At 71.4% G+C, this 96978-nt stretch carries 97 protein-coding genes; 42 read left to right on the forward strand and 55 right to left on the reverse strand.

Annotated elements, in window-relative coordinates; translation table 11 throughout:
* From AC3A3H_RS07480 to AC3A3H_RS07505, 6 genes are all read right to left on the reverse strand, one after another.
* Nucleotides 1-711 (reverse strand): DUF6421 family protein (locus AC3A3H_RS07480; protein WP_487613924.1); only part of this gene is annotated, 711 nt, incomplete at its 3' end.
* Between the two features lie 103 nt (nucleotides 712-814).
* On the reverse strand, nucleotides 815-1687 hold the full coding sequence (locus AC3A3H_RS07485; protein WP_487613925.1) for a substrate-binding periplasmic protein: 873 nt from the start codon (nucleotides 1685-1687) through the stop codon (nucleotides 815-817).
* A 12-nt stretch (nucleotides 1688-1699) separates the two neighbouring features.
* Nucleotides 1700-2371, reverse strand: coding sequence for an amino acid ABC transporter permease (locus tag AC3A3H_RS07490; RefSeq protein ID WP_487613926.1), 672 nt, complete (start codon nucleotides 2369-2371; stop codon nucleotides 1700-1702).
* Nucleotides 2368-3006 carry an amino acid ABC transporter permease gene (locus AC3A3H_RS07495; protein WP_487613927.1) on the reverse strand — a complete coding sequence of 213 codons (639 nt, stop codon included), beginning with the start codon at nucleotides 3004-3006 and terminating at the stop codon, nucleotides 2368-2370. Before AC3A3H_RS07495 ends, AC3A3H_RS07490 begins: the two co-directional genes overlap by 4 nt.
* Nucleotide 3007: 1 nt before the next feature.
* Nucleotides 3008-3778, reverse strand: coding sequence for an amino acid ABC transporter ATP-binding protein (locus tag AC3A3H_RS07500; RefSeq protein ID WP_487613928.1), 771 nt, complete (start codon nucleotides 3776-3778; stop codon nucleotides 3008-3010).
* Nucleotides 3779-4010: 232 nt separating this feature from the next.
* Complete coding sequence (locus AC3A3H_RS07505; RefSeq protein WP_487613929.1) at nucleotides 4011-4583, reverse strand: TetR/AcrR family transcriptional regulator; 573 nt, start codon at nucleotides 4581-4583, stop codon at nucleotides 4011-4013.
* A 59-nt stretch (nucleotides 4584-4642) separates the two neighbouring features.
* On the opposite strand from AC3A3H_RS07505, the gene AC3A3H_RS07510 reads away from it, so the two are divergent.
* On the forward strand, nucleotides 4643-4993 hold the full coding sequence (locus AC3A3H_RS07510; RefSeq protein WP_487613930.1) for a tautomerase family protein: 351 nt from the start codon (nucleotides 4643-4645) through the stop codon (nucleotides 4991-4993).
* Here AC3A3H_RS07510 and AC3A3H_RS07515 read toward each other — a convergent pair.
* Nucleotides 4987-5448: a VOC family protein gene (locus AC3A3H_RS07515; RefSeq protein WP_487613931.1), complete on the reverse strand. Its 462-nt coding sequence runs from the start codon at nucleotides 5446-5448 to the stop codon at nucleotides 4987-4989. The two genes, AC3A3H_RS07510 and AC3A3H_RS07515, sit on opposite strands and share 7 nt — an antisense overlap.
* A gap of 96 nt (nucleotides 5449-5544) precedes the next feature.
* Nucleotides 5545-5961, reverse strand: a complete 417-nt coding sequence (locus AC3A3H_RS07520) for a DUF7144 family membrane protein (RefSeq protein WP_487613932.1) — start codon at nucleotides 5959-5961, stop codon at nucleotides 5545-5547.
* Between the two features lie 197 nt (nucleotides 5962-6158).
* Here AC3A3H_RS07520 and AC3A3H_RS07525 point away from each other — a divergent pair, with 197 nt between their 5' ends.
* Nucleotides 6159-6551 (forward strand): SHOCT domain-containing protein, encoded by a 393-nt coding sequence (locus AC3A3H_RS07525; protein WP_487613933.1) that lies wholly within the window; start codon nucleotides 6159-6161, stop codon nucleotides 6549-6551.
* 162 nt (nucleotides 6552-6713) lie between these two features.
* Here AC3A3H_RS07525 and AC3A3H_RS07530 read toward each other — a convergent pair whose 3' ends face one another.
* The gene (locus tag AC3A3H_RS07530) at nucleotides 6714-7703 is read right to left on the reverse strand and encodes a diacylglycerol/lipid kinase family protein (protein WP_487613934.1); all 990 of its coding nucleotides are present in this window, start codon (nucleotides 7701-7703) and stop codon (nucleotides 6714-6716) included.
* Nucleotides 7704-7793: 90 nt separating this feature from the next.
* Between AC3A3H_RS07530 and AC3A3H_RS07535 the strand changes: the two genes are divergently transcribed.
* The 4 genes from AC3A3H_RS07535 to AC3A3H_RS07550 all read left to right on the forward strand — a co-directional run bounded on the left by AC3A3H_RS07535 (nucleotide 7794) and on the right by AC3A3H_RS07550 (nucleotide 10417).
* Nucleotides 7794-8480, forward strand: coding sequence for a GNAT family N-acetyltransferase (locus AC3A3H_RS07535; protein ID WP_487613935.1), 687 nt, complete (start codon nucleotides 7794-7796; stop codon nucleotides 8478-8480).
* 5 nt (nucleotides 8481-8485) lie between these two features.
* Nucleotides 8486-9079 carry a GNAT family N-acetyltransferase gene (locus AC3A3H_RS07540; RefSeq protein ID WP_487613936.1) on the forward strand — a complete coding sequence of 198 codons (594 nt, stop codon included), beginning with the start codon at nucleotides 8486-8488 and terminating at the stop codon, nucleotides 9077-9079.
* A gap of 253 nt (nucleotides 9080-9332) precedes the next feature.
* Nucleotides 9333-9923, forward strand: coding sequence for a hypothetical protein (locus tag AC3A3H_RS07545; RefSeq protein ID WP_487613937.1), 591 nt, complete (start codon nucleotides 9333-9335; stop codon nucleotides 9921-9923).
* Nucleotides 9920-10417: a hypothetical protein gene (locus AC3A3H_RS07550; protein WP_487613938.1), complete on the forward strand. Its 498-nt coding sequence runs from the start codon at nucleotides 9920-9922 to the stop codon at nucleotides 10415-10417. Before AC3A3H_RS07545 ends, AC3A3H_RS07550 begins: the two co-directional genes overlap by 4 nt.
* A 338-nt stretch (nucleotides 10418-10755) precedes the next feature.
* On the opposite strand, the gene AC3A3H_RS07555 is transcribed toward AC3A3H_RS07550, so the two are convergent.
* The 4 genes from AC3A3H_RS07555 to AC3A3H_RS07570 form a co-directional block, all read right to left on the reverse strand.
* Nucleotides 10756-11334 (reverse strand): hypothetical protein, encoded by a 579-nt coding sequence (locus AC3A3H_RS07555; RefSeq protein WP_487613939.1) that lies wholly within the window; start codon nucleotides 11332-11334, stop codon nucleotides 10756-10758.
* A gap of 134 nt (nucleotides 11335-11468) precedes the next feature.
* Nucleotides 11469-11882 carry a hypothetical protein gene (locus AC3A3H_RS07560; protein WP_487613940.1) on the reverse strand — a complete coding sequence of 138 codons (414 nt, stop codon included), beginning with the start codon at nucleotides 11880-11882 and terminating at the stop codon, nucleotides 11469-11471.
* Nucleotides 11883-11992: 110 nt separating this feature from the next.
* Nucleotides 11993-12925, reverse strand: a complete 933-nt coding sequence (locus tag AC3A3H_RS07565) for an alkaline phosphatase family protein (RefSeq protein ID WP_487613941.1) — start codon at nucleotides 12923-12925, stop codon at nucleotides 11993-11995.
* Nucleotides 12926-12985: 60 nt separating this feature from the next.
* On the reverse strand, nucleotides 12986-14074 hold the full coding sequence (locus AC3A3H_RS07570; protein WP_487613942.1) for a LacI family DNA-binding transcriptional regulator: 1089 nt from the start codon (nucleotides 14072-14074) through the stop codon (nucleotides 12986-12988).
* Between the two features lie 225 nt (nucleotides 14075-14299).
* Here AC3A3H_RS07570 and AC3A3H_RS07575 point away from each other — a divergent pair, with 225 nt between their 5' ends.
* From AC3A3H_RS07575 to AC3A3H_RS07610, 8 genes are all read left to right on the forward strand, one after another.
* Nucleotides 14300-15955, forward strand: a complete 1656-nt coding sequence (locus AC3A3H_RS07575) for an ABC transporter substrate-binding protein (protein ID WP_487613943.1) — start codon at nucleotides 14300-14302, stop codon at nucleotides 15953-15955.
* Between the two features lie 76 nt (nucleotides 15956-16031).
* Nucleotides 16032-17012: an ABC transporter permease gene (locus AC3A3H_RS07580; protein WP_487613944.1), complete on the forward strand. Its 981-nt coding sequence runs from the start codon at nucleotides 16032-16034 to the stop codon at nucleotides 17010-17012.
* A 17-nt stretch (nucleotides 17013-17029) separates the two neighbouring features.
* On the forward strand, nucleotides 17030-18001 hold the full coding sequence (locus AC3A3H_RS07585) for an ABC transporter permease (RefSeq protein WP_487613945.1): 972 nt from the start codon (nucleotides 17030-17032) through the stop codon (nucleotides 17999-18001).
* On the forward strand, nucleotides 17998-19689 hold the full coding sequence (locus AC3A3H_RS07590; RefSeq protein ID WP_487613946.1) for an ABC transporter ATP-binding protein: 1692 nt from the start codon (nucleotides 17998-18000) through the stop codon (nucleotides 19687-19689). The genes AC3A3H_RS07585 and AC3A3H_RS07590 overlap by 4 nt, the downstream gene beginning before the upstream one ends.
* 40 nt (nucleotides 19690-19729) lie before the next feature.
* Complete coding sequence (locus tag AC3A3H_RS07595) at nucleotides 19730-20902, forward strand: glycoside hydrolase family 1 protein (protein WP_487613947.1); 1173 nt, start codon at nucleotides 19730-19732, stop codon at nucleotides 20900-20902.
* On the forward strand, nucleotides 20899-23112 hold the full coding sequence (locus AC3A3H_RS07600) for a beta-galactosidase (RefSeq protein ID WP_487613948.1): 2214 nt from the start codon (nucleotides 20899-20901) through the stop codon (nucleotides 23110-23112). The genes AC3A3H_RS07595 and AC3A3H_RS07600 overlap by 4 nt, the downstream gene beginning before the upstream one ends.
* 134 nt (nucleotides 23113-23246) lie before the next feature.
* On the forward strand, nucleotides 23247-23645 hold the full coding sequence (paaI, locus tag AC3A3H_RS07605; protein WP_487613949.1) for a hydroxyphenylacetyl-CoA thioesterase PaaI: 399 nt from the start codon (nucleotides 23247-23249) through the stop codon (nucleotides 23643-23645).
* A gap of 15 nt (nucleotides 23646-23660) precedes the next feature.
* A complete protein-coding gene (locus AC3A3H_RS07610) occupies nucleotides 23661-24989 on the forward strand; it encodes an AMP-binding protein (protein ID WP_487613950.1) in 1329 nt (442 codons plus the stop codon).
* On the opposite strand, the gene AC3A3H_RS07615 is transcribed toward AC3A3H_RS07610, so the two are convergent.
* Nucleotides 24980-25492 carry a MarR family winged helix-turn-helix transcriptional regulator gene (locus AC3A3H_RS07615; RefSeq protein ID WP_487613951.1) on the reverse strand — a complete coding sequence of 171 codons (513 nt, stop codon included), beginning with the start codon at nucleotides 25490-25492 and terminating at the stop codon, nucleotides 24980-24982. The two genes, AC3A3H_RS07610 and AC3A3H_RS07615, sit on opposite strands and share 10 nt — an antisense overlap.
* A 56-nt stretch (nucleotides 25493-25548) precedes the next feature.
* Here AC3A3H_RS07615 and AC3A3H_RS07620 point away from each other — a divergent pair, with 56 nt between their 5' ends.
* Complete coding sequence (locus AC3A3H_RS07620; protein WP_487613952.1) at nucleotides 25549-25950, forward strand: VOC family protein; 402 nt, start codon at nucleotides 25549-25551, stop codon at nucleotides 25948-25950.
* Between the two features lie 6 nt (nucleotides 25951-25956).
* Here AC3A3H_RS07620 and AC3A3H_RS07625 read toward each other — a convergent pair whose 3' ends face one another.
* The gene (locus tag AC3A3H_RS07625) at nucleotides 25957-27180 is read right to left on the reverse strand and encodes a MinD/ParA family ATP-binding protein (RefSeq protein ID WP_487613953.1); all 1224 of its coding nucleotides are present in this window, start codon (nucleotides 27178-27180) and stop codon (nucleotides 25957-25959) included.
* Nucleotides 27181-27341: 161 nt separating this feature from the next.
* Nucleotides 27342-28865 carry an MFS transporter gene (locus AC3A3H_RS07630; protein WP_487613954.1) on the reverse strand — a complete coding sequence of 508 codons (1524 nt, stop codon included), beginning with the start codon at nucleotides 28863-28865 and terminating at the stop codon, nucleotides 27342-27344.
* A 112-nt stretch (nucleotides 28866-28977) separates the two neighbouring features.
* Between AC3A3H_RS07630 and AC3A3H_RS07635 the strand changes: the two genes are divergently transcribed.
* Entirely contained in the window at nucleotides 28978-29616 is a 639-nt protein-coding gene (locus tag AC3A3H_RS07635; RefSeq protein WP_487613955.1) for a TetR/AcrR family transcriptional regulator, read from the forward strand.
* 39 nt (nucleotides 29617-29655) lie between these two features.
* Here the strand turns inward: AC3A3H_RS07635 and AC3A3H_RS07640 are convergent, their stop codons facing one another.
* From AC3A3H_RS07640 to AC3A3H_RS07650, 3 genes are all read right to left on the reverse strand, one after another.
* Nucleotides 29656-30102 carry a DUF805 domain-containing protein gene (locus AC3A3H_RS07640; RefSeq protein ID WP_487613956.1) on the reverse strand — a complete coding sequence of 149 codons (447 nt, stop codon included), beginning with the start codon at nucleotides 30100-30102 and terminating at the stop codon, nucleotides 29656-29658.
* Nucleotides 30103-30242: 140 nt separating this feature from the next.
* Nucleotides 30243-31865 carry a hypothetical protein gene (locus AC3A3H_RS07645; RefSeq protein ID WP_487613957.1) on the reverse strand — a complete coding sequence of 541 codons (1623 nt, stop codon included), beginning with the start codon at nucleotides 31863-31865 and terminating at the stop codon, nucleotides 30243-30245.
* A gap of 166 nt (nucleotides 31866-32031) precedes the next feature.
* Nucleotides 32032-34665 (reverse strand): MGH1-like glycoside hydrolase domain-containing protein, encoded by a 2634-nt coding sequence (locus tag AC3A3H_RS07650; protein ID WP_487613958.1) that lies wholly within the window; start codon nucleotides 34663-34665, stop codon nucleotides 32032-32034.
* Between the two features lie 392 nt (nucleotides 34666-35057).
* Between AC3A3H_RS07650 and AC3A3H_RS07655 the strand changes: the two genes are divergently transcribed.
* The 5 genes from AC3A3H_RS07655 to AC3A3H_RS07675 all read left to right on the forward strand — a co-directional run bounded on the left by AC3A3H_RS07655 (nucleotide 35058) and on the right by AC3A3H_RS07675 (nucleotide 39431).
* Nucleotides 35058-35603, forward strand: coding sequence for a hypothetical protein (locus AC3A3H_RS07655; RefSeq protein WP_487613959.1), 546 nt, complete (start codon nucleotides 35058-35060; stop codon nucleotides 35601-35603).
* A 346-nt stretch (nucleotides 35604-35949) separates the two neighbouring features.
* Complete coding sequence (locus tag AC3A3H_RS07660) at nucleotides 35950-36624, forward strand: peptidoglycan-binding domain-containing protein (RefSeq protein ID WP_487613960.1); 675 nt, start codon at nucleotides 35950-35952, stop codon at nucleotides 36622-36624.
* Nucleotides 36615-37247: an ATP-binding cassette domain-containing protein gene (locus AC3A3H_RS07665; protein ID WP_487613961.1), complete on the forward strand. Its 633-nt coding sequence runs from the start codon at nucleotides 36615-36617 to the stop codon at nucleotides 37245-37247. The genes AC3A3H_RS07660 and AC3A3H_RS07665 overlap by 10 nt, the downstream gene beginning before the upstream one ends.
* A gap of 65 nt (nucleotides 37248-37312) precedes the next feature.
* Nucleotides 37313-38305 carry a hypothetical protein gene (locus tag AC3A3H_RS07670; protein WP_487613962.1) on the forward strand — a complete coding sequence of 331 codons (993 nt, stop codon included), beginning with the start codon at nucleotides 37313-37315 and terminating at the stop codon, nucleotides 38303-38305.
* Between the two features lie 115 nt (nucleotides 38306-38420).
* Nucleotides 38421-39431 (forward strand): aldo/keto reductase family protein, encoded by a 1011-nt coding sequence (locus AC3A3H_RS07675; protein WP_487613963.1) that lies wholly within the window; start codon nucleotides 38421-38423, stop codon nucleotides 39429-39431.
* A gap of 97 nt (nucleotides 39432-39528) precedes the next feature.
* On the opposite strand, the gene AC3A3H_RS07680 is transcribed toward AC3A3H_RS07675, so the two are convergent.
* Genes AC3A3H_RS07680 through AC3A3H_RS07695 form a run of 4 tightly spaced genes read right to left on the reverse strand, consistent with a single transcriptional unit; the run spans nucleotide 39529 to nucleotide 43484 of the window.
* The gene (locus AC3A3H_RS07680; RefSeq protein ID WP_487613964.1) at nucleotides 39529-40344 is read right to left on the reverse strand and encodes an ABC transporter permease; all 816 of its coding nucleotides are present in this window, start codon (nucleotides 40342-40344) and stop codon (nucleotides 39529-39531) included.
* The gene (locus tag AC3A3H_RS07685; protein ID WP_487613965.1) at nucleotides 40341-41159 is read right to left on the reverse strand and encodes an ABC transporter permease; all 819 of its coding nucleotides are present in this window, start codon (nucleotides 41157-41159) and stop codon (nucleotides 40341-40343) included. The genes AC3A3H_RS07680 and AC3A3H_RS07685 overlap by 4 nt, the downstream gene beginning before the upstream one ends.
* Nucleotides 41160-41172: 13 nt before the next feature.
* Nucleotides 41173-42381: an ABC transporter substrate-binding protein gene (locus AC3A3H_RS07690; RefSeq protein WP_487613966.1), complete on the reverse strand. Its 1209-nt coding sequence runs from the start codon at nucleotides 42379-42381 to the stop codon at nucleotides 41173-41175.
* Nucleotides 42378-43484 (reverse strand): ABC transporter ATP-binding protein, encoded by a 1107-nt coding sequence (locus tag AC3A3H_RS07695; RefSeq protein WP_487613967.1) that lies wholly within the window; start codon nucleotides 43482-43484, stop codon nucleotides 42378-42380. Before AC3A3H_RS07695 ends, AC3A3H_RS07690 begins: the two co-directional genes overlap by 4 nt.
* A 171-nt stretch (nucleotides 43485-43655) precedes the next feature.
* Between AC3A3H_RS07695 and AC3A3H_RS07700 the strand changes: the two genes are divergently transcribed.
* Both AC3A3H_RS07700 and AC3A3H_RS07705 read left to right on the forward strand, forming a co-directional pair.
* A complete protein-coding gene (locus AC3A3H_RS07700) occupies nucleotides 43656-44939 on the forward strand; it encodes a wax ester/triacylglycerol synthase domain-containing protein (protein ID WP_487613968.1) in 1284 nt (427 codons plus the stop codon).
* A gap of 68 nt (nucleotides 44940-45007) precedes the next feature.
* The gene (locus tag AC3A3H_RS07705; RefSeq protein ID WP_487613969.1) at nucleotides 45008-45931 is read left to right on the forward strand and encodes a S1C family serine protease; all 924 of its coding nucleotides are present in this window, start codon (nucleotides 45008-45010) and stop codon (nucleotides 45929-45931) included.
* Between the two features lie 61 nt (nucleotides 45932-45992).
* Here the strand turns inward: AC3A3H_RS07705 and AC3A3H_RS07710 are convergent, their stop codons facing one another.
* The 5 genes from AC3A3H_RS07710 to AC3A3H_RS07730 are packed head-to-tail and all read right to left on the reverse strand — an operon-like array spanning nucleotide 45993 to nucleotide 50566.
* Nucleotides 45993-47216, reverse strand: a complete 1224-nt coding sequence (locus AC3A3H_RS07710) for a sensor histidine kinase (RefSeq protein ID WP_487613970.1) — start codon at nucleotides 47214-47216, stop codon at nucleotides 45993-45995.
* Nucleotides 47213-47881, reverse strand: coding sequence for a response regulator transcription factor (locus tag AC3A3H_RS07715; RefSeq protein WP_487613971.1), 669 nt, complete (start codon nucleotides 47879-47881; stop codon nucleotides 47213-47215). The genes AC3A3H_RS07710 and AC3A3H_RS07715 overlap by 4 nt, the downstream gene beginning before the upstream one ends.
* Before the next feature lie 41 nt (nucleotides 47882-47922).
* On the reverse strand, nucleotides 47923-48681 hold the full coding sequence (locus tag AC3A3H_RS07720; protein WP_487613972.1) for an FAD:protein FMN transferase: 759 nt from the start codon (nucleotides 48679-48681) through the stop codon (nucleotides 47923-47925).
* Nucleotides 48678-49184, reverse strand: coding sequence for an FMN-binding protein (locus tag AC3A3H_RS07725; protein ID WP_487613973.1), 507 nt, complete (start codon nucleotides 49182-49184; stop codon nucleotides 48678-48680). The genes AC3A3H_RS07720 and AC3A3H_RS07725 overlap by 4 nt, the downstream gene beginning before the upstream one ends.
* Entirely contained in the window at nucleotides 49181-50566 is a 1386-nt protein-coding gene (locus tag AC3A3H_RS07730; protein WP_487613974.1) for a ferredoxin reductase family protein, read from the reverse strand. Before AC3A3H_RS07730 ends, AC3A3H_RS07725 begins: the two co-directional genes overlap by 4 nt.
* A gap of 145 nt (nucleotides 50567-50711) precedes the next feature.
* Here AC3A3H_RS07730 and AC3A3H_RS07735 point away from each other — a divergent pair, with 145 nt between their 5' ends.
* On the forward strand, nucleotides 50712-51863 hold the full coding sequence (locus AC3A3H_RS07735; RefSeq protein ID WP_487613975.1) for a cation:proton antiporter: 1152 nt from the start codon (nucleotides 50712-50714) through the stop codon (nucleotides 51861-51863).
* On the opposite strand, the gene AC3A3H_RS07740 is transcribed toward AC3A3H_RS07735, so the two are convergent.
* Both AC3A3H_RS07740 and AC3A3H_RS07745 read right to left on the reverse strand, forming a co-directional pair.
* Nucleotides 51847-52113, reverse strand: coding sequence for a metal-sensitive transcriptional regulator (locus AC3A3H_RS07740; RefSeq protein ID WP_487613976.1), 267 nt, complete (start codon nucleotides 52111-52113; stop codon nucleotides 51847-51849). The two genes, AC3A3H_RS07735 and AC3A3H_RS07740, sit on opposite strands and share 17 nt — an antisense overlap.
* Before the next feature lie 2 nt (nucleotides 52114-52115).
* Nucleotides 52116-52298, reverse strand: coding sequence for a hypothetical protein (locus AC3A3H_RS07745; protein ID WP_487613977.1), 183 nt, complete (start codon nucleotides 52296-52298; stop codon nucleotides 52116-52118).
* 110 nt (nucleotides 52299-52408) lie between these two features.
* Here AC3A3H_RS07745 and AC3A3H_RS07750 point away from each other — a divergent pair, with 110 nt between their 5' ends.
* Entirely contained in the window at nucleotides 52409-54061 is a 1653-nt protein-coding gene (locus AC3A3H_RS07750; RefSeq protein ID WP_487613978.1) for an FAD-dependent oxidoreductase, read from the forward strand.
* A gap of 23 nt (nucleotides 54062-54084) precedes the next feature.
* Here the strand turns inward: AC3A3H_RS07750 and AC3A3H_RS07755 are convergent, their stop codons facing one another.
* Nucleotides 54085-55749, reverse strand: coding sequence for a SulP family inorganic anion transporter (locus AC3A3H_RS07755; RefSeq protein ID WP_487613979.1), 1665 nt, complete (start codon nucleotides 55747-55749; stop codon nucleotides 54085-54087).
* A gap of 47 nt (nucleotides 55750-55796) precedes the next feature.
* Complete coding sequence (locus AC3A3H_RS07760) at nucleotides 55797-56099, reverse strand: DUF5652 family protein (RefSeq protein WP_487613980.1); 303 nt, start codon at nucleotides 56097-56099, stop codon at nucleotides 55797-55799.
* Between the two features lie 156 nt (nucleotides 56100-56255).
* Between AC3A3H_RS07760 and AC3A3H_RS07765 the strand changes: the two genes are divergently transcribed.
* Nucleotides 56256-57149 (forward strand): universal stress protein, encoded by an 894-nt coding sequence (locus tag AC3A3H_RS07765; protein WP_487613981.1) that lies wholly within the window; start codon nucleotides 56256-56258, stop codon nucleotides 57147-57149.
* 4 nt (nucleotides 57150-57153) lie between these two features.
* Here AC3A3H_RS07765 and AC3A3H_RS07770 read toward each other — a convergent pair whose 3' ends face one another.
* The 7 genes from AC3A3H_RS07770 to AC3A3H_RS07800 form a co-directional block, all read right to left on the reverse strand.
* Nucleotides 57154-58302, reverse strand: coding sequence for a bactofilin family protein (locus tag AC3A3H_RS07770; RefSeq protein WP_487613982.1), 1149 nt, complete (start codon nucleotides 58300-58302; stop codon nucleotides 57154-57156).
* A 110-nt stretch (nucleotides 58303-58412) separates the two neighbouring features.
* Nucleotides 58413-59270 (reverse strand): universal stress protein, encoded by an 858-nt coding sequence (locus tag AC3A3H_RS07775; protein WP_487613983.1) that lies wholly within the window; start codon nucleotides 59268-59270, stop codon nucleotides 58413-58415.
* Nucleotides 59267-59743 carry a universal stress protein gene (locus tag AC3A3H_RS07780; RefSeq protein WP_487613984.1) on the reverse strand — a complete coding sequence of 159 codons (477 nt, stop codon included), beginning with the start codon at nucleotides 59741-59743 and terminating at the stop codon, nucleotides 59267-59269. The genes AC3A3H_RS07775 and AC3A3H_RS07780 overlap by 4 nt, the downstream gene beginning before the upstream one ends.
* 75 nt (nucleotides 59744-59818) lie before the next feature.
* Complete coding sequence (locus AC3A3H_RS07785) at nucleotides 59819-60463, reverse strand: response regulator (RefSeq protein ID WP_487613985.1); 645 nt, start codon at nucleotides 60461-60463, stop codon at nucleotides 59819-59821.
* Nucleotides 60460-62238 (reverse strand): GAF domain-containing sensor histidine kinase, encoded by a 1779-nt coding sequence (locus AC3A3H_RS07790; RefSeq protein WP_487613986.1) that lies wholly within the window; start codon nucleotides 62236-62238, stop codon nucleotides 60460-60462. The genes AC3A3H_RS07785 and AC3A3H_RS07790 overlap by 4 nt, the downstream gene beginning before the upstream one ends.
* Before the next feature lie 5 nt (nucleotides 62239-62243).
* The gene (locus AC3A3H_RS07795; protein WP_487613987.1) at nucleotides 62244-63143 is read right to left on the reverse strand and encodes a universal stress protein; all 900 of its coding nucleotides are present in this window, start codon (nucleotides 63141-63143) and stop codon (nucleotides 62244-62246) included.
* A gap of 13 nt (nucleotides 63144-63156) precedes the next feature.
* On the reverse strand, nucleotides 63157-64149 hold the full coding sequence (locus AC3A3H_RS07800) for a zinc-binding alcohol dehydrogenase family protein (RefSeq protein WP_487613988.1): 993 nt from the start codon (nucleotides 64147-64149) through the stop codon (nucleotides 63157-63159).
* A gap of 143 nt (nucleotides 64150-64292) precedes the next feature.
* Between AC3A3H_RS07800 and AC3A3H_RS07805 the strand changes: the two genes are divergently transcribed.
* The 3 genes from AC3A3H_RS07805 to AC3A3H_RS07815 are packed head-to-tail and all read left to right on the forward strand — an operon-like array spanning nucleotide 64293 to nucleotide 66122.
* A complete protein-coding gene (locus AC3A3H_RS07805) occupies nucleotides 64293-65210 on the forward strand; it encodes a universal stress protein (protein WP_487613989.1) in 918 nt (305 codons plus the stop codon).
* The gene (locus tag AC3A3H_RS07810) at nucleotides 65197-65616 is read left to right on the forward strand and encodes a pyridoxamine 5'-phosphate oxidase family protein (RefSeq protein ID WP_487613990.1); all 420 of its coding nucleotides are present in this window, start codon (nucleotides 65197-65199) and stop codon (nucleotides 65614-65616) included. Before AC3A3H_RS07805 ends, AC3A3H_RS07810 begins: the two co-directional genes overlap by 14 nt.
* Nucleotides 65617-65657: 41 nt before the next feature.
* A complete protein-coding gene (locus AC3A3H_RS07815; protein WP_487613991.1) occupies nucleotides 65658-66122 on the forward strand; it encodes a universal stress protein in 465 nt (154 codons plus the stop codon).
* A 25-nt stretch (nucleotides 66123-66147) separates the two neighbouring features.
* Here the strand turns inward: AC3A3H_RS07815 and AC3A3H_RS07820 are convergent, their stop codons facing one another.
* Nucleotides 66148-66702: a flavodoxin family protein gene (locus AC3A3H_RS07820; RefSeq protein WP_487613992.1), complete on the reverse strand. Its 555-nt coding sequence runs from the start codon at nucleotides 66700-66702 to the stop codon at nucleotides 66148-66150.
* A gap of 124 nt (nucleotides 66703-66826) precedes the next feature.
* Here AC3A3H_RS07820 and AC3A3H_RS07825 point away from each other — a divergent pair, with 124 nt between their 5' ends.
* On the forward strand, nucleotides 66827-67735 hold the full coding sequence (locus AC3A3H_RS07825; protein WP_487613993.1) for a universal stress protein: 909 nt from the start codon (nucleotides 66827-66829) through the stop codon (nucleotides 67733-67735).
* On the forward strand, nucleotides 67732-70371 hold the full coding sequence (gene mgtA, locus AC3A3H_RS07830; protein WP_487613994.1) for a magnesium-translocating P-type ATPase: 2640 nt from the start codon (nucleotides 67732-67734) through the stop codon (nucleotides 70369-70371). Before AC3A3H_RS07825 ends, mgtA begins: the two co-directional genes overlap by 4 nt.
* Here mgtA and AC3A3H_RS07835 read toward each other — a convergent pair.
* The 7 genes from AC3A3H_RS07835 to AC3A3H_RS07865 form a co-directional block, all read right to left on the reverse strand.
* Nucleotides 70343-71719, reverse strand: a complete 1377-nt coding sequence (locus AC3A3H_RS07835; protein ID WP_487613995.1) for an MBL fold metallo-hydrolase RNA specificity domain-containing protein — start codon at nucleotides 71717-71719, stop codon at nucleotides 70343-70345. The genes mgtA and AC3A3H_RS07835 overlap by 29 nt on opposite strands.
* Entirely contained in the window at nucleotides 71716-72141 is a 426-nt protein-coding gene (locus AC3A3H_RS07840; RefSeq protein WP_487613996.1) for a hypothetical protein, read from the reverse strand. Before AC3A3H_RS07840 ends, AC3A3H_RS07835 begins: the two co-directional genes overlap by 4 nt.
* Before the next feature lie 87 nt (nucleotides 72142-72228).
* Nucleotides 72229-72837, reverse strand: coding sequence for a cation efflux transmembrane domain-containing protein (locus AC3A3H_RS07845; RefSeq protein WP_487613997.1), 609 nt, complete (start codon nucleotides 72835-72837; stop codon nucleotides 72229-72231).
* Entirely contained in the window at nucleotides 72834-73871 is a 1038-nt protein-coding gene (locus AC3A3H_RS07850; RefSeq protein WP_487613998.1) for a cation diffusion facilitator family transporter, read from the reverse strand. Before AC3A3H_RS07850 ends, AC3A3H_RS07845 begins: the two co-directional genes overlap by 4 nt.
* Nucleotides 73868-74230 carry an ArsR/SmtB family transcription factor gene (locus tag AC3A3H_RS07855; protein WP_487613999.1) on the reverse strand — a complete coding sequence of 121 codons (363 nt, stop codon included), beginning with the start codon at nucleotides 74228-74230 and terminating at the stop codon, nucleotides 73868-73870. Before AC3A3H_RS07855 ends, AC3A3H_RS07850 begins: the two co-directional genes overlap by 4 nt.
* A gap of 26 nt (nucleotides 74231-74256) precedes the next feature.
* Nucleotides 74257-76530 (reverse strand): maltose alpha-D-glucosyltransferase, encoded by a 2274-nt coding sequence (gene treS, locus AC3A3H_RS07860; protein WP_487614000.1) that lies wholly within the window; start codon nucleotides 76528-76530, stop codon nucleotides 74257-74259.
* A gap of 77 nt (nucleotides 76531-76607) precedes the next feature.
* Nucleotides 76608-77807 carry a molybdopterin molybdotransferase MoeA gene (locus tag AC3A3H_RS07865; protein ID WP_487614001.1) on the reverse strand — a complete coding sequence of 400 codons (1200 nt, stop codon included), beginning with the start codon at nucleotides 77805-77807 and terminating at the stop codon, nucleotides 76608-76610.
* Nucleotides 77808-77852: 45 nt separating this feature from the next.
* On the opposite strand from AC3A3H_RS07865, the gene fdhD reads away from it, so the two are divergent.
* Both fdhD and AC3A3H_RS07875 read left to right on the forward strand, forming a co-directional pair.
* On the forward strand, nucleotides 77853-78749 hold the full coding sequence (fdhD, locus tag AC3A3H_RS07870; protein ID WP_487614002.1) for a formate dehydrogenase accessory sulfurtransferase FdhD: 897 nt from the start codon (nucleotides 77853-77855) through the stop codon (nucleotides 78747-78749).
* Nucleotides 78749-81040, forward strand: a complete 2292-nt coding sequence (locus AC3A3H_RS07875) for an FdhF/YdeP family oxidoreductase (RefSeq protein ID WP_487614003.1) — start codon at nucleotides 78749-78751, stop codon at nucleotides 81038-81040. The genes fdhD and AC3A3H_RS07875 overlap by 1 nt, the downstream gene beginning before the upstream one ends.
* Here AC3A3H_RS07875 and AC3A3H_RS07880 read toward each other — a convergent pair.
* Both AC3A3H_RS07880 and AC3A3H_RS07885 read right to left on the reverse strand, forming a co-directional pair.
* Nucleotides 81037-81348, reverse strand: a complete 312-nt coding sequence (locus tag AC3A3H_RS07880) for a hypothetical protein (protein WP_487614004.1) — start codon at nucleotides 81346-81348, stop codon at nucleotides 81037-81039. The two genes, AC3A3H_RS07875 and AC3A3H_RS07880, sit on opposite strands and share 4 nt — an antisense overlap.
* Nucleotides 81345-81668 carry an AbrB/MazE/SpoVT family DNA-binding domain-containing protein gene (locus AC3A3H_RS07885; RefSeq protein WP_487614005.1) on the reverse strand — a complete coding sequence of 108 codons (324 nt, stop codon included), beginning with the start codon at nucleotides 81666-81668 and terminating at the stop codon, nucleotides 81345-81347. The genes AC3A3H_RS07880 and AC3A3H_RS07885 overlap by 4 nt, the downstream gene beginning before the upstream one ends.
* Nucleotides 81669-81805: 137 nt before the next feature.
* Between AC3A3H_RS07885 and AC3A3H_RS07890 the strand changes: the two genes are divergently transcribed.
* Together AC3A3H_RS07890 and AC3A3H_RS07895 are read left to right on the forward strand one after the other, a co-directional pair.
* The gene (locus tag AC3A3H_RS07890) at nucleotides 81806-83401 is read left to right on the forward strand and encodes an alpha-amylase family glycosyl hydrolase (protein ID WP_487614006.1); all 1596 of its coding nucleotides are present in this window, start codon (nucleotides 81806-81808) and stop codon (nucleotides 83399-83401) included.
* Nucleotides 83402-83446: 45 nt separating this feature from the next.
* Nucleotides 83447-83692 (forward strand): hypothetical protein, encoded by a 246-nt coding sequence (locus AC3A3H_RS07895; protein WP_487614007.1) that lies wholly within the window; start codon nucleotides 83447-83449, stop codon nucleotides 83690-83692.
* Between the two features lie 30 nt (nucleotides 83693-83722).
* On the opposite strand, the gene AC3A3H_RS07900 is transcribed toward AC3A3H_RS07895, so the two are convergent.
* Nucleotides 83723-84898, reverse strand: coding sequence for a toxic anion resistance protein (locus AC3A3H_RS07900; protein ID WP_487614008.1), 1176 nt, complete (start codon nucleotides 84896-84898; stop codon nucleotides 83723-83725).
* Between the two features lie 110 nt (nucleotides 84899-85008).
* Between AC3A3H_RS07900 and AC3A3H_RS07905 the strand changes: the two genes are divergently transcribed.
* Together AC3A3H_RS07905 and AC3A3H_RS07910 are read left to right on the forward strand one after the other, a co-directional pair.
* Entirely contained in the window at nucleotides 85009-85488 is a 480-nt protein-coding gene (locus AC3A3H_RS07905; RefSeq protein WP_487614009.1) for a nucleoside/nucleotide kinase family protein, read from the forward strand.
* A gap of 147 nt (nucleotides 85489-85635) precedes the next feature.
* Complete coding sequence (locus AC3A3H_RS07910) at nucleotides 85636-86208, forward strand: TetR family transcriptional regulator (RefSeq protein WP_487614010.1); 573 nt, start codon at nucleotides 85636-85638, stop codon at nucleotides 86206-86208.
* Between the two features lie 49 nt (nucleotides 86209-86257).
* On the opposite strand, the gene AC3A3H_RS07915 is transcribed toward AC3A3H_RS07910, so the two are convergent.
* The gene (locus tag AC3A3H_RS07915) at nucleotides 86258-87130 is read right to left on the reverse strand and encodes a LysR substrate-binding domain-containing protein (protein ID WP_487614011.1); all 873 of its coding nucleotides are present in this window, start codon (nucleotides 87128-87130) and stop codon (nucleotides 86258-86260) included.
* Nucleotides 87131-87303: 173 nt separating this feature from the next.
* On the opposite strand from AC3A3H_RS07915, the gene AC3A3H_RS07920 reads away from it, so the two are divergent.
* The 5 genes from AC3A3H_RS07920 to AC3A3H_RS07940 all read left to right on the forward strand — a co-directional run bounded on the left by AC3A3H_RS07920 (nucleotide 87304) and on the right by AC3A3H_RS07940 (nucleotide 94416).
* Complete coding sequence (locus tag AC3A3H_RS07920) at nucleotides 87304-92088, forward strand: ExeM/NucH family extracellular endonuclease (protein ID WP_487614012.1); 4785 nt, start codon at nucleotides 87304-87306, stop codon at nucleotides 92086-92088.
* 155 nt (nucleotides 92089-92243) lie between these two features.
* Nucleotides 92244-92654, forward strand: coding sequence for a hypothetical protein (locus tag AC3A3H_RS07925; protein WP_487614013.1), 411 nt, complete (start codon nucleotides 92244-92246; stop codon nucleotides 92652-92654).
* The gene (locus AC3A3H_RS07930; RefSeq protein ID WP_487614014.1) at nucleotides 92648-92881 is read left to right on the forward strand and encodes a helix-turn-helix transcriptional regulator; all 234 of its coding nucleotides are present in this window, start codon (nucleotides 92648-92650) and stop codon (nucleotides 92879-92881) included. The genes AC3A3H_RS07925 and AC3A3H_RS07930 overlap by 7 nt, the downstream gene beginning before the upstream one ends.
* Nucleotides 92882-92891: 10 nt before the next feature.
* The gene (locus AC3A3H_RS07935; RefSeq protein WP_487614015.1) at nucleotides 92892-93896 is read left to right on the forward strand and encodes an NAD(P)-dependent alcohol dehydrogenase; all 1005 of its coding nucleotides are present in this window, start codon (nucleotides 92892-92894) and stop codon (nucleotides 93894-93896) included.
* A 4-nt stretch (nucleotides 93897-93900) separates the two neighbouring features.
* A complete protein-coding gene (locus AC3A3H_RS07940; RefSeq protein ID WP_487614016.1) occupies nucleotides 93901-94416 on the forward strand; it encodes a DUF2087 domain-containing protein in 516 nt (171 codons plus the stop codon).
* 3 nt (nucleotides 94417-94419) lie between these two features.
* On the opposite strand, the gene AC3A3H_RS07945 is transcribed toward AC3A3H_RS07940, so the two are convergent.
* The 4 genes from AC3A3H_RS07945 to AC3A3H_RS07960 all read right to left on the reverse strand — a co-directional run.
* On the reverse strand, nucleotides 94420-94755 hold the full coding sequence (locus AC3A3H_RS07945; RefSeq protein WP_487614017.1) for a CHY zinc finger protein: 336 nt from the start codon (nucleotides 94753-94755) through the stop codon (nucleotides 94420-94422).
* A gap of 8 nt (nucleotides 94756-94763) precedes the next feature.
* Nucleotides 94764-95375, reverse strand: a complete 612-nt coding sequence (locus AC3A3H_RS07950) for an energy-coupling factor transporter transmembrane component T family protein (RefSeq protein WP_487614018.1) — start codon at nucleotides 95373-95375, stop codon at nucleotides 94764-94766.
* Nucleotides 95369-96070, reverse strand: coding sequence for an energy-coupling factor ABC transporter ATP-binding protein (locus tag AC3A3H_RS07955; RefSeq protein WP_487614019.1), 702 nt, complete (start codon nucleotides 96068-96070; stop codon nucleotides 95369-95371). Before AC3A3H_RS07955 ends, AC3A3H_RS07950 begins: the two co-directional genes overlap by 7 nt.
* Nucleotides 96067-96978: thiolase family protein (locus AC3A3H_RS07960; RefSeq protein ID WP_487614020.1), on the reverse strand; the 912-nt coding region annotated here is incomplete at its 5' end. The genes AC3A3H_RS07960 and AC3A3H_RS07955, both read right to left, overlap by 4 nt.

A 96978-nucleotide genomic window follows, 5' to 3' on the forward strand; every position in this document is an offset into this window, starting at 1 on the left:
GGTCTCCTCCGTCAGCCGCTGGTCCTCCAGCATCCGTGCGGCGTCCTCCGGCAGCTCCAGTTTCGTGATCCCGGCCGCGGCGCGCACGACCCGGCGGTAGCGGGCGGCCTCGCGGTCCTGGAAGATCGCCCCCCAGGTGAAGGTCGGCACTTCCGCCACCGCCACGCTCTCGGGGAACAGCACGGCCGAGTTGGTGTCGTAACCCGGGGTGAAGTCGATGAAGGACAACGAGACGAACAGGCCGTTGGTGTACTGCTTCTCGAGCTCGCCGATGAAGTCGGGCCAGATGACCTCCACGAGCATGGCCTCCACGAACCGGTTCGTGCTGCCGTTCTGCGTGTACATCGGGAACACGACCAGGTGAGCGAGCCCGTCCTCCCGGTGCAGCTGCGGCTGGAAGGCCACCAGGGACTCCCGGAAGTCCGGCACCCCGAAGTCCTCGTGGGCCCAGCGGGCGAAGTCCCGGTCCAGCGCGGCCAGGTATGCCGCGTCGTGCGGGAAGAACGGGGCGAGCGCCGTGACGGACTCGCGGATGGAACGCACCAGCTCCACCGCCCAGGTGCGGCTGGCCAGATCGTCGAGCGAGCCGTCCTTGACCTGCAGTTGCTGGAGGTCGATGGCGGCTTGCTTCAGGGCGAGCCATGCGGGGTTCGCGCGCAGGCGCTCACGGTTGGACGCTTCGGTCCGGGCGTAGTCGATCTCGGTGTTCATCGGATCCCTTTCGTGGCGATCGTGGGCACGGGTGTGGAAGGCGGCGGGCGACGGTGTCGAGGTCGCATCGCCCGCCGCCGGTCTGTGGTGGAGGGGCCTCGGTTCAGCTGATCAGTCGCGGGGTCCCGGTGTTCACGGCCGACCCCGGCAGGCCGTGCTTCTCGAGGATCTTCGCCAGCCGGCCGTCGGCTTTGATGGTGGCGATGAAACCGTCGAGGGCCTTCAGCAGCGCCGGGTTGTCGAAGGAGACGGGGAAGGTGGTCTGCGGCGGCTGGAGGGAGGCGCCGATCGCCGGGTCCGGCTCAGCCACCTTCACCTTGAGGTCGGGGGCGTTGAACGACCCGGAGCCGAAGCTGTCCATCACGACCTCCAGCCGTCCGGACTTGAGGTCCTGGTACATGTCGGTCGTCGACTTGTAGACCTTGAAGCTGTCGCCGAAGTAGGCCTTGGCCTCGGCGACCCACAGGTCGCCGTCGACGGTGCCGACGGTCTTTCCCTTCAGCGAGGACAGGGTGTCGTAGCCGTGTTTCGACACGAAGGCCATCTGGTCGAGGTAGACGGGCTGGGTCAGCCCGACGATCTTGGCGCGGGATGCCGACCGCCACCACGATCCGGCGGCGATATCGGAGCGCCGGGTCTGGACGGCGGGGATGACGGCCGCGGTCGCGACGGGTGTCGCGGTGACGGTCACGCACTCCTCCTTGGCGAAGGCGTTGAGGATGTCGCCGTCGATGCCGCCGAGGTCGGTGCCCTTCGAGGTGATGAACGGCGGGAGTGACGACAGGGTGACGGTCAGCGTCCCCTTGCTGATCGTGCTGAATGTGTCCTTGGGAGTGCAGCCGGCGGCGACTTCGCTGCGCCCGGACGCCGCGCAGCCGGTGAGGACGGTGGCTGCGGTGAGGACGACGGCGGCGGCCGCAGTGGCTGTGATGCTGCGGGCTCTGACTGTACGGGTTGTGACGATGCGGTGGTGCATGGTGCGACTCCTTCAGGGGGTGGGGACAGGCGCCCGGTGCGGCGCCAGTGCTTTCTCGACACGCGCGCTCAACCAGCTCGCCGGGATCGTGATGGCCGCGTAGAGGATGCCGGCCAGGGTGAGGATGCTCAGGTAGCGGAAGGTGGTGGAGCCGATCGAGTACGCCTGCGACATCAGCTCGGGTACGGCGATCGTGTAGGCGAGCGAGGTGGCCTGGAAGATCATGATCGAGAAGCCGGCCAGCGGCGGGATCGCGATGCGCAGGCCCTGCGGGATCACGACGTAGCGCAGCGTGTCCCGGCGGCTCAGGCCCAGCGCGTCCGCGGCCTCCACCTCGGCGTCCGGCACGGCCTGCAGGCCGCCGCGAATGATCTCGCTCGTGTACGCGGCGGTGGTCAGCCCGAGGGCGATGACGGAGGCGGTGAACGAGCTGAACGTGACACCGACCGTCGGGAGGCCGAAGTAGACGAGCTGCAGCACGACCAGTGCGGGCGTGCCGCGGCCGATCTCCACGATGACGATGCTGGTCATGCGGAGTGCCCGGTTCGTGACTCCCGCGCACAGCGCCAGCAGGAGGCCCGCCGGCAGCCCGACCGCCAGGATGGCGGCGGTGAGGCGCAGGCTCACCCCGAGCCCGCCGAGCAGTTGTGGCCAGAACTCGATCCAGTCCTCGACGAGATTCATCGTGCGACCCTCTTCCGGAGCGTGGTGTCGAGGCGCCGGGTCAGCCAGGCGCACGGGATGGTCATGGCGATGTAGAGGCCGGCCGCCCAGAGGAACGGGACGATGCCGTTCGCGGTCTGGCTGGCGTCCTGGCCGGCGAAGAAGACGATGTCCTGCACGCCGATCACCGACGCGATCGAGGAGTCCTTGAGCAGCCCGATCGCGTAGGTCGCAGCGGCGGGGATGGACACCCGGAGCACCTGCGGGCCGATCACGCTGACGAGCGTCGCCGAGCGGGTCATCCCGAGCGCGTCGCCGGCCTCCCACTGGCCGTCGCTGATCGCGGCGAGGCCGCCGCGGTAGATCTCCGCCATGTAGGCGGAGGTGACGACCCCGAAGGCGATGATCGCGGCGGTGAACGGGTCGAGCTTGATCGCGCCGCTGCCGATCCCGAAGAACAGGATGAACAGCCACACCAGCGGCGGGATGCCGCGCACGACCTCGATGACGGCGCGGGCGCCGAACCGCAGCGCCGCGAACCGGGAACGGCGCGCGAGGACGAGCGGGACGCCTCCGACGGCGCCGAGTGCGAAGGAGCACACGGTCACCAGGAGCGTCATCTGGACGCCCTGGGCGACGACGGCGAGGTGGTCCATGTCAGCGCTCCAGGACCGCGCGCAGGAACTGGCGGGTCCGCTCGGTACCGGGCGCGGTGAAGACCTGCTCCGGCTCGCCTTCTTCGAGGATGGCGCCCTGGGCCATCACCACGACGCGGTCGGAGACATCGCGCGCGAACTGCATCTCGTGCGTGACGACGACCATCGTCATCCCGGACTTCGCGAGCTCGCGCATGACGGCGAGGACTTCGAGGCCGACCTCAGGGTCGAGGGCGGAGGTCGGCTCATCGAAGAGCATCACGTGCGGGTCGAGCGCGAGCGCGCGGGCGATCGCGATCCGCTGCTGCTGGCCTCCCGAGCAGCGCCCGGGGAACTGACCGGCCTTGTCGGCCAGGCCGACCCGGTCGAGCAGCGCCAGGGAGCGCTCGTCGGCCTCGGCCCTGCTGCGTCCGAGCACCCGCTCCTGCGCCAGGCTGACGTTGCGTAACACGGTCATATGCGGGAACAGGTTGAAGGACTGGAACACCATGCCGACGTTCCGGCGCAGCGCCTGGAGCTGCTTCCGCTTGATCTCGGCGCCGGCGTCCACCTGGGTGCCTTCGACGGTGACGCACCCGCTGTCGGGCACCTCGAGCAAGTTGATGCAGCGCAGCAGGGTGCTTTTGCCCGCGCCGCTCGGGCCGATGATCGCGACGACCTCGCCCTCCCGCACCGAGAGCGAGACGTCGTCGATGACGGTGTGCTCCCCATAGCGTTTGACGACCGATCGCAGCGCTATGGCGACCCTGTCGCGGTGATGTGATTCCAGCATGTCGAACTCGTTCCTGGAGGGTGTGGTGACAAGTCGGCCCGGAAGGCGTTCGGTGCGGACTCCGGCCCCCGCGGCGATGCGGAGGCGGGTCGGGAACACTGCGGCGTCGTTGTCGTGGATTGTTCTGAATCCAGGATGCGGCGGTGTCGCCGCGCGCGCTACGGAACGAGCGCCGCTGTCGGTTGGGGCAGCACAAGGAGTGTTGTCGCTGGGTGCTGGCGGGTGCTGCGGCTCAGCCGGCCACCGGCTCGCTCAGCGCCCGCACGTGCGCCAGCAACTGCGCGGCGACCGCCTCGAACGGGTCGATGCTCGACTGCGCCCGGCTGAGGATGACGCCGCCTTCGCTGCCGGCGACGAGCAGGGACGCCGCCCCGTCCGCGGCCTCGGCGGGGACGCCGCCGAGCGCGAGCAGTTCGCCGAGGCGGCTCGTCCAGTCGCGGAACACGGCGCCGGAGCGCTCCAGCAGGTCGTCGGAGTCCGCGGCGACCGCGACGGCGACCGCCGAGCAGCCGATCTGGAAGTGCGACACCAGCAGCAGCTGCCGCCACGCGTTCAGGAATGTCGCGGCGACCTCCACCGCCGACCGGCCGCGGGCGGACTCGATGACCGCGATCGACTTGGTGCGCTGGAGGTCGAGCGCCTGCGCGACCAGGCTCGCCTTGCCGCCGGGGAAGTGGTGGTAGATCGACCCGCGTGGCGCGCCGGTGAGGGCGAGCACCTCGGAGAACGACGTCTCCTGGAGGCCCTTCTCGGCCAGCAGGCGGGCGGCGCCCTCGATCATGCGCGCCTTCGCGTCCGACGCCATCCGGCAGCCTCCCTTCCGACCCGCACACGCTCGCCGCGACCCTCGCCGACACCCTCAAGGTGATCGAGCAGGTGCCCGACATCCCGCTGTTCCGCAAGAATACGGCCGCCTTCGTCCACGAGCTCCCGGTCAAGGCGCTGTCGAACGTCGACGGCGACTCGGACTACGTGCGCGTCCAGGTCCTGACCAACGCCGGCGCGCTCGACCGGCCGAAGCAGCTCGCGGTCGTCGAGCGGTTCACCGCCCTCGTCGCTGAGGCGGCGGGCGACCCCACCCTCGCCGAGCGCACCTGGGTCCTCCTGACCGAGGCCGTGGAGGGCGGCTGGGGCCTCGCCGGCCACGCCAACACGAACGAGGAGCTCGTCCTGGCCGCCCGCGGCCAGATCGCGGCACTCCAAGCAGGTCAGTGACCCGAGGCGCTCACGTTTTTGTCGCGCTTCAGGTCCTCGGCGAGCATGACGAGGATGCCACTCGGCCCGCGCAGGTAGGTGAGCTTGTAGAGGTCGCGGTAGGTGGCGACGCCGCGGAGCGGGTGGCAGCCGTGTGCGGCGGCGACCTCCAGGGAGCGCTCGATGTCGTCGACCTGGAACGCGACCCGGTGCATGCCGATCTCGTTCGGGAGGGTGGGCTCGGTCTCGATCGCGTCGGGGTGCAGGTACTCGAACAACTCCAGCCGACCCTCCCCGTCCGGGGTCTGCAGCATCGCGATGTTCGCGTGGTTGCCGTCCAGGCCGACGGCGGTGTCGGTCCACTCGCCGCTGACCGTGTCGCGGCCGACGACCGTGAGGCCGAGGTCGGTGAAGAAGGCGATCGCCTCCTCCAGGTCGCGGACGGCGATGCCGACGTTCTCGAGTCTGATGGGCATGCGAAGCATGCTACCGAAGAGGCTCGCGCGCGACCCCGGTGCATCCGCGGAAACCCCCGTAACTGCGGGAATCCGGCGGCCGCGCGCGAACTCCGGTCAGGCTCGGACTTCCTTCCCGTGGACGGTGACCGCGTAGATCACCAGGATGTCGATGCCGACCATCACGATCGACCACCAGGGCTGCGCCGGCAGGGACATCAGGTGGCTGACGGCGTTCGCTCCCGCGATGACGACCGCGAGGATGCGCGCCCAGGTCCGGCCGGTGAGCAGCGCGAACGCGGCGAACGCCAACCCGAGCCCGATGACGAGCGACCACCAGCCCCAGCCGGCCACGTCGAATGCGGCCGCCTTGCCGTTCGGGCCGATGAAGTAGGCGGTGTTGGGACCGATGATCGCCATGATCCCGTAGAAGATGTCGATCGCCGCTCCGATCAGGAGCAGGATCGCTGCGAAGAACACCCAGCCGACCCAGCCGGTCCGCTGGACCGGAGGGTGGGATTCCGTTCGAGTCATGGTCGCGACTCCTCGCTCTGCATGATGCTTTCGGCTGCATGATGCATCTAAAACGCGAACTTGGCAACAGCGGGTTTTCGCGCCCCCCCTTCGCACGGGACGCCCGCCGGACTACCCTCTTGCCGACTCGGCGCCGCACGTCGTACCGTTCGGCCACGCGAACCGGAACCGCCTTTCGCGAACCGATCGGAGTCGCAATGACTTTCTGGGATTTTCTCGTCTGGTCCTTCTGGTTCTACCTGGTGTTCGTGTGCATCACGATCTTCATCCGGGTGTTCATCGACCTGTTCCGCGACCCTGAGCTGAACGGCTGGGCCAAAGCGCTCTGGGTCCTCTTCCTGGTGGTGGTCCCGTTCCTCGCCGCCTTCATCTACCTGATCGCCCGGGGCGGCCGGATGGCGCAGCGCAGTGCGGCAGGGTCGATGCAGGCTCAGGCCGCCTCCGCCGACTACATCCGCTCGGTGGCCGGATCCGGGTCCGGCTCGCCCGCGGAGGAGATCGAGTCGGGCAAGAAGCTGCTCGACGCCGGGACGATCACCCCGGCCGAGTTCGAGGCGCTCAAGTCCAAGGCCCTCAGCGGGGCCGCGTGACCAGGATGCCCGCACGCACCAGAGCCCGACCGATCGCTCGGCCGGGCTCTGGCGTGTTTTCCCCATACCCGTAGCTACGGGGACCATCAGCATACGTCCGTCTCGGGCGCCCGTCACCGGGCTGTTCCAGTCCTGCGGGCTGTGCTATTCCTTCGGGCTGTGCTACTCGCGGGGGACGAGCACCCGGAGCGCGCCGGGGTCGACCCGCACCCGCATGGAGCTGACCTCGCCGAACAGGTCGCCGTCGAGCTCGACCTGCTCGGGCCGGCTGGAGGTCAGGACGATCTCCCTGCCGGTGAGGTAGTTCATCGCGTGCACCTCGCGGTCGTCGCGCAGCAGCCGCCGGCCGACGCTGGTGCGGCGGAGCACGCCGTTCTCCCAGAAGATCTTGACCGCGATCCGCAGCCAGCCGATCACGCTCTCCGGCCGCAGGATCACGATGTCGAGGATGCCGTCGTCCACCGCCGCGTCCGGCAGCAGCAGGATGTCGGCCTGCAGCGACCCGCAGTTGCCGATCATCACGGTGTGCGCGCGCAGCGCGTGCACCCGGCCGCCGTCGAGCTGGTAACGCAGCCTCAGCTCGTTCTGGTCCCGCAGCACGCGGCCGACGGCGTGCACGTAGGCGAGCCAGCCCGCCTTCGCCTTGAGGTCCTCGTCGGTCGCCGCGATCATCTGCGCGTCCATGCCGAGCCCTGCCATGACCAGGAAGGCGCGGCGCTCGGTGGCGTCGCGCCCGGTGCCGTCGCGCCCGGTGCCGTCGCGCCCGGCGCGGAGTTCGGCCACCCCGACGTCGATCGCCCGCTCGGTGCCGTCGAACGCGGTGTCGAGGGCGTGCTCGACGTCGTCCAGGGTGAGGTGGAGGTTGCGGGCGAGCAGGTTGCCGGTTCCCGACGGCAGCAGGGCGAGGGGGGTGTCGCCGCCGCGCAGCTCCTCGGCGACCGTGCGCACGGTCCCGTCGCCGCCGGCCGCGATCACGACGTCGACGCCCCGTTCGAGAGCCTCCCTGGTCTGCCCGGCGCCGGGGTCGTCCTCCGTGGTCTCCAGCCAGAGCGTGTCCTCCCAGCCGTGCCGGTGCTCGGCGGCCGCGAGGGCCTCCCGCAGCTTCTCCGGGTCGGTCTTCACCGGGTTGACCACGATCGCGGCCCTGCTCATACGTCTCCTTCTCCGGCGCCGGCGCCCGGGTGGCGCGATGCTGCCTGAGACAGTACGCCTGGGTCCGCGGTCGTGTGCGAGGCTGAGGGGATGCATGTGCTCGACGACCCCGCCTGGAACGCCCTCACCGGCCCGCAGTCCGCCTTCGCGGTCGGCGACGACCGGGCCCGCCGCTACCCGCCGGAGATGTCCCCGTTCGCGTCGGTCGCCGACCGCGGCAGCCTCGCGGACTGGACCCGGCTCGCCGGGCTGGTCGGGCCGGACACGACCCTGGGCGTGTTCGCCGACGCGGCCCCCGACGGGTGGGAGCCCGTCGCCGGCTACGACTGCTACCAGTACGTGTTCGAGGGCGCGGAGCTCCCGCCGGCTCCCGAGCTCGGTCCCGACGCCCGGCTCGTCCCGCTCGGGGAGGCCGACATCGCCGAGGCGCTCGACCTGGTCGAGCGGACGAAGCCGGGCCCGTTCCTCCCGCGCACCATCGACTTCGGCGGCTACCACGGCGTCCGCGTCGGCGACCGCCTCGCCGCGATGGCCGGCCAGCGGATGCGCCCGGACGGCTGGTGCGAGGTCAGCGCGGTCTGCTCCGACCCCGAATGGCGAGGCCGCGGCTTCGCCCTCCAGGTGATGCTCGCCGTCATGCGCGGCATCCTCGCGCGAGGCGAGAAGCCGTTCCTGCACGTCGAGACGGTGAACGAGCGGGCGATCGCGGTCTACGAGCGGCTGGGGTTCACCCGGCGGGCGCGGCTGAACGTCCTGGTCTGCCGGACGGCGGGCTGACCGCCGTGCCGCTGACCGACCCGGCCGTCCCGATCCCCGCGGGACTGCGGACTTCGGAGTTCGTCCTTCGCCCGATCACCGCGGACGACGCGGCCGACGACCACGCGGCCCTGATGGAGACCCGCGACGAGCTGCGTCTGTGGGAGCAGTCCTCGTGGCCGGCCGACGACTTCACCGTAGCCGCGAACCGCGCGGACCTGAGCGGCCTGGAGGAGCGACACCGCGCGCACCGCGCGTTCACCTACACGGTGCGGGATCCGGGCGACACCGAGTGTCTGGGGTGCGTCTACGTGTTCGACACGAGCGCGAAGTTCCTGGCGGCGTCCACGGTGACGGCGCTCGGCTCGGAGGAGTGGGCGGAGGTGGATGCGGTGGTGTTCTTCTGGGTGCGGCGGTCGCGGATGGTTGACGGGCTCGACGCGCGCCTGCTGTCCGGCTTGCGGACGTGGTTCGCGGAGGAGTGGCCGGTCGGGCGGGCCGTGTTCGTGACGAACGAGCAGTTCACGCAGCAGGTGGGGGTCTTCGAGGGTGCGGGGCTCGTGCGGCGGTTCGAGTACGCGGAGCCGGGGAAGCGGGGGCGGTACCTGGCGTACGCGTGAGTTGCTGCGGCCAGGCTTGCGCCGAGAAGTGGGGTCGGCCGGATGTGAACTCTTTCAGCGCTGTGATCTGGTTGGCCGGCTTTCTCTGCCGCTAACGTTGCGCTACTGCACGGTTCGGTGTCGCCCTACGGACTTCTAGGAGCGCGGAGTGGAAGGTAAACCGATCGGCGCCACGTTCAGCGTTCGAACCCGGGCTGGGGTCGCTCTCGGTGTTGTGGCGGCCGGGGGAATAGCCGGTGGAACGACCGTTGTCGTGACCTCCTTCGTTTCGGTTATCCGCACGTGGATGATGGGCGCCTTCCCTGGCTTCGGCGCTGTCGCTGTCCTTGTCATTGCTTCCGCTCTGGCATGGGTGTTCTTCGGCGTTCTTCCCGCCGCCGCACTGCGCGCGATCGTGCGCGCTCGATCGTGGGGCAGGTGGCTTCTCTCTGCCGTCGCGGGAGCTGAAGTCGTAATCCTCATGGTTCCCACGACGTTCTCGCTGCATTGGATCGCAAGTGCATTCGTAGCCATCCTGATGTCGGCTGCCGCAGTGCTGTCTTGGGCGCCCGGCCCGGCCACCACTTTCCAGGATGAAATCCGCCAAGACCAGGCGGTCATTCCCGGGCGCCAGCTTCGGACCGTTCGGATGGCACTAGCTCTCATGGCCCTGTTCGGTCCGTTGGGCATCCACTCGATCTATCTGCGCAGGGCGTGGCAGTCGGTTCTTACGTTGGGCGTGTGCGCGCTGGGTTTCGCCTTTTCGCCGTGGTTTCCCCAGTACATCCTTTTCGGATTCGCTTGCGCCCTGCTCGTAGTCGACCAACTGCGTGTCGATCGTCTCGTCGCCGAAGCGAACGCGTGATCTCCGTGGGTCTGGTTTGGCGCCGCTATGCTCGGCAGGAAGAGGACGAAGAGGTCACCTTGTTCGGGAGAGAATTGAACGAGTTTCGTCGCGAAGAACCGGTTCGAGGCATCGCGTCCTACAAGTTATCCGTCCTGGGTCGCTGGATGATCATCGTCTGGGTAGTGTGCTTGCTCGCAATGAGCGCCACGCTTCTATTCCGTCCTACCAATCCCTCAAACGCGTACTTTGTCGTGCTGTTATCGGGTGTTGGAGTCGCGTGGCTAGCGACCATGGTTGTTCTTGTCGTGTTGCTTGCCTACCAGCTCCAGGCGCGCAAGGAGCGGCGAAGCGGGTACACGTGGACTGTTGGGTTTCAGAACCTGAATCAGATTGATCCGGTTTCGTACGTCGTGATTCGGGTAGCTGGAGAGCCGCGCCTTACCGACAGTGAGCGCAAGGACCGGGTTGAGCAGGCACACCGGTGGGCGGCCGACCATCCCATAGCCAGATGATGCGTTTCTACCCACGGGTAGGACACTGCTGGGAGGTTGAGGAGCGCGAGTGCGAGTACAACCGGGCCAGCGACGGTTTCGCCGTGGATGAAGCCGATCACGCGCTTCACGGCTGCCATGGGGACAACGCAAGCACGGGCGGGGCGCGGCACCAGAAGGAAGCGGGGGATCCGCCGCTACAGTCTCCGGGTGGGATCCCCGCGTTCAGCTCGCCCGTGACGGCGGAGGAAGACCGCCAGCGCGACGATCCCAGCGATCACTGCAACGGCCATGACAGCGCACAAGACGTTCCACAAGAACAACGAGTTCATTGCGCCTCCCCTCCCAGAAAGATCCCGCTACCCGTGGAAGCTGATCGGGGGACCACTGTGCCCGCGCTTGCGCCCGAACTCGTACTTCACGTCCTTGGGGACCTCGGATTGCTTGGCGACCACCAAGTTGGATCCGTGTCGCTTCCACGGATTCTTCTTCGGATTCGGCGCGCGATCGTAGCTGGGCGCCTTCGCCCGTGAGGAATCCGACCGGTTGGCCGACTCTTCCGCGGCTACCTCGACCGGGGTCGTCGACTCCCTGGTGAATGACGCCTCGGCGATCGGTTCGGCGCTGGCCGAATCGGGCACCAGGATGGCGACGATCGGATCGTAGTCGGGTTGATGGTTGTCGCCGGATGCAGAGAGGTCGAGTCCGTTCGCTTCCACGTCCGCTGCCGGGCTGCACGCGGCTGCGGTCGTGAGCCGCACGTCGAGAATCGTGATGAGGCAGATGTCGCCCGCGTGGTTGGTGCCGGTCCAGAACGACTTCGGCCCGTCCGACCCGAGCTTCTGCAGGCTGTCGCGGTCGAGTCCTCCCGGAATGAGGGCATCGGTGTCGACCCCCGCAGGGAACGCGTCCGCCGGCGAATCGAGGACAGCGATCACAGCGCCCGCCTCAGGCCCGGGGGCACCTTTCTTATCGGCCGTCGCGCTGTTCACACCCACCGAGGCGCCGATCCCGACCGCGAGCAGGCAGACTGCCGCGCCCGCGACGACCCCGCTTCGCCGTCGGGACGGGCTCAGCTGATCGCGTAGCACGTGAGTCCGATCTGGCCCTGCGTCTTTGCTTGCGCATTGGCCCACCAGCAGTTGCTGTATCCCGGGTTGTACGGCTGGTGGACGAAGCCAAGCCCGCCGCCTCTCTCGCTCGACGCTCCAGCGAGGAGCCAACCTCCCCCGGCCGTGTTCGTCAGGTGGAACTGGAAGACGTTCGTCGCAGCAGACCCCTGCGCGCCCCTGATGTTCAGAGGCTTCTTGGTCTGGCGGACCTGATCGCGGCTCGAGGGCAGCATGTCGGCGTAGTACGTGTTCGCAGCGGACGCTGCGACCGGTACGGCAGCGACGCCCAACGCGATCGGCAACGCGGCGATGCAGGCGGCCCTCAGCGTCCAACGCTGCTGAGCGCCGTGCTCCACATAGTTCGTGAACTTCATCGTCTGGTTCCTGTTCTCCTGCGCCACGTCTGCGGCGAGCCGGGGCCCGGGAGGCCTGTGCATGACAATGTCACGTGTGGAGTTGTCATGTCAATATCTCTATGCTGACTTCACCCCACCATCCCCGTCATCGCCACCGCCGCCGCGTCCTCCCGGCTCAGCGGCGCCAGCCCCCACACCTCCTCGATCGTGCGCAGCAGCGAGTAGTGCGTGTACGGCACCGCCGACACCGAGTGCGGGCGCGCCGCGGATCCCGCGAACACGCACGCGACCATGTTGTCGCCGGCGTCCCCCTCGTCGAAGGTCACGACCAGGAGCGAGCGCTGCGTTGTGAAGGCGGGGGAGGCCAGGATCCGCGGGACGTTCGCGTGGAGCCAGGCGTCGCCCGTCGCGACCGAGCAGTCGTGCATGTCGTTGCAGAGGTCGGGGCTGATGAACGAGAACGCCGGGAGGGTCCTCGCCGACGCGAGGTCGGTGGCGAAGCGGGAGTACGGCACGTCGTGTGCCGCGCAGTACGCCGTCGAGGAGGTCACGCTCGGGAAGTAGAGGAACGGGTTGTGCTTGACCGCGTACAGACTCGTGTTCGTCGTCGTGCACGGCGCCGGCATGCTCTCCGCGTACATCCGCCAGGTGCGGCCCGCGTGGTCGAGTTCCTCGGCGAGGTTCGGGCCGGTGACCAGGCAGGAGCCGCCCGGCGGGTTGCAGTCGGTCGTGATCCCAGCGGTGGTGCCGCTCGTGAGGGCGAGGTAGTTCGGGAGGCTCGGGTGGGTCACCGCCGAGTAGTCGGTGGCGAGCGCGCCCGCCTGGGCGAGGGAGTTCAGGTAGGGCGCCGCCGGATCGCCGATGACCGAACCTGCCGGCTTGTTCTCGTCGACGATGACGACGATGTGCTGGATCGCGGTGGCGGCGGGTGTCGACCCGGCGGTGGAGGAGGTCGCGGAGGTCGTGGCGGCCGAGTGCGCAGAGGTGGTGGCGGGCGTGCACCCGGCCAGCGCCAGCGCCAGCACCGTCAGGCATCCCGCAGCCAGCGCCCTCCCGCTCATGGCAGCACGCTACGCCGATTGAGCACCAATGGCCGAACCGATCGTCCGGTGGCCGTCAGCTCACCCCATCCGCCCTTCGCAGCTCTCCCGCAGCAGCACCGTCACCGGCAGCTCGGTGCTGACCGGCTCGAGGTCGGGGTCGGTCAACCGGGCGACCATCGCCCGCACCGCGGCCCGGCCGAGCTCCAGCATCGGCTGCATCACCGTGGTGAGCCGCGGCTCCGAGGTGGCGCCCTCGTCGATGCCGTCGAAGCCGGTGACGATGACGTCCTCCGGCACGCGGATGCCGGCCGGGCGGAGGGCGTCGAGCACGCCGAGGGCCATCTGGTCGTTGGCGCAGACCAGGGCGCGGGGGAGCCGGTCGCCGGCGATCAGGTCCTCGGCGACGGCGCGGGCGCGCTCCCGGGAGAACTCGCCGTGCAGCACCGGCAGCGCGGTCGGGTTGATGCCGCGGCCCTCCAGCGCCTCGGCGAAGCCGCCGTAGCGTTCGGCGTCGTCGGGGGAGTCGAACGGGCCGGTCAGGTAGACGGGGTCGCGGATGCCGTGGTCGTCGATGAGGTGCTCGGTGAGGGCCCGCATGCCCTCGCGGTTGCGGACCGTGAGGTGGTCGAAGTCGTCGCCGCGGCGCTGGCCGGCGAGATACACGACCGGGATCGAGTCTCCGATCCGGGTGAGCACATCGTGCGGCGCGCTCTGGGCGATGACGGCGAGGCCGTCGACCTTGCCTGCGAGGTCGCTCAGCGCGATCTCCAGGCTTTCCGGGGAACGGCCGCGCCCGACGCAGATCATCAGCGAGAACCCCTGCCGCCACGCTTCGAGCTCGCAGCCGCGCAGCACCTCCTCGAAGTACAGGTTGGCCGCGGTGGCGTGGCCGGGCTTCGCTGGGTCGCGCCTGACCTCCACCGGGGCGTCGTCGCCGACGACCGAGTCGCTCAGGTCCTCCACGGCGTCCACCCCCGGCAGGAACAGCCCGAGCACGCCGGTGCGGCGGGCGGCGAGACCGCGGGCGCTGCCGCTCGGCACGTAGCGGAGCTCGCGCACGGCGGCCAGCACCCGCTCCTGGGTGGATGCGCGTACATCGCCGGGTCGGGTAAGGACGCGGGAGACCGTCGCGATGGATACTCCCGCGTGCGCGGCGACATCATACACCGTCGGTTTTCTCGCCACTGTTCCCCCGGGTTCTTCTGTGAATTGGTGGTCAGGTTCACATTCTGGCACGGGGGAGGATGATTCGGGATGGGGTTGAAAGACTTTTCGTATGCGCTTACAGTGGGTCCCGCCCACCGCTCGGCTCACCTCCGCCGGACAGGGCGAAGCCTCGCCGCCACCGTGCGGCGCCACCAAGTCATCGTCGACTGAAGGGACCTCACCGCGATGAACAAGTCCAGAACGCGCCTCCGGCGTTCGCTCGTCGCCGTCGCCGCAGCAGCCTCACTGCTCGCGATGAGCGCGTGCAGCATCCAGACCTCCGGGTCGAACGGCAACTCGGGGGCCGGCGGCTCCCTCCTCTTCGGCGCCGACGGCGGCAACCCGACCTTCGTGCGCAACTTCAATCCGTTCGCCCCGACCGCACGGACCGGCGCGCACTACATGTACGAGCCGCTCCAGGTCGTCAACTCCATCGACGGCAAAGCCACGCCGTTCCTCGCGACGGGTGACAAGGTGGTCGACCCGAAGACGATCGAGTACACGATCCGCAAGGGCGTGAACTGGTCGGACGGCAAGCCGTTCACCCCGGCCGACGTCGTCTACACGTTCGACCTCATCAAGAAGACCTCCGCGCTCGACCTGCTCGGGCAGTGGCAGAACATCGACACCATCAGCACCTCCGGCGACACCGTGACGTTCCACCTGAAGAGCCCGAACGTTCCCGCTGCGAGCATCATCGACCAGCAGATCATCGTGCCGGAGCACATCTGGAAGTCCGTGAAGGACCCGGTGACCTGGGCCAACGAGAAGCCGGTCGCGACCGGCCCGTACGTGGTCGGCACCTTCGCGCCGAACCAGTACACGATGGTGAAGAACACGAAGTACTGGCAGGCCGACAAGGTGGCGGCGGAGAAGCTGGTGCTCCCGGCCTCCAACACCGGCCTCCAGCTCGTCAAGAACGGCTACGACTGGGCCTACTCGTTCATCGACGACGTCGACAAGACCTGGGTGGGCGCGAACAAGCAGCACAACAAGTACTGGTTCCCGCCCGGCGGCACCATCTCGCTGATGCCCAACCTGACCAAGGCGCCGTTCAACAACCTCGATTTCCGGATGGGCCTGAGTTACGCGCTCGACCGCGACAAGATCGCCGGCGACGCCGAGCAGGGCTACGTGAAGGCCGCGGGCCAGAACGGCATCCTCCTGCCCAACGCGCAGCAGTGGCTGAACACCTCGCTGCCGGACCAGGGCATGATCACGCAGGACACCCAGAAGGCGCTGGCGTCGTTCGCCAAGGCCGGGTACACCCAGCAGGGCGGCAAGCTCGTCGACGCCTCCGGGCAGCAGCTGCACCTCACCATCACGACGCCGAACGGCTACGCCGACTGGCTGCGCGGGGTGCAGGCGGTCCAGTCGCAGCTCCAGGCGATCGGGATCGCGGTCACGATCGACCAGCCGCAGCCGGCCGCGTACACGCAGGCCCAGAACAACGGCGACTTCCAGCTCCTGATGGGCGCCTTCGGCGGCGCCGGCAGCGTCTACCAGGACTTCAACACGCTGATGAGCAGCGAGTTCGTGAAGCCGCTCGGCACGGCCGCGTCGGGCAACTTCGAGCGGTTCAGCGATCCGCAGGCCGACGCCCTGCTCCAGCAGCTGCGGTCGGCCACCTCGACCGTGGACCAGAAGAAGTACATCGATCAGCTCCAGCAGGTCATGTACGAGAAGGTGCCCGTCATCAGCATGTTCTACGGCGGCCTCTGGGGCCTGTTCAGCGACAAGTCCTTCACCGGCTGGCCGAGCGCGGACGACCCGTACGCGACCCCGGCCACCTGGACCGAGAACTCGCTGCTGATCCTCACCCACCTCACGAAGGCGAAGTGATCGCGGGCCGGCCGCGGGCGTCGTCCGCGGCCGGCCGGCGATCTCGCCTGCACCGAAACACCGAAAGGAGGTCGCCGTGCGCTATCTGCTGGGGAAACTGGGACTCTTCGCCCTCACCCTGTGGGCCGCCGTCACGATCAACTTCATCCTGCCGCGACTGATGCCCGGCTCACCGGCCGACGCGGCGATCGCCAAGCTCAGCCAGAACGGCCCGGTCTCGCCGGCGATGCGCGCCTCGATCGAGGCGCAGCTCGGCGTGCCGACCGGGAGCCTCTGGGACCAGTACGTGACGTACCTGGGGCAGGTCGTCCATTTCGACTTCGGGCCGTCGTTCAGCTACTTCCCGCAGTCGGTGTCCAGCCTGATCGGGGCCGCGCTGCCCTGGACGCTCGTGCTCGTCGGCACGGTGACGATCCTGGCCTTCGTGCTGGGCACGCTGCTCGGGGTGCTGGCGGCCTGGAAGCGCGGCACCGCGCTCGACACCGTCCCGACCGTCGGCGGCCAGTTCCTGTCCGCCTTCCCCTACTTCTGGATCGCGCTGCTGCTGCTGTTCTTCCTCGGCTACGTCGCCGGCTGGTTCCCCACCAGCGGGGCGTACTCGCAGACGGCGACGCCGAACTGGAGCTGGGAGTTCTTCGGCGATGCGGTGTACCACGGCATCCTGCCGGGCCTGACGATCCTGCTGACCGCGTTCGGCGGCTGGATCATCGGGATGCGCAACACGATGGTGAACACGCTCGGCGAGGACTACGTGACCTTCGCGGAGGCGAACGGGCTGCGCACCCGCACCGTCGCGCTGCGCTACGCCGCCCGCAACGCACTGCTGCCGCAGTTCACGTCCTTCGGCATGGTGCTCGGCGGCGTGGTGGGCGGGTCGCTCCTGGTGGAGACCGTGTTCGCCTACCCCGGCGTCGGCCTCCTCCTCTTCCACGCGGTGACGAACCAGGACTACCCGCTGATGCAGGCGCTGTTCCTCATCATCACGGTGAGCGTGCTGATCGCGAACTTCCTCGTGGACATCCTGTACGGCGTGCTCGACCCGAGGACCAGACGATGACGCAGAAGGAACCGGCGATGACGCAGAGACAGATGACGCAGCCACCGACGACGCAGCAACCGACGACGACCTCCGTCCGGGCGACCGAGCTGGCGGCGGCGCACAACGAGCAGAAGGGCTGGAACCCGCTGCGCGTCGCCGGGCGCGCGTTCGGGACGGTGTGGTCCGAGCCCAAGGCGCGCTTCGGCATCGTGCTGCTGGCGCTGTTCATCCTGATGGCGATCTTCGCGCCGCTGCTCGCGCCGTACGACCCGCACGACACGTCGTTCCCGCACAACCAGGACGGCAGCGCCGCGCACCTGCTCGGCACGACGGGAGTCGGCCAGGACGTGCTGTCGCAGCTCATCTGGGGCGCCAGAGTGTCGGTCTCCGTCGCGCTGATCGCAGGCCTGCTGAGCACCCTCGTCGCGATCCTCGTCGGCTTGAGCTGGGGCTACGTCCGCGCGTTCTGGGGCGAAGGGGTCGGCTTCGTCGTCAACCTGTTCCTGGTCATCCCGGCGCTGCCGCTCATGATCGTGATCGCCGCCTACCTGCACAACGGCGGCATCGGCGTCATCGTCCTGGTCGTGGTGGTGACCGGCTGGGCATGGGGCGCCCGCGTGCTGCGCTCGCAGACGCAGACCCTGCGCTCCCGGGACTTCGTCACGGCGGCGAGGTTCAGTGGCGAGAGCCCGAGCCGGATCGTGTTCCGGGAGATCCTGCCGAACATGACCTCGCTGATCGTCGCGAGCTTCTTCGGCGCGGCGACAGCGGCCATCCTGGCGGAGGCCGGCCTGGAGTTCCTGGGCCTCGGCGACCCGAACACGGTGAGCTGGGGAACGATGCTCTTCTGGGCCCAGAACAGCAACGTGCTGCTCACCGGCCAGTGGGTGCAGCTCTTCGCGCCCGGCCTGATGATCGCGCTGTTCGCCGTCTCCATGACGTTCATCAACTTCGGAGTCGACGGGCTCAGCAATCCCCGTCTGCGTGAGAGGAAGGCCGCACGATGAGCCTGCTGAAGGTCGACGACCTGACCGTCGTCTACGACGAGGAGAAGGGGTGCGCGTTCGAGGCCGTGAAGCACGTCGGCTTCGAGCTCGGCCAGGGCGAGTTCGTCGGCCTGGTCGGCGAGTCCGGCTCCGGCAAGTCCACACTCGGCTACGCGCTCACCCGGCTGTCGAAGCCGCCGGCGCGCATCGCGGGCGGCCGCATCCTGTTCGACGGCACCGACATCGCCGCGCTCTCCACCGAAGAGGTCCGCGTCCAGCGCCGCGGCGGCTTCGCGATGGTGCTGCAATCCGGCATGAACGCGCTCAACCCGGTGCGCACCATCCGCAACCACTTCCTCGACATCTTCGCCGCGCACGGCCACGTGCCGCCGCGTGCGCGCGCCGCCCGCGCGGAGGAGCTGATCGCGAAGGTCGAGCTGCCTGCCGCGACGCTGGCGCGCTATCCCGGCGAGCTGTCCGGCGGGATGCGACAGCGCGTGTCCATCGCGCTGGCGCTCGCGCTCGAGCCGCGCCTGATGGTGTTCGACGAGCCGACGACCGCGCTCGACGTGCTGGTGCAGCACGCCGTGATGAACACGATCCGCCAGCTCCAGGCGTCGGAGAACTTCACCGCGGTCCTGATCAGCCACGACCTCGGCGTCGTGTTGGAGGCCACGCAGCGCGTGCTGGTCATGCACGACGGCGTGATCGTGGAGGACGCCCCGAGCGACCGCATCCTGAACGCGCCCGAGCATCCGTACACGCAGATGCTGCTGAGCCACTACGGCGACCCTCGCGCCGCCGAGGTGACCGTGCCCGGCCTCGAGCGGCGGGAGGAGGGCGCCACGCGGCCGGCGCCGGTCACCGGAGCGGTCTCGGGCGCGCGGACGACCGGCAACGCCGCCCGGCTGCGCGTCGGCGCCCGCGAGCCGATCGTGGTCTCCGACCTCGTGAAGGTCTATCCGAAGGGGCGCAGGGGCAGCGCCACGCGCGCCGTCGACGACGTGTCGTTCACCCTGGAGCCCGGGATGTCGATGGCGCTCGTCGGTGCCAGCGGCAGCGGCAAGTCGACCATCGCCAAGCTGATCACCGGCGTCGAGCGGCCCACCTCCGGGACGATCGCCTTCGGCGACGTGCGCATCGACACCCTCCGCGGCCGGCGCGCGCTGAAGCAGCTCCACTCGGAGGTGCAGATGGTGTTCCAGGACCCGTATGCGGCGCTCAACCCGCTGCACACCGTGGAGTACACCCTGACCAGGCCGGTCGAGAACTTCACCGGGCTGCGCGGCAGGGCGGCGCGCTCGCGCGTGCTCGAACTGCTGGAGACGGTCGGCCTCACGCCGGTGGAGAAGTTCGCGGCCCGGTTGCCGCACCAGCTCTCCGGCGGCCAGCGCCAGCGCGTCGTCATCGCCCGCGCGCTCGCCAGCGACCCGCAGGTGATCATCGCCGACGAGCCGGTGTCGATGCTGGACATGTCGCTGCGGGCCGGCGTGCTCGCGCTGCTGGAGGAGCTGCGCCGCAGCCGCGGCGTGAGCATGCTCTACATCACCCACGACCTGCTCAGCGCGCGGCTCGTCACCGACCGGATCATGGTGCTCGACAAGGGCGTCGTGGTCGAGCGCGGCGACACGGCCGAGGTGCTGCAGCGCCCGCAGGACGACTACACCGTGCGGCTGCTCGACGCGGTGCCGACGCCGTCGCGCGGCTGACCAGCCTTCATCCCGACCGACTCGAACCAAGGAGAACTCTGTGCTCACCTTTCCCGACGGCTTCCTCTGGGGCGCCGCGACCGCCGCTCACCAGGTGGAGGGCAACAACGTCAACAGCAACTGGTGGGTCATGGAGCACACCCCGGGCACCGCGATCGTGGAGCCGAGCGGCGACGCCGCCGACCACTACAACCGGTATCCGGAGGACCTCCGCCTGCTCGCCGACGCCGGCCTGAACAGCTACCGCTTCTCGGTCGAATGGGCCCGCATCGAGCCGGAGCGCGGCTTCGTCTCGCGCGCGAACCTCGACCACTACCGGCGGATGATCGACGCCTGCCTCGACGCCGGCCTGGAACCGGTGGTCACGCTCATGCACTTCACCGTGCCGCGCTGGATGGACCAGGCCGGCTTCTGGCGCAACCCGGAGGCCCCCGACCTGTTCGCGCGCTACACCGAGGCCGTGCTGCCCATCCTCCAGGACGGCGTGCGCTACGTCTGCACGATCAACGAGCCGAACATCGCGGCGATGCTCGCGGGCGGCGAGAAGGCGGAGAACCTGGTCGCCTACGGCCTCCCGAACCCCGACCTCCAGGTCGCCGACGCGCTGCTCGCGTCGCACCGGCGCTCGCGCGAGGTGCTGTCGGGCATCCCCGGCCTCCAGAGCGGCTGGACGATCGCCACGCAGGACTTCCTCCCGACCGACGAGCCGGGCGCGGCCGAGATGCTGCACGAGTACGGCTACCCGCGCGACGACTGGTACCTGGAGGAGTCCGCCGGCGACGACTTCGTCGGCGTGCAGGCGTACACCCGCACGTTCATCGGGCCGGAGGGTCCGCGCCCGGTGGCGGAGGACGCCGAGACGACGCTGACCGGGTGGGAGTACTTCCCGCAGGCCGCCGCCGACGGCATCCGCTCGGCGTGGGAGAAGAGCGGGCACACGCCCATCATGGTCACCGAGAACGGCATCGCGACCTCCGACGACCGCCGCCGGATCGACTACACCGAGGCGTCGCTGCGCGCCATCCACGAGACCATCGCCGGCGGCGTGGACGTGCGCGGCTACCTGCACTGGAGCGCCCTCGACAACTACGAGTGGGCCAGCGGGTACCGCCCCACGTTCGGGCTCATCGGCGTGGACCTGGAGACCTTCGAGCGCACGCCCAAGCCGTCGCTCGGCCGGCTGGGCGCGATCGCACGGCAGAACGGGCTGTGAGCGCGGCCGGCGCCGCGACCCGGCTGGCGGGCTCGCGGATCCTGATCGACGGTTCCCCCCGGATGGTGCTGGCCGGGGAGGTGCACTACTTCCGGGTGCCGCGCGACGAGTGGGCGGACCGCCTGCGCGTGGCGGCGGACGCCGGGCTGAACGCCGTCGCGTCCTACATCCCGTGGCTCTGGCACGAGCTCCCGGACGGCACGATCGACCTGCTCGGCGCGACGCGGCCGGAGCGCGACCTCGGCGCGTTCATCGACCTGTGCGCCGAGCACGGGCTGTGGTTCATCGCGCGGCCGGGTCCGTTCCAGATGGCGGAGCTGAAGAACGAGGGCATCCCGTACCGGGTGCTGCGCGAGCATCCCGAGCTCCGGCAGCTCGGCTGGGACGGCGAGCCGGGCCCGACGCACTCGCTCGACTACCTGGCCCCGGCCTTCCTGGCCGAGTCGTCGAAGTGGTTCGACGCGGTCCTCCCGGTGATCGCCGGGCGGCAGCGCGAGCACGGCGGGCCGGTGATCGCGGTGCAGCTCGACAACGAGGTGGGCATGCTCGACTGGGTGTCGAACACGCCGACGCTCACAGACCACGCGCGTGCGGCGTTCTCCGCCTGGGCGCGCGAGCAGGCGCCGTCGCTGGAGGACGTGGACCCGCGCACCGGGGGCGCCGGCGGCGACCGCGAGCTCGCGCTGCACCAGGAGCTCGGCCGCTTCGTGCGGAGCCGCTACGCCGGCTACCTGCAGCGTCTGGAGGGCTGGGCGCGTCAGGCCGGGATCACCGCCCCGCTGCTCGTCAACCTGCACGGCACCGACGCGGGCCGCGGGCTGACCTTCCCGATCGGGATCAGCCAGCTCGCCCAGGCGTACCGCGGCCGGCCGGGGATGACCGGCGGGACGGACATGTACCTCGGTGAGCTGACGGTGACCGACGCGGCCGACCTCTACGTCGCGAACGCGTTCACCGCCGCCGTGCACGGACCGGACCAGCCGCTGACCGCGCTCGAGTTCGAAGCGGGCAGCGGCGACTACAGCGAGGACCTGGCCCGGCTCGTCTCGCCGGAGGCGACGGTGCTGAAGACCCTGCTGGACGTCGCCCAGGGCACCCGGTTGATCAGCTACTACCTGTTCGCCGGGGGGATCAACCCGCTCCTGGACGAGCCGGTGGGCGACGGCAACGACCGCATCTCCTTCACCGGGGAGCGTCACGGGTTCGCCGCGCCGATCGGTCCGGAGGGCGAGCCGTCGCCGACGCTCGACGGCGTCGCGGAGGCGGTGCGGACCGTCGCCGGGCACGCGGACCTGTTCGCGACAGGGACCCAGCTCACCGACGATCTGGTGCTGGGCTTCGTGGCCGACCACTACCTCACCGAGTACCGGCACCCGGCGGCCTCCCGCCGGGCCGAGCAGGTGCGCGACCGGGAGCTGCACCGCGGCCTCGGCTTGCGGGAGACCCTGGCCCGCGCGCTCGTGTTGGGCGGCTGGAGCTTCGGCGGGCTCGACCTCCAGGCCGCCGCCGGGAGCGACGCGGCCTGGAGCGCCGGTGCGCCCGCCGACCCGCGGCCCGGACGGGAGCGCGAGCTCGTCGTGCTGGCGACGGGACGCGAGCTCGGGCGCGGCGTGCAGGAGTTCCTGGCGCACCACCTGGAGACGGGAGGCCGGCTGCTGCTCGCCGGCGACCTGCCCGCCGAGGACGCCGACGGCTCCCCGTGCACGGTCCTCGCCGACGCACTCGGACTGACCAGCGGGGGCGTCGTGGCGGAGAGCATGCATGCCGACCGGGAGTACTTCCCGAGCGTCCGCGCGGTCGGTCCGCTCGCCGAGCACGGGACGCGGGAGGTCAGGGTGACGCGGGCACAGTTCCTCGCCGGGGCGGGGGAGCCGCTGCTGCGCGAGACCGGGAGCGGGCTCCCGGTGGCCGTGCGGGTCGAGCCGCCCGGCGGTGGCGTCGCCGTGGTGCTGGGGGCGGACTATCCGGTGCACGCCGGATTCTGGCGGTCGCTGCTGGCGTCGGCCGGGGTGCGGCAACGGCTGGAGCTCTGCGCCGACCGGGCGGGCGCGATCGGCGTTCCGATCGCGAGCGGCGAGGCGGCCGCCGTGGTCGCGATCAACGTCGCGCCGTACCCGGTGACGATCCGCCCGGTGCTCGACGGCGTGGCTGTGAGCGCGGAGCCGGTCGTGCTGGCCGCGCGCGGCCACTGCGTCCTTCCGGTGTCGTAGTACCTCCCGAGGGTGAAGTTCTCGCTCGGCTGTTGCGCCGTGGCACCACCGATGGCACTATTTACTGAACGATCGGTAAGGAACGAGGAGGTTCCGCGGGTGGTGCGCACGTGAGCTCAGATTCACTCCGGCCCATGATGGTCCGCGACCGCGCGTCCGCGGCGCTCGGCATGGTGGTCGAGAAGGACGAGCCCGGCGAGGCGGTCGTCAGCATGGCGGTCCGCGAGGACATGACGAACGGCTTCGCCATCACGCACGGCGGGCTCGTGTTCGCGCTCGCCGACACCGCTTTCGCCATCGCCTGCAACGAGGACGAACGGGTCACGGTGGCCGCCGGCGCCGACATCACCTTCCTGAAGTCCACGCGGGCCGGTCAGACCCTCACCGCGCGCGCCGTGCGCCGCACCGTGGTCGGCCGCAACGGCGTCTACGACGTCACGGTGACCGACGAGACCGGCGACATCGTCGCGGAGTTCCGCGGCCGCTCGCTCACCACCAACCGTTCGGCCGTCGAGCACGGCAGCACGGACTGACCCGGTAAGGACCCCATGTCGACGACGACACCGGCAGCCGCCGCCCCCGACCTCGGCGAGCCCGACCTCCGCGAGCTCGACCCCATGGCGATCAGGCCTGCCGAGCTGCGCGACCTCCAGCTGAAGCGCCTCCAGTGGACGGTGCGGCACGCCTACGAGAACGTGCCGCTCTACCGGGCCAAGTTCGACGCCGCCGGGGTCGCGCCCGCCGACATCCGCGCTCTGGAGGACGTCGTCCGCCTCCCGTTCACCACCAAGGAGGACCTCCGTTCGACCTACCCGTTCGGGATGTTCGCGGTGCCGATGGCCGAGGTGCGGCGCATCCACGCCTCGTCCGGGACGACCGGGCGGCCCACCGTGGTCGGCTACACCCGGGGCGACCTCGACCGCTGGGCCGGGCTGGTCGCGCGCTCGCTGCGCGCCGCGGGCGTCGAGGCGGGCTGGAAGGTGCACAACGCGTACGGCTACGGGCTGTTCACCGGCGGCCTCGGCGCGCACGCCGGGATCGAGCGGATCGGCGCGGCCGTCATCCCGATGTCGGGAGGCCAGACCGCGCGGCAGGTGCAGCTCATCCACGACTTCGAGCCCGACGCCATCATGTGCACGCCGAGCTACCTGCTGACGATCGCCGACGCGATCGAGGCCGCGGGGCTGGACCCGCACGGGACGTCGCTGAAGGTCGCGATCCTCGGCGCCGAACCGTGGACCAACGAGCTCCGCGCCGAGATCGAGCGCCGCCTCGGCCTCCTCGCGGTCGACATCTACGGGCTCAGCGAGGTGATGGGGCCGGGCGTGGCGAGCGAGTCGGTCGTCACGAAGGACGGCCCGCACGTCTGGGAGGACCATTTCCTCCCGGAGGTGATCGACCATGAGACGGGCGCGCCGGCGCCGGACGGGACGGTGGGGGAGCTGGTCTTCACGTCGCTGACCAAGGAGGCCTTCCCGGTCATCCGCTACCGCACCCGCGACTTGACCCGGCTCCTGCCCGGCAGCGCGTACCCGGCACTGCGCCGCATCGAGAAGATCACCGGGCGCGACGACGACATGATCATCCTGCGCGGCGTGAACCTGTTCCCGACCCAGATCGAGGAGCTGGTGCTCGGCATCGAGACCCTGACGCCGCACTTCGTGCTCGAACTCCGCAAGGACGGCCGCCTCGACGCGCTCACCGTGCGGATCGAGCGCCACCCCGAGCTCGATCCGGAGGTGTGCCTGGCCGCGGCTCAGGTGCTGCGGCAGAAGATCAAGGTGCACATCGGCACGACCGTGGAGGTGACCCTCGCCGAGCCGGGCGAGCTGCCGCGCAGCGAGGGCAAGTACAAGCGGGTGTACGACTACCGCTGACGCGGGACGCCGGGGCCGTGGTCGGCCGGCAGGAAGACCCCGAGCGCGCGGGCGACGCGCCGCAGAGTGCTCTTGAGCTGTTCGAGTTCGCCGTCGTCCAGACCGAAGTCGACAGCCGCCTCGGCATCCAGCGTCTCGTGCTGGACGATGCGGAGGAGCTCCGCGCCGGCCGGCGTGATGGAGACATCGAGCCGCCTCCCGTGCACAGTGCTCTGTGTCCGGCTGACCAGTCCCCGCTCCAGGAGCCGCGCGATCGCCGCGGACATCGACTGCGCGGTCACGCCGGAGCGGTCGGCGAGCTGCGCGCCCGTCAGGGTGCCGGGATGCTCGATGTCGAGCTGTGCGAGGGCGGAGAGCTGCGCCGGGGTGAGCCCGTACCCGCGGAGGCGCTGATCGAGCCGGTGCGCGAGCGCGCCGTCGATGCGCCGGACGAGGTAGGTCAGCCGGTCGCCGAAGTCGCGCGGGCCTTCGATCTTCTCGAGCGTGCTCTTCTGGGGGGCCATGCTTGCACTGTATCAGTCAACTTATATAAGCTGACTGATATAGACAGGAGATTGCCATGACTTTCGCATCCGTGCGCTTCCCCACCGACGACGTCCCACGACTCGTCGCCTTCTACGAGAAGGCTCTGGGCATCGACGCGCAGTGGGCCAACGACCAATTCGCCGAACTGGTGACCGACCGCGGCACGATCGCGATCAGCGCGACCGCCCTCACCGACCGCTTCGCGGCCGCGTCCGTCGCCCCGCGCTCGAACGGCGGCATGATGCTCGAGTTCCTCGTCGACGACGTCGACGCCCGACGCGACCGCATCGCGGAATTGGCGGGCGGCCTCGTCATGGAGCCGACCACACTTCCCTGGGGCAACCGCTCGATGCTGTTCCGCGATCCGGACGGGACCGTCGTCAACTTCTTCACGCCGGTGACGCCGGAGGCGATGGCGCGGTTCGGGGTGCGGTAGCCCGCCCTACAGCCCCTCCGCCACCGCCGCCGCCGCGTGCAGCCACGCCCGTCGCGTCCGCGGCGCGAGCGTGTCGAACGCCAGCCTGCCGCCGTGCATCTCCGGGTCGAACGGGATCGTGACCGCGCGGCGCGCCAGCGGCTCGAAGCCCTTGGCGACGCGGCTGACATTCGACTCCGGGCCCGTGCGCTCGGACTGCGAGACGATCACGACCGCGTCGCGCGCCAGCCGGGCCGACTGCGGGTCGCGCTGCATCAGCGCCTCCAGCAGCAGCGCCCCGGCCTCCGCGTGCTCGCCGAGGGCGGTCGTGGCGATGACGAGCTGGTCGGTGTGGTCGACCATCCGCAGCCAGCGCTCGGCCGACTCGTCGTTTCCGCTGTCGATGATCACGAGGCGGTAGAACTTCGTGGCCACCTCGTGGAGGCGGTCGAAGTCGGCGCTCGAGATGCGCTGCTCCGTGGCCAGCATGGTCGGGTTGGAGCGCAGCACGTCGTACTTGTCGGCGTTCTGGTGGTGGACGAAGTGGCTGATGTCGGCGCTGCGGGCGCCGGCGGAGAGCAGCTGGTCGGCGGCGGGCAGCAGCGACTGCAGCGTGGCGTCGTGGTCGTCCTGCTCGGTGCGCCAGCCGAGCGTGCCGCGGGTCTCGTTGTTGTCCCAGGCGAGCACGCCGGAACCGCCGTTGCGGGCGAAGACGGCCGCCAGCAGCGCGGTGGTCGGCGTCTTGTTCGCACCGCCCTTCCCGTTCACGATCGCGATCGTGCGCGGGCCGGCCCAGTGCCGGCTCACGGCATCCAGCTCCTCGCGCTCCCGCAGCTCAGCCGCCGAGGGCGAGAACGGGATGCCCGCACGGGCGAGCGCGCCGCGCACGCCCGACCGCGCCAGGTCGGGCCGCGGCTTCTCCACGTGCAGGAACGACGTCCGCTCGGGTGCGGTGCGCGGCAGCAGGGCGACCGGCTCCGGCGGGGCGGCGGCCAGCTCCTCCTCATCGCCGATCGTGCCGTCGGGGTGCACGACCAGCAGCCAGTCGCCCTCCTCGTCCGAGACCGTGAGCTGCACCGGGTGGCCGGCGGAGGCCGCGATCTGGCCGACGCGGCCGAGCACGACCTCGCGGAGCTGCTCAGTGCTCGCCTCGGCGAACCGCTCCCGGGATCCGTCGACCAGGAGCTCACCGGTCGCGTCGGGGTCGAGGCGCACGCTCAGGTGCGGGGGCAGCGGCAGGTTGAGGGCCACGGGACTCCTTCCGCGGTCGCCGCCCCGGCCGACTGCGTCGACGGGAGACTGACTGAACGGCAGACCGACCGCGGACAGTAGACCCATCGTTCCGCTTCGTCCACCTGCACTCAGCGGACTGTCAGGAGGGGCGACCCTCCTGACAGTCCGCCGGTTCGTGCCTAGTGCGCCACCACCGGCTCGGCGTCCGCCGCCGGAGCCCCGGACTCCGCGGCCGCGGCCGGCCGGCGCCGACGGTACAGCAGTGCGGAGAGCACCGCGCCGAAGGCGAACAACCCGGCGCTCCACCAGTACGCCGTGGCGTAGCTGTGCACGGCGGCCTCCTGCACGACGCCCGGCGTCGGCGGGAGGTGCGCGGCGAGGTAGTCGGTCAGGGCCGTCGCCGCGAGCGTGTTGAGCAGCGCGGTGCCGATCGAGCCGCCGACCTGCTGGCTCGTGTTGACGAGCGCCGAGGCGACGCCGGCGAAGTGGCGGTCGACGCCGAGGGTGGCCGTCTGGATGGCCGGCGGCATGATCGAGCCCATGCCGGCGCCCATCACCAGCAGCGCGGGGAGGATCTCCGTGCCGTAGTTCGCCGTGACGCCGAGGCGGGTGAGCAGCAGCATCCCGGAGCCGGCGATCACCATGCCGATCGGCACCATGACCTTCGGCCCGAACTTCGGCAGGAACAGGTTGGTCGAGAACTGCGCGGAGATGACCAGCATGACGATCATCGGCAGGAAGGCGAGCCCGGTCTGGATGGGCGTGAACTTCAGCGTGGTCTCGAGGTAGTACGTGACGAACAGGAAGATGCCGAACATCCCGGAGCCCGCGATGAGGATCGAGCTGTAGGAGGCGCCGCGGTTGCGGTCGAGCACGATCGGCAGCGGGAGGAGCGGATGCGTGGCCTTGCGCTGCCAGAGCACGAACGCGATCAGCAGCACGCCGGACGCGGCGAGGAAGCCCCAGGTCAGCGGCGAGCCCCAGCCGTCGCTCTCGGCGTTGGAGAACCCGTAGACCAGCGAGAACAGCGCGCCGGAGACCAGGATCGTGCCGGGGATGTCGAGCTTCGGCCGCGGGCCCGAGCGGTGGCCTGCGGTGACGAAGATCGTCGCCAGGATGATCGCCGCGATGGCGATGAAGACGTTGATGTAGAGGTTCCAGCGCCAGTTGAACTGCTGGGTCAGCACGCCGCCGAGCAGCAGGCCGACCGCGCCGCCGGCTCCGGCGATCGCGCCGAAGATGCCGAACGCGCGGGCGCGCTCCTTCGGGACCGTGAAGGTCGTGGTGAGCACGGCGAGAGCGGTCGGGGCGAGCAGTGCGCCGAACGCGCCCTGCAGCGCTCGGGCGCCGACGAGCATCCCGAACGTCCCGGCCGCTCCGCCCAGAGCGGAGGCCCCGGCGAAGCCGATGAGGCCGATGATGAACGCGCGCTTCCGGCCGATGAGATCGGAGATGCGCCCGCCGAGCAGCAGGAGGCTGCCGAAGGCGAGCGAGTAGGCGGTGACGATCCACTGCCGGTCGGCGTTGGAGAAGCCGAGGTCCTGCTGGGCGGCCGGGAGGGCGATGTTGACCACGGTCGAGTCGAGCACGACCATGAGCTGCGCCATCGCGACGGTGACGAGCGTCCACCAGCGCCGCGAGTGCGGGACGGAGCCGCCCGGCGCCGCGAGCGCGACCGACGGTGAGGGAGAGGTCTGGGTCATGAGGGAGAGCATATACGAAACTCGCCAGTTTCGGATCTCCCGAGTTCTGAAATTAACCTTACAATGGTCCTGACGTTACCGACACACCACGAGACACAGGGGGAAGGCCGCAATGACGCAGCTCGACGCCACCGGTTCCGCGCCGCGACTCGGCCGGAAGCGCGATCACACCCGCGACGCAGACATCCTCGACGCCGCGCTGGAGGTCCTCGCCGAGACCGGCTACGACCGCATGACAATGGACATGGTCGCCGCACGTGCCAAGGCGGGCAAGGCCACGGTCTACCGCCGCTGGGCCTCGAAGGGCGAGCTCGTCGTCGAGGCGATCGCGTGCATGAAGAAGAACGCGATCGACTTCGACCACCTGCCCGACACCGGGACCCTCCGGGGCGACCTGGTCGCCATGATCCGGCCGCACGCGATCGAGGACGGCGAGCGCAAGCTCCAGATCATGGCCGGCCTCACGTCGATGCTGGCCCGCGACCCCGACCTGGTGGACGCCGTGACGGCCGCGATCGTCGAGCCGCGCGCCTCCGTCAACCGCCGGTTCATGCAGCGGGCGATCGAGCGCGGCGAGATCTCGGCCGACACCGACGTGGAGACGCTCGCGATGATCATGCCGTCGATGACGGCCTACCGCGTGCTCATCCTGCAGCAGCCCGTCGACCGCGCCTACCTGCTGTCGCTGATCGACGGCGTGATGCTGCCCGCGGTGGGCATCCGGCCGGGAGCCCCCGCGACGGGAGCCTGACCGGCCGGATGCCGCCACGCGCGAGGCGTGGCGGGATCGTCAGGCGCGGCGACGGTCGAAGCGCGCGCCCTCCGGCTTGGACGGGAGCAGGTAGAAGACCAGCAGGATGATCCAGCCGACCAGCGGGATGAAGCCCAGGAAGAAGAACGGACCGGCCAGGTTCGCGTCGTGCAGGCGACGCCAGATCAGCGCGAGGCTCGGCACCAGGATCGCCAGCCCCCACAGGATGTAGACAACGGTCAGGATCCACCCGATCGGCCCGTAGCCGTTGCCGCCGTTGCCGACGGTCCCCAGCGACTGCAGCAGGATCGAGTAGACGGCGCCGACGATCGCGGCGAACAGCACCCACCACCAGTACTCGCTGCGGCTGGCCCGCCCGGTGAAGTCGGCGTACTTCGCGAAGAACCGGCGGATGGCGTCGCCGAACGACGCCCCGTAGAGCGGCTGGTCCAGCGGCGCGGCTGTCGGGGTCTGCGGTGCTGTCATGGTGGATCCTTCCGAGCGAGATCGTGGAGGAGCGTCGAGATGGAGCGGCCACAGTCAAGCGCATGTCGCGGCTCCGCAGCGCCGATTCGTGCCGAATGTCGCGAAAACGCCGCGTTTTCACGACATTCGGCACGAATGCGTCAGGAACCGGGCGTGAACGACACCCCGCGGTACACATCCCCCGCCGCGGCCGTCCGCAGCGTGTGGAACGTCGCGCCGGCCGGCGCGGTGGTGGCCGCCAGCGTGTCGGTCACCGCGACCAGCTTGTTCGCGTTCGCGCCGTAGTCGCTCACGCCGCCGATGCTCGTGGTGACGCCGTAGAGGCTGACGCTGCCGTCCGCGTTCAGCTTTCCGGTGAAGTTCCGGATGCCGTCGACGGCCGGGGTCCACGGGACACCGGTCAGCGGGTTGGTGCCGGTCGGCAGGCCCGCCACCGTGTACGGCGTGCCGAGGCCGAGGCCCGACTGCAGCGTGTAGTCGTACTTCCAGGCGCCGCCGGTCAGCGACCACTTCTGGATGCCCGCGAGGCTCTGCGCCGCCGCCGCGGTGTAGCTGCCGCCGCTGAAGGTGTCGGTGCCGTTGCCCGAGTCGGCCACGTAGAGCGTGGTGTCGTTCGCGAACCACAGGGCGCCGAAGGCCGTGCTGTTCTGCGCGCCGCCGACCTCCGGGGTCTTGATCGACTTCGCGAGGGCGGTCGGGAAGCCGGACAGGACGCACATGTCGTGCGCGGGCTCGCCGGTCACGGGGTCGACGGCGTCCGGGGTGGCCGGCGTCGCCGCGCCGGGGACCGGAGTGCCGACGCCGGTCGGGCAGGCCGTGCCGGTCGTGTCGATGAAGTAGACGGTGTCCACGCCGTTCGAGCCGCTGCCCTTGGTGTAGTAGACGACGCCGTCGTGGATGGCCACGGCCGCGAAGTTGGTGTCCTTGCCGAGCTTGTCCGCTTTCGTGACGCCGAGCTCGCCGACGCCGAACCCGCCGGCCGGGGTGGGCTGGCCGGGCTTCTGCGCCTGCTCGGGCGTGCCGGCCGGCGTGATGAGCTGAGCGCCGGTGCCGTAGATGAGGCCAGGGACGTCGGTGCCTTCGCCGTTGTTGGAGTTGCCCGCGGCGTAGTACTTCCCGGTCGCCTCGTCGAGGACGGCGGCGCGCCCGTTGTCGCCGCTGTAGGCGTTGGTCGAGGTGAACGAGAAGCGGCCGTTCGCGTCGAGCTGCCCGACGCCGCGGTAGACCTGCTGCGCGTCCGGGTTGGTCGGGTCGACGACGCCGGGGGTGTTGCCGTTGGAGGCGTCCAGCACGTTGCTCGGGCTGACGTAGCCCATGAACGTCACCGCGCTCCCGCCGGTGGACAGGTTGAGCGCGCCCTCGGACTTGGAGGAGAAGCTCCCGGTGAGCAGGTCGTGGCCGGTGCTCGAGGAGCCGGCGACGCCGACCGGGACGGCGGTGCTGTTCACCGCGGCGCCGGAGGTCGTCAGCTGGTCGAGCGAGATCGGCGCCGTCACGCCGAAGTTGGCGTCGACCGTGGCGTTGTCCCAGACGTGCGCATAGGAGCCGTCGGCGATCGCGGTCGCGCCGGTCGGGAGCATGGTCACGCCGGGCGTGATCAGGTCGGACGTGCCGGTGTAGTGGAGGCGGCTGACCAGGAGGTCGCCGGGGATCAGGGCCGGCCGCGGGTCGGCGGCCGCCGGCGCGCCGGCGAAGGCCACGGCGGCGCCCACGGCGCACAGCAGTGCGCCCGCGGTGATGGTTCGGGCGGGAGACATTCTCATCGTCGATCGTTCCTCTGCGTTGACTAACGGGGCAGGGGACAGCAGACACCCGCGACGTTGCCCGGGCGGCCTCCAGGAGATGAACAGTCGACGTCCGGCGCGCGAACAGTGGAGTGTGTGATTCCTCTCAGGGCTCTCGCTCTGCTATGAGCCCGCTATGGGCCTGCTACCGCCCCCGCGTCAGGATCAGGTGCGCCACCATCGCCGTCCACCCCGTCTGGTGCGACGCCCCGAGACCCTGGCCGGTGTCTCCGTCGAAGTACTCGTAGAAGAGGATGTTGTCCTTCCAGCGCGGGTCGGCCGAGAGCAGCGGGTAGCGGGCGTCCGACGGCCGGCGTCCGTCGGGTCCGGGGAGGAACAGCGCGATCAAGCGACGGGACAGGTCGTCGGCCGCCTCGCCGGGGGTGAGCGCGTTGCCCGACCCGAGCGGATCCTCGATCCGCACTCCGGTCTCGCCGTGCGACTCGTAGTGCTGGAGAGCGGCGACGAGCAGCGCGTTGAGCGGGAACCAGACCGGCCCGCGCCAGTTCGAGTTGCCGCCGAACAGCCCGGTCGTGGATTCCGCCGGCTCGTAGTCGACGGACGCCTCGACGCCGTCGACCTCGACGATGAAGGGGTGTTCCCGGTGGTAGGCGGAGACGCCGCGGATGCCGTGGTCGCTGAGCAGCCCCGCCGGGTTGAACACCTGCTTCAGGATGCGCGACAGCCGCTCCGGCGAGACGAGCGCGAGCAGATAGACCTGCTCGCTGCCGATCTGCCGCCGGTGGAAGGCCGACCCCAGCTCCGGATGCTTCTCCAGGTACCGGCTGAGGATGCGGCGGAACTCGGGGAGGGTCCGCACGCCCGGCTCGTCGTAGGCCAGCGACGCGACCACCGGCACGAGCCCGACCAGGGAGCGGACCTTGAGCGGGACCTCCCGGCCGTCGGCGAGGTGCAGCACGTCGTAGAAGTAGGCGTCCTCGTCGTCCCACATGCCGGAGTCGTTGGCCGACCCGGCGATCCGCAGGAACTGCTCGGCGAACTTCACGGCCACGTCCTCGTAGACGTCGTCCTCGCGGGCGAGCCGCAGCGCGATCTCCAGCAGGTCGAGCGCGTAGGTCGCCATCCACCCGGTGGCGTCGGCCTGCTCGATGGTCCCGACCTCCGGCGGCAGGGTCGACCGGTTCAGCGGGGCGATGTTGTCGAGGCCCATGAAGCCGCCCTCGAACAGGTTGTCCTCGTCCGCGTCCTTGCTGTTCGTCCACCAGGTGTAGTTGATCAGGAGCTTGTGGAGGATGCGCGCGAGGAAGCCGAAGTCACGCCCGCCGTCGATGAGGAACACCTGGATCGCCGCCCAGGCGTGCGTGGGCGGGTTGACGTCGGAGAAGTTCCACTCGTAGGCCGGGAGCTGCCCGTTCGGGTGCATGTACCACTCCCGCAGCAGCAGGACGAGCTGCGCCTTCGCGAACTCCGGGTCGATGTGCGCCATCGTCACGCAGTGGAATGCGAGGTCCCAGGCGGCGAACCACGGGTACTCCCACGGGTCGGGCATCAGGATGACGTCGTCGGCGTCGAAGTGCCGCCACTGCCCGTTGCGCACGGCGGCACGCCCGGCGGGCGGCGGCGGACCGGCGGGGTCGCCGTCCAGCCACTTGTCGACGTTGAAGTGGAAGTACTGCTTGGACCAGAGCAGCCCGGCGAACGCCTGGCGCAGAACGCGCGCCTCGTCGGGGTCGGCCGGGGCGTTCTCCAGTCCCGCGTAGAAGGCGTCCGCCTCGGCCGTCCGGCGCTCGACGACGCGGTCGAACGCGGGCCCGAGGTCTTGGGCGGCGATCGCCGACGGATCGCCGGCGCCCCCGGTCAAGCGCAGCCGGAGGACTTGCGACTCTCCCGGGCCGAGGGTCAGCTCGTAGTGGAGGGCGGCCTTCGTCCCGGTTCGCTCCGGGTTGACGGTCGGGAGCCCGTTCACGATGTGGTCGTCGATGCCGTCCTTGGGGTAGGCGGGTGAGTCGGTCGCGGCGAACAGCCGCGCCGTATTGGTCTCGTTGTCGCAGAACAGCGCCTCCGGCGCCCCGTCTCCCGCGAATGCCAGCGCGCCGGACGGCCCGCTCCCGACGATCCGGCCGCCGTCCAGCCGTAGACCCGGCTTCGCGACCTCGTAGCCCCACGACCAGGTGTTGCGGTACCAGAGCGTCGGCAGCACCTGCAGCGTCGCCGGCTCCGGCCCGGCGTTCTCCACGGTGACGCGCATCAGGAGGTCGTGCGGGCCGTCCTTCGCGTAGTCCACGGTGACCACCCAGTACCGGCCGTCGTCGAAGACGCCGGTGTCCACGAGCTCGTACTCCGGCTCCAGCTTGGTGCGGCGCGCGTTGGTCTCGATCAGGTCCTCGTACGGGTACGCCGCCTGCGGGTAGTGGTAGCGCCAGGTGTTCCAGGAGTGCGTCGGGGTGCCGTCGAGGTACCACCAGTACTCCTTGACGTCCTCGCCGTGGTTGCCCTGCGGGCCGCTGAGACCGAACATCCGCTCCTTGAGGATGGGGTCCTGCCCGTTCCACAGCGACAGGCCGAGGCACCAGTTCTGCTTCAGGTCGGAGAACGCGGCCATGCCGTCCTCGTTCCAGCGGTAGGCCCGGCTGCGGGCGTGGTCGTGCGGGAAGAAGTCCCAGGCCTCGCCGTCCGCGCTGTAGTCCTCCCGCACCGTCCCCCAGGCACGCTCGGCGACGTACGGGCCCCAGTCGCGCCAGCCGACCGTCCCGTCTTCCGCTTGGCGGATGCGCTCGCGCTCGCCGCCGGTGGGCCGGTCGGGGTTCACCTGGGTCATGGGGTCATTCTCGGTGGTGGGCGTGGCGCCGGTCTAGCGGACCACCGCGAACTCGCGCGTGCGGGATCGTTGAGAATCTTCCACTGTAGACGCGACACGTGTGTATGCTAGGCGAAACATTTCGGCAGTGAAACAGATATGCCGGAAGTTCTAGCAAGGAGAACCATGAAGATCTTGGCGACTGCGTGCGGCGCGAATTGCGATTACGCGAGTTGGACCTCGCCGGGCTATTGGGCCAATGCTCGGGCGATCTCGGCCATCGGTGGAAACACCGCATACTACGACGTCAAGTAGAAGCAGCCGGGATGGCGTCGCTCAGTGGGCGGCGCCGTCCCCTCCACTATCGAAAGCAACACATCGTGTCCCATCGAAGGTTCAACAGAGCGCTGTTTGTGAGTGTTCTCATCGTTGCCCAGGTCGGGTGCTCGGGCGCACCGCTGGAGACCGACGAGGTTGGCGCGGCTCCATCCGGAACGTGGGCCGACGAGATGAAGCGCGAATTCGAGAAAGCGACGTCGCCGGTGATCAAAGCGGCCCTTGAGGATGGAAAGGTGTCCGACCAAGAGTTCGCAGAAATGAAGGAACGCTACTCGAAGTGCATGTCTGCGGCCGGAATCACGCTGACCCGTTACGGTTTCGACGGCGGTTCGTACACTCCCGCACCATCCATGTCGCATGACGAAGCGCACAAGGCAGAGTCCCGATGCTCAGACGAGTCTGGCGAGTGGCCGATCGCGATGTTCTACGTGCAGATGCGGGTCAATCCTTCGTACAAGGACATGGTTCCGGCGATCGTCGAATGTTTCAAACGCAACGATCTCGTGGGTTCCGGCTACGGTGTCAAGGACTATCTCGCTGGCGATCTGCCCAGGGATGATGCCAAAGCCGCGGCGATAGACAGCTGCAATCTCGACCCCGACGGGCTTCTTGGTGGCTGAACGATCCATGCGTGGCCGCCTCGGCTGGGTAGCGATCATGGTTGTTGCGGCCGCCGGGGCGGGCGCTGCAGCTGCCGCGACTGTCATGGCGGAACCTCCCGTCGCTCTCCGCTCGGCCAGCCCGACGAAGGAGCTGCCCGTCGGCCAGGACCGATTCGATGACGCGCGTAACATACAGCTCTCCGTTCGAACCTCCGTACCGGTCCCGCTGCTCGGTCCGGCGAGCGGACGCTTGACCTCCTTCCCGTGTGAGCCAGGCATGGTTGTGGAGTCTGGGACATCGCCCGTCTCGATCGACGGGAGGCCCTACCTCGCTCTCGCGACACGGGTCCCGCTATGGCGCGATTTGACCGCGGATTCGACCGGCGACGATGTCCGCGCCCTCCAAGAGGAATTGCGTCGCCTCGGGGCTCCGATCAAGGCCGATGGAGTGGTGGGGCGCAACACGATCGTCGCCGCTGCTCAGGCATTCGCCAGAATCGGCGTCACGATCGCGCCGGACAGCGTTCCCGCCGGATCCGTGCTCTGGCTACCGACCCCGACCGTCTCGGTGTCCCACTGCGAACTTCCCGCAGGAGTACCTGTCGATCAGGGTGCGATCATGGCGACGTTCGCGCCCACCTCGCCGAGAGTCGCCGTCATCGACCCGCCGAGTGATCTCGTGCCCGGCTCTCGGGTCGCCATCGTCGGAGAGGTGCCTTACGCCGTCGATGACGAGGGCATCGTGGACGTGCCGGATCTGTCGGTGCTCGGCGCGGCCGGGAACGTGGACGTGTCGGCGACCGAGGTGAAACCGATCGATGCCCGCCTGGCTCTCAGCGAGCCCGTCCAGGTCTCGGTCGTCGTTCCCAGTGCAGTCTTCGGCGTGGATGGAGTTCGCGGCTGCGTTTCGTCGCGCGGTGACCGCTACCCGGTCGAAATCCTCGGTTCCCAGCTGGGAGAGACGATCGTCGTGTTCCCCAATGGAAAGAGACCGGAACGTGTCGACACGCGACCTGACTCACGCTCGTCATGCCCGTAGTGCTTTCGAATGTCGGTCATCGATTTCCTCACGGCGAGTGGCTCTTCCGCGAACTGAGCGTGACGCTGAGGCCCGGCCGGGTGTACTCCTTGACGGGTCCGTCCGGCGCGGGCAAGAGCACGCTGCTCGCGCTGCTCGCCGGGTGGATGACGCCAGCGGAAGGCAGCATCTCCGTGCCGGATGAGGCGCGGATCGGCTGGGTCTTCCAGAATCCGCTCGGCGCTCCGAACCGGACGGCGCGTGATCATGTGGCGTTTCCCTTCCTCGCGCGAGGTCACTCGACGGAGGACGCGGACGCTCGCGCACATGAGTTGCTCGACGGTTTCGGCCTCCTCGCCCGCGCAGACCGCGCATTTCGCGAGCTGAGCGGAGGGGAGGCGCAACGTCTCATGCTGGCTAGAGGGCTCGCGGCAGCGCCGGATCTCTTCCTGATCGACGAGCCGACGGCGCAACTCGACAGGGACACCGCGAACGGAGTCAACGCGGCGATCGGCGCCATCGCTGCGAACGACAGCATCGTCGTGGTGGCAACCCATGACCGCGACACTCAGGCTGCCTGCACGGATCACATCGTCCTGCGGAGAGACCTTGAGGCGCCCAGGACACCTGATCGGCGATCATGAGGCTCCGCGCGATCCTTCGAGAAGCGTGGCGAAATGTCGCCACCGGTTCAGCCGCTTCGCGCCGCATGGCAGCTATCGCCGCGGCGACTGTCAGCCTCCTCGCGGGGGCCGATCTGAGCGCGACGCAGCAGCTCGCCGCGCGTGCAGACGAGTTCGTTCGAAGCGGCGCGTCGATCTCCATCGTCACCGCGTTGGACCGCGTCGACGGCACGCGCTGCGACCGTCTGGCCGAGTTGCCCGGGGTGTCCGCGGCCGGAGCGGTGCGATCGACGCCCCGCCAGCTCGCACCGACGGTCCTTCGCCGCTCGCCGATTCCCGTGAGTGATGTATCGCCCGGATTCACCGCTGTCATCGGCGCTGCCACACGCACGGCAGGCGTGCTCCTGGGCCCGGAAGCCACGGAGGCATTGGGGCCGGCTGCGTCGGACAGGTTGGCCACGACGTCAGGGGTCGTGCGAGTCGGCGGGGACTATCCCTATCCCGAGGACGGAAGAAGACCGGGGCTCGCGTACGCAGCGCTCGCCCCAGTGCTCGCGGATCAGCCGTTCGACGAGTGCTGGGTCGACGCGCGGCCCGCGCAGGACATGACCGGCGCCCTGCTGTCGACCGTGCTCCTCGCTGGCGACCAGCACGATCCGCCTGTGATCGCGCAATTGAATGTGACCTTGGGCGCGACGTTCAACGGTCCTGCCCTATTCGCAGAGCGGGTCACCCGATTCGCGGGTCCGTGTGCTGCGCTGACGGGCCTGGTCCTCGGCTTCGCCGGCGTTCGTTCCAGACGACTTGTGCTCGCGTCCGCCCTCCATGCGGGAGCCACGCACAGTGATCTCAAAGGCATCGTCGCCGGAGAGACCGTCGCCTGGGGGGTGGCATCCGCGGCACTTGCGATGCCAGTTGTCGTGATGATCGGGGTCACCCTCGGGAGCGGGGGAGGAGCTTCGTCGGCTATCGGGATCCCGATGATGTGCTCGCTCTGGCTTGCGGGTTTGGTCGGGGCGTTGTCCGGTGTGCTCACGATACGAGAGCGCCACCTGTTCCGTTATTTCAAGGATCGATGAGCACGTCGACCGGCACTCAGCATCCCCAGCACTGAATCCCATCACCAACCACTGTTGGCCCCACTGAATCCCGTCTGCCTACGATCGAGACGACCTCCGCTCGAAAGGAATGACAGTGCAGTTCAGGCACCTCGGCAACTCCGGCTTCAAGATCTCCGAGATCACGTATGGAAACTGGCTGACCCACGGCTCGCAGATCGAGAACGACACGGCCGCCGCGTGTGTGCGCGCAGCTCTCGACGCCGGGATCACCACCTTCGACACCGCTGACGTCTACGCCAACACGGCGGCGGAGACCGTGCTCGGCGAGACCCTGAAGGGGGAGCGCCGGCAGTCGCTGGAGATCTTCACCAAGGTCTTCGGGCCGACCGGTCCCAAGGGGCACAACGATGTCGGGCTGTCGCGCAAGCACATCATGGAGTCCATCGACGGCTCCCTGACCCGGCTGCAGACCGACTACGTCGACCTCTACCAGGCGCACCGCTTCGACTTCCACACCCCGCTGGAGGAGACCATGCAGGCCTTCGCCGACGTCGTGCGGCAGGGCAAGGCGCTCTACATCGGCGTGAGCGAGTGGACGGCCGACCAGCTCCGTGCCGGGCACGCGCTCGCCACTCAGCTCGGCTTCCAGCTCATCTCGAACCAGCCCGAGTACTCGGCGCTGTGGCGGGTCATCGAGGCGGAGGTCGTGCCGACCTCCAAGGAGCTCGGCATCTCGCAGATCGTCTGGTCGCCGGTGGCGCAGGGCGTTCTCAGCGGCAAGTACCTGCCGGGCGCTCCGCTGCCCGAGGGCAGCCGGGCGACCGACGAGAAGGGCGGCGCCGGCGCGGTCAAGCGCTGGCTGACCGACGACGTGCTCACCCGCGTGCAGCAGCTCACCCCGATCGCGCAGGAGCTCGGCCTCACCCCGGCGCAGCTCGCGATCGCCTGGGTGCTGCAGAACGACAACGTCGCCACCGCCATCATCGGCGCCTCCCGCCCCGAGCAGGTGGTCGAGAACGTGAAGGCCTCCGGCGTCAGCATCCCGGCCGAGCTGCTCGGCCGCATCGACGAGGTGCTCGGCGGCGCCGTCGAGCGCGATGCGTCCCACACCGCCACCCGGTCGCCGAAGCACCGCGAGGCGTAACCCCCTCGCAGAGGAAGGAGATCGCGCGCGGACACGCCCGCGATCTCCTTCCGAAGGCCGTCCGGAAGGAGATCCAGCCGAAAACTCCTTCCGCGCATCACACCCGGCTGGTGACCGAGTCCCCCGCCAGGCGCTGGGAGATCCACACCGGGATGATGGCGAGGATCGTCAGCACGGCCGCGACCACGTTCACAACCGGCGCCTGATTCGGGCGGAAGAGGTTCTGGAAGATCCAGATCGGCAGCGTCTGCACGGCCGGCCCCGCGGTGAACGTCGTCACGACGATCTCGTCGAAGCTGAGCGCGAACGCGAGCAGCACGCCGGCCGCGAGCGCCCCGCGCACCTGCGGCAGGGTCACCCACAGGAACGTCTGCCAGCCGCGCGCGCCGAGGTCGCCGGAGGCCTCCTCCAGCGAGGTCCCCGTCCGGCGCAGGCGCGCCTGCACGTTGTTGTAGACGATGACGATGCAGAACGTGGCGTGGCCGATGATGACCGTCGCCATCCCGAGCGTCACGCCGACCGGGCCGAGCACCGTCGTGAAGGTCGACGCGAGCGCGATGCCGGTCACGATGCCCGGCAGGGTGATCGGCAGCACGACCAGGAAGTTGATGCTCTGCCGGCCGAAGAACCGGAACCGCTGCACCGCGAACGCCGCCATCGTCCCGAGCACCAGGGCGATCGCCGCCGCGCAGAGCCCGGCGAAGACGGAGGTGCCGAGCGCGTCCGCCGCCCCGCGGGAGTGGAACGCGTCCACCCACCACTGCAGCGTGAACCCCGGGGGCGGGAACGAGAACGTGCGCGAGCTGTTGAACGAGTTCAGCACGATCAGCAGCAGCGGCACGTAGAGGATGACGAGGCCGACCAGCATGCACAGGCCGACGAGGAGACGCGCGGGGGTCGAGAGCAGCTTCACACGTTCTCCAATGCGCCGGTGCGGCGGACCGCGAGCAGGTAGAGCACGACCGCGACGAGCGGGATCACCGACAGCGCCGCCGCCAGCGGCTGGTTGTTCGCGGTGACGAGCTGCCCGTAGATCAGGTTCGCGAGCAGCTGGGTCTTGCCGCCGACGATCCCCACCGCGATGTAGTCGCCGAAGCTCAGCGCGAAGGTGAAGATCGACCCCGCCACGATGGCGGGGAAGACCAGCGGGAACGCGACCGTCCTGATCGTCCGCCAGGTCGAGGCCCCTAGGTCGTAGCTGGCCTCGAACAGCGAGTCGGGCACCCGGTCGAAGCCGGCGTAGACCGGGATGATCATGTACGGCAGCCACAGGTAGGCCAGCGTCATGATCGTCGCCGGGAGGCCGAACCCGGGCGCCCACCCGCCGGTCGCGACCGCGATCGGCCCGCCTGGCTCGACCAGGATGCGCCACGCGTACGCCTTCACCAGGTAGCTGGCCCAGAGCGGCGTCGTCACCGCCACGAGGTAGAGCGCGCGCCGGCTCGGCCGGGCCACCTTCGCGATGTACAGCGCCATCGGGAAGGCGACCACGGCGTCGATGAGCGTCACCCCGAGCGCCACGAGCAGCGTCCGCAGCGCGACCGTCCCGTAGAGCGGATCGGTGAAAAGCGTCGCGTAGTTCTCGAGCGTGAAGGTGGGGACGACGGCGCCCGTGAACCCGTCCACCGTCCAGAACGACGAGACCAGGAGGACGGCGATCGAGCCCAGGTAGATGACGACGAGCCAGAGCAGGGGAGGCCCGAGCAGGAAGCCCAGCCGGGCCCTCATCCCCGGGCTCCTCTCATCCCTTGATCTCCTGCCACTTGTTCACCCATTCGCTGTACGCGGTGCAGTTGTCGCCGCTGCCGTCGACGCACTTGGTCTGCGGAGTGGTCCAGTAGTGGATCTTGGCCGCGTAGCCGGCGTCGAGCGCGTGGTACTGCTCGCAGAACGTCGGGTCCTGGGTCTTCTCGCACGCCTTGGTCTGGGCCGGCGCCTCACCGAACCACTCGGCGACCTGGGCGTTGACCGTCGGGGAGGTGATCCAGTTCATCCACTGGTACATGCAGTTCGGGTGCTTGGCCTTGGCCGCGATCATCCAGGTGTCGGACCAGCCGGTGGAGCCCTCGCTCGGCACCGTCGTGCCGACCTGCACCTTGCCGTCGCTCTGGATGAGGTTCGCGATGACCTGCCAGGAGGTGCCGACGACGCTGCTGCCGGACTCGAACGACTGCACGGCCTTGGTGTAGTCCGACCAGTACTCGCCGACGGCGGCCTTCTGCTTCTTCAGCAGCGAGACGGCCGCGTCGAGCTGCTTCTCGGTGAGCGAGTACGGGTCCTTGATGCCGAGCGACGGGTCGTGCGCCTTCAGGTAGAGCGCGGCGTCCGCGATGTAGATCGGGGAGTCGTACGCGGTCACCTTGCCGGTGTACTTCGACGCGTCGTCGAAGACCGCCGACCAGGAGTCGGGCGCCGGGGTGACGTCGGCCTTGTTGTACATCAGCACGTTGGCGCCCCAGCCGTGCGGGATGCCGTACATCTGGCCGTCGACCGAGTTCCAGGCCTTGTCCTTGAGGAAGCTGGAGATGGTCGTGTAGTTCGGCACGAGCTTCGTGTTCACGGGTGCGACCTGGCCGCCGTAGACCAGGCGGAGGGTGGCGTCGCCGGAGGCCGAGACGCCGTCGTAGTCGCCGGTGCGCATGAGCTGCACCATCTCGTCGGAGGTGCCGGCGACCTTCGCATTGACCTGGCAGCCGGTGTTCTGCTCGAACGGGGTCACCCAGTCGACCTTCGGGTCGTTGGTGCCGTCCTCGGCGTAGCCCGCCCAGACGATCAGGTTGAGCTGCTTCTCGTTCGTCCCGATCTTCTTCGCCATCGGGACGTCGGGCACCGAGCCGGCCGAGCCGCCGGTGGAGCCGCCGCCGGAACAGGCGGCCAGCACCAGGAGGGCGGCGGACACGGCCGCCGCGGCGGCGGCCGAGCGCGCCGCGCGCTTCGTTCCACGGATCATGAGTCTTGCCTCTCTGCTACACCTCTGCTGCGAGGTACGTCTGCTGTCTGGAGTCCGTCGTCGGCGGCCGGCGCGTCGTGCGCGCCGCCGCCGAGCTGCCGGAGGTCGTCGTCGTTCCACGAGACGTGCACGCGGGAGCCGCGGTCCAGCTCGGCGCGGTGGGTGCGGTCGTTGCTCTCCAGCACGGAGATGCGCAGGCCGGCGTCCAGGTCGATCACGCGGCGGATGCTGTTGCCCGCGTAGACCGACTCGACCAGGGTGCCCGCGGCCGATGGCGAGCCCGAGATGTCGGGCTCCGTGTGCAGTTCGAGCTTCTCCGGGCGGATCGAGTACTCGCCGTCCCGGCCCAGGATGCTGCGCGCGTGCTCGCGGTCGAACAGGTTCGACGTGCCGACGAAGTCCGCGACGAACCGGGAGACCGGGTGCTCGTAGAGCTCCCGCGGCGTCCCGAGCTGCTCGATCCTGCCGTTGTTGAACACCGCGATCCGGTCGGAGAGGGTGAGCGCCTCGTCCTGATCGTGGGTGACGAAGACGAACGCGATGCCCAGCTCGTGCTGGAGCTGCTTGAGCTCCACCTGCATCTGCTGGCGCAGCTTGAGGTCGAGCGCACCGAGCGGCTCGTCGAGCAGCAGCGCCTTCGGCTGCACCACCGTCGCGCGGGCGAGGGCGACGCGCTGCCGTTGGCCGCCGGAGAGCTGAGCCGGCTTGCGGTCGCCGAAGCCCGGCAACTGCACCGCGGCGAGAGCGTCCAGCGCGCGCCGGCGGCGTTCGGCGCGCCCCACCCCGCGGACCCGGAGGCCGTAGGCGACGTTGTCCAGCACGGACATGTGCGGGAACAGCGCGTAGTCCTGGAAGACGGTGTTGACGTCGCGCGCGGCGGCGGGCTTGCCGGTCACGTCCTGGCCGAACAGCTCGATCGTGCCGGAGGTCGGCTGCTCGAAGCCGGCGATGCAGCGCAGCACGGTGGTCTTGCCCGAGCCGGAGGGTCCGAGCATCGAGAAGAACTCGCCGGCGGCGATCTCCAGGTCGAGGTCGTCGACGGCGGCGACCGTCCCGAAACGCTTGGTCAGTCCGGTCAGCCTGATGGCGGGCTGCTCGCTCACATCCAGTCTCCTTCGACGGTGGGCGTCGTCATCATATGCGATCGAATGGCGGCCGGACTACGGTATCCGCAGCAAGAGTTGGTCACGAATGCCGATTCCCGCTGTCTCGACGGTGATTTTCGGGCCGAATCTTCAGTGCACGGGGCTTTGTTGCGTCGCTACCCTGGCGGCATGAGGGGGCGTGACGCTCCGGCCGGAGCGATCGCCGCGGTGGATGCGGCGAACTTCGCCCTGGAGCGCGGGCAGCCCAATGTCGTCACGCTGGCGGGACTGCTGGCTCCGGGCGGGTTCGTCGACGCCCGCGGGGTGCCGGACGTCGACCGGATCCGACGGGTGCTCGCCGAGCGCGTGCGATCGGCTCCCGCGCTGTGCCGGCGGCCAGTGCAGGCGGGCTCGACCTGGCGCTGGGAGCCGGCGCTGCCCGATCCGGCCCGCCATGTGCGCCTGTGGGCCGGCGACGGAGGCGCCGCCGGCGGGGCGCCCTCCCTCGAGCGGGTGTGCGCGCAGGCCCTCATGCTGAGGCTGCCGCTCGACCGGCCGCTGTGGGAGCTGCTCCTGGTGCCCGGCGTCGACTGGACGCGCTGCGGCGTCCTCTTCCGCCTCCACCACGCGCTCGCCGACGGCCTGGAGGCGGAGGCCCTGATCGCAGCCCTCTGCGACGACGGAGTCGCAGGCGAGGGGTTCGGCGCAGGAGCGGCCGCGACCGTCCCCGCCCCGTCGGCGGAACGGCTGTCGGCGCTGCGGCGGCTCCGCGAGGTCGCCGCGCAGACCACCGCGGTGTTCCGCCGCACGGTGCGTTCCCGTGTCCTCCTCGGGCCGCTCGGCCCGGCGCGCGACGTCGCGTTCCTCGACGTCGGCCTCGATGAGCTGCACGACGGCGCGAGACGGGCCGGCGGCACGATCGGCGACGCCTACCTGGCAGCGGTCGGGCAGGGGCTGCGCGCCGTCCTGGTCGCGGCGGGCGAGGAGCTGCCCGCGACCCTGCCGGTCTCGTCGCCCGTGCGCCTCCCGCGGCTGGCGGGGGAGGGGAACGCGACCGGGGTCATGCTCGTGCAGGTGCCCGTGGCCGACGCCGACGCGCGCGCGGGCGTGGCTCGCGTGGCGGCGCAATCCCGGTCGGAGAAGGCGCGGGCCAGGGCCGCCGGGACGTTCGAGTGGATGTCGGGGCCCCGCTCGGCGGCGCTCCTGATGCGCGTCGCGCGCACCCAGCGTGCGGTCGCGGCCGTGGCCTCCGAGTTCCCCGGCCCGGCGCGCACGCTGCGCCTCGACGGCGCCGAGCTGGTGAGCGCGTGGCCGCTGGCCCTGCTCTCGGCGAACGTCCGGGTCGGCTTCGTGGCGGCCTCGTATGCCGGGCGCTTCCGGGTGAGCGTTCAGACCGATGCCGGTCGCCTCCCCGCGGCGCGGCTCGTGGCGGACGCCGTCGCCGAGGCACTGCAGGCGATCGCGGGAGGCTGAGCGGACGTCGCGTCAGCCGTCGGCGAACGGGAGGCCCCTCCGGCCGGCACCGGGCGCACACTCGTCTCATGACGGATTCGGACGCGCTGGACGCCTACTCGGCCGCGGTCGTGCACGTCGCGCGCGTGGTCGGCCCGGCGGTCGCCGCGGTGACCGCGCGGACCGCCCGCGGCGTCGGCCTCGGCAGCGCGACCGTCATCTCCGCCGAGGGCCACCTGCTGACCAGCGCGCACGTGGTGGAGGGCACCGCCGGCGTCGACCTCGCGTTCGAGGACGGCACCCGGGTGCGGGCGCGCGTGATCGGCCGCGACCCGCTCTCCGACCTCGCGATGCTGCTCGCGGACTCCCCGGTTCCGGCACCGGTCGAGCTCGGCGACGCCTCGAAGCTTCAGGTCGGCCAGCTCGTGGTGGCGGTCGGCAACCCGCTGGGCCTCGCGGGAAGCGTGACGGCGGGCATCGTCTCGGCGCTCGGGAGGTCGCTGCCGACCCGGTCGGGCCGCGTGGTCGACGAGGTGATCCAGACCGACGCCGCCCTCAATCCCGGCAACAGCGGCGGCGCGCTCGCGGACAGCAGCGCCCGCATCGTCGGCGTGAACACCGCGGTCGCCGGAACCGGCCTCGGCCTGGCGGTGCCGATCAACGCGACCAGCCGCCAGATCATGGACACCCTGATGCGCGAGGGCCGCGTCCGCCGCGGCTGGCTCGGCATCGCCGGGGCGGAGATCACCCTGAACCCGGAGATCGCGCGCAAGGCCGGCGCGCGCACCGGCATCCAGGTGGCGTCGGTGGTCCGGGACAGCCCGGCCGACCTCGCCGGCGTCCGAACGGGCGACGTCCTCATCTCGCTCGACCGGCTGCGCATCCACGCGGTCGCCGACCTCCAGCGCTTGATGATCGCCAGCACGATCGGGAGGCGGCTGGAGCTCACCGTCTGGCGCAACGGCGCCCTCGTCGACGCCGTGGTGGAGCCCACAGAACTAACCGACGCATAACCCCCGCTAGCGCGACGCCGAAGGGCACGTAGTTGTCACTTAGCGCGCCCTTAAGTGACAACTACGTGCCCCTCGACGTGGAGAGGGGGAGGCGGACGGTGACCTCGGCGCCGCCGGTGGGGCGGTCGGCCGCGTTCACGCGGCCGCCGTGCCGGTCCACGACCTCCGCGACCAGCGCCAGCCCGAGGCCGTAGTGGCGCTCGCGGCCGGACGGGCTGTCGGTGGCGCGCGCGGACGCGAAGCGGTCGAAGGCGCGGTCCTGGAGGGCGGCGCCGAAGCCGGGGCCGTCGTCGGCGACCGAGAGCACCACCTCGTCGCGGTCGGTCGACACGTCGACCTGGACCCCGGTGCGCGCGTGGTCGAGGGCGTTGTCGACCAGAGCGACGATCATCCGGCGCAGCGACACGGGCGCGCCGGTCACCACCGCACCCGGCGCCGCCGAGGTGGTCAACGCGATGCCGCGTTCGTGCGCGCGGCCTTCGGCCGAGCGGGCGACCACCGCGGCGAGCTCTCCGATGTCGACGCGTTCCGGCTCGGCGTTCTGGCGGGGGTCGGCGGCGGTCAGGAGGTCCTCCACGATCTCCGTCAGCGCGCGGCTGTCGTCCACGATCTCGTCCAGACCCGATCGCACGTCGTCGTCGACCGCCGCGTCCCCGCCGTGGGTGAGGCGGCGCCGCAGGAGCTGGGCCCGCGTGCTCAGCAGGGTCAGCGGCGTGCGGAGCTCGTGCCCGGCGTCGGCGACGAACCGGCGCTGGAGGGCGAGCGCGTCCGACATCGGGCGCATCGAGCGGCGCGCCAGCAGCAGCCCGAGCAGCGCCGCGGCCACGGTCGCGATCACCCCCGAGATGATGAGCGCCGTGAGCAGGCGGCCCATCTCCTCCTGCTGCTCGGCGAGGCCGTAGGAGATCTGCACCACCTTGCCGCGGCGCACGTCGGTCTGGGTGAGGTAGCTCCTGCCCTCGGCCACGACCGTCTCGGTGATGGATCCGCCGTGCTGAGCCACCTCCTGCAGCGCCCGTTCGTCGGGAAGCCCCTCCGGCAGGTTCGGCGAGACGTCCCTGCCCCGCGGGAGGAGGACCGTGACCAGGAGGTCATGCGGCGCATCGTGCACCGAGTCCACCTGCGACGCGTCCGCCAACGCGCGCTTGGCGGCCTCCGTCTGCCCGGTCGAGACGACGATGTAGACGACAGCGCCGAGCAGCACGAACAGCGCCAGGATGATCCCGGCGAACTGCAGGGCGAGCCGGGCCGAGGCCGTGCGCAGTTCGCGCTGGTCCGTCTTCATCCGACTCCGCCGAGCCGGTAGCCGACGCCGCGGACGGTCTCGATGAGCGTGCGGCCGAACTTCTTGCGGAGGTGGTGGACGTAGGTGTCGACCACGCCGGGGTCGTCCGCGTCGGCGAACACCTCGTCGAGCAGCACGGCGCGGGAGAAGACCTGGTCGGGGCGGCGGGCGAGCAGTTCGAGCAGGCTGGCCTCCCGGTCCGAGAGCACCGTGCGCTCGCCGTCGCTGAGGGTGACGGTGCGGCTCCCGACGTCGAGCCGGCCGCCGGGGAAGCGGACGGTCGGGACGTCGGAGGACGCCCGGCGGATGAGGGCGCGCACCCGGGCGAGCAGTTCGTCGATGTCGAACGGCTTGGCCAGGTAGTCCTCCGCGCCGGCGTTCAGCCCGTCGACCCGGTCGGGCGCGGTGCCGAGCGCGGACAGGATGAGGATGGGTGTCGTCACGCCGTTGCCGCGGAGGCCGCGGAGGACGCCGAGCCCGTCGACGGCGGGGAGGCCGCGGTCGAGCACGATGGCGTCGAACGGCTCGGTGAGCCCGCGGTGCAGGGCGCGCTGGCCGTCGCGGGCGAGCTCCACGTCGTAGCCGTCGGAGGCGAGCAGGGTCTCCAGCATGCCCGCGAGGCGGCTGTCGTCCTCCGCGATCAGGACCCGCCGGCGCTCTCCCATGTCGGCAGTATAGGAGTCCGCCCCGCCGGGCTCCTCGCCTGTCACCGGCTCGGCTCCGCTCCCGCGAAGGTCAGCTCGCCGAGCCCCAGCAGCCGGCCGTCGGCCGCGACCGCGAGCACGCCGCGCGCGCCCTGGCCGACGGCCCAGCGGACGCCGTCCTCCCCGAGGGCGAACAGCGCCGTGGCCAGGAGGTCGGCCGTGGTGAGGTCGTCCGCGACGACGGTGGCGCTGCGCAGCCCCTCCGCGGGCGCGCCCGTGCGGCCGTCGACGATGTGGTCGCCGCGCTCGTACGCTCCGGAGGTCGCGACCCCGCCGCCGCGCACCTCCAGCACGGCGAGCAGCGCGCTCGGGTCGTCCGGGGAGCGGACGCCCACGTTCCACGGCCGGCCCGCGCCGGGGCTGCCGGAGACCGCGACGTCGCCGCCCGCGTTGAGGCAGAAGTCCCGGAGGCCGCTCGCGGCGAGCGAGCGGGCCGCGCGGTCGGCGGCCCAGCCCTTCACGACCCCGTCGAGGTCCCAGCCGCCGTCGGGCCGGCGGATGCGGAAGGCCCCGCCGGAGGCCTCCGCCAGCCGGGAGCCGAGCGCGACCACCTCGGCGAAGTCGTCGCTCACCCCGGAGAGGTCGCCGCCGCGGTCGTTCACCCGGGTGAGCTCGCTGTCCGGACGGTACGCGGAGAAGCGCGCGTCGGCGTCCCGCAGCACCTGGAAGGCGCGCTCGGCGGCGTCCGCGGCCGCCGCCTCGCCGGCCTCCCGGAGGTCGAGCGACATCGGGATGCCCATGACGGTCTCGACGAACCTCATCGCCGGTCGATGGCCGACTGCAGCGACTGGATGTAGCCCTCCGAGGTGTAGGTGGCGCCCGAGATCGAGTCGATCTTCGCCGACTGCGAGGCCAGCGCCTCCTGCCGCAGCATCGGGATCGCCTGCGCGTTGATCTCCTGGTCGCGGCCGCTCTCGGTCGGGTACTGCACGGCGTCGATCGCGGTGATCGTGGTGCCCTCGAAGGTGACCTTCACCTGCACCGGGCCGTATGCCGTGTCGACGGAGTCGCCGGTGACGGTCTTCGTGGTGACGGCGGGCGCGGCGCTCGCCGACGACGGGGCGGACGGCGCCGCGGTCGGGCTCGGCGTGCTCGTGGCGGTGGGGGCCGGGGAGGGCGTCGTGCCCGTCGTCGCCGACGCGTGCGCCGAAGACAGCGCACCGGTCTGCTCGCCGGTTCCGTACAGCTTGAGGCCGACAGTGGCGCCCATCACAACGAGGATGATGGTGAAGAGGATGGTCCCGCGCCAGGATTTGCCGTTCATGACATGCTCAGTTCTTCTCGGTGGATGAAGCGCTTCGGCATCCGCAGTTCGCGCAGGGAGGACTCGACCTGCTCGGCCATGCCTTCGGGGCCGCAGATGAACGCCTCCCAGTTGTGCAGGTCGGGGACGATCCGCCGGAGGGATCCGGGGCCGAGCGGGTCGTAGCCGAGCTCGGCGCGGCGGCCGACCAGCGGGACGACGCTGACGCCCGGCATCGCCTGCAGTTCGCCGAGGAGCGCTAGCTGCTCCGGCGTGCTGACCCGGTACAGCACGACCGGCCGCCCGCCGCGGAGGACCAGGTCCTCGGCCAGCGCCCGGATCGGACCGATGCCCGCGCCGCCGGCGATGAGCAGCAGCTTGCCGCGGCTCGCCCGGTCGGCGGTGAAGTGCCCGAACGGGCCCTCGGCGAAGACCAGCGTCCCCGGCTTCAGGCCGGTGACGCGGCTGGAGTGGTCGCCGAGCGTCCCGACCGTGATCCGCAGCCGGCCGTTCGCCGGCACCGCCGACACCGAGTACGGGTGGGCCGTGCCGAGGTGGCCCCAGGCCAGGAAGCGGAAGAGCAGGAAGTTGCCCGCGCGCACGCCGAGCCGGTCGACGTTCGGCCCTTCGAGCCAGACGCTGTTCAGGCCGTGGCCCTCCGGCACGACGGCGATGACCCGCATCCGGCCCTTCCAGGCGTCCATGGTCGGCAGGATGAAGCGCCAGGTCAGGACCGCGGAGGCGGTGCCGAGGTAGAGCAGGATCCAGACGACGCGGTTGACCGGGTTGCCGACGAAGTGCAGGCCGGCGCTGAGCTGGTGGAGGAAAGTGAGGAAGATCGCCACGTAGGTGGTGAGGTGCAGCCAGTACCAGACCTCGTAGGACAGCCTGGTGCGGATCAAGGGCGCGCTGGAGAGCCCGACCGCGAGGAACGCGATCGTGCCGACCAGCGCGGTGAACATGTCCGGGTAGGAGTAGTAGACCGTCCAGAACTCGTCCCACGGCGTGCTCTTGTCGATCACCTCGCTGCCGAGGACGATGAAGACCACGTGCGCGACGATGAGGAAGACGACCGACGCGCCGAGCGACCGGTGCCACGACACCAGCTTGTCGAGCCCGACCGCGTTCTCGAACCACGGCACCCGGGCGATCAGCAGCACCTGGTAGCAGACCAGCAGCGCGCCGACCAGGCCGCTCAGCTCGCCGAGCGAGGTGATGGCGTTGGCCGGGGTGGAGGCGAAGTTCGCGGGGACGCTGAACCACCACATCCCGAGCACGGCGATCACGCTGGCGACGAGCAGGATGCGCACGGTGCGCGCGCCACGCCGGTGCCGGGTCGCGGCGCCGCTGCGCGTCCGCGGGCGCCGCGGGGGCGCCGTGGTCGCGGCCCAGGTCTCAGTCATGCCTCCAACGATGCTGGTCGAATCTTTGTGGATTCTTACGTCGGCTGAGAACGGCCTAAGGATCGGCTATGGAGTGGGGTCCGTCATCGACTCGCGTCGGCGGTGTCGCAGGCTCGCGCACGCCGGGTGCGGCTACGGTTTCTGCATGAGCTTCGCCGTGCTCGCACTGGTGGTGGCCGTCGGCCTGCTCGGCCCGCTGGCGGCCGCCCGTTCGATCTGGCGCGTGCCGGTCGTCCTCGGCGAACTGGCCGGCGGCATCCTGATCGGCAGCTCCGGCTTCCGGCTCGTCGATCCGGCGAGCGACGACTTCCAGCTGCTGGCCTCCATCGGCTTCGGGCTGACGATGGTCGTCGTCGGCTCGCAGATCCCCGTGCGCGACCCGGACGTCCGGGGAGCGCTCGCGCGCGGCGCGCTCGGGGCGGGCGCGGTCGGCGCGGTCTCCGCGGTCCTGGCCGCCGGGCTCGCCGCGGTGGCGCACTCCGGCAACGGCCTGCTCTACGGCGTGCTGCTGGCGTCGTCGTCGGCCGCGCTGGTGCTGCCGATGCTGCGTTCGGTGAACGTGGACCGCCGGTCCACGCCCCAGCTCGTCGCGCAGATCGCGGTCGCCGACGTCGTGTGCATAGTGCTGCTGCCGCTCGTCGTCGAGCCGGGCAGGGCGCTCGGCGCGGGGATCGGGGTGCTGGTCATCGTCGCGATCGCCGTCGCGCTCGCGGTCGTGCTGATAAGGTTCGTGCCCAACCGGCGCCGCCGGATGCTGCACGCCTACTCGGAGCGGCGTCGGTTCGCGCTCGAGCTGCGGCTGAGTCTGCTGGTGCTGTTCGCGTTCGCGGCGATCGCCCAGTTCGCGCAGCTGTCGATCATGATCGCGGGGTTCGCGCTGGGCCTCGTGCTGTCCGCGGTGGGAGAGCCGCACCGGCTGGCGCGTCAGCTGTTCGGCATGACGGAGGGCTTCTTCGGCCCGCTGTTCTTCGTCTGGCTGGGGGCCTCGCTCGACCTGCGGGCGCTCGTCGCGCACCCGGCGATGATCCTGCTGGGCGTCGCACTCGGCGTCGGCGCAGTGCTGGCGCACCTGGCCTCCCGGCTCGCGGGGCTCCCGTGGGCGCAGGCCGTCGCCTCGGCGGGCCAGCTCGGCGTGCCGGTCGCGGCAGTGACTCTCGGCCTCCAGACGCACACGCTCGCGCCGGGGGAGGACGCGGCGATCCTGCTCGGCGCCCTGATCAGCCTGGCGACGTCGGCGGTCTCGGTCGCGGCGGTCGCGCGCCGGGCGGGTGCCGCGCGCGCTACGCCAGCGTCATGAAGAGCTTCTCGAGCTCGGCGACCGTCATCGGATCGCTGGTGTCGTCCGGGTCGTTGAGGCACTTCTCCATCGCGGTCGCGATGATCTGGAAGCCGGCCTTGTCGAGCGCGCTGGAGACCGCGGCGAGCTGGATGACGACATCGCGGCACTTCCCGCCGTTCTCGACGGCGGCGATCACGGCGTTCAGCTGACCCTGCGCTCGGCGCAGGCGGTTCAGCACGGGCTTGATGTCCGAAGGGTCGCGGTCCACGGTCAGCTCCGTCCGAAGAGGCGGCCGAGGAAGCCGCCGCCGGTCGCGGGCGCGGCCGCGGTCTGCTCGGGATGGCCGCCGCACCACTGCGCGGCGGGAACGTTCCTGCGCACGTCGGCGACGTGCTGCCCGCAGCCGTTCCAGGTCGTCTTGCCGCAGGTCGAGCAGGTGACGGGATAACACATGAGTGGGTCCTCTCTCGGGGATTCGGAATACCCCTGGAGGTATAGTACGATACCTCCAGGGGTATACGCAATCGGCCCCGAGCCCACCCTGCAGGAAGAAGGACATCCCAGTGAGAACGATCATCGTCGGCGGCGTCGCCGGAGGCATGTCGGCCGCCACCCGGCTGCGCCGGCTGGATGAGACGCGCGAGATCGTCGTGTTCGAGCGCGGCCCGTACGTCTCCTACGCGAACTGCGGCCTCCCGTACTACGTCGGCGGGGTGATCCGCGACCGGTCGTCGCTGCTGCTGCAGACGCCGCAGTCGCTGGCGTCCCGGTTCCGGCTCGATGTGCGGACCGGGCGCGAGGTGCTGACCGTCGACGCCGCGCAGCGCACGGTCACGGTGCTCGACATCTCGAGCGGCGAGACGTCGACCGAAGGCTACGACGAGCTGATCCTCGCGGTCGGCGCGTCCGCGCGGGAGGCGGCGGGGCACCCCGGCATTCCCACGCACACGCTGCGCACCGTGGAGGACGTCGACGCGATCGGCGCGCTGGTGGAAGCGGCGTCGGACAACCCGTCGGCGCTGGTCGTCGGCGGCGGCTTCATCGGCCTGGAGGCCGTGGAGAACCTCGTGCGCCGCGGCATCCACGTCACGCTGATCCAGCGCGGCCCGCACCTCCTCAGCCCGCTGGACGCCGAGATGGTGGCGCCGCTGGAGGCCCAGCTGCGCAGCCACGGCGTCGACGTGCGCACCGCCGTCACGATCGACGCGGTGGAGGGCGGCGTCGTCGTGCTCGATGACGGCAGCGCGCTGCGTCCCGACTTCATCGTCGACGCGTCCGGCGTGACGCCGAGCGTGGACCTCGCGCGCACCGCAGGCGTGCGGCTCGGCCCGACCGGCGGGATCGCGGTCGACGCGCACAACCGCACCAGCGACCCGCACATCTACGCGGTCGGCGACGGCGTCGAGAAGATCGACGCGCTCTCCGGCGGCGAGGCCCTGGTCACGATGGCCGGCCTGGCCAACCGGCACGGCCGCTCGGTCGCCGACGTGATCGCCGGCCACGACGAGCGCAACACCCCCGCGCTCGGCACCGCCATCGTGAAGGTCTTCGACACGGTCGCCGCGAAGGTCGGCTGGAGCGAGCGCCGGCTGGTGTCGGCCGGGCGCGAGCACCGCGTCATCCACACCCACCCGACCTCGCACGCGACGTACTATCCGGGGGCGCAGCCCATGTCGATGAAGCTGCTGGTCGACCCGGCGAGCGACCGGATCCTCGGCGCGCAGATCGTCGGCGGGGAGGGCGTGGACAAGCGGATCGACGTGATCGCCGTGGCGATGGCGGGAGGTATCACCGCATCCGGGCTCGCCCGACTCGAGCTCGCCTACGCGCCGCAGTTCGGCTCGGCCAAGGACCCGGTGAACCAGCTGGGCTACGTGGCGGACAACCTCCGCACCGGCGCCACCCGCGCGATCCAGTGGCACGAGCTCGACTCCGCGCTCGCCGCCGGCGCGACCCTCGTGGATGTCCGCACCGCGGGCGAGCACGCGGCAGGGGCGATCCCCGGCGCGGTCAGCATCCCCGTCGACGAGCTTCGCGACCGGCTCGCCGAGCTGCCGGCGGGACCCGTCGTCGTGCACTGCCAGGTGGGGCAGCGCGGGCACACCGCCGCGCGCATCCTCGCCCAGCACGGGCGCGACGTCGTGAATCTCGACGGCGGCTACCGCACCTGGGCCGCGGGCGTGGCCACGCGGCAGCGGGAGGCCGTTGCGGCCTAGCTCGACGCGGCGGACGCCGCCTGTCACGGGGCGAGCGCGTCGATCGCCGCCTGGTTCGTGCCGTAGAGGGTGCGGTCCTCGATCAGCCCGAAGTGGTCGAGCCGCAGCTCCAGGTCGGGACGCACGCGCGAGTAGTGCAGCCGGATGCCGTGCTCGCTCAGCCAGTCCTGGACGGCGTGGAACCGCTCGGCCGCGGTGATGTCGATGTCGGTGACGGCCTCCAGGTCGAGGACGATGTGCTCCAGCCGGTCGGGTCCCGCCTCCGCCACGGCCGTCTTCACCGCCTCCTCGAACACCCCGGCGTTGGCGAAGAAGAGCGGGGCGGCGAAACGCAGCACGATCAGGCCGGGAGCCGTCTGGGTCACCCCGCCCTCGACGGGCAGCAGGGAGTGCTCGGAGGAGTCGGTGGTGCTCAGGACGTCGATCGCCGGGTTCGCGGCCCGGCGGGCCAGGTTGACCAGGGCGAGGACGACCGCGATGACGATCCCCGCGACCGGCCCGATCAGCAGCGCGGCGAGGAAGCAGGCGACGGCGATCGCGAACTCGAACCTCGACAGCCGCCAGAGCGCGACGAACTCCCCGACATCCAGCAGCGGGAGCACCGCGACCGCGACGATGGCGCCGATCACCGGCGACGGGATGTGTTCGAGGAGCGTGGTGCCGAAGACCACCAGGGCCAGCGTGCCCGCCGCGGTCACCAGCGACGGCAGCTGGCTGCGCGAGCCGGCGTGGTCCATCGCCGCGGTGCGGGAGGTCGACGATCCGATCGTGAAACCGCCGGTGAGGCCCGACGCGATGTTCGCCGCGCCGAACGCCAGGAGGTCCCTGTCCGGGTTCACCCGGTAGCTGCGGCGCTCGCCGAAGGCACGGGACACCAGCAGCCCTTCGCTCATCGCGACCATGGTCAGCGACAGCGCGGACGGCACGAGCGCGAGCCACTGCTCCCAGCCGATCACGGGCCAGGCGAACGCCGGGGCGCCGCTCTCGACCGGGCCGAGGGTCCGCACGCCGAGGCTCTCCATCCCAGTGAGGGCGACCGCGGCGGTGGAGGCCACCAGCACGACGAGCGCCCACGGCACGAGCGGTGCGAAGCGCCGGCCGAGGATGAGCACGACCAGCGACGACGCCGCGACGGCGATCGCCCAGCCGTTGGCCTCCCCGAGCCCGGCGACCAGTTCGGACACGCGGGTGATGAAACCCGCGCTGCCGGTGATCTGCACTCCGAGCATCGTCGCGATCTCGCTGACCAGGATGTCCAGGGCGAGGCCGCTCACGAAGCCGACGAGGATCGGCTTGGAGAGGAAGTCCGCGAGGAAGCCCAGGTTGAACACCGCGCACAGCGCGAAGAGCACTCCGCCGATGATGGCCTGGGCGAAGGCGAGCGCGAGGTAGCCGCTGGAGCCGGCGACCGCCAGCCCGCCCAGTGAGGACGCGACCAGCGCCGATGCGGCCGCGTCCGGCGACGCCACGAGCTGGCGCGACGAGACGATGAGCGCGTAGACGATCGCCGGAACGATCAGCGCGTAGAGCCCTGTGGTCGGCGGCAGCCCCGCGATCTGGGCGTAGCCGAGGTTCACCGGCACGGAGATGGCGAGCAGCGTCACCCCGGCCAGCAGCTCGCGGGGGAGCGTGCGGAGGGTCAGCCCGGCGAGGACGCGTCCACGGAGGAGTCGCGAGATGGACAGCATGCGTCAGCCGACCCGACGCGCTCCGTCGTCCTTCCCCCGCGCCCGGCTCAGGTCTCCTGGGTGTGGCCCTGCTGCTCCGGCTCGCCGGTGACCTCCAGGATCGCGAGCTCCTCGAGTTCCTCGCTGCCGTGCCGGCGGTCCACCCCGAACAGGTAGACGGCGTCGAGCAGCCCGAGCGTGTTGGTGAGCAGCAGCGTGACGAACCACGGCTTGCTCCCGTTCCTGGCGGCACGCCAGAGCGATGCGCCCTTCCAGGCGAGGCTCCAGGCGACGACCGCGACCACGAGGACGCGGCCCATGGGCGGTACGTCGCGCATCCCCATCCGGGACGCTCCGTTGTCGTTTCTCATGGGGCAATCAGACCGCCCGCGACTCCGCGACGGCAAGGGTCGAAGGTCCTGGCCGGCGGCACGTGGGCGGACCAGGCTCGTGATCGAGACGAATCACGTGAGGAGCCGGTATGCCCATCCAAATGACTTGCCGCCCAACGACGGGGGAGTGCTGACATGGCGATCGACGGCCGCACGGTTGTCGGGTTCGACGGCTCGCCGTCGGCGTGGCGCGCCCTCGACTGGGCGACGCACCGGGTCCTCGAGCGCGGCGGCGCGCTGGAGGTGGTGCACGCGATCGACACGCGCCTGGGCGGCGCCGTCTTCGGGCCCCGGTTCGACCTGGAGACCACTGTCGAGACCGGGCTGAAGCAGGCGAAGGGCCACGTCCGTGCGCTCGCGCCGGACATCGCCGTGGAGGTGCGCTGGGTCGACGGGCCGCCGGCTGGCGCGCTCCTCCGCGAGGCCGCGGGCGCCGCACTCCTGGTCGTGGGGACGGACAAGGGCCCGCAGCCGGGCGGCGCCCGGATCGGCACCCTGCCGCTGAAGCTCGCGGCGAAGGCGGATTGCGCGGTCGCCGTGATCCCGGCCGCGCCTCCGCCGGAGCGGAACGTCGTCGTCGTGGGCGTCGACCGCTCCGCGTTCGCCCGCTCAGCGCTGGCGCTCGCCGTGACCGAGGCGAGCTGGACCGGCGCCCAGGTGGAGGCCGTGCACGCCTGGGACGTGCCGGTGGCCCTGCACTCCGCCCTCGACTCCGGGGAGCACGCCGATCCGGCGTTCCTGAAGCGCGAGCAGGCCGTGATCCCGGACGCGGTCGCCGACGTCCCGATCGCCCGGGCGGCGCCGATCGTCCCGGTGCTGGTGCGCAAGAACCCCGCCGAAGCGCTCGTCGAGCAGGGCCAGGGAGCCGTCGCCATCGTGGTGGGGACCCGCGGCCGTGGCCGCGTCGCCGCCTCCCTGCTCGGCTCGGTCAGCCACGACGTGCTGCTGAACCTCCCGTGCCCGGTGCTCGTCACGCCGAAGGAATTCTCCTTCGTCGTTCCGGGCGGGCAGGACGACGGCGACTGGTAAGGCGCTACTGCCGCGGCGGCTCGTTCGCCACGACCGGCTGAGCCTGCTGCGGCGGGGCCGTCGCGGGCGACGCGGCGGGCGTCGCGGCGCCGACGCTCCAGGGCCGCTGCCGGTACAGCTCCAGCAGCTCCGCGCCCAGGCCGAAGAACACCATCGCCAGCCACACCAGGATGTTGAGCAGCGGGATCTGCAGCCCCACGATCAGGATCAGACCGCCGACGAAGGACTGCAGGACCGGATGCGGGGAGCTGCGCAGGACGACGCGCCCGAGGTAGTGTGCGCCGACCAGGAAGGTCGCGAGCGTCAGCACGATCCACACCAGCAGGCCCGCGAGCGCGAGCGGTGCGCCCACGATCGTCACGAGCAGGAACACCAGCGCGATCGGGACCGCGATCGAGGCGACGAAGCCCACCAGCAGCGCGCGCCACGGGGAGGGCAGGAGCTGGTCGGTGACGCGCTGCAGCGTGCGCGGGACGAGCAGACCGGCGACGACCGTGAGGAGACTGAGCGCGACCAGGGCGTAGAGGAGGCCGAGGAACCAGCCGAGCACGGCGGCCCACGGGGAGATCTCGACTCTCGACGGCTGTTGGGTCTGGACGTGCTCCACGCTGCCGGACACCGCGCCGTCCGCGATGCGCGCCGTCGTCGAGCTGGCGTAGGTCACATCGCCGCCGACGGTGCCGTCGATCCGGAGGTCGGTGACGCTGACCATCATGTCTCTGCCGACATCGCCCGCGACGCGGATCGAGGTCGCGGTCGCGACGATGTCGTTCTCGACGGAGCCTCCGGCGTCGACGAGGAGGTCGGAGGCGAAGATCGTTCCGCTGCGGGCGACGTCGCCGGTGATCGTGACATCCTGCGCGGCGAGCCGGATGTTCCCGTCGACACGGCCACTGATCGTGATGGTCTGCGCCGCGGCGATCACGTCGCCGGTGACGTCGCCGCTGACGGTGACACTCTGCCCGGCGGCGTACACGTCACCGTCGACCGGGCCGGACACGTCGACGGTCACGCCGCTGTAGAAGTGCGGTCCCTCACCGCCTCCGTCCTGTGCAGGGGCGGACGGGGCCGAGGCGCCGAGCGTCACGACGAGGAAGCCGGCCAGTGCTGTTGCGCAGGCGAACCGGAGGAGGTGCGTGGTGCGAGTGTTCATGTCGGAGAGCCCCCTAGGCGCGGCGCGGGGTGCGCCACGGGATCAGGATCGACCGGTGCGGCGGCGCGCCATAGGGTCGTAGGTCCCGGGCCCGCAGCGTGCCGGCCGGCTCAGATCAAGCACTCGGGAGCGACGACGATCGTCGGCACCCGGATCGCCAGGATGAGCGCGTGGCTCACGGAGCCGAGCATCATGCGGCCGAAGCCGCGGGCCTGCTTCGTGCCCACCACGAGGAGAGCGGCGTCGTCGAGGCTGGAGAGCACGGCATGCCGCGGGTCGTCCCTGACGAGGGTTGCCGTCACCTGCAGGTCCGGGTTCGCCGCGCGAACGGTGCGGGCGACGGACTGGAGGATCGCGTCGTGCTCGCCCTCGAGGTCGACTGTGAAGCGCCCGTCCGGCTGCTGCACCTCCGGGATGCCCACCAGCGGGTCCAGCCAGGCGTGCACCAGCCGGAACTCGCCGCCGAGTCGCCTGGCCTCCCTGGCTGCGAACCTCGCCGCCTTCAGCGACACCTCCGACCCGTCCACGCCGACGACCACCGCAGTGCGTCCGGGCTCCGGGAGGTCGGGGATGACGGCGACCGCGCCGCGCGCGTGCGCGGCCAGGCGCGCCCCTAGGGACCAGTCGTAGCGCACGCGCGGCCAGTGCCGGCGCCCGGTCCCGACCACGATCAGATTGTCGGCGCGGGAGAAGCGCTGCAGCTCGTCGAGACGCTCGCCCGCCATCACGTGCGTGCTGACCCGCAGGCCATCCGCGTCGGAGACGCGCTGCGCCTCGTCGTCCGCGGCGAGGTGGCGCCGCGCCACCAGCTCCTCGGTGACGACCTGCCCCGGTGCGAGCGCGTCGATGTCCTCGACGTCGACGAGCACGATCGAGTCGTGCTCGGCCTTCGCGCGCTGGGCCGCCCACTCCAAGGCGATGCCGGCCTCCAGCGAACCGTCCCAGCCGACGATCGTGCGATCACTCATGAACTCTTCTCCTTCGGATGCTCGGTTGATTCCTTCTCCGGGCGGACGACCAGCACCGGGCACGCCGCCTGCGTCGTGCAGTACAGGCTGACCGAACCGAGGAACGGCGACGCCAGCTCGCTCAGGCCGCGGCTCCCGACGACGAGCAGTTCCGCGTCGTGGGAGGCCGTCACGAGCACCTTCCCGGGGTGTCCGGGCTCGGCCTGCACGCGCACCCAGTCCGGCGTCTGGTCGCCGAACTCCGAGCGCACCAGCTCCTCCAGGATCTCGAAGGCGACCACCTTCGGCGCACGCTCCGGGTCGGGGAAGTAGGCGTCGTACATCGAGGTGGACGGCTGCCACGCCATCACCACGTCGAGGCGCGTGTCGAGCGCGCGGGCGAGTCTCGCCGCGTGGTGGAGAGCCCGGCGGGACTGCTCCGACCCGTCCACTCCGCAGACGATCGGCGCCGACACGGTCTTCGAGGGATGCATGGTCCCAGCTTCGGGTCGGCGGAGCCGCGCCGATGAGTCGAAGGTCCCGCCGAGGCCGCGGAGACCCGGCTCCGGTCAGGCGCGGCCACGGTGTTCGAGGTGGAGCACCGCGGCCTGCGTGCGCCGCTCCAGGCCCAGCTTGGCCAGCAGCGAGCTCACGTAGTTCTTCACCGTCTTCTCCGCCAGGCCGAGCTGTTCCGCGATCTGCCGGTTGGTGAGGCCGTCGGCGATGAGCGCCAGCACCTGCCGCTCCCGGAGCCCGAGCGAGGCGAACCGCGGGTCGTCGGCCGGCTCGCGCAGGGTCTCGGAGACGCGCTGGGCGACGCGGGGGTCGATGAGGCGCTTGCCGCGGTGCGCGGCGCGGATGTCGTCGAGCAGCGTGCTCGCGCGGATGTCCTTGACCACGTAGCCGTCCGCGCCCGCGATGACCGCGCTGCGCAGGGCGTCCTCGTCGTCGTAGGCGGTGAGCATCAGGCAGCGGATGCCCGGCTCCGCCTGCTTGATCGCGCGGCAGACGTCGATGCCGCTGCCGTCGGGCAACCGCACGTCGAGCACCGCGACATCCGGCCGCACGGCGAGGATCCGGGCGCGGGCCTGGGCCGCGGTGGCGGCTTCGCCGACGATCTCCATGTCGTCCTGCGCGTCGATCAGCCCGGCCACGCCACGGCGGACGATCTCGTGGTCGTCGCAGAGGAAGACGCGGATCGGCGACGTGCTCACGTCGTCCGCTCCGCGGACGGGGACTCGGACGCGGACACCGGCAGCCGCAGGCGCAGCCGGGTCCCCTCCGGACCGGACTCGACGTCGAACTCCCCGGACCGGCGCTCCGCGCGTTCGGACAGGTTGCGCAGGCCGCTGCGCCTGCTGGTCTCGCCGATCCCGTCGCCGTCGTCGGCCACGTCGACCGTGATCCCGTCGGCGGACGCCACGACCGCCACCGTCGCGGTGTCGGCGTCGGCGTGCCGGACGACGTTCATCAGGCCCTCCCGCACGAACGCCGCGACGTCGTCGGCGACGGCGGGGTCGGCCACCAGGTCGACCGGCCCGGAGAACGAGACCGTCGCCGGGCGGGGCAGGGCCTCGCCGACCTCCTGCACGATGTCGAGCAGCCGGTGCCGGAGGCTCTCGGCCGGTCCCTGCTGGCGCGACAGCGAGAAGATCGCCGTCCGGATCTGGGCGATCGCGTCGTCGAGCGACTGCACGGTGGCGTCGATCCGGTCGGCGAGCACTCCCGGGCCGAGCGCGGACTGGACGCTCTGCAGTTCGAGTCCCGCGCCGAAGAGCTGCTGGATGACATGGTCGTGCAGATCACGGGCGATGCGCGTACGGTCCTCCAGCAGCGCGACGCGCTCCCGGTCGGCGCGGGCCTCGGCGAGCTCCATCGCCAGGGCCGCCTGCCGCGAGAAGGTGACGGACCGCTCGAGCTCGAAGGTGGAGAACGGCAGCGCGCCGGCCTCCCGGACGGCGATCAGCACTTCGGGCTGCCCGACCCGCCCGTCGAACGGGACGACCAGCGCCGGACCCGGCTCCCAGCCGTCGGCGAGCGCGTAGCCGGTCAACTCGTCCAGCCGGGTGGGTTGCTCGCCCTCGATGGCGCTGCGGATCCGGTCGTTGTCCAGCGGGAAGGTCGCGAGGAGCCGTGCCTCGGCGGCGGACCCGTCGTCGCGCCCGAGCAGCGTCGCCGCCTCGCCGTGCTCACCGGTGCCGAGCACGACGACGGAGCGCGCTTTCAGCAGCGCGGCGGACCGGGTCGCGAACTCCTGGTGCGCCTCCGCGGTGTCGCTGCCCAGGATGCTCGCCGTCATCTCCGCGGCGGAGGCGGTCCAGGACTGCCGTGCGGAGGTCTCGGCGAACAGCCGCGCGTTGTCGATGGCGAAGCCCGCGTTGGCGGCCAGAGCCTTCACCAGCTGCTCGTCGTCCTCGGTGAAGCCGCCGGCGACGGGGTCGGTCAGGTAGAGGTTGCCGAACACCGAGTCGCGCACGGCGATCGGGACGCCGAGGAACGCCGTCATCGGCGGGTGGCCCGCCGGGAAGCCGGACGATCGCGGGTCGTCGGAGATCGAGTCCAGGCGGATCGGCCGCGGGTCGTCGATGAGGGCGCCGAGCAGCCCGTGCCCCTCCGGCAGGTGGCCGATCCGGGCCACGACGTCGTCCGCCATGCCGACGTGGATGAACTGCTCCAGACCGCCGCCCTCGGCGATCACTCCGAGAGCGCCGTAGCGCGCGCCCACGAGCTCGACGGCCGCCTCGATGATCGTCCGCAGCACGACCGGCAGCTCGAGGTGCGACACCACCGCCCGGTTCGCGCGCACGAGCGCGCGGAGCCTTCCCTGGGTGTCCAGCACTTTGCGGGCCTGCTCGACCAGCTCACCGAGGGCGCGATCGAGTTCGGCCCGGGGCGCGTCGGGGAACGTGATCGGCTCATCCTCGGGGATGGCGAGCCTCCTCTCGGGTGGCGGCCGCGGCCGCGCGAAGACGAGTGCCGGAGGCGGCACCCCCTCTACGCGCTGAGTGTAGCTTCCGGCGGCGTCGCGTACACCTCCGTTTCCTGGCCGACCACGACGGTGGGAGCGGCGAGGTCCAGCACGAGACCGTGCGAGACCGACCCGAGCCAGGTGCGCTTCCAGCCGGTGAGGCGCCGGCTGCCGACGACCAGCATCGACGCCCGCTCCGATTCGACCCGCAGGCCCGAGATCGGGTTCTGGCGCAGGAGCACGCCCTCGACCGCGACGGCGGGGTGCCTCTCGCGCACGGCGTCCACGTGGTCGTCGAGCAGCTCCTGCCGCTCGCTCTGCTGCGACGTGACGAACTCGTCGTCGGGAACGATGAGCGGCTGCTCCGACAGCGGCGCCACCCAGCAGAGCACGACGGCCAGCCGCTGCCGCCGGTCCGCGGCCTCGCGCGCCGCGAACTCCAGCGCGAGCCGCCCCACGTCCGATCCGTCCACGCCGACCACGACGCCGGACCGTGCGTTCGCCGCCACCTCCTCCTCGACCGGGATGACGGCGACGGGACCGGCGGCCGCCGTCGCGAGCCGCGCGCCGAGCGACCAGCCGTACCGCACGCGCGGGCCGACCCGGTGGCGGGTGCCGACGACGAGGAGGGTGTCCGGCCGGGTCTGATCGGTCAGCAGCTCGAGCGGGTCCCCCACGAGCAGGTCGTGGCCGCCGACGACGCCGGGATGCGACGCCCGCAGCTCCTCCACCCGGGTGTCGAGCCGGTCCTCCTCCTCTTCTGTGGCCCGGTCGAGTGCGGCTCGATCACCCAGGAAGAGGGAGTAGTCCACCACGTCGAACAGCTCCAGTGTCGAGCCGGCGTCGCGAGCGCGGCGCAGCGCCCAGCTCAGCGCCGCCTCCGAAGCGGTGGAGCCGTTCCAGCAGACGACCGTGCGGTCTGTCATCGCCGTTTCCCTTCTAGGAGGCCACGCGCAGCACCAGCGAGCCGCTGGCCCTGCCACGTCGCAGGTCGTCGATCGCGTTCGCCAGTCCGTCGAACGGCACGGCCGTCACGCGCGGGCGCAGCCGGAGGTTGCGGGCGAGGGCCAGGAAGCGCGCGCCGTCCTCCCGGGTGTTCGCCGTGACGGTCCGCAGGTCGCGTTCGCGGAACAGCGAGTCGGTGTACGAGAGCGGTGGGAGGTCGGACATCTCGATCCCCGCCAGCACGACGGTCCCTCCGCTCGCGGTGGCGCCCAGCGCGACCGGCACGAGCCCGCCCGCCGGGGCGAACACGATGGCGGAGTCCAGCGGCTCGGGCGGCGCCTCTGCCTCTTCGCCGACGAACGCGGCGCCGAGCTCTCGGGCGAGGTCGCGGTTCTGTGCGCCGCGGGTCATCGCGAACACCCGTGCGCCGGCGGCCATCGCGAGCTGCGCGGTCACGTGCGCGCTCGACCCGAACCCGTAGATGCCGAGCGTTCCTCCAGGTGGGAGCTGCGCGCGCCTCAGGGCGCGGTAGCCGATGATCCCCGCACACAGCAGCGGCGCGGTCTCCAGGGCGTCGGCGTCCTCCGCGATCGGATAGACGTACGCGGCCGGCGCCACCAGGTACTCGGCGAAGCCGCCGTCGGCGTCCCACCCGGTGTACTCCGAGCGCGGGCACAGGTTCTCCGCTCCCCGGCGGCAGAACGCGCACTCCCCGCAGGTGCGCCGCAGCCAGGCGGCCCCGACCCGCGCGCCCGGGCGCAGCGACGTCACGGCGGCCCCGACGCCGACGACCTCCCCGATCGCCTGGTGACCCGGCGTGACGCGCGGGCGGTGCACGGGGATCTCCTGGTCGACCACGTGCAGGTCGGTCCGGCAGACGCCGCACACCTCGACGCGGACGAGGACCTCGTCGTCGGCGGGCTCGGGGGTGGGCGACTCCGCCGCTTCGAGGCCGCCGCGCGCCCCCGTCGTGCGCCACGCTCTCATCGTCGCCGCCCTCCCTCGCCGTCTACCCGCGGTGCGACGAGTCAAGCGCGACCGCCCGGCGCGGCGCGGGCCGAAGGTCCCGTGGGACTTATGACCCTGCGCCGGGCGGGCCGCCGCTGGAAACTGCTCGTGGAGGTGCCCCCATGGAGATCAGCAGGTACATCGTCGGCGTCGACGGATCCGTGCCGGCCCGCGCAGCCATCCGCTGGGCGGTCGCGGGCGCACGGGAGCGGGGCGCCGGCGTGACCCTCGTCCACGTCGCCGACGACGAGTGGGGCGCGGTGGGGTCGCGGCTCATCGAGGAGGTGGACCAGGACGCAGGCAAGCGCCTCGACGAGGAGCTCGCCTACGCCCGGTCGCTGGCGGCGGATGTCGCGATCGAGGGGGAGGTCAGGGCCGGCAGCCCGATGGCGGAGCTCGCGTCGTTCAGCGATCCGGGGACGATGATCGTCGTCGGAACCCACAAGACCGGCTTCCACTACGGCCGCGCGTTCGGCTCGCGCAGCCTCCAGCTCGCGAACCTCGCCACGGGACCGGTCGCGATCATCCCCGAGGCGGCGTCACGGATGCGGCGCGGCGTCATCGTCGGCGTCGACGACACGCCGGCGGGGGAGGCGGCCGTCGACCTGGCGGCGGACCTGGCGTGCGACCACCACTGCGAGCTGATGACCGTCCGGTCGTCGGAGTCGCACATTCCGTTCGACACCGAAAGCGGCGACGAGCGGCGGGACTGGCAGCTCCGGCGCGACGACGAGGCGCGGGGCTTTCTCGCAGCAGCCGTCTCGCGGGCACGGGCGAGGCAGCCCGGCATCGTCATCCGCAGCCGGGTGGTGCGCCGCCCGGCGGGGGCAGCGCTCAACGAGCTGGCCCGCAGCGCCGAGCTCCTGGTGATCGGCGACTCCCGCCGGGAGCACGCGCAGCTCGGCAGCCTCGGCGCGGTCGCGTACGACGTGCTGCTCAACCTGTCCTCGCCGACGATCGTGGTGCACGCACCGGCCACGGGCGTCCAGGCCGCGACGACGCAGTCGCAGACGGAAGGAGAAAGCCATGTCATCGGATGAACCGGTCCACGAGCTGGATCGCGACGAGTGCCGGGAGGTGCTCAAGGCGGGCACTCTCGGACGGCTCGCCACCGCTGTCGGCGGAGAGCCCGACATCTACCCGGTGAACTTCTATTCCGACGGGTCGAGCATCCTGATCAGGACCGCTCCCGGCACCAAGCTGCTGGAGCTGACCGTGCACGACACCGTGGCGTTCGAGACGGACGGCTGGACCGACGACGAGGCGTGGAGCGTCATCGTCCACGGCAGGGCGCGGCAGCTGGAGCACCAGGCGGAGATCGACGAGGCGGACAAGGCTCCACTTCAGCCCTGGATACCGACCCTCAAGTACCGGTACGTTCACATCGACATCGACCGGATGACGGGGCGGCGGTTTCGGCGCGAGCCGGAGCCCGAGCGCTGGTGAACACGAGCGCTGATGAACCGCCCCACGAAAGGAGTACCCGCATGACCGACGCGCCCGATCACGAGTCCGACGACCGCATCCACCTCGGAGGCCGCATCGTCGTCGGGGTCGACGGCTCCGCGGAGTCGCTCGCCGCGCTGCGCCGCGGCGCCCGGATGGCCGAGCGGCTGGGCAGCAGCCTGGTCGGCGTGACGGTGTGGGAGTTCCCGCCGTCCTGGCCCGGCTACGTGATGGGCGGCTGGGACCCCGAGCGGGACGCGCACACCATCGCCGAGGACGCCGCGCGCGAGGTCTTCGGGGACGCACCGCCGCCGTGGTACTCGACGGTCGTCCGCTCCGGGTCCGCCGCCCGCCAGCTGATCGCCGAGGCGGAGGACGCGGAGATGCTGATCGTGGGCAGCCGGGGTCTCGGCGGGTTCACCGGGCTGCTGCTGGGCTCGGTGTCGCGTTCGGTGGTCGAGCACGCGGACTGCCCGGTGCTCGTCCTCCACGGCTCCGGGTCCTGACGGTCGGCCGCTGAGGGCCGCCGGGTCAGACTGCGGCCCTCGTGCCCAGTGCCGCGCCGATCACGCGGCCCCACTCGCGGGCGTCGTCCAGCTGCCCGGCCTCCAGCATGCTCTCCTTGTCGACGAGGAAGCTGTGCTTCGCGAGCAGGCGGTGCGACCCTAGCCTGCGCAGGCGCTTGTCGATCGCCGCGGCCGCCGAGCCGGTGAACAGCTCGGTCATGTCGGCGCGGGTGTCGAACGCGGCGAACCGGCCGGGCACGCCGCCGCAGGTCTCCAGCCACTCCCGGACGCCGATGCCCTCGGCGTCGGGTTCGAGCGTGAGCCGCCGGTCGGGTTCGTCCGCCCACTTCGCCGCCTCCACCCGGGTGGCAGGGCGGCTCAGGCTGTGCGCGTGGGTCGGGGCGCCGACGAGCAGGAGGTCGGCGTCCGGGAAGGCCTCCGGCGCGTCCTTGACCTTCACGACGGTCACGGCCGCGAACGGCCGCAGTCCTTCGGCGATGGCCTCGGCGATCCGGCGGGTGCTTCCGAACATGGACTCGTAGACGATGGCCGCGCGAGCGACCGATCCAGTGTCGTTCATGCCCCCCACTCTGGCGCAGGCCGGCCGCGCGCGCAGGGCCGAAGGTCACGTGGGACTTTCGGCACTGGGGGAGGGCCGCCCGGATGGCGAGACTGATCCCGTTCCCGAGCGGTTGGAGGGTGCGATGGCCGGCACGATCATGGTCGGAGTCGACGGCAGGGCAGAGCACAGAGCCGCCCTGGGGTGGGCCACCCGGCGGGCGGTGCGCGACGGCGCCCGGCTGGAGATCGTCTTCGTCCTGGAGCGCTCCTGGGGCGACGGCTCAGACGGCCCGGACGACCTGCTCGTCGTCGCGGCGAAGTCCGTGCTGGCGACGGAGCGGGAGGCCGCCCTGCGCATCGCGGAGGCGGCCTCGGCCCGGGTGCCCGCGCTGACCGGTCCCGAGCCCGCGCCGGGGCGGCGGCCCGTCCTGGAGGTGGGGACGCGCTATCTCTACGGCCACATCGGCGCCGAGCTGGAGTCGGCCTCCCGCGACGCCGACCTCCTCGTCGTGGGCGCCCGCTCGCGCGCCGAGCGCGACCGCGGTTTCGCCGGCTCGCTCCACGTCCGCGTGGCGGCGGCCGCGCCCTGCTCGGTCGCGGTGGTACCGCACGGCTGGGCGGACACCGGGGCGGGGGTGGTCGCCGGCGACGACGGCAAGCCGCCCGCCGAGGCGGCCGACGCGTTCGCCGCCGTCGAGGCCGCCGCGCTCGGCGAGCCGCTGCGCCTGGTCTGCGTCGGCTACACCGCCAATCCGCTGCTGGCCGGGTTCGTGCCGGAGGTGTCCCTCGACGACCGGCGGCAGCACGTCCTCGACGCGGCCGCCCGGCGCGCGCGCGAGCTCCACCCGGACCTCGTGGTCCAGGCCGACGCGATCGAGGCGCCGCCCGCCCGGGGCTTGGTCGACGCGGCAGAAGGCCGCAGAATGCTCATCATGGGGACACGGGACCGCCACGGCGCCAAGCGCGTCATGCTCGGCTCGGTCGGGCACGACGTGCTGCTGAACGTGCGCGTCCCGGTCGTGCTCGCGCGGGCGCGCCGAGCGGCCGAGTGACGGCGTCGGCCGGCACAGCGGCCGTCGCCGCGCTGCCGCTGAGCCCCGTCCGGGCCGCCGCCTCCAGGGACGTCGCCGCGGTGCTCGCGGACGTGGGGTCGTCGGCCGTCGGCCTGAGCGCCGCGGAGGCCGCGGACCGGCTCGCCCGGGTGGGGCCGAACGCCGTCCGCGGGCACAGGGCCCGGCCGTGGAGCGTCCTCGGCCGTCAGGTGCGCAGCCCGATCCTGATCCTGCTGTTCGCGACCGCGGTCATCTCGGCGTTCGTCGGCCAGGGGACGGAGGCGGTGATCATCGCCGTCATCCTCGTCGTCAGTGTCGGGCTGGGGTTCGTCAACGAGTTCCGGGCGGAGCAGGCCGCCGACGCCCTCCACGACCGGCTGCGGCACACCTCGATCGTGCTGCGCGGCGGGGTGCGCCGCAGCGTCGACGTGACGGAGCTCGTCCCCGGCGACCTCGTGCTGCTGACGGTGGGCACCGTCGTCCCGGCCGACCTGCGGCTCGTTGAGGCGAACGGCCTGGAGTGCGACGAGAGCATCGTGACGGGCGAGGCGCATGCGGCCGCCAAGACGGTGGACCCCGTGGCGGAGGGCGCGGGCGTCGGCGACCTCGCCTGCTGCGCGCTGATGGGCACCGTCGTGCACGCGGGCGGCGGCGTCGGCGTCGTCGTCGCGACCGGCGGCACGACCGAGTTCGGCAGGATCGCCGTCGGCCTGGCCGCGCAGCAGCCGCAGACCGAGTTCCAGCGCGGACTGGGCCAGTTCTCCACCTTCCTGCTGCTGGTCGCGATCATCCTCACGACCCTGATCTTCGTGGCGGCGCTGCTGCTCGGCCGGCCGCTGATCGAGTCCCTGCTGTTCTCGCTCGCCATCGCGGTCGGCATCACCCCGCAGCTGCTGCCGGCCGTGGTCAGCACCAGCCTCGCGGCCGGCTCGCGCGCGCTCGCGCGGCGGCGGGTCCTGGTGAAGCGCATGGTCTGCATCGAGGACCTGGGCGACCTCGACCTCCTGGTGACCGACAAGACCGGGACGCTCACGACCGGCCGGATCGTGTTCGACCGCCCGGTGCCGCTTGACCACGTGGAGGCCGAGGAGGTGCTGCTGCTCGGCCTCCTCGCCACCGACGCCGACCCGGCCGCGCCGCAGACGGTCGGGCTGAACGCGCTCGACGCCGCCCTCTGGGCGAGCGAGGAGGCGGCGTCCGCCCCGGTCGCCGCGTACCGCAGGCTCGACGCCGTGCCGTTCGACCATGAGCGCCGCATGGCCGGCGCCCTCGTCGCGGCGACGGGCTCCGCGCCGATCGTCGTCGTCAAGGGCGCCCCCGAGTCCGTCCTCCCGCTGTGCGCGGACGTGGACCCGTCCGCGGCAGGGATGCTGTCGCAGCTGTACGCCGCCGGCTCGCGCGTCATCGCCATCGCCACGCGGGCGGCTGGCGGCCTGGTCGCGCTGACGCCGCAGGACGAGACCGGCCTGACGCTGCGCGGATTCCTCGCGTTCATGGACGGCGTGAAGCCGGACGCGCGCGCATCCCTGCAGCGGCTCGCGGACCTCGGCGTCGGGGTCAAGATCGCGACCGGCGACAGCGCCGTCGTGGCCGAGCGCGTCTGCACGGAGCTCGGGATGCCCTCCACGGGCACGCTGACCGGCGAGGCGATCGACGCCCTCGACGACACGCGGCTCGCGGAGTCCGCCCGCGCCGCCACGATCTTCGCCCGGGTGTCGCCCGAGCAGAAGGCGCGCATCATGCGCGCGCTGCGCGAGAAGGGCCGCGCGGTCGGCTTCCTCGGCGACGGCGTCAACGACGCGCTGGCCCTGCACAGCGCCGACATCGGCATCTCGGTCGACTCGGCCGTGGATGTGGCGAAGGACGCCGCCGACGTGCTGCTGCTCGACAAGGACCTCGACGTGCTCGCCGACGGCGTCACCGAAGGGCGGCGGATCTTCGCGAACACGATCAAGTACGTGCTGATGGGCACGTCCAGCAACTTCGGCAACATGTTCAGCGCGTCGATCGCCTCGGTCATCCTGCCGTTCCTGCCGATGCTGCCCGGCCAGATCCTGCTGAACAACCTGCTCTACGACTCCAGCCAGCTCGCCATCCCGAGCGACCACGTGGACGCCGAGCAGCTCCGGGTGCCGTCGCACTGGGACATCGGCGCCATCCGCCGCTTCATGCTGCTGTTCGGCCCGATCAGCTCGCTGTTCGACTTCGCGACGTTCGGGCTGATGCTCTTCGCGTTCCAGGCGGCCCCGCCGGAGTTCCGCTCGGGCTGGTTCATTGAGTCGATCGCAACGCAGACGCTGATCGTCTTCGTCATCCGGACCAGGCGGGTGCCGTTCCTGCGCAGCCGCGCCTCCCTCCCGCTCACCGTCTCGGTGCTCGCCGTCGTGGCGGTCGGCGCGTGGCTGCCGTACTCGCCGCTGGCCGGCCTGCTCGGCTTCACGCCGCTGCCCGCCCTGTTCGTCCTCGCCCTCGTCGGCCTGGTGCTGCTCTACCTGGTGCTCGTGGAGGCGGCGAAGGTCTGGTACTACGCGCGGCTGAGCGCGCCGCGGGTTCCCTCAGTGCGGAGGCGGGCGTACCCGCACCGGGTGGCGCGGCGGGCTGCGCGGTTCACGACCCGCTCCCCGCGGGCAGGCTGACGCTCTCCCCGAACTCCGGCACCCGCGCCTCCCAGCCGAGAGCGCGCTTCACCCGCACCCGCAGCGCGTCGGCGGCGTGCGGCTCCCCGTGGGTCAGGTAGACGGCCCGAGGCGGCGTCGGAGCGGTGCTCAGCCAGTCGACGATCTGCCCGGCGTCGGCGTGCGCGGAGAGCATGTCGAGCACGTGCACCTGCGCGCGGATCGGGATGTCGCGCCCGTAGATCCGCAGGCTGCGCTCGCCGCGGCGCAGGGCGTCACCGCGCGTGCCGCCGGCCTGGAACCCGGTCAGGACGATCGCGTTGTGGGGGTCGGAGCCGTACGCGGCGATGTGGTGCAGCACGCGTCCGCCTTCGAGCATCCCGCTCGCGGAGATGATGATCGCGGGGCCGCCGCGCAGGTTGAGCAGCTTGGAGTCGTCCACCGTGCGCACCAGCGTTGCGAGCCGGTACATCGCCTCGAACTCGGCGGGGCCGATGCGGTGCTCCTCCGGGTGGCGCGCGTAGATCTCCGCCGCGTTCACCGCCATCGGGCTGTTGAGGAAGACCGGGACGTCCGGGATGGCGTACCGCGCCCGCAGCCGACTCAGCTGCAGCAGCAGGGTCTCGGCCCGGCCGACGGCGAAGGCCGGCAGGATCACCACGCCGCCCCTGCTGCAGACGTCGCGGACGATCTCGCCGAGCTGCCACGCCGGGTCCGTTCCCGGGTGCAGGCGGTCGCCGTAGGTGGACTCGCAGACGAGTACGTCGGTCGCCTCCAGCGAGACTGGCGGCCTCATGAGCGAGTCGTCCGGCCGGCCCAGATCGCCCGTGAAGTGCAGCCGGGACCCTTCGGCCTCCAGCAACACCTGCGCCGCGCCGAGGATGTGGCCGGCCGGGACGAACCGCGCGGCGATGCCCGCGACCTCCACCTCGGCGTCGAACGGATGCGGCTGGAAGCGCTCCAGCGCGGCGAGCGCGTCCTGCTCGGTGTAGAGCGGGAGCGGCGTCGCGTGCTTGGAGCTGTGCCGCCGCGCGGCGAACTCGGCCTGCTCCTCCAGCAGCCGGCCGCTGTCCGGCAGGATCAGCCGGCTGAGCTCGGCGGTGCCGTGCGTCGCGTGGATGCGCCCGCGGAAGCCGTCGCGCACGAGCGCAGGCAGGTAGCCGGTGTGATCGAGGTGGGCGTGCGTGACCACGACCGCGTCGATGCCGGCCGGGTCGACCGGGAACGGCTGCCAGTTGCGTTCGCGCAGGACCTTGTAGCCCTGGAACAGCCCGCAGTCGACCAGGATGCGCCGTCCCTGCGATTCGACCAGGTACCGCGAGCCGGTGACGGTGTCGGTCGCGCCCAGGAACCGGAGCGTCGCGGTCATTGCGCCGCGATCCGTCCGGGCCGGAGCAGCCCGAGTCCGAGCAAAACCAGTCCGAGTTCCGCCAGCCCCGCCGCGAAGTACGCGGCCTGGAGGACGCTGAACGGGATGAACATCATCTGCACGAAGATCCAGATCAGCAGCCCGAAGGCGGCGACGGCTGCGGCGAGGGGCCCGGAGCGGGCGCCGCGCCCGACCAGCACGGCCGCCAGCAGATGCGTTCCGCCCACGACGACCCCGAGCACCAGGCCGGGCGCCAGGTACGACGTGAACGGGCTCCCGCCGAGGTAGGAGGGCCCGGGGACGGCCCCTCCCAGCGACGACGAGGTCGCGGCCCCGACGACCAGCGCAGTGCCGCCGGCGACCGCGGTCAGCCCGACGAGCGCGGTCAGTGCAGTGAGGACGATACGGATCCAGCGTTTCATGGCCCCTCCTGGCGGTCGAGCCGAGTGTCCCGCCGGCGGAGGTCGCCGGTGCAGGGCCGAAAGGCCTGTGCCGCGTCCGGCGCCGGGTCAGTCGTGCCCGTCCCGGAAGATCGCCACCGCCTCCCGCACCGCGTACGCCACGATGACCAGCCCCGCGACCGGGTCCGCCCACCACCAGCCGAAGAGCCCGTCGACTGCCAGCCCGAGCAGGACGGCGGTGGCGAGGATGCCGTCCACCAGTGTCACGCGGCCCTCGGCGATCAGCACGGGGTTCCCGAGGCGCCGGCCCGTGCGGGCCTTGCCGAAGGCGAGGGCGAACATCACGAGGGCGGTCACGGCCGTCCAGCCCGCGCCGCCGGGGCTCGGCGTCGCGCGGTGGCCGGACGCCAGCGCGATCACAGCCAGGACGAGGAGGTATGCGGCCAGCAGGACGAACGCGACGCCGATCAGCCGGAGCGCCAGCCGCTGCCGGCGCTCGCCGCTCCCGGTCAGTTCCCAGATCACGACCACGCTGGCGAAGATCTCGATCAGGCTGTCCAGGCCGAAGCCGAGCAGCGCGACCGATGCGCTCGTGAACGCGAGCACGGCGAGGACGACCACGCCGACGACGTTCCAGCCGAGCGTGACGGCCTCCAGCCCGATGCCGAAGCGGGTCAGGCGGCGCCGCGAGGCGGTGTCCAGCCCGGCGTCCGTCATCGAGCCTGACCCGCGGGCACGAGCTCGAGGCTCAGTTCGTCCAGGTTGCGGAGGTGGGAGTTCGCGTGCGTGCGGGCGGAGTCCAGGATGCGATGGGCGTCGGACAGGCTCGACGCGTCGACCTCCAGCCGGGCGCTGCCGTGCAGCCGGTGGCCGACCCAGCGGAGCTGCACGCGCGGCACCGCGGTCACGCCGGGGGTGTCCTCGAGCGCGTGCTCCAGCCGCCCGACCAGCTCGGGCTCGATGCCGTCGAGAAGGCGGCGGCCGATGCTGCGGACCGTGCCCCACAGCAGCACGATGATCGCGGCGGAGATGAGGAGGCCGACGATCGGGTCGGCGAGCGGGAAGCCGAGGAGGACGCCGATCGCGCCCACCACGACGGCGAGCGAGGTGAAGCCGTCGATCCGGGCGTGGACGCCGTCGGCGACGAGGGCGGCGGAGCCGATCCGCCGGCCGACGCGGATGCGGTAGATCGCGACCGCCTCGTTGCCGGCGAACCCGATCAGGCCGGCGACGACCACCCAGCCCAGGTTCTCCAGCGGGTGCGGGTGGAAGAAGCGGTCGATCGACTGCCAGGCGGCGACGACCGCGGACAGCGCGACCACCGCGATGATGAACAGGCCGGCGAGATCCTCCGCGCGGCCGTAGCCGTAGGTGTAGCGCCGGGAGGCGACCCGGCGGCCGAGGACGAACGCCACCCACAGCGGCACGGCGGTCAGCGCGTCGGAGAAGTTGTGCACCGTGTCGGCGAGCAGCGCGACGGACCCGCTGAACGCGACGACGACGGCCTGCAGCAGCGTGGTGCCGAGCAGCACGAACAGGCTGATCTTGAGAGCGCGGACGCCCTGGGCGCTGGCCTCCAGCGCGTCGTCGATGGAGTCGGCGGCGTCGTGCGAGTGCGGCACGAAGAGGCCGTAGAGGAAACCCTTGAACCCGGCGGGGTGGGGGTGGTCGTGGTCGTGGTCGTGGTCGTGGTCGTGCTCGTGCTCGTGCTCGTGGTCGTGCCCGTGGTGGGTATGCGTCCCGCTGCTCACGCCGACGCCTCCCCGTGGTGGTGCCGCGGCGTCCCGCCGAGCGAGTGCTCCGCCTGGAGGATCGCGTCGGTGACGAGCCGGCTCGCGTGCTCGTTCTCCAGCCGGTAGAAGACCCGCTGGCCGTCCTGCCGCGTCGCCACGATCCGTGCGAGGCGCAGCTTCGCCAGGTGCTGGGAGACCGCGGCCGGCTGCTTGTCGAGGATGTCCGCGAGGTGGTTCACCGACAGCTCGCCGGCGTCGCGGAGGGCGAGGATGATGCGCACGCGCGTGGCGTCCGCGAGCATCCCGAACACCTCCACCGCCAGCTCGACGAACTGGCTGTCCGGCAAACGTCCGCATATCGGCTTATCTGCATCCATACGCAGATACTAACTCATCGAGATGGTCAGGCCTCCGGGCGGCGCAGGACGAGGAAGCGCGCGCCGTAGGGGCCGATGCTGAGGGGGAAGCTGCTGAGGTTGTCGACGGTCGTGACCTCGCTGTCGTCCGCCGCGTCCACGACCGTCGCGCCGAGCGGCAGCGCGTCGGAGCGCACCGTGCCGTCCACGGCATCCCGGCTCATGTTCAGCACCGTGAGTTGCACCGTCGGGAGGCCCTGGTCGTCCAGCGTCTCCAGCTCGTGCACGAGCACCAGCATCCCCGGGTGTGCGACGTCCGGGACGTCCACCTGATGCGCGGTCGCGATCCCGTAGCGGGAGCGGATGCGCAGCAGCTCGCTCAGCCCGCTGGCGAACGAGTCGGGCCGGCCGAGCTGGTCGGGGAGCGTGCCGTACAAGGAGCGCGCCCGCGGCATCCCGGACGCCGAGCGCTCCTCGTCGGGCGCCACCCCGAGCAGGTCGTGGGCGCCGCGCTCGATCCAGCGCGTGTCGCCCTCGGCGATCAGGTCGGCGACCTGCTCGCGGGGGAGGGTGAGCGAGCCCAGCAGGTCCCAGCCCGACAGCGCGAACACACCGGGCTGCCACGCGTTGAACGCGGCGAGCAGCAGGTGCGCGTCCCGGATCGCCGGGACGTCGGCCTCCGTGATCGAGTCCAGCGTGGTGTGCCCCTGCGCCGCGGCGATGAGGGAGGCCGTGGTGCAGGCGATCCCGTTCGTCGTGAAGACCAGGTTGAAGCCGGCCGGCGCCGTCAGCTTCTCCACCAGCTCCGAGCGGATCAGCTCGGCCAGCTCGCCGCCGGGCAGCTCCTCGTAGCGGAACGGGTACAGGTCGTTCTTGTGCAGCGTCGCCCAGTGCACCAGCTCGTAGGTCAGCTCGTCGTGGTTCTGGAGGCCGTGCACCAGGCTCGCCGGCTCCACCCCGAGCTCCAGCGACGTGCGCAGCGTCAGCCGCAGGAACTCGGTGTCGCCGGTCGCGAGCGCGTGGTGGTAGGCGGGCCGGTTGATGAAGTCGTAGGACAGGTCGGCGCCGACGGCGCCGGTGTCGCGGATGTCCTCCACGGTCAGGTTGAGCTCCTGGAACGTGAAGCCGCCGACCTTGCGCACCATGCCGGCGATCACGTGGTTGGCCGCGTGCGAGAGCGGGTGGCCCTCCGACCAGGCGGGCAGCCCCTCCGCGCTCTTCTCGACGCCCAGGAAGCCGTTCGCGTCCAGTCGCAGCGCGCTCGTGCCGAGGTCGCCGAGCGAGTGGAGCGCGTCGCCGATGACCAGCCGCATCCCCGAGAACGTCGGGTCCAGCCAGTTCACCGACGGCTGGCCCTCCTTGAAGTAGTGCAGGTACACCCAGCGCCGGGTCACTCCGTCGACGCCGACCACCGGCGCGGTGGCGCTCCAGTTGGTCTCCTTGACGCCGGGCGCGTAGAAGATGACGCGCTGCAGCTCGCCGATGATGTAGCCGCGTTCGGCCAGGCCGGCCTCCGTCTCTGCGTCCAGGTTCACCGAGTCGCGGTGCTCGGGGACCTCCGGCAGCAGGTGCCACTCCTCCGGCGGGATCTCCACCATGTGGTAGATGCCCGGGTAGTCCTTGTACGCCATCTCGGCGAGCCGGAAGTCGGCGCCCTTGCCGGTGTGGCCCGGCACGATGTCGTCGATGACGACGCCGCCGTGCTCCTCCGCGACGTCGGTCATCCGCTGGAAGGTCTGCTCGTCCCCGAAGATCGGGTCGATCTGCGTCCCGATTCGGTCGAAGTGGCCGTCGACGCTCGGGGTCTCCTGCCAGCCGCGGAGGCCGCCGGCGCGCTTCACCGGACCGGTGTGCACGCCGTTGATGCCGATCCGCTCGAACGCGGTCCACAGCTCCGGGTCGGCCAGCGCGGCGAGGAACGACTCGCCCGGGCGGGTGATGAGCGAGATCGGGTACGCCGTGAACCACACGTCGGAGGTCGACACGGCGCGGCGGGCGTCGGGGCGCGCGTACGGGTTGCGCCACATGCTCGGCGAGCCGGACAGCTGCCGGCTGAGCACGTCGGCGTCCTTCAGCATCGACTGGCGGACCAGCCACTGGACGTAGGCGGGATTCAGCCCGTTCGCGGCGCGCGGGTCGGAGACGGTGCGGCGGATGGCTCCGCCGCGCAGGTTCGCCCGCGGCCGCAGCCGGCGCGGCCGGGCCGGGTACAGCTGTTCGTCGTAGGTGATCTCGGTCGACTCGGGTTCGGTGGTCTCGGGCTCGGCGGTGTCGGGCTCGGTGCTGTCCGCGGTTCGGGCGGTTCCGATCGGCTCGTCCATCTGATCTCCTTCCGGCCTCTGCCACGGTATCCCAGCTTGGTGACCAGGTGACGTGCTCGGGCGAACTGCCTGCCGGCTCAACCGTTCGGCGTGCCGGTCGCGGCCCACGGCAGCGGGAGGCTCTCCGCGCCCTCCCCGTCCGCCACGCCCTCCGGCGGCACCACCAGGATCCCGGTCGCGCCCGCGAGACCGCGCAGCATCGCCGCGCCCCGCCACGCCGCCACGACCGCGCGCCCGTCGAGCTCGGCATACGGCACCAGCACCGTCGATCCCTTCCGTCCGTGGACCGCCGCGCCGCGCACCGTCCTGGTCGGGACGGGAGGCCGCCCCGCGAGCCCCGCGAGCAGCGGCTCGACGAGCGTGATCGCGGACAGCATGGCCGCGAGCGGGTTGCCGGGCAGCGCCGCGACGAGCCGGCCGTCCGGCAGCCGGGCGATGCGGGTAGGACCGCCCGGCCGCATCGCCACGCCGTCGACCAGGAAGCGCGCGCCGAGCGCTCGCAGCGCGTCGCGGAGGTGGTCAGCGGACGACTCGCCGGTGCCTCCCGTCGTGACGATCAGCGCCGCGTCGGCGTCCCGCAGCGCGGCCACGGTGTCGTCCAGCCGGTCGGGCACCCGTGCCGCGCCGGTCACCCGGCCGCCGAGCATCCCGATCAGCGCGGGCAGCTGCACCGCGAAGCTGTCCCGCACCCGGCCGGGCGCCGGCACACCGGAGGTGACGACCTCGTCGCCCGTGAACACCAGCGCCACCGGCGGGTCGGCGGTCACGAGCAGGTCGTCGGCGCCGGTCGCCGCGGCCAGCGCGACGTGCGCCGGGTTGAGCAGGGCGCCCGCGGCGATCAGCCGTTCCCCGCGCGCCGCCTCGGTGCCGGGGCGACGGATGTGGTGGCCGGGACGCGGCTCGCCGGTGACCGTCGAGCGCAGCACACGGCGCCCGAACCCGGCGTCGATCTCCCCGCTCTCGCTGCGGAGAACGGCGAACGCGTCGTCGGGCACCAGCGCACCGGTGACGATCGGCGTCGCCTGGCCGCGGCCGGGGGCGGCCTCCACCAGAGTCCAGGGCCCCTCGCCGACGACGAGCCAGCCGTCCATCGCCGCCGACGCGAAGTGCGGGAGGTCGATCGGGGTCTCGAGGTCGGCGGCGAGTCTGCGGCCGACCGAGTCGGGCAGCGCGACCCGCTCCGGCGGCAGCGCCACTCCCGCCGCCGCGGCGATCGCCCTCGCGTCGTGCCAGGACGGCCGCACCGCGCCGTCCGCATTCCCGATCCCATTCCTCACAAGATTCGAGTATGGGGCCACCCCGCCGCATGGTAAGCCTGAACCATGACTCGCATGACTTCGCGGAAGCAGATCACGCGCATCGTCGTCGGGGAGTCGCGCAGTCGCCGGGAGGACGTGCTCGCCGTCGAGGAGCCGCTCGAGATCCGGGTGGCGGGGACGCCGCTGTCGATCACGATGCGCACGCCCGGCAGCGACTTCGACCTGGCCGCCGGCTTCCTCGTCTCCGAGGGCGTCCTCCATCACGCCGAGCAGCTGAGCGCCATCCGCTACTGCGCCGGCGGCGCGGTGGACGGCGAGAACACCTACAACGTGCTCGACGTCACGCTGGCGCCAGGGGTCCCGCGGCCGGATGCGAGCCTCGACCGCAACTTCTACATGACGAGCTCCTGCGGCCTCTGCGGCAAGGCGAGCATCGACGCCGTGCGCACCCGCTCCGCCTACCCGGTCGACGCCGACCCGGTCACGGTCACCGACGAGCTGCTCACGACGCTGCCCGACCGGCTGCGAGAGGGCCAGGCGATGTTCGAGAAGACCGGCGGCCTCCACGCCGCCGCGCTGTTCGACGCCGCGACGGGCGCGCTGCTGGTGCTGCGCGAGGACGTCGGGCGGCACAACGCCGTCGACAAGGTGGTCGGCTGGGCCCTCAAGGAGGGCAGGCTCCCGCTGAGCGGCACCGTCCTGATGGTGTCCGGCCGGGCGAGCTTCGAGCTGGTGCAGAAGGCGTCGATGGCCGGCATCCCGGTGCTGGCGGCGGTCTCGGCGCCGTCGTCGCTCGCGGTCGACCTGGGCCGCGAGCTCGGCCTGACGGTGGTCGGGTTCCTGCGCGGTTCGTCGATGGTGGTCTACTCGGGCGGCGAGCGGATCCTGGTGACGGAGGCCGCCGACACGACGGCAGCCCAGATACCGACAGCCGACACGAGACCGAAAGCGATGGCCTGATGCACGACACGGACGTCAACCCCGGCGAGGAGTACCCCGACCTGGAGGTCGGGCGCAACAAGACCTGGGCGGTCGGGGTGCCGGCCATCCTGCACTCGATGGAGCCGGCCATCCGCGAGATGGGCCCCGCCCGCACCGCGAAGCTGATGACCGCGATCAACCAGAAGAACGGCTTCGACTGCATGAGCTGCGCGTGGCCCGACCCGGGCGACCGCAACATCCTGGAGTTCTGCGAGAACGGCGCCAAGGCGGTCACGTGGGAGGCCACGCCGGTGACCGTCCCGACGAGCTTCTGGGCCGAGAACTCGCTGACCAGCCTGCTCGACAAGTCCGAGTACTGGCTCGGGATGCAGGGCCGCCTCGTCGAGCCCGTGCACAAGCCGGCCGGCGCCGACCACTACGAGCCGATCGGCTGGGACGAGGCCTTCGCCCTGATCGCCGACCGTCTGAACCGTCTGGACTCGCCCGACCGTGCCGCGTTTTACACCAGCGGACGCACCGCCAACGAGACGGCCTTCGCCTACCAGCTCTTCGCGCGCGCGTTCGGCACCAACAACCTCCCGGACTGCTCGAACATGTGCCACGAGTCGACCGGAACCGCGCTCGGCGAGACCATCGGCATCGGCAAGTCGACGATCGCCTACGACGACTTCGGCAAAGCCGACCTGATCGTCGTGATGGGCCAGAACCCGGGCACGAACCACCCGCGCATGCTGACCGCGCTGGAGGAGGCCAAGCGCAACGGCGCCACCATCGTCGCGGTCAACCCGCTGCCGGAGGCCGGGCTCATCCGCTACAAGAACCCGCAGCGGCCGCGTGGCATCATCGGCAAGGGCACGCAGATCGCCGACCACTTCCTGCAGATCCGCTCCGGCGGCGACATGGCGCTCCTGCAAGCCGTGTCGCAGCGGGTGCTGGAGGCCGAGGACGCCGCGCCGGGCACGGTGCTCGACCACGAGTTCCTGTCCCGGCACACGCTCGGGCTGGAGGAGTTCCGCGCGCACATCGCGAAGCTCGACGACTTCACCGTGCTGGAGGCCACCGGGCTGACCCTGGAGGAGATCGACCTCCTCGCCGACCTCTACATCCGCTCCGACCGGGTCATCATCACCTGGGCGATGGGCCTGACCCAGCAGAAGAACGCGGTCGCGACCCTCAAGGAGCTCATCACCCTGCTGCTCCTGCGCGGCAACATCGGCAAGCCCGGCGCCGGCGCCTCGCCGATCCGCGGTCACAGCAACGTGCAGGGCGACCGGACCATGGGCATCTGGGAGCGGATGCCGAAGAGCTTCCTCGACGCCCTCCAGGCGGAGTTCGGCTTCGACCCGCCGCGCGACCACGGGTTCGACGCGCTGCAGACGCTCGCCGGCTTGCAGCGCGGCGACATCGAGGTGTTCTTCGCGATGGGCGGCAACTTCGTCGCCGCGATCTCCGACACCGCGGCCGCCGAAGCGGCGATGCGCGGCGCCGGGCTGACCGTGCAGGTCTCGACCAAGCTGAACCGCTCGCACGTCGTCACGGGCGAGGAGGCGCTGATCCTGCCGACGCTCGGCCGCACCGAGGTGGACCTCCAGGCCGGCGGCCCGCAGTTCCTCTCGGTGGAGGACAGCGTGTGCGCCGTGCACGCGACGCACGGCAAGATCCCGCCGGTCGCTCCGGGGCTGCTGTCCGAGGTGGCGATCGTCTCCCGGCTCGCACGGGCGACGCTCGGCGACAGGCACGGGATCGACTGGGCCGGGTTCGAGGCCGAGTACGACGTCATCCGCGACCACATCAGCCGGGTCGTCCCCGGGTTCGAGACGTTCAACGAGGACGTGCGCCGCAAGGGCGGCTTCGTCCTCCCGAACGGCCCACGCGACGAGCGCAGGTTCGACACTCCGGCCGGCAAGGCGATGATCACAGTCAACGAACTGGAGCCGCTGGAGCGCCCGGCAGGCCGGCTGATCCTCCAGACGCTCCGCTCGCACGACCAGTTCAACACGACGATCTACAGCCTGAACGACCGCTACCGCGGCATCAAGAACGGCCGCGACGTGGTCTTCGTCAACCCCGACGACCTCGCCGAGCTCGGCATCACGGACGGTCAGCGCGTCGACATCCACAGCGAGTGGCCGGGCGAGCCCGACCGCGTCCTCCCGAACTACCGGGTGGTCTCCTATCCGGCGGCGCGCGGGTGCGCGGCGGCCTACTACCCGGAGGCGAACGTCCTCGTGCCGTCGCAGAGCGCGGCGACGGGGAGCAACACGCCGGTGTCGAAAGCGGTGATCGTGCGGCTGGAGCCGGTGGGCTAGGGGCGGCGGTAGACGCCGTGGTCGCCGACGCGCCGCCACCGGCAGTAGAGGATCCCCGCCACGGTGACGAACTCGAACGTCGCGCGACCATCGGGTGACGCGAACGACCAGGTCATCTCGTAGATCCCGGGTGCTCCGCGCATCGACTTGACCCGCAGGGCCGCGGGCCAGGCGCGCGTGGGCTCGAGTGCGAACGCGTCGCAGGCGGGCGCGAAGCTGTTCTGGACGACATCGCGGAAGGCGCGTTGATGCTCGGGCTTGAGTCGTTTGAAGTCGGTGTCGAACGCAGGGGTGGTCTGAAACCTCACGACGCTGCGGAATCGGTGGTGCGGTCGTCGGCGATGGAGTCCAGAGCGGACAGGAAGTCGTCAGTCGATTCGTAGGAGGCGACGGCGCCCGACGCGACGTAGGCGTCGACCTCGCGTTCGCGGCGTTGCCAGCGGTCGCTCCAGAACCAGGCCTGCTCGGCCGGGACGGGCAGCGTCGGCCGGAGCTCGATGACGCCGTCCTCGCGCTCGGTGACCTCCATCTGGGCGCCCTCGGCGTCCAACCCGAGACGTCGTCGCAGTTCAGCGGGGAGGGTGACCACTCCCCGGCCCTGGAGGGCGAGATATCCGTGGTAAGTCATGGAGACCATTCTCGCAGCATTACCGTGTGCCGGCAATACTGCTATGCAGTAAAGCCGCAAAGCAGCAGAAACGCTCCATCCCCGACCCGCGTCCCAGCCCCATCGCCCATCCGCACTTTCCGGCGTATCAGTGGAGGATGCCCTCCACCCCAGAACGCACACCCGACAACCCTGCGGGCTGGGCCACCGACCCCGGCGCGCTCGTCTACGGCCTCGACCTGTCCCGGTTCGCCGACAGCGACGGCGACGGCTTCGGCGATCTGGCGGGGGCGCTGGCCCGGCTCGACCATGTGGCGGAGCTCGGCGTCACCTGGATCTGGCTGCTGCCGTTCTACCCGAGTCTGCGGCGGGACAACGGCTACGACGTCGACGACCACCTGGCCGTGGATCCGCGTTTCGGCGACCTGGACGGCCTCCGCGCCTTCCTGGCGCGCGCCCACGAGCTCGGGATGCGCGTGCTCGTCGACGCCGTGCCGCACCACACCTCGGACCGGCATCCGTGGTTCCTCGCCGCGCGGGAGGACACCGACGGGAGGGCGGGCAAGTTCTTCGTCTGGAGCGACGACGACTCGACCGAGCCGGGGGACCATCCGATGTTCCCGGGCGAGGAGGAGAGCGTCTGGACGTTCGACGAGCGGGCCGGGCGTTACTACCACCACCAGTTCTACTCGTTCCAGCCCGATATCAACGCCACCGATCCGGACGTCTTCGAAGAGCTCGTCCAGCTGCTGAGTTTCTGGCTCGGCGTCGGGGTCGACGGCTTCCGGATCGATGCCGCCCTGCTCCTGGTGCAGGGCAAAGGGAGGCCGGACACCGACGTCGACGACGACGAGTTCTTCGACCGGCTGCGGGCACGGCTGCGGCAGCTGCGTCCCGAGGTCGCGCTCATCGCGGAGGCCGACGAGCCGCCGGAGGCGATGGCGGCGCTGATCGAGAACGACCGATTCGACGCCGTCATCGACTTCAGCCTCAACAACGCCACGTTCCTCGCGCTGGCCCGCGGCCGGGCGCAGCCGATCGTGGACGCTCTCGACCGGCTCGACCGCAGCATCCCGGCCGAGTCGCGGCTCAACTTCGTGCGCAACGCCGACGAACTGGACCTGTCGCAGCTGAGCGACGCCGAGCGGGAGGAGGTGTTCGCCGCGTTCGCCCGGGACGACGACGACCTGATCTACGGGCGCGGCATCCGCCGGGGGTGGGCGCCGATGCTGCAGCCGGCCGAGCGGGTGCGGATGACGCTGAGCCTCCTGCACGCGCTGCCCGGCGTCCCGCTGCTGCAGGCCGGGCAGGAGCTGGGCACCGGCGACGACCTCGCGGTGGAGGGCCGCGGCGCGGCACGCACGACGATGCAGTGGGACGACTCCGACTGGGGCGGTTTCACGACCGCCGCCGAGTCGCCGCTGACGCTCGCCGCCCAGGTGGACGGCCCGTTCGGGTTCCGCGTCGTCAACGCGCGGGCGCAGGAGGACGACGACGGTTCGCTGCTGACGCTCGCCCGCGGGCTCGCCCGGGTGCGCAGGGCGGCGCACGCCGGCGCCGCGGGCTGGACGACCGTGGACGTCGGCGATCCGGCCGTGCTCGCCCTGCGCCGGGACGGCCTCCTGACCCTGCACAACCTGTCCGACCGGGAGGCGACGATCGAGGTGGAGGACGGGCACTCCGCCGTCCTGGCCGACGGCTGGGACGGCCGCACGCTCGCCCCCTACGGGTTCGCCTGGCTCAGGTCCACGTGACTTTGGTCCCTGTCGGTGGCGCCGGCCGCACGGCATCGTTGCCGCATGAGTTCACCGAACGCGGAGGACGCGCACCGGTCGTCCGCCTTCACGCGCGACGACTTCGCGGCGGTCCCCTACCTGCGCCATGATCAGTTCATCTCCCTGATCCGCTGGACGCAGGTCGCCGGCGAGTGGCGCTACATCACGGTCCTCGGCCAGTACCTGCACCGCGACGAGCGCTACTGGTATCTGCGGGTCCAGGGAGTGAACACCAGGCTCGACCGGGCGGAGTGGGCGATCTTCAGCTGACTGCGCAGGACGGGTCGCGACCCGGCTCGCCTAGCCCTGCCCCTGCCCCTGGTCCGGTCGCGCCCGCTTCAGGTAGCTGCGCGACCGCGCCACCTGGTGCTCCAGCGCGTCGACGGTCTGGGACATGCTGCTGATGGCCTGCCCGCGGTAGACGTCGATGCCGTCCATCGTCGCGAAGACGTCGTCGAAGGCGCGCTGCAGCACCCGCGCGTCCACCGCGCTCGTGATCTGCTCCTTCTGGATCTGCTCGGTCTGGTCGCGGAGCACCTCGCCGGTGCGGCCGATCAGGGCGTTCGTGCTCTGGTGGAGGGCGCCGAGCTGGTCGATGACGAGGCGCTGGTTCTCCAGTGCCTGCGCAACGACGACCGCGGTGCGCAGCGCGGAGACCGTGGTGGTCTTCGCGCGTTCGACGCCCTTGATGAGCTCGACGTTGTTCTTCTTGATGACGTCGAGGGCGAGGTAGGCCTGCACCGACACCGCGATCTGGGTGGTCAGGTCCTGGCGGCGCTGCCGGATCGGGAACAGGGCCTCCTTCTCCAGCGTCGCGGCCCGCACCGGGTCGGTGAGCCGCAGCTCGTCGGCCCGCGCCACGGTCGCCCGGTCGAGAGCGGCCGCGAGCGTAACGTACTCGTTGAGCCGCTCGGTGGTCCGCCAGAGCGCCGCGCGCTCGTTCTCGATCTCGACGTTGTCGCGGCGCAGCCACTCCTCGCCGTGGTCGAGCGACACCACGATCGAGTCGAGCTGCTTCTGCGCCGACTCGAACCGCTCGACGTACGCGCGGAACCGGCGCCCGCCGGGGAACCGGGCGAGCATCCGGTACCGCCCGCTGGTGTGCTGCGGGTCGAAGTCGCTCACCGTCGCGCGCAGCGCCTGCAGCGTGCGCAGGACACCGTACTGCGGGTCCGTCCGCACCGCCTTGCCCTTGGCCGCCGCGAGCGCCGTGGCCGGCCGGCTCAGCAGCTGCCGGGAGGCGTCGCTCGACTCCTGCATCTCCTTGTCGCCGAGGCGGGAGAACCCGGTGATCTTCCGGCGGAACGCCTCGCTGCCGGGCTCGGCCGCCGCCAGGTCGCGGATCCACTCGCGCGCCCGCGACTCCAGCTCGGCCTCCCGCTGCGGCGAGAGGCTCATCATGCCCATCGCCCGCTCGTCGGGAAGCTCCGGCACCGCCTCGGGCGGCCGCAGGTCGCCGCCGGGGTCCGCTTCCATGTGCCACTCCTCCCACCAGGACCGCAACCATCCCAGGGTAGGCCGGTCACCTGCGTGAACGGTAAGCCCGTTCGCTGGCAGCGTCGCCGCCCGGGTGGGATACTCGCCGCATGGGCAGCACCACCACCGATCACGCGTCCTTCTTCGACGGCCTCGCCGAGGAGTTCCTCCAGCACTATCGGCGCGGGCCGCGCTTCGTCGCGGTCACCGGTGTCGCCGGCGCCGACCTCCCGGCCGCGGCGGACGCGCTCGCCGCTGCGCTGCGCACGGCAGGTCAGCAGGTCGAGCGTGCCCACGCGAGCGCGCACGCGACCCCCGACGGGCTCCGCGCCGACCTGGTGACGCCGTTCCGGTCCGCCTCTCCCGACGGCGTCCTCGTCGTCGACGGCCCCGGCCTCCTCGGCGACACCCTGCGCGGATTCTGGAACTTCTCGGTCTGGGTCGAGCACGATCCGGAGCGGGACGCCGACTGGTCGTTCGTCTCCACCGGCCGCAAGGACCCGCTCGGCGCCCCGCGCGAGGTCGCGTCGGTGCTGTTCGACGACGCCGACCCGGAGCGGCCGCGCCGGCTGTTCGCGGACTCCTGCTGAGCCGGGAGGCCGGTATGACCCGGGAGGCCGGCGCCGTCCGGCGCCGCGACTCGCTGCGCATCCGAGCGTCGATGCGGCGTCGCGTGGCCGGCCCCGCTAGAGTTGCCGGCGGGGGACTCGCTCACAACGGATTCGAGGACCCTCACCATGCCGCCACGTCAGGAGCGCGCCCAGCGCAGCCGCGCCAGCATCCTCGACGCCGCTGCGGACGAGTTCGACCAGCACGGCTATGCCGGCGCCCGGCTCGAGCGCATCGTCGAACGCACCGGTCTCACCAAGGGCGCGGTGTACTTCCACTTCCGGTCGAAGCTCGACCTGGCGAAGGCTCTGGTCGCAGAGAAGTACGGCAACTGGCCGGCGATCGTGGCCGACATCGACGCGAGCGGACTGCGCGGGCTGGCGGCGGCGGCGGAACTGACCAGGAGGGTCGGCGCGGTGTTCGCGGCGGACGTGCGGGTGCGCGCGGCGATGGCGCTCTCCCAGACCGTCCTCCCGCCCGGACCGGATGCGGACCCCTACGAGCGCTGGGTGGCCATCGTCGCGGGCTACCTCGAGCAGGAGGAGGCGCTGCCGCAGGGGCTCTCTGCGCACGAGGTCGCCCGGGTGGCCGTCCAGGGCTTCTTCGGCGCCTACATGATCGCCGCCGAACGCGGCCACCTCGACCAGCTCCCCGCCGACATCGACCGCCTCTGGCGCGCGCTCGGCTCCCGCGCCGCCTGAGCGCGGTCCCTCCGGCAGCGCGACGGCGGCGACCTCCGTCCCGCGCACGTCAGAGCGCGGTGAGCTCCTCGCGGACGAAGCGCGCGAACTGCTCGGCGGCCGCGGGCTGCGAGCGCGTGCGGTTGCGGGCGAGGCCGATCACCCGCTGGGCCTCGTCGGCCAGCGGCACGGCGACGATCCCGGGCTCGGCCGGCGTGTCCGGGATGAGCGCGACGCCGACGCCGTCGCGCACCAGCGCGCGCAGGGTCGACAGCTCGGTCACCTCGATCACCGGCGACAGCACCTCCCCGTGCGCGGCGAAGTAGGCGTCCGCGATCGTCCGCAGCCCCGATCCGGGGCGCAGGGCGACCAGCTCGGCCTCGGTCAGGTCGGCGAACGACGCCTCCGCGCGGGTGGCGAGCGGATGGCCCTCCGGCACGCCCAGCACCAGCCGCTCGGCCGTCAGCGGCACCCACTCGATGTCCGGGTCGCGCGGGTCGGGGCTGAGGAACGCCAGGTCGGCCGACCCTTCGCGCAGCGCGTCGAGCACGGTGTCAGCGGTCCCGCCGCGCAACGCGAACCGGATGTCGGGGAACAGGCTGCGGTACTCGCTCACGACCCGGGGGAGCAGCCAGCTCCCGAACGACGACACGTACGCGAGCGATACGATGCCCGCCGCCGGATCGCGAAGCGCGTCGATGCGGGCGCGCGCCGTCTCCAACTCCGCCTCGGCCCGGGACGCGTGGGCCAGCAGGATCTCGCCGTACTGGTTGAGCTCCAGGTGGCCGCGGCGCCGGTCGAACAGCTCGACGCCGGCCTCGGCCTCCAGCCGCGCGAGTGAGCGCGAGAGCGTCGACTGCGAGACGCCGAGCGTCTCGGCGGCGAGCGCCAGATGGCCCTCCGCCGCCAGCGCCCGGAAGTGGGCGATCTCGTCGATCCGCATGCACACCATCATGGCCCACCCCGGGAGTGCGCGAACGGGCCGCGTGCTCAAATGAGCGGTCTACCCCCGTTCGAGTTTTCTGTACGTTCACACACGAGACAGTGTGCGGTTCTCCGCCGTCCCTAGGGTGACCGGCGGACTCGTACGAGTTCCCCTTCCGACCGAGGAGAGAAATGTCAATCAGATTGCGCAGTCTGTGGCGCGCTGCCACCGCCGTGGCCGTCGGAGCAGGCCTCGCCGCCGGCTCCCTCGCCGCGACGCCGGCCTTCGCCAGCACGGACGGCACCGGTGTCGTCATCAACGAGGCGTACCTGTCCGGCGGCAGCGCCGGCGCCGCCTATTCGAACAAGTTCGTCGAGCTCTACAACCCGGGCGACCAGCCCGTCGCGCTGACCGGCTGGAGCGTGCAGTACCGCTCCGCGACCGGCACCGGCGCGGCGAACGGCGTCGTCCCGCTGAGCGGCTCCATCGCCGCCAAGGGCTATTACCTGGTGGCCGGCGCCTCCAACGGCACCAACGGCGCCGCCCTGCCGGCCCCCGACGCCGCCAGCAACGGGCTCAACCCGTCCGGCACCACCGGCACGCTCGTGCTGGCCAAGTCGGCCACGGCGCTGACCCTCCCGACCGGCTCGGTCACGGGCAACGCGAGCGTCGCCGACCTCGTCGGCTACGGCACCTCGAACACCTTCGAGGGCTCCAAGGCGGCGGCCGCCCCGAGCGGCAACACCGACGTGAAGTCGCTCGACCGCACGGCGTTCAAGGACACCGACGACAACGCAGCCGACCTCTCGCTCAGCGCGACGATCACGCCGCAGAACACCGCATCGGCCACCGACCCGGGCGACCCGGGCGACGGCGGAACCGATCCGGGCACAGGGACCGACCCCGGTCCGCCCGTCGCCATCGCCGACATCCAGGGCACCGGCGACACCAGCCCCAAGGCCGGCCAGACGGTCGCCACCGTCGGCGTCGTCACCGCGGCCTACCCGACCGGAGGCTTCAACGGCTTCTACCTGCAGACCCCGGGAACGGGCGGCGCGGTCGACCTCGCCACCCACACCGCCTCCGACGCGCTCTTCGTCTTCGGCTCCTCCGCCGCCTCCGCCGTCGCCGTCGGCGACTACGTGCAGGTGACCGGCGCGGTCAGCGAGTACAACGGCCTCACCGAGCTCACGGCGACGAAGGTCGACAAGCTCGACAAGACCACCGTCACGGCGCCGACCCCGGCGACCGTCGGCCTGCCGGCGACCGCCGCGCAGCGGGAGAGCCTCGAGGGGATGCTGATCGCCCCGCAGGGCGCCTTCACCGTCACCGACGTCTACTCCGCCAACCAGTACGGCGAGATCGCCCTCGCGGCCGGCGACAAGCCGCTCGTGCAGCCGACCGAGACCGCCCGTCCCGGTAGCGCCGCCTACACGGCGGCCGTCGCCGGCAACGCGGCCCACGCCGTCACCCTCGACGACGGAGCCTCGACCAACTTCCTCAGCTCGGCGAACAAGTCCAAGCCGCTGCCGTACCTGTCGCTGACCAGCCCGGTCCGCGTCGGCGCCCCGGTCACGTTCACCTCGCCGGTCATCCTCGACTACCGCAACGACGCCTGGAAGTTCCAGCCGACCGCCGAGCTCACGCCGGCGAACGCGGCCACCGTCCAGCCCGTCACCTTCGGGAACACCCGCACGGCGGCCCCGGCCAACGTGGGAGGCGACCTCCGGCTCGCGACCTTCAACGTGCTGAACTACTTCCCGACCACCGGCGACCAGCTCGCCGGCTGCACGTTCTACACCGACCGCGACGGCAACAAGATCACGGTCAACTCCGGCTGCGACGCCCGCGGCGCCGCCGACGCGACCAACCTCAAGCGCCAGCAGGACAAGATCGTCGCCGCGATCAACGCCCTCACCGCCGACGTCGTCTCCTTGGAGGAGATCGAGAACTCGAAGCGCTTCGGCCTCGACCGCGACGACGCGCTGAAGACCCTGGTCTCCGCGCTGAACGCCGCGGCCGGCAGCGACGTCTGGGCGTTCGTGCCCTCGCCGTCCACGGTCCCGGCCTCCGAGGACGTCATCCGCACGGCGTTCATCTACAAGAAGGCGGCGGCGGTCCCGGTCGGCGCGTCGAAGATCCTCGACGACGCCGCGTTCGCCAACGCCCGCCAGCCGCTCGCCCAGGCCTTCAAGAAGGTCGGCTCGGCGGACTCGTCGGCGTTCATCGCCATCGTGAACCACTTCAAGTCGAAGGGGTCCGGAACGGGCGCCGACGCCGACCAGGGCGACGGACAGGGCGCGTCCAACGCCTCGCGCGTCAACCAGGCCAACGCCCTCGTCGCGTTCGCGAACGAGCGCAAGGCCGCACTGGGCTCCGACAAGGTGCTCCTGATCGGCGACTTCAACGCCTACCTCAATGAGGACCCGATCAAGGTCCTCACCGACGCCGGCTACATCGACCAGGTCAGCACCCGCACCACGAAGGCGACCTACTCCTTCGGCGGCACGGTCGGCTCGCTCGACCACGTGCTCGCGTCGCCGGCCGCCAATGCGGCGATCACCGGTGCGGACGTCTGGAACATCAACTCCGTGGAGTCGGTGGCCCTGGAGTACAGCCGCTACAACTACAACGTCACCAACTTCTACGAGGCGGGGCCGTACCGCTCCAGCGACCACGACCCGATCGTCGTGGGGCTCGGCCTCAAGGCGGCGCCGGTGACGCTGAACCTGCTGAACATCAACGACTTCCACGGTCGGATCGACAGCAACACCGTGAAGTTCGCGGGCACCGTCGAGAAGCTGCGCGCCGAGGGCGGCGAGGGCAACACCCTCTTCCTCTCCGCGGGCGACAACATCGGCGCCTCCCTGTTCGCCTCGGCCTCGGCCGGCGACATCCCGACCCTCGACGTGCTGAACGCGCTCGACCTCAAGACGAGCGCGGTGGGCAACCACGAGTTCGACAAGGGCCTGAGCGACCTGACCGGCCGGGTGAAGGACGCGGCCGACTTCAGCTACCTGGGCGCGAACGTCTACGAGAAGGGCACCACGACGCCGGCGCTGCCGGAGTACGCGCTGTTCACGGTGGACGGCCTGAAGGTCGGCGTCATCGGCGCCGTCACCGAGGAGACCCCGACCCTGGTCACGCCGGGCGGCATCGCGTCGCTCGACTTCGGCGACCCGGTCGCGGCTGTGAACCGCGTGGCGGGTCAGCTCACCGACGGCGACGCCGCCAACGGTGAAGCGGACGTCATCGTGGCCGAGTACCACGAGGGCGCCGGCTTCGGCACGCCCGACGGTGCGACCCTCGACCAAGAGGTCGCGGCCGGCGGAGCGTTCGCCGACATCGTGACCAAGACCAGCGCGAAGGTCTCCGCGATCTTCACCGGCCACACCCACAAGCAGTACGCGTGGGAGGGCCCGGTCCCCGGCGTCGCAGGCGCGACCCGTCCGATCGTCCAGACCGGCAGCTACGGCGAGAACATCGGGCAGATCACGCTCACCGTGGACGGCGACACCAAGCAGGTCACCGGCCACACCGACCGCAACGTGGCCCGCACCACGGACAGCGACGCCAGCCTGGTCGCCGCCTACCCGCGGGTGGCGACCGTGAAGACGATCGTCGACAAGGCGCTCGCCGACGCGGCGGTCATCGGCAACCAGAAGGTCGGCTCGGTCACCTCCGACATCACCACCGCGTACCTGGGCGGCGCGCGTGACGACCGGATGAGCGAGTCCACGCTGGGCAACCTCGTGGCGGACTCGCTGCTGTCGACCCTGTCGCCGGCCCAGCTGGGCGGCGCCGAGATCAGCGTGGTGAACCCGGGCGGCCTCCGCGCCGAGCTGCTCTACGGCACGGACGGATCGGTCAGCTACGCGCAGGCGAACGCCGTGCTGCCGTTCGTGAACAACCTGTGGACGACCTCCCTCACCGGGGCGCAGTTCAAGCAGGCTCTCGAGCAGCAGTGGCAGCGGAACGCCGACGGCACGGTGCCGAGCCGGCCGTTCCTCAACCTGGGACTGTCGAAGAATGTGTCGTACACGTATGACGCCACCCGGCCCGAGGGCGACCGCATCACGAGCATCCTCGTGAACGGCACGCCCATCGACCCGGCGAAGTCGTACCGGATCGGCACGTTCTCCTTCCTCGCGCAGGGTGGCGACAACTTCCGGGCGTTCGCGGCCGGAACCGACACCCGCGACTCGGGCCTCATCGACCGGGACGCCTGGATCGGCTACATCTCCGCGCACAGCCCGCTGTCGCCGAGCTTCGCCCGCCGCGGCGTGTCCGTCACGGACGTCCCGACGGCGACGCTGACGCGCGGCCAGCAGGTGACCTTCGGAGTGCAGAAGCTGAACCTGACCAGCCTGGGCAGCCCGGCGAACACCTCGCTCGAACTGAGCTGGGGAGGCTCGGCCGTCATCGGCACCGTGCCGGTGGACGCCACGGGCAACGCGACCGTGACCTTCACGGTCCCGGCGAGCGCCGCGGGGGCGAGCACCCTGGTGCTCACCGCCAAGGAGTCCGGCACCACCGTGCGCATCCCGCTCACGGTGGAGGCGGCTCCGACCGACGGCAAGCCCACGACCGACCCGAAGGCCGCAGCCGAGGCGAAGCTCACCAAGGCGCTGAACGGGAAGATCTCGTTCAAGGACAAGGCCTACCACGCGGGCGACCCGATCGACATCACGGTCGGCAAGGCGCTCGCGGGCCAGTGGGTCTCGGTGTGGGTGTACTCGCAGCCCGTGGCCGTGGGCGCCGGCTGGATCCAGGTGCCTGCGGACGGCATCCTGCACCTCACCCTCCCGAAGCCGCTGGCCAAGGGCGACCACAAGCTGTCCGTGCAGGACAGCACCAACTCGGTGATCGGCTGGGACGACCTCAAGGTCTCCAACGGCAACGCGGCCGGCCACTGGGTGTGGACGCTCATCTGGAACTGGCTCGCCGGCTGGCTCTGGGGTTGGCAGCAGCAGTAAACCCTGAATGACGACCGCCGGGCGCGCGTACTGCGCCCGGCGGTTCGTCGTTTCCGCCGCCGGTCTTCCGGACGAACGATGTAAACAATCATCGACATCGTGTCCACGTCGCTTTACACTCGCCATGTACACAATCTTTGACATGGAGGTGCGAGGTGTCGTTCGATGAGAAGAACGCCTGGGCCTATCTGATCGTCGCGGTCCTGGGCTACGCGGTCTACCTGATCCTGCTCGTTGTGAACGGGCCCGGCGACTATGTGCCGCTGCTGATCTGGACGGTCGTCGGCTCGATCGTGGCCAACATCGTCGCGCACATCGCGATCTCCGTCTCCAATCCGCGGGAGGCCGACAAGCGCGACCAGCGCGACCGCGAAATCAAGGTGTTCGGCGAGCGGGTGGGCCAGGCCTTCGTCATCATCGGCGCCGTGGCCGCACTCGTGCTGGCGCTGTTCCAGGCCCCGTGGTTCTGGATCGCCAACGCGGTCTACGCGGCCTTCGTCCTGTCCGCCGTCGTCGGCTCGATCGCCGCGCTCGTCGCCTACCGCAAGGGGCTGCCGGCATGGTGAAGCCCACCCGCGTGACCAACAGCATCCGCGCCCTCCGCTTCGGCGCGGGCGAGATGACGCAGGCCGAGCTCGCGGACCGGGTCGGCGTCACCCGCCAGACGATCATCGCCATCGAGCAGGGCCGCTATTCGCCGTCGCTCGAGATGGCCTTCCAGCTCGCGCGGGTGTTCGGGGTCCCGCTCGACGACGTGTTCCAGTACCCAGAAGAATCAAGAACAGTGGAGTGAGGATCGGATCATGAGTGCGACGATGCGCGCGGTCGTTCAGGATGCCTACGGGAGCACCGCCACCCTGAGGGTGGAGGAGGTCCCGATCCCACAGCCCGGCCCGGACGACGTGCTGGTGCGGGTGGAGGCCGCGGGCGTCGACGCCGGCACCTGGCACCTCACCACCGGGCGCCCTTACATGATGCGGCTGATGGGCTTCGGGATACGCGGCCCGTCCGGGCGCGTGCGCGGCGCGGCGTTCGCCGGCGTGGTGGAGGCCGTGGGCGCCGAGGTCACCGACCTCCGGGTCGGCGACGCGGTGTTCGGAGCGGCCGCCGGAGCGCTCGCCGAGTGGGTCCGCGCTCCGCGTGCAGCGGTGGCGCCGATCCCGGATGGACTGGACTTCGTGGCTGCGGCCGCGGTGCCGATCTCGGCCGTGACGGCCGTGCAGGCCGTGGCGGCGGCGAACGTCGAGGCGGGCGACCGGGTGCTCGTGCTGGGCGCGGCCGGCGGCGTCGGGCACTTCGTCGTGCAGCTCGCGGCTGCGCGCGGCGCCGAGGTGACGGGGGTGTGCAGCGGGCCCAAGACCGCATTGGTCCGCGAGCTGGGCGCGGTGGATGCGATCGACTACACGACGACCGACGCCCTCGGCCTCGGCCGGATCTGGGATGCGATCATCGACACCGCGGGCAACCGTCCCCTCCGGGCGCTGCGCGGCAGTCTCGCCACGGAGGGCGCACTGGTGCTGGTCGGCGGCGAGGCCGGAGGCGGCGTCCTCGGCGGCATGGAGCGGGTCGCTGCCGCGGGGCTGAGGAACCTGACAGCCCGCCAGCGCCTGACCGGGCTGATGGCCCGGGAGCGCCAGGAGGACCTGATCGAGCTCTCCCGTCTCTACCGGGAGGGCGCGTTCCACCCGGTCATCGACACCGTCTACCCGCTGGAGCGGACCGCCGAGGCGATCGACCACATCGGCGCGGGGCGGGCGCGCGGCAAGGTCGTCGTGGTTCCTTCCGCGCGCGGCGATCGGCTACCGTGACGTCATGCCAGCAGACGATGCGCCCGGCGTTCCCGCCGCCCCCGACTGGCGTCCCATGCTCGCCGCGCTCGCCAACGCCGAGACCCGCGCCGCGTTCGCGCGCGTGACGCTCGGGCTGCCCCTGGACGGCGCCCGCGATCCCCGTGCGCTCGCCGCGCTGACCGCGGCCGCGCTGGTCGCGGTGGTGGAGGGTGTGCCCGCCGTCTCCGAGGACGCGATCCGCGCCGCGTTGGCCACGGCGTCCCACGGCCGCCCGACCGGCCCGGCCCGGTTCCTCGACGCCGAGGGGAGGATCGACCGGTACCCGTCGGGCAGCGCCGACCGCGAGGAGCTGCTGCGCTGGGTCGCCGAGCGCACGCTCGCCGCGGGGGAGGTCGTCGGCGAACGCGAGGTGACGGAGCGGCTCGCCCGCTTCACGCGCGACCCGGCCGCGCTGCGGCGCTATCTGGTGGACGCCGGGCTCCTGGAGCGCACCCGTTCCGGCTCCGAGTACGCGCTGGCCGCCGGCGACGGCGCGTGACGTTCAGACCTCGAAGTACAGCTCGGTGTGCAGCTTGCAGCCCGGGTTGAACGCGGCGCCGCAGTCGGGGCACGAGTCGGCCTCCAGATAGTCCGCGATGGTCAGCGTGCCGCCGCACACGCCGCACAGCACCGCGCGCTCGCCGCGTTCGGCGACCGGCCACTGCCGGGCCGGATGGTCCGCGGCCTCCGCATGGCAGGCGTGGCAGGGGTAGAACTCGCCGCAGCAGGCGAAGCGGATGGCGATGACGTCGAGCGGGGTGCGGTAGTGGACGCAGCGCGTCTGGTCGTCGACGGTCGGCCCGAGCACGCGCGGGCGGCGCCCGGCCTCCCCGCTCATCCCGGCGCTCACCGCACGCCCCGCGCGGTGAGGGCGTCGCCCAGCTCGTCGGCGTGCTTGAACGCCACCACCAGGAACGGCACCGCGAACGCCCGGATGCCGGCCCGGGCGCCCCGGGCGCGCTGTGCGTCGCGGACGTCCCGTGCCAGGCCGGCGAGCACCGGCACCGTGCTGAGCGTCACGGTCAGCAGCAGGGCCGCCCGCGCCGGGTCGACCCGCAGCGCGGCGAGCGGCCGCAGCCCGCGCTCCACCGCGTCCAGGAGGTCGGTGACCCGTGTCGTCAGGACGAGCAGCGCGGCCAGCACGACGGCGGAGGTCACGCGCGCGGTGTTCGCGACCGCGGGCTCCGGGCCGAGGAACAGGAGCTGGCCGGCGAGGGTGATCACGATCACCCAGCGTACGGCGAGCACCTGACGGGCGAGCTCGCGCATCCCGAGCCTCCCGTCGCCGAGCCCCGCGAGCGCGTACGCGACCACCGGGACGGCGGCGGCGACGGCGGCCGCGGCCCAGCTGGAGGGCAGCAGCGAAACGGCCAGCACCGCGGCGATCACGAGCAGCAGCTTGGGTCCCGCCGGCATCCGGTGCAGCGGTCCCGTGCCCGGCCGGTACAGCGTCAGCACGGGAGGCTCCCCTCGGCGAGCAGCTCCTGGTACGCCGACACCACCGCGCCGGGCTCCCCGGCCGTGCTCGCCGTGCCGCCCGCGAAGAGCACCGCAGTGTCGCAGCGGGCCGCCAGCTCGAGGTCGTGGGTGACCAGGACCAGGCGGTGCCCGGCGTCCTCCAGCAGGTGGTCGGACACGCGCCGGGCGTTCCTGGCGTCGAGGTAGGCGGTCGGCTCGTCCGCGATGACGAGCTCCGGCCGGCGCACGAACGCCCCGCACAGCGCGAGGAGCTGCTTCTGCCCGCCCGAGAGGTCGTGCGAGGGCCGGTCGGCCAGCGCGGTCAGCCCGAAGCGATCGAGAGCCTCCGCGACCCGTGCCGCCGTCGCCTCGCGGCCCAGACGGTCGGCACGCAGCGAGAAGGCCACGTCCTCCGCGACGGTCGGCATGATGATCTGCGCGTCCGGATTGCTGAACACGACGGCGATGCGCCGCCGCAGCTCGGCGGCCTGCCTCGCGGGGTCGAGCCCGAGGATGCGCAGCTCGCCGGTGGAGGCCGCGACCAGCCCGCCGAGGAGGCGCGCGAAGGTCGACTTCCCCGACCCGTTCTCGCCGATGATGGCGATCGTGCGTGCGTCGAGGTCGAGCGTCACATCGTGGAGGACGTCGGCGTCGCCGAGGCGCACGCCGACGCGGTTCAGCTGGAGGGCGGTCATCGCACGACCTCCAGCACCGCCGCCACGCCCAGCCCGCCGCCGACCGAGGCGGCGGCGACCCCGACCGTCCCCGCGGGCGCTCCGCCGCGCACGAGCCGGCTGAACAGCCGCACCACGGCCACCGCCCCGCTCGCACCCCACGGGTGCCCGAGCGCGAGCGCCCCGCCGTCGGCGCACATACGCCCGTCGTCCTCGGCGATGCCGAGGCGGTCCAGCACCGCGATGCTCTGCGACGCGAACGCCTCCACGAGCTCGAACGCGGCGACCTCCCGCTGCGTCAAGCCGGCCTGGGCCAGTGCGGTCAGGATCGCGGGCGCGGCCCCGATCCCGGGCAGGGCCGGGTCGCATCCGACGATCGCGGCGGCGCGCACCGCGAGGCCGGGCGCCGTGCCGGCCGGGGCGACGACGACCGCCGCCGCACCGTCGCCGATCCGGGTGGAGGTCCCGGCCGTCAGCGCTGCGCCGGGGAAGAGCGCGGGGAGACGGGGAAGCAAGCGCTCCGCGCCGCCGATCGCGTCGTCGTGGTCGAGCCCCGCCAGCGGGACCAGCTCGTCCGCGAACCGCCCGCCCGCCAATGCGGCACGCGCCCTGGCGTGGCTGCGGGCGGCGTGCGCGTCCAGCCGGGAGCGCGGGATGCCATCGTGGGCGGCCAGGTCCTCGGCGGCACGCACCATGTCGGGGTCGGGGAAGCCGTCCGGCGCGAACGGCGCCCGGTCGTAGGCGACCCCGTCGATCGACCGGACCGGTGCGGTCGAGGCGCTCTCCGCGCCGCCCGCGAGCCGCGGCCTCCGGTCGCCAGCCCGGATCGCGGCGGCGGCATCCAGGATGGCGGCGAGCCCGCTGCCGCACTGGCGATCGACGGTGCCGCCCGGGATCGCCGGGTCGAGCCCGGCGGCGAGGGCCGCGAC

The organism is Leifsonia sp. Soil_N53 (assembly GCF_057655165.1).

Excerpts from the sequence above, each read along its gene's own strand:
- fdhD (WP_487614002.1), top strand. The coding sequence starts at position 77,853 with ATGACTCGCATGACTTCGCGGAAGCAGATCACGCGCATCGTCGTCGGG.
- AC3A3H_RS07755 (WP_487613979.1), bottom strand. The coding sequence starts at position 55,749 with ATGCTGTCCATCTCGCGACTCCTCCGTGGACGCGTCCTCGCCGGGCTG.
- AC3A3H_RS07840 (WP_487613996.1), bottom strand. The coding sequence starts at position 72,141 with ATGAAACGCTGGATCCGTATCGTCCTCACTGCACTGACCGCGCTCGTC.
- AC3A3H_RS07700 (WP_487613968.1), top strand. The coding sequence starts at position 43,656 with ATGAGGGGGCGTGACGCTCCGGCCGGAGCGATCGCCGCGGTGGATGCG.
- AC3A3H_RS07795 (WP_487613987.1), bottom strand. The coding sequence starts at position 63,143 with ATGACAGACCGCACGGTCGTCTGCTGGAACGGCTCCACCGCTTCGGAG.
- AC3A3H_RS07560 (WP_487613940.1), bottom strand. The coding sequence starts at position 11,882 with ATGAAGTTCACGAACTATGTGGAGCACGGCGCTCAGCAGCGTTGGACG.
- AC3A3H_RS07825 (WP_487613993.1), top strand. The coding sequence starts at position 66,827 with ATGGCCGGCACGATCATGGTCGGAGTCGACGGCAGGGCAGAGCACAGA.
- AC3A3H_RS07890 (WP_487614006.1), top strand. The coding sequence starts at position 81,806 with ATGCCCTCCACCCCAGAACGCACACCCGACAACCCTGCGGGCTGGGCC.
- AC3A3H_RS07500 (WP_487613928.1), bottom strand. The coding sequence starts at position 3,778 with ATGCTGGAATCACATCACCGCGACAGGGTCGCCATAGCGCTGCGATCG.
- AC3A3H_RS07920 (WP_487614012.1), top strand. The coding sequence starts at position 87,304 with ATGTCAATCAGATTGCGCAGTCTGTGGCGCGCTGCCACCGCCGTGGCC.
- AC3A3H_RS07930 (WP_487614014.1), top strand. The coding sequence starts at position 92,648 with ATGGTGAAGCCCACCCGCGTGACCAACAGCATCCGCGCCCTCCGCTTC.
- AC3A3H_RS07645 (WP_487613957.1), bottom strand. The coding sequence starts at position 31,865 with ATGAGAATGTCTCCCGCCCGAACCATCACCGCGGGCGCACTGCTGTGC.
- AC3A3H_RS07565 (WP_487613941.1), bottom strand. The coding sequence starts at position 12,925 with ATGAGCGGGAGGGCGCTGGCTGCGGGATGCCTGACGGTGCTGGCGCTG.
- AC3A3H_RS07715 (WP_487613971.1), bottom strand. The coding sequence starts at position 47,881 with ATGGGAGAGCGCCGGCGGGTCCTGATCGCGGAGGACGACAGCCGCCTC.
- AC3A3H_RS07765 (WP_487613981.1), top strand. The coding sequence starts at position 56,256 with ATGGCGATCGACGGCCGCACGGTTGTCGGGTTCGACGGCTCGCCGTCG.
- AC3A3H_RS07575 (WP_487613943.1), top strand. The coding sequence starts at position 14,300 with ATGAACAAGTCCAGAACGCGCCTCCGGCGTTCGCTCGTCGCCGTCGCC.
- AC3A3H_RS07815 (WP_487613991.1), top strand. The coding sequence starts at position 65,658 with ATGACCGACGCGCCCGATCACGAGTCCGACGACCGCATCCACCTCGGA.
- AC3A3H_RS07775 (WP_487613983.1), bottom strand. The coding sequence starts at position 59,270 with ATGAGTGATCGCACGATCGTCGGCTGGGACGGTTCGCTGGAGGCCGGC.
- AC3A3H_RS07805 (WP_487613989.1), top strand. The coding sequence starts at position 64,293 with ATGGAGATCAGCAGGTACATCGTCGGCGTCGACGGATCCGTGCCGGCC.
- AC3A3H_RS07760 (WP_487613980.1), bottom strand. The coding sequence starts at position 56,099 with ATGAGAAACGACAACGGAGCGTCCCGGATGGGGATGCGCGACGTACCG.
- AC3A3H_RS07875 (WP_487614003.1), top strand. The coding sequence starts at position 78,749 with ATGCACGACACGGACGTCAACCCCGGCGAGGAGTACCCCGACCTGGAG.
- AC3A3H_RS07490 (WP_487613926.1), bottom strand. The coding sequence starts at position 2,371 with ATGAATCTCGTCGAGGACTGGATCGAGTTCTGGCCACAACTGCTCGGC.
- AC3A3H_RS07900 (WP_487614008.1), bottom strand. The coding sequence starts at position 84,898 with ATGGAAGCGGACCCCGGCGGCGACCTGCGGCCGCCCGAGGCGGTGCCG.
- AC3A3H_RS07585 (WP_487613945.1), top strand. The coding sequence starts at position 17,030 with ATGACGCAGAGACAGATGACGCAGCCACCGACGACGCAGCAACCGACG.
- AC3A3H_RS07485 (WP_487613925.1), bottom strand. The coding sequence starts at position 1,687 with ATGCACCACCGCATCGTCACAACCCGTACAGTCAGAGCCCGCAGCATC.
- AC3A3H_RS07720 (WP_487613972.1), bottom strand. The coding sequence starts at position 48,681 with ATGAGGTTCGTCGAGACCGTCATGGGCATCCCGATGTCGCTCGACCTC.
- AC3A3H_RS07835 (WP_487613995.1), bottom strand. The coding sequence starts at position 71,719 with ATGACCGCGACGCTCCGGTTCCTGGGCGCGACCGACACCGTCACCGGC.
- AC3A3H_RS07650 (WP_487613958.1), bottom strand. The coding sequence starts at position 34,665 with ATGACCCAGGTGAACCCCGACCGGCCCACCGGCGGCGAGCGCGAGCGC.
- AC3A3H_RS07895 (WP_487614007.1), top strand. The coding sequence starts at position 83,447 with ATGAGTTCACCGAACGCGGAGGACGCGCACCGGTCGTCCGCCTTCACG.
- AC3A3H_RS07945 (WP_487614017.1), bottom strand. The coding sequence starts at position 94,755 with ATGAGCGGGGAGGCCGGGCGCCGCCCGCGCGTGCTCGGGCCGACCGTC.
- AC3A3H_RS07495 (WP_487613927.1), bottom strand. The coding sequence starts at position 3,006 with ATGGACCACCTCGCCGTCGTCGCCCAGGGCGTCCAGATGACGCTCCTG.
- AC3A3H_RS07620 (WP_487613952.1), top strand. The coding sequence starts at position 25,549 with ATGACTTTCGCATCCGTGCGCTTCCCCACCGACGACGTCCCACGACTC.
- AC3A3H_RS07910 (WP_487614010.1), top strand. The coding sequence starts at position 85,636 with ATGCCGCCACGTCAGGAGCGCGCCCAGCGCAGCCGCGCCAGCATCCTC.
- AC3A3H_RS07845 (WP_487613997.1), bottom strand. The coding sequence starts at position 72,837 with ATGACGGACGCCGGGCTGGACACCGCCTCGCGGCGCCGCCTGACCCGC.
- AC3A3H_RS07810 (WP_487613990.1), top strand. The coding sequence starts at position 65,197 with ATGTCATCGGATGAACCGGTCCACGAGCTGGATCGCGACGAGTGCCGG.
- AC3A3H_RS07770 (WP_487613982.1), bottom strand. The coding sequence starts at position 58,302 with ATGAACACTCGCACCACGCACCTCCTCCGGTTCGCCTGCGCAACAGCA.
- AC3A3H_RS07535 (WP_487613935.1), top strand. The coding sequence starts at position 7,794 with ATGCATGTGCTCGACGACCCCGCCTGGAACGCCCTCACCGGCCCGCAG.
- AC3A3H_RS07685 (WP_487613965.1), bottom strand. The coding sequence starts at position 41,159 with ATGAGGGCCCGGCTGGGCTTCCTGCTCGGGCCTCCCCTGCTCTGGCTC.
- AC3A3H_RS07800 (WP_487613988.1), bottom strand. The coding sequence starts at position 64,149 with ATGAGAGCGTGGCGCACGACGGGGGCGCGCGGCGGCCTCGAAGCGGCG.
- AC3A3H_RS07630 (WP_487613954.1), bottom strand. The coding sequence starts at position 28,865 with ATGACCCAGACCTCTCCCTCACCGTCGGTCGCGCTCGCGGCGCCGGGC.
- AC3A3H_RS07935 (WP_487614015.1), top strand. The coding sequence starts at position 92,892 with ATGAGTGCGACGATGCGCGCGGTCGTTCAGGATGCCTACGGGAGCACC.
- AC3A3H_RS07505 (WP_487613929.1), bottom strand. The coding sequence starts at position 4,583 with ATGGCGTCGGACGCGAAGGCGCGCATGATCGAGGGCGCCGCCCGCCTG.
- AC3A3H_RS07855 (WP_487613999.1), bottom strand. The coding sequence starts at position 74,230 with ATGGATGCAGATAAGCCGATATGCGGACGTTTGCCGGACAGCCAGTTC.
- AC3A3H_RS07940 (WP_487614016.1), top strand. The coding sequence starts at position 93,901 with ATGCCAGCAGACGATGCGCCCGGCGTTCCCGCCGCCCCCGACTGGCGT.
- paaI (WP_487613949.1), top strand. The coding sequence starts at position 23,247 with ATGATGGTCCGCGACCGCGCGTCCGCGGCGCTCGGCATGGTGGTCGAG.
- AC3A3H_RS07725 (WP_487613973.1), bottom strand. The coding sequence starts at position 49,184 with ATGAACGGCAAATCCTGGCGCGGGACCATCCTCTTCACCATCATCCTC.
- AC3A3H_RS07615 (WP_487613951.1), bottom strand. The coding sequence starts at position 25,492 with ATGGCCCCCCAGAAGAGCACGCTCGAGAAGATCGAAGGCCCGCGCGAC.
- AC3A3H_RS07905 (WP_487614009.1), top strand. The coding sequence starts at position 85,009 with ATGGGCAGCACCACCACCGATCACGCGTCCTTCTTCGACGGCCTCGCC.
- AC3A3H_RS07635 (WP_487613955.1), top strand. The coding sequence starts at position 28,978 with ATGACGCAGCTCGACGCCACCGGTTCCGCGCCGCGACTCGGCCGGAAG.
- AC3A3H_RS07525 (WP_487613933.1), top strand. The coding sequence starts at position 6,159 with ATGACTTTCTGGGATTTTCTCGTCTGGTCCTTCTGGTTCTACCTGGTG.
- AC3A3H_RS07735 (WP_487613975.1), top strand. The coding sequence starts at position 50,712 with ATGAGCTTCGCCGTGCTCGCACTGGTGGTGGCCGTCGGCCTGCTCGGC.
- AC3A3H_RS07590 (WP_487613946.1), top strand. The coding sequence starts at position 17,998 with ATGAGCCTGCTGAAGGTCGACGACCTGACCGTCGTCTACGACGAGGAG.
- AC3A3H_RS07730 (WP_487613974.1), bottom strand. The coding sequence starts at position 50,566 with ATGACTGAGACCTGGGCCGCGACCACGGCGCCCCCGCGGCGCCCGCGG.
- AC3A3H_RS07885 (WP_487614005.1), bottom strand. The coding sequence starts at position 81,668 with ATGACTTACCACGGATATCTCGCCCTCCAGGGCCGGGGAGTGGTCACC.
- AC3A3H_RS07710 (WP_487613970.1), bottom strand. The coding sequence starts at position 47,216 with ATGAAGACGGACCAGCGCGAACTGCGCACGGCCTCGGCCCGGCTCGCC.
- AC3A3H_RS07640 (WP_487613956.1), bottom strand. The coding sequence starts at position 30,102 with ATGACAGCACCGCAGACCCCGACAGCCGCGCCGCTGGACCAGCCGCTC.
- treS (WP_487614000.1), bottom strand. The coding sequence starts at position 76,530 with ATGGACGAGCCGATCGGAACCGCCCGAACCGCGGACAGCACCGAGCCC.
- AC3A3H_RS07665 (WP_487613961.1), top strand. The coding sequence starts at position 36,615 with ATGCCCGTAGTGCTTTCGAATGTCGGTCATCGATTTCCTCACGGCGAG.
- AC3A3H_RS07705 (WP_487613969.1), top strand. The coding sequence starts at position 45,008 with ATGACGGATTCGGACGCGCTGGACGCCTACTCGGCCGCGGTCGTGCAC.
- AC3A3H_RS07530 (WP_487613934.1), bottom strand. The coding sequence starts at position 7,703 with ATGAGCAGGGCCGCGATCGTGGTCAACCCGGTGAAGACCGACCCGGAG.
- AC3A3H_RS07915 (WP_487614011.1), bottom strand. The coding sequence starts at position 87,130 with ATGCGGATCGACGAGATCGCCCACTTCCGGGCGCTGGCGGCGGAGGGC.
- AC3A3H_RS07520 (WP_487613932.1), bottom strand. The coding sequence starts at position 5,961 with ATGACTCGAACGGAATCCCACCCTCCGGTCCAGCGGACCGGCTGGGTC.
- AC3A3H_RS07610 (WP_487613950.1), top strand. The coding sequence starts at position 23,661 with ATGTCGACGACGACACCGGCAGCCGCCGCCCCCGACCTCGGCGAGCCC.
- AC3A3H_RS07515 (WP_487613931.1), bottom strand. The coding sequence starts at position 5,448 with ATGCCCATCAGACTCGAGAACGTCGGCATCGCCGTCCGCGACCTGGAG.
- AC3A3H_RS07780 (WP_487613984.1), bottom strand. The coding sequence starts at position 59,743 with ATGCATCCCTCGAAGACCGTGTCGGCGCCGATCGTCTGCGGAGTGGAC.
- AC3A3H_RS07745 (WP_487613977.1), bottom strand. The coding sequence starts at position 52,298 with ATGTGTTATCCCGTCACCTGCTCGACCTGCGGCAAGACGACCTGGAAC.
- AC3A3H_RS07690 (WP_487613966.1), bottom strand. The coding sequence starts at position 42,381 with ATGATCCGTGGAACGAAGCGCGCGGCGCGCTCGGCCGCCGCCGCGGCG.
- AC3A3H_RS07670 (WP_487613962.1), top strand. The coding sequence starts at position 37,313 with ATGGCAGCTATCGCCGCGGCGACTGTCAGCCTCCTCGCGGGGGCCGAT.
- AC3A3H_RS07955 (WP_487614019.1), bottom strand. The coding sequence starts at position 96,070 with ATGACCGCCCTCCAGCTGAACCGCGTCGGCGTGCGCCTCGGCGACGCC.
- AC3A3H_RS07820 (WP_487613992.1), bottom strand. The coding sequence starts at position 66,702 with ATGAACGACACTGGATCGGTCGCTCGCGCGGCCATCGTCTACGAGTCC.